Source organism: Candidatus Amarobacter glycogenicus, assembly GCF_016704105.1.
Taxonomy (GTDB): domain Bacteria; phylum Chloroflexota; class Dehalococcoidia; order Tepidiformales; family Tepidiformaceae; genus Amarobacter; species Amarobacter glycogenicus.
The window spans coordinates 170385-281996 of sequence record NZ_JADJAT010000019.1; the positions used below are offsets into that span (position 1 = coordinate 170385).

Here is a 111612-nt window from a genome sequence, read left to right on the forward strand (position 1 = left end):
GAAGCGTACCCGGTCGAGCTCACGACTGGCTCAGAACTGCAGCGGAAGACATGGCTCGCCCTCCGCGACATCCCCCGGGGAGAGACGCGCAGCTACGGCTGGCTCGCACGCCACGTCGGTGAGCCGGATGCTCCTCGCGCGATTGGGGCGGCCGTCGGGGCGAACCCGATACCGCTCTGGTTGCCGTGCCACCGGGTGGTTGCCAGCGATGGTTCTCTCCACGGCTTCGGCGGGGGTCTAGCGATGAAGTCCGCCCTGTTGGAGCTGGAAGGCGCGCTCCCGCGCCGGCTGGTCGGGTGACCCCATCGTCAAACCGCTCGCCTGTATTCGTTTGGCCTCCTCGCGCGGCGCCCCCGGAACCAGAAAGGCGCCCTTTCGGGCGCCTCCGGTGGTCTTGCGAAGGGACGGGCAGGTCAGGCCTTGCCGCGCCACGTCTTCATGAGGTGCGTGTACGGGAACCACGCCGTCGGGCGGTAGTTCTCGATGTCCTTGTCCCAGAAGTAGGTCCGGGTGTCGGTCGAGAAGTAGATCTCGTACTGCTCCTCGGCGACGAGTTCCTCGATCTGCTTCACGGTCTGGAGGCGTTCCTCCTGCTTAAACTGCCCGCGCTGCTTGTCGAGAAGGTCTTCAAGCTTCGGGTCGTTCACGTAGCTGAGATTGATGCGGCCCCGGGCGGGCTTCATGGTGAAGCGCTCGGTCACGAAGTCGAGCCAGTAGGGGACCGCTCGCGGGCTGTGGCCCATGCCCTCGTACTGACCCTGGTAGGTCGTGGAGATGTACTGGGCGTAGGGGGCCGTCTGGTCCTTGATGTTGATGCCGATTTCCTTGAGCTGAGCCTGGGCGAGCGTCGCGGTATCGACGTAGGCCTGGGTGTAGATCGCGGCATCGGCGTGATCCCATGTCGTATCGATCGTCTTGCCTTCGCCAATTGCCGCGGCCATCAGCTTCTTGGCCTCGGCGATATTGTGCTGCCAGAGCTTGGCCTGGGCAGCGGGAAGGTCCTTCACCTGGCGGGCGAACGGGAAGCCGACGTGATACAGCTGCTCGTCGACGCCTTCCCCCTTGGAGATAGCGGCACGGATGGCCGGCCGGTTGAGGCCCATCGAGATTGCCTGGCGGACGCGCTTGTCGTTGAAGGGCGGGCGGTCGGTGCGCAGGTAGATGTAACCACCGATACCCTGCGTCTCCTCCAACTTCGCATCGGCACGCTCCTTCTTGAGCTGGTCGCGCTCAGTGGGAAGGAAGAGCCAGGTGAGGTTCACCTGCTTGGAGGAGAAGTCGGCGACTCGCTTCGCCTGATCCGTGACGACGAAGGCCGTGACGTCATCGAAGTAGGGATAGGGCTTGTCGAAGTAGTCCGGGTTCTTCTTGTACTTGAGGCTTACACCGGTCTTGAATTCATCGAGGATGAAGGGGCCCGACCCGACCATCTTGGTGGCAGCGTCCGGGCTCTCCGCCATTTCCCTCGGGGAGATCCAGGCGCCGATGTTGCCGCCGAGGTAGTTCACGAAGTCGGCGTACGGGAGCTTTGTCGTGATCTTGACGGTGCCGGCATCGACCTTCTCCAGCTTGTCGACGAAGGAGAGGCTGGTCTTGTGCACGGACTTTTCGAAGTTCTTGTAGCGGTCGAGCGCGTAGACAATGTCGTCAGAAGTGACCGCGCGGCCGTTCACCGGGGCGACGTTCTGGAACTTCGCGCCGGGCTTGATCTTGATGATGAAGGTGAGCGGATCTGGTTGTTCCGGCATCGCCGAGGCGAGGTCGGTCTCCATCGTGTTGTCGGCCGGAGCGACGTCGGGCGTGCCAGCCTTGAAGCGGAAGAGCTTCGAGTAGCTGAGCCCGTGGTTGTACGCCGTGACGAAGCTCGTCTGGGTGTACGGGTCGAGGCTCGGCGGATTGGACGAGATCTGGAAGGAGAAGGAGCCGCCGGCGACGGGTGTCTTCGCCGCCGTGGGCGAAGCCTGGGCCGTCGGCAGGACGCCGCCACCGTTGCCGCCATCGTCGTCGTCATCGTCGTCGCCGCAGCCTACGAGCGCGTAGGTTGCGGCGCCCATGCCGGCCAACGCCGAACCGCGGAGGGCGGAACGCCGGCTGACCTTTCGTCGGAGCCAATAGTTGTCAGTATCTGCCATGTGGTTTTGGTTTCCCCCTGGAGTGAGCGGCGCGATGGCCGCGTTGTCCCAATGTGATTACGACGACTGCCTCAAGCGCGGATCCAAGACATCGCGGAGGGCATCGCCGAAGAGATTGAAGGAGAGAACGGCGAAGGCAATGGCGGCGCCGGGGATAACGGACATCCACCATGCCTCGAGCCAAACTGGCCGGCCCTCCTGGAGCATCGTGCCCCAGCTTGGGTGGTAGGCATCGCTGATACCGAGGCCGAGGAAGCTGAGCGCCGCCTCGGCAAGGATGGCGTTTCCGATCTGGATGCTCGCGATAACGATGATCGGGGCCACGACATTCGGCAAGACGTGCCGCCGCATGATCCCGAATGAGGTGTTCCCGATTGACTCGGCCGCCTCGACGTATTGCAGGTTCCGGATGGTGAGTGCCGACCCGCGGACGATGCGGGCAGTGGTCGGGGCGATGATGACGCCGATCGCGAAGCTGAGAAGGAGAAATGACCGGAAGCTGTACCCCTTCGAGGTGTTGAAGATGGCGAGGATGAAGATGGCCAGCACGAGCGGCGGGAACCCAAGGACGACTTCCATCGCGCGGCTGACAACCAGGTCGGTCTTGCCCCGGAAGTAGCCACTGACGATTCCCAGCGAAGCGCCAATCACCGTCCCGATGAACACCGCCGTGAAGCCCACCCCGAGCGAGATACGGCTGCCGATGACGATGCGCGTGAAGACATCGCGGAAGAGGTTGTCGGTGCCGAAAGGGTGACTGAGCGAGGGGGAGAGCAGCCGCGGATTCTTGAGCGGATCGATCTGGTTCGCGCCCTGTGGGGCAAGGAGGTCGGCGCTGATCGCGATGAGGATGAGGAGGAGACAGATCACGGCCGCGATTGCGCCGACGGGCTTCTTCCTGGCGATGCGCCGAAGGGAAGCCGACCTGCCAGGACGGCGGCGCAAATCGGCCACAGGGACCGGGTTCGTCACTGCCTGCGTTGCCATCTACGAGTACCTGATCCGTGGATCGAACCAGGCGTAGCTAAGGTCGACCAGCAGGTTGATGGTGACGAGCACGGCGGCGAAGAACAGGACGACCCCCTGGACCTGGGGGTAGTCCTTGATGGTCACCGCCTGGAAGGTGAGCAGGCCGAGCCCGGGGAGGCTGTAGATACCCTCGAGGACGACGGTGCCACCAAAGAGGACGCCAACCTGGAGACCAAAGAGGGTAATGACGGGAATCATCGAATTCTTCAGTGCGTGGTGGACGATGATGGAGTACTCGCGGAGGCCCTTCGCGCGGGCGGTGCGGATGTAGTCCTGGCGGAAGACTTCGAGCATGGCCGAACGCATAACGCGGGCAAGGCTCGCGGAGAGCGCAAGGCCGAGGCTGAACGCCGGCAAGTACAGCTGTTCCAGGTTCTTGAGCGGGTCTTCCCAGAAATCGACGTAGCCCACAGGCGGCGTGTAACCCCACCACTTGCCGGGGAAGACAATGAGCATGGTGCCCAACCAGAAGCCCGGGATGCTCAGCCAGCCGATGGAAACGAAGCGGAGGACGTAATCGATCGGAGTGTCTTGCTTGACTGCGGAGATCACGCCGATGGGGATGGCGATGAGGATCGCGAAACCGGTCGCAAGGACGGTCAATTCGAGCGTGAGCGGGATACGAGACCGGATCTCGGTCCAGACGTCGCGTTTGGAAATGAGCTGCTTGCCCCAGTCTCCAGTGAGGACGCCGCCCATGTATTTGACGTACTGGGTGGCGACGTTGTCATCGAGGCCGAGTTCTTCCCGGATCGCGGCACACTGTGCCTCATCGACATCCGGGGTCGCCAGGACGATGCGGCAGACATCGCCGGGGATCGCCCTGACGGCTACGAAGACGAGGATGCTAATGACGAAGAGCACCAGGAGCGAGGCGAGGAGCCGCTTGGCCAGGTACTGCGCCATAACCCCTCATCCATTCGGCATGGGCCGAGAAACCGGCTGACCGGCCAAGATTCGGGCATTCTCCGGACTGCCGCCATCAAGCGTCAATCCATCTCTCGCGAATAGTTAGCCTTGACTTAATGACTGAGTGATCGGTGGCGTTGGCCGTTGGCCCGCCGCGCCGCACTCTGTAGGGATGCAACTCGGCATTATTGGACTCGCCCGCTCCGGCAAGACAACGGTGTTCAACGCCGTCACGCGGGGAAGCGCACAGGTCGGCGCCTACAGTTCCTCCGCCCAGCCGAACGTCGGGGTCGTGAACGTGCCCGATGCGCGGGTCGACAGGCTCGCCGAGCTCTACAAGCCGAAGAAGACGACCTACGCCACGATCCAGTACGTCGACTTCCCGGCGGCGGGCGAGAGCTTCGGCAAGGGAGAAGGGCCTGCCGGGAAGTTCATCAACGACCTGGCCCGGATGGATGCCCTGATCCACGTGGTGCGGGCGTTCGAAGACGATGCCGTGCCGCACCCAGAAGTCAGCATCGACCCGGACCGCGACATTGCGACCATGGACCTCGAGCTTGCATTCCTCGACCTGTCGATCATCGAACGCCGGCTGCAGCGGCTCGAAACGGAAATGCGGTCGGTGAAGGCAGGCGAGCGCGACCAGATGCAACGCCTGAAGGAACTGCTCTCGCGGATGAAGGCAGGGCTCGAAAACGAACAGCCACTCCGGGAACAGGGGCTCACCGAAGAGGATGAAAAGCTCCTGGAAGGCTCGCAGTTCCTGACGGCGAAGCCGCTGATGCTCGTGGTGAACATCGGCGAAGGCCAGATGTCGGAACGCGACGCCATCGAGGCGAAGTGCCAGGAGAAGTACCGGAAGACCGGCATGGACGTGGCCGTCTTCTGCGGCAAATTCGAAATGGATTTGAACGAGCTGAGCGACGAGGAAGCGGAGGAATTCCGCGCATCTGCGGGTGTCACCGAGAGCGGGATGGCCGGCGCGATTCGCTTGAGCTACGGGCTGCTGGGCCTCATCAGCTTCCTCACCGCAGGGCCGGACGAGTGCCGGGCGTGGACTGTGGCGAGCGGATCATCGGCCCCGGTAGCGGCGGGCAAGATCCACAGCGACCTGCAGCGGGGCTTCATCCGGGCAGAGGTGATCCGCTTCGAAGACCTGGTCGCCTGTGGTTCCGAAGCAGAGGCGAAGAAGCGGGGCCTCCTCCGGACCGAAGGCAAGCAGTACATCGTCCAGGACGGTGACATCCTCAACATCCTCTTTAACGTCTGAACCCCGGCGCGGCTAGGGCCGGAGGCGTATCTCCGACACCGCGGCGGCGGCCGCCTGCCCGGCGAGCCGATGCATCGGGATTCGTTCGCAGGCAGCCCAGAGCGGTAACTGATCGGCGAAGTGGGGGCTCCGCGAATCACCGGAGACGCCGCCGGGTATGACGTATGAGGCCTCGTCCGGCGCGGCGAAATCGACCACCTGGCGATACACGGAAGTCTGGCTGATGACGAAGTCCCGCTTCCCGCTGATACCGTAGCCCGCGTTCTTGATGGTGTCGGCATCCCCGCCGATGACGATCCGCGGCGGGTCCAGCCCGGCATCCGGGAAGACAGCGCTCAGCGGATTCCGGCTCCCTGTCTGATGGTGGTCGGCCCACCGCCAGGACGCGAAGTCCGACCCGGCGAGCGCTGAGGCCCGGCGCCATGCGGTCTCCAGCGCCGGGCGAAGGACAGCGGCCCACGAGCGGCCATCGGGTGGCTGCGCACCGTCCGGCAGGTGCGCCACGATTTCGGCCACGAGGCCGGCGGCGATGCGGCCCAATCCGGGGTTCAGATCGGTTGTGAGGAATCCCCATGCGTCTTCGCCGATGAGGGGGACGAAGAGCTCGTGCATGACTGCCCGGCGGAAGTAGGCGTACAGCAATGGCTCGGCTCGCTCCGGGAGGAGGTTGCCGTCCCAGTTTGAGAGAAGCGCGCGCGCGCGTTCTGCGTCGCCGGCGAACGGGCCGTGGCCCTCGAGGAATCGTGCCCACGTCCGCGCCGGCTTCGATGTGGTGTCATCCTGGAATCCGGCGATGGCCTGCGGGGTCAGCGTCTTGCCGGTGCCGAGCAGTTCGACGAGCCGATCGGCGCGAGACGGCGAGGCGAAGTAGGCGCTGATGTACGGCTCATCGGCGGCGATGACCCGCTGGTTGGCGGTGGCGAAGAAGCCTTCCGCGGGATTGACACTGCGCGGCAATTCCTCGAAAGGGACGGACCCCAGCCATTCGTGCTCGCCGGTCCAGCCGGGAACCGGCAGGCGCCGGCCCGCCCGGGAGGCGCGCACCGGCAACTCACCGCGAACCATGTAGCCGATGTTTCCGGAAGTATCGGCGGCGACAAGGTTGTTTACCGGATCGACCCAGGTGCGCTGTGCTTCGAACAGTTGGTGGACATCCTTCGCGACGAGGGTTGCGCGCAGACCGTCGAACGGCCGCCTGCCCGGCTGCAATGCCGTGTAGCTGAGCGCGATGGCCATTCCGGACCGCGGGTCCCCGTGCACCACCGGACCATGGCGCGTCTTCCAGGTCTCGACGGACTCTTCGGCCGCGCCGCGCACGCGGACGGTGTGCACGCTTCGTTCCGCCAACAGGCTGCCTGACTCGGTCAGGTAGCGATCACCGTCGGGGCCTTCGAACTTCTCGATGAAGAGGTCCTGGTAGTCGGCCTGGGTATGGGTGATGTTCCAGCCCGTTGAGCCGTTGAAGCCGAAGTGGGGGAACCCGGGGAAGCCGGCAAACGTGGCGCCGGACACGTTGAAGTCCGGCCCGGCGACGTGGACCTGCCAGTAGGCATTCGGGACATCGAGCGCCCGATGGGAGTCGTTGCACAGGACCGGCTTGCCCGTCGCCGTCCGATCTCCACTCACGACCCACGAGTTGGAGCCGGCTTCGATTTCAGAGAGGAAGCCCAGGTGCTCCGCCGCCGCAGCGATCTCCTCCGAGGCATGCAGATAGAGCTCCATGACCTTCGTGCCGGGCGGCAGGACGACGGCGGTGCCGACTGCGGGCAGGAACCGGAGCTTCTCCCAGGTTTCGGGGCCGACCCGGCCAAGCAACCCGGCACAGGCGACCTTCCACTGCCAGAGCCCCATCAGGATGTGCCGGATCTTGAAAAGCGCGATGGAGTGCCAGGGTTCCCACGGTTCGGGTGTGATGCCGGTGAGAGCGAACTCTGGCGGGAGGACGGGGTTCGTGGCGAGGAAGGCGTTTACGCCCTTGGCATAGGCCTCGAACATCGCCCGAACGTCGGGCGCCATCGCATCGAGATCGGCTTTTGCGGCGGACTCGAGGCCGAGGCGCACCGCGAGGCGGTCGGCGGGAAGACCGGTGGGACCGGCAGCTTCGGACCAGCGCCCGACGGCGCGGCGGCGGTCGTATTCCATCTGCCAGAGACGGTCCTGGGCGGCGGCGAACCCCTGCCCGAACCACGCATCGTGGTCGGTCGCCGCTTCGATGTGAGCGACGCCATAGGCATCACGGCGAATAGTGAGGGCTGCATCGAGATCGGGATAGTGAAGGGCAGAAGGCATAGCGGGCGATTCTGGCGCTCCGCCCGATCGCTGGCAACCTCGTCAGCCAGCAGTGCCGCTCAACGCGATGCCGCCGCCATAAAACGCGGGAGGTTCGGCGATGGAGACTCCATTCCCGCCTGGGCGAACGGCCAGAGGAGCGAGATTGCTTTCGCCCATTCAGCTGCGACCTCGCGGCCGAGCGCGCCTGTCAGGTGATCGAAGTGATAGACGCGGTGCAGCCTCCGCCAGCTGGCAGTCCACTCCTCCAATTCCCACGCTCCGCCCAGCGCCGACTGGATCTCTGCCGTGTGGGGCGTGATCCGTGCAGCCCATGCCTCGTTCTGTTCGGCGCGGCCTTCAAAGTGCAGGCCGACCTCGATGAGTGATCGCGAGGGCTGGGGTTGCAGCTCGAAGTGGGCTGCCGGTGTGTCCCAGTAGAACTGCAGGACCGTCCACATCACACGGCGCTGAGGCCGCGGGACCGACTCGCCGAGTGTAGCGAGGGTGAGGTCTTCCGTGTAAAAGAGCCACTCGCGGGCCTTCATCCGGCCGTCTTTGGTGGGCATGGCGCCCAGTGTAGGCAAACCGGTTTGCAAGTGACCAGTTGTTACACTGGGCATCGATGCGCCGCACGAAGATCGTCTGCACGCTTGGCCCAGCTTCGCTCCAACCCGAGACCATCGCCGCCATGATCCGGGCCGGGATGGATGTCGCCCGACTGAACACGAGCCACGGCACGCTGGAAGAGCACGTGGAGTCGGTACACGTGGTGCGAGAGGTTTCCGGCCGGCTCGGCAAGCCCGTCGCGGTGCTCATGGACCTGAGCGGTCCCAAGTTACGGACCGGGGACACCGAATCAGGGCGACTGATCGAACTTTCGCCGGGCCGCGAACTCAGACTGACGAATCGAGCGGTCGCCGGCAACGAACATCTCCTCTCGGTGGAGTATCCGAGGCTCACGGAAGACGTCATGGCGGGCGAACGGATCCTTCTCGACGACGGCAAGCTGGAGCTCGAAGTGTTGCGCTCATCGCCGGAAGGGCTGGACTGCCGGGTCATCACGGGCGGGCTGCTGGGGCCTCACAAGGGCGTCAGCTTCCCGGCGACGAACCTGACGACGCCGGCACTCACCGAGCGTGATCGGGAGTGCATCCAGGCGGGCCTGAGGGCCGGCGTGGACTACTTCGGCCTGAGCTTCGTGCGCGACGCGGCCGACATAGCGAGGACCCGGGAGTATGTCGGGAGCCTGGGAGAAGACGTGCCGATCATCGCGAAGATTGAGCGCCGGCAGGCGGTCGAGAACCTCGATGCAGTGCTCGCCGAAGCCGATGGGGCGATGGTTGCCCGCGGCGACCTGGGGGTGGAGTTGCCTCCGGAGGACGTGCCTGTGCAACAGCGCCGGATCATCGCCGCCGCAGCCCGGAACCAGATCCCGGTAATCACGGCAACCCAGATGCTCGAATCGATGATCGACTCGCCGCGCCCGACCCGGGCGGAGGCCTCAGATGTCGCGAATGCCGTCTGGGAGTTGTGCGACGCCGTGATGTTGAGTGGCGAAACCGCGACCGGGAACTACCCCGTCGAATCGGTGGCGATGATGGACCGCATCATCCGGCGAGCCGAGGCGGCGACGGCCGAGTTCGAGCGCGATGTGCTGGCGCCGCCGGAAACCGATGACCATTCGCTGGTCGTCGCGCTTGCCGCTCGCCGGATCGTAGAGTCCGACCCGAACATGAAGGCCGTTGTCTGCTTCACAAACAGCGGCTACACCGCGCTACTGCTGAGCAAGGTGCATCCCAACGCACCGATCTATGCGATTTCGCCACACGAGACGGTGACGCGGCGGCTGGCTCTCGCCCGCGGGGTCATCCCGCTGTGCAGTGACCTCGTCGGCTCATCCGAGGAATTGTTGCGATCGGTCGACCAGCTCCTGACGGAACGCCAGCACGTGGCCGACGGCGAGGAGGTCGTCGTGGTGGCGAGTCTCCCGGTGAGTGCCCATGGCACGACCAACTTCCTGAAGTTGCACAGGATCGGAGAGTCGACGCGGTACGGGGTGTGAAGCGGGGGTCTGCCTACGCGGCCAGGGAATCCATCCGCGGTTGCTCGCGGCGCCGCAGCGGCTTCATCTCTTCGAGGTCCCGGAGGACATCGGTGGCGTAGAGGGACTCGAGGTCGTACTGGTGGACGCGGGCGGTGACGGCGAGGTCCAGCATCTGGTGCCCGTCGCTGACGGAGATAGTCCCGGGCACTCGCTTCAAGTAGATGTACGACTGTTCGAGCGTGCATTCGACGAGGACGACACAGAAGCGCGCGCCACCGAGGTGGGCGAGGAAGTCGGAGCTGCGCGTTAGCCGCTTCAAGACTTCGACAAGGGCGTTGACGCCACGGTCGGCGAAGTCATCGCCGCGCCGTTCGCGCACGTCTTCGATGGTCTCTAGCGAGAGCTGAATAAGGACGAACGGGGCGCTATGTGCCCGTGCGCGCGGCATTTCGCGTCGCAACTCGGCGAGCACGTAGTTGCGGTTGGGGAGGTTGTGGAACTCGCTCAGGTAGGCGGCGCCATGCAGCTTGTTCGAGACGCGGCGCCAACTGCGGTGACCGAGCCAGCCCATGAGGAAGAGGTTGACGTTCACTATCGCGAACAGGCAGAAGAACGCCGCAGCGACGACGACATTCGAGACGGAAGGATTCCGGAGGGTCCCGGCGACCTGCAACGTCAGGACGACGCCCCAGCCAATGAGCAGCGCAAAACGCAATGCGTGTTTGCGCATGTCCTTGCCGGGCTGTTCCGGGGCTGCGGGCTCCAGTTCATTCCGCTTCATACATTGTCCTCACTAACGGATATCGGCTGGGAGGTAGCGGAACATCAGGCCGCGCCGGCTTCTTGGGCTGGATCGGCTTCAGCACCCAGTTCGCCACGATGCGGCGCATACCACTGGGGAGGGCGGGCAGTAACGTGCAGCAAGAACGCCCGGGCCTTTTCTTCGACGGTGGCCATGCCGCCATGCACCTTGCCGATCGCGAGATCGACCGCCGGCGGCAGCGCCACAACCGCCTTCCGTGCTTCATCCCGCGTGAAGTCGAACCCGCAGGCGAGCCCTTCGCGGTTGCACGCGAGGTCGGCAGCGGCGACCAGGTCACCCATCGATACGATCCCGTGCACTCCCTTCGCTGGGTGGTGATCGCGGATCGCGGAGATCAGGGACTCGGGGAACTTCCACCGCTGGCTGAGCCGGGAACCAACATGTTCGTGGCCAATCTCAAAGACGGCGAGTTCGGCTTCGCGGTACTTCATGTTCTCGTGGTTTACGAGGTCCACCACCTCGCCGAAGAGTTGCGGCTCGGCAAGCATCATGGCGAGCTTCCCGACGTCGTGGAGTACGCCGGCGGTGAACGCATCTTCGGGCCGCGATATGCGCGTTTCGCGGGCGATAAGTTCCGCCACGAGACCGACGCTAACGGAGTGTGCCCAGAACAAGTCCTGGTCGAACCCGCCACGCTCCAGGTCTGGGACGCGGAAGGCATCGATGATTGCCGAGGAGATCGCGACTGAGCGGACCGTCCGCATTCCGAGGAGGATGACGGCCTCGCGCACGTTGGAGATCCTCCGGGCGTAGCCGTAATAGGCGGAGTTCGAGAGCTTGAGGAGCTTCGCCGTGAGGGCCTGGTCGGAACTGATGACGGTGGCGAGATCCATGGCGGCGGAACGCTCGTCCTCGGCGAGCTGGATGGCCTTGGTCGCCACGCTCTTCAACGGTGTCAGGTCCGTGGTCCGGTTGACGATCAGGCGCAGCCGGTTGCGGGCATCCATGCCCAATGAGGTGGGTTCGGTGGTCATGCGGCACTCCTGCGCTCATCGCTGTCGTGGTTGACTACTCGGTTGCGGCCAGCCCGCTTGGCTGCGTAAAGCCGGTCATCGGCAATGCGCAGGGCGTCGTTCAGGCTATCGGCACAGGTAGGGAGCGTGGCAACCCCGGCCGAGACGGTGATCGACACATGGATGTCGTCGCTGATGACCAGGCGTGACCGCTCGATGGCGACACGTACGCGTTCCGCGAAGCCGGAGACCGCAGCGAGGTCGGCTCCGGGGAGGAAGGCAACGAACTCCTCACCCCCAAAACGGCCCACGATGTCGTGCGCGCGGGCAACTCGCCGCATCACCGTGGCAAGCGTCGCGAGCACGCGGTCACCTACGAGGTGTCCGTACGAATCGTTCACCGACTTGAACTGGTCCAGGTCGAAGAGTGCCACGCCAAAGGGTTCGCGTTCCAGACCGGAGGAAAGGAGCGCATCTTCTGCCGCCTCGACGGCGCTACCGCGGCGCAGGAGTCCGGTGAGCTGGTCATGTTTGGCGAGGTGGTCGAGTTCCGACACGAGGTGGTTGAGCTGGGTGTTGTTTCGCCGAAGTGCATCTTCGATCTGGCGGACACCGGAGTGATCGCGGATGTAGAAGATCGTGCCGATTGGGCACCCATAACGGTCCTTCATCACAGCAGCCGAGACAGCGGCGGAGAATGCTGCGCCGCCCTTTCGAACCGCCGGAATCTCGTAGTTCGATACCTGGCCGTGGCTCCCAAGCTCGCGCCGAAGGGACTGGAACGCCTGCTCATCCCCGAGCAGCAGCCGGTAGCTGTGCCCCATCACCTCGACCGGGCGGTAGCCGAACATGGCCTCGCTTGCGCCCGCATAGAGGGCGATGTCGCCTTCCTCGTTGGTCGCGAGGACGCCATCCGGACAGGCGAACAGCATGAGCTGGAGCAAGTCCGGATCGGTCAGGAGTGCGATGAAGTCGGTCTGGGCAGCCAACAAGTCTCCCGCCACGGGCACGATTTCTCCATGGTTATCGGCCCGAGGCGTCACGTTGATGAGGAGGAAACGGATGACCCAGGGCTGACGGGGTCTAATTCGACTGCGGCGCGCTCGGGAGGGAGTGGCAGGCTGGCTTCCTCCACCGTGAACTGGGGCCATCCGGCGCGCACTCCCGGGTTAAGCGCCGGTGACGGAATCCGGGTGAATCCAATCGCGCTCAAATGTTCTCGCGATAGCTTCACGCTGAAGTTCTTTTCGAAGGTGAGCTGCGATGGCTGAGTACCGCAACGAAGATGCCTCGACCGCGGCCGAGCGGAGGCGACGCCTCTGGCAGTCGCGGAAGGTGCGGTCGAAGGCCGGCCTGGTGGGCCTGAGTTCCGCGGCGATCCTCTCGGTCTATGCCGCAGGGTTCGTCCGTACCTCCGCGGGGGATAGCGTGGCAGCCAATGCGGCTATCGCTGAGGCGCTCGCGACGACCGCCCCAACGAGCACGGCGACCGCCACTCGCTCGGGGACCACCCCGGCGACGGCAGCCACCCCGACCCTCCCGCCGGCGACCGCCACGACTTCAACCGGCACGACCGCAGCGGGCTACCGGGACGGCAGTTACACCGGCACCGGTTCGAGCCGCCACGGTAGCATCGGCGTCACGGTCGTCGTTAGCGGCGGAAGGATCGTTTCCGCCGAGATCACGAGCTGCCAGACGAAGTATCCCTGCTCCAAGGTGTCCTCCCTGCCCGCCCAGGTCATCACTCGCCAGTCGGCCAGCGTGAACTCCATCTCGGGGGCGACCGACAGTTCCAGGGCGTATGCGAGCGCGGTCGCGGCGGCACTGGCGAAGGCGCAGGGCTGATGGCCGCGAGGGCCGGCCGTCAGTCAACCGCGCGCAGCCTGACCCGGCGCCGGGTTGCGATGGACACGATCGTGAGCATCGAGGCGGTATCGGCGGAGGGACAAAGCGACATCGACGCCCGCATCGCGGCAGGATTCGCCTGGTTCACCGAGGTCGAAGCACGTTGCAGCCGGTTCGACCGAAAGAGCGAACTCAGCCGCCTCTGCGACTGCCCAGGAGTCGCCGTGCCGGTCTCCCCATTGCTGTTTCGCGCCATCGAGTTCGCGCTCGCTGTCGCCGCAGACTCGGGTGGCGCGTTCGATCCTACGGTGGGCGATGCCATGGCCCGTGCGGGATTCAGCCGAAACTACCAGGACGGAAGAGCGAACGATGCCCGGTCGGCGGCGCCGTGCTCGTTCCGCGACGTGCTCCTCAGCCCGGCGGGGTGCGAAGTGACGCTTCGTAGGCCGCTGACACTGGACCTCGGGGCGGTCGCGAAGGGACTTGCCATCGACCTCGCCGCGCAAGAGCTGTCCGGCATCGACGGATTCCTGATCAACGCCGGTGGGGATATCTATGCCGGGGGAATGAACCCGGACGGCCATCCGTGGGTCATCGGGGTCAGCGATCCCCGTGAGTTCGACTCGCTGGCGGCGCGTTTTTCAGTTTCCGGCGCGGCGGTCTGCACGTCCGGTGATTATGAACGCGCATCGGCGGTGAACCCCGCCGACCACCACATTCTCCAACCGGCCAACGGCCGGGCGGCAGCCGGGGTAGCGAGTGTCACGGTGGTCGCTCCGACCGCCATGGCGGCCGACGCGCTGGCGACGGCGGCCTTCGTCCTCGGGCCGCGCGAGGGGATCGCGTTCCTGGAGGCGAACGGCGCCGATGGCCTGGCCATCACGCCGACCGGTGAGCGATTCGAAACACCGGGCCTGAAGGGGTACCTCGAATGAATGCTATTTCGGTGCAGCCGGTTGTTGACATGCGGAAGGTCCGGCGTGCGGTGAGAAGCCCGAAGGGCAACCTGGTCCTGGTCCTCGGGGCGATCGCGGTGATCGCTCTCACCACGGAGGATGCCAGCCACGCGATCCCCACCGTCATGAACGCAGTGGGCGCCGCGACGCTCGCTGACATCATCATCCAGCGGATCGAGCGCGGAATCTGGGTTTTCCCACGGCGGGAATCCTGTCCGGGCTGATCGTGGCTCTGCTCCTGAGCCCGTTCGACGCGGGAATGATCGCACCAGCGACGGCAGTCCTCGCGATCACGAGCAAGCACCTCTTTCGCGTGCGGCTGGCGAACGTCTTTAACCCGGCGGCGCTGGCGCTCGTCCTTGCGGCCGTCCTGTTCGATGCGGGCCATAGCTGGTGGGGCGCGCTTCCCGAACTCGGATGGGGAGGTGCGCTGATCATCGGTGCGGCGGGTTGGTACACGGCCGACCGGATCAACAAGTTGCCGATGGTGCTGACATTTCTTGGCATGTTCTACGCGCTCGCGACGGCGGCGAGCTTTGTCGATGAGCCATCGGACTTCGCGAGCCTCTTCCGCGCGCCGGACCTGCAGGCAGCGCTGTTCTTCGCCTTCTTCATGCTCGACGACCCGCCAACGTCGCCCGTGAAGTATCGCGACCAGGCCGTGTTCGGCGTACTGGTGGCCGTGGCCGCGTTCGCCGGTTTCGAAGCGTTCGGATGGTTGTACTACCTGCTGGCCGGGCTGCTCATCGGAAACGCCTGGTGGGCGGCTTTACGGACCTATCGGTCACGGACGCGGCGTTCAGGCGCCTCGCCGGCCGGCGAGGGCCGCCCGGTGCACGCCACGCTTCAAGCCACGGCTGACCGCCGATTGTAGACGCAAACGGTCATGGCGGGATTGGCGGCGCTGATGACGAACGTAATGGGCAGCCGCTTCAGGCGGCTCTCCGGAGGATCGGCGGGGCACGAGGCGTCAAGTCCCCGTATCGCCAGGTAACCCTGCAGGATGTATCCCGGTGAAACGTCCTCGGACACGGTGAATGTCGAATAGAACGTCGGACCCCAGGAACGCCCCGGGGCCGTCTCGCGCAGGCCGGTGAATCGCCACGCACCAAACGGATGCGTGGCACTCCCGCTAAAGGCATTTCGGTCGTCTCGCACGTTGGTCACAACCTTCTTCACGGTTATGCATCGAGTCGACGGTGCGGGTTCAGTCATCTTTCGTGCCGCGCCGTCCGGCCTCCACCGAGCTCCCGGAAGCGGCACTCCTGCGCGCTGTTCGATTTTGTAGGTCTGTATCCAGCCGTCCCAGGAACCGGGGATCGACGACAAGCCTGAACGATGGAAGAGCACACCGGCGCCAGCGCCGCCGGAGCTGGTACCCCGCCAATAGACCGTACCCGGCGAAGGCGTGGCCGTGGAAAAGCCTTCGCCGGGCGCCGTCGTTGATGCGGTCATTCCTCCCAGGAGGCTCCACCGCGTTTGATAGAGCTGCTCGTTGATCTTCACGTTGCTCAGCGCGATGAGGACCAATTCCGTGCTGCCACCAAATTCGGCGCGGGTATCCCAGGTGCCATCGCAGTAGTGGCTCGCTACGTAGGACATCTCGTGGGCGGACGCATGGCCCGGGAAAGCCAGCATGAAGCTGAGCGTGGCAATGAGTGCCATCAGCAAGAGGGCGGCGCGAGGCGGGCTCGCGGGCTGTTCCCGCATGGACAGGTGCGACGACATGACGGAATCCTCCAAGCGGCCGTTTGTCGGGCCGGTCCATCGCCATGACGCACAGGATGAGGTCCGTCTTACAGGGCTTCCTCTCGCGCGCGGCGCCCCCGGGAGCGCCGCGCCAGGCTGACGCCGCGTGGCGGGGCGCCAAACGATGGGCACGGGCATGAATCTGCGGGCTCGGCGAAGCAAGCTTGGTCGGACTTTCCCACGCACTGGGCCCAACCCGGCGTTACACTGGCAGCACCCTCGCCACGGGGACATGCCGCGATGAACCCACCCGAAGACCTCCCGGCGGGCCTGTCCGCCCTTCCACCTATCGATGCAGAAATCCTGATCATCGTGAACGACTCGCCGGGCTGCCGGGCGGAACTCGTGAGCGAACGGGTCTTCCTCTCGGTGGCCGCTGCCCGCCAGCGCATCGCGCGCCTCGAAGCACTGGGGTTTGTCGCCCATCAGACCGAGCGGCGCGGAACGCCAGGACGCCCGGAACACCGGTACGTCGTTACTGCATCGGGCCGGGAGCTGTTCTCGCAGGGGCGAGCGTCGACCCTGCTCTCGGTGCTGTCCCTCCTCCACCGGGACCACCCGTCCGCGTATGCCGACGTGCTGGCGTCACTGCCCGAGCACTTCCGCCGAAACGGACCGGACCCGGCACCGATCGAAGCGATGGCTATCGAGGCCCGTACCGAGAGCCTGCTCCCGTGGATCCGGAGATACGGCCACCGGGTGTCGATGGCGTGGGATGGCGCCGCAGGGTGTCTCAGCGTCACGTATTGTGCCGCGCTCGAAGCGGCGACGCAGCATCCCGGCATCTGCGAGGCGGAGCGTGGCTGGCTCGCATCCTACTTCCCGGAAATGGAAGTGACGCTCGACGAGACGCTAGCCACGGGCGGCCGGCGGTGCCAGTTCCGGCTTTCCCCGATCGACCCGGATCATCAGCCGAAATAGCGAGCGAACCGGGTCACAACTTTCCGGTCAGCCGGGCGCGCTCAAGCGTCACTTCGTAGAGGCGCGCGGTCGCCGCATCGATCATGACCCCACCGGCGTTCGCGGCGCCGGTCCCGGCTGCCTCCGCCTCCCGAACCTGGTTGATGACCCGCTGGGCTCGCTGGATCTCGGAATCCGTCGGCGAATACACATCGTTCGCAATCGGCACCTGGGCGGGATGGATAGCCCACTTGCCGACGGCCCCGAGGGCCGAGGCCCAGGTCGCCTCACGGCGATAGCCGGTTTCGTCCCGGAAGTCGGCGAACGGACCATCTATCGCGTCGAGCCCGTTGGCACGGGCCGCGACGATCATGCGATTCCGGTGGTAGCTCCACGGGTCGCCGGGGTACTTCCCCTCGCCCTGTCCATGGAGGCTCAGACGCATCCCCTGGCTCGCCGAGAAGTCACCGAAGCCGAGGATAAGCGCCTCAATCCGCGGGCAGCAGGCAGCAATCTCCTCGACCCGGGCGAGCGCCTCGGTCTCTTCGATCAGGAGTTCGAGGCCGATCCTTCCCTCCTCCAATCCGAGCTGGCCTTCGAGCTGGGTGAGCAGTGTGTCGACGAACCAGACGTCTCGAGCGGATTTGGGTTTGGGGACGATGATGACATCGATGTTTTTGCCGGCGCCGGTCACCACTTCGACCAGGTCCTCGAAGCACCAGTGCGTGTGGGTGCCATTGATCCGGACCGCGCGCGTCTTCGTCCCCCAGTCGAGGGTATTCAGACCCTCGATGATGAACTTCCTGGCGGGCACTTTCTCGTTCGGCGAGACGGCGTCTTCGAGGTCAAGGAAGACCAGGTCGGCATTGCTTGCTGCGGCGCCGGCGATCATCTTGGGGTTCGATCCGGGCGTGGAGAGTTCGGAGCGTCGGAGTCGAGTCGGGCGGGTCATGGGTTCTCCTGTCGGTCGATTTCCGCGAACACCTCGGCGTTGTGTTCGCCAAGCTTTGGAGGCCTCCGGTAGATGCCGGACGGGGTAGCGGTGAAGTGGATAGGACTATTCGGCAGGACGACCGGGCGATCGCTACCGGGGTGGTCAACTGCGACCAGCATCTGGCGGGCATGGAGGTGGGGATCAGTGAAGAGTGCCTCGGCATCGTTCACAGGCCCGACCGGGACGGCACCGCCGAGCAGTTCGATGACTTCGTGCGTGGCCCGGGCCCGAGTCCAGCCGGAGACGACCTCTTTCACAAAGGCGGCGTTGGCCACGCGGTCCTTGTTACTGATGGTTCGCGGGTCGTGGATGAGGTCCGGCCGGTCGATGTGGGCGCAGAGGAGGGCCCAGTGGTTCTGCGTCGGCGCGGCGATGGCACAGTAGCCGTCGGCGGTCTGGTAAACGTCGAACGGGGTCAGTTGCGGGTGGCTGTTGCCCAGCGGCTTCGTGACGGTGCCCGCGTAGGTGTAGCGGTAGACGGCCGCCTCACAGAGGGCGGTCACCGCATCGACCATGCCGACATCGAGGAACTGGCCCTCACCGGTGAGCTTCGCGTGGAGCAGTGCGCTGACGATGCCGAGGGCGGCAACGGTGCCGGGGTAGAGGTCGCCGACGCTGGCGCCAACCTTGAGGACCTGGCCTTCTTCCGTGCCGGTCATGCTGACGATGCCGCCCATCGCCTGGGCGACGACATCGTAGGAAGGCCATTCCGCGTAGGGACTCGCGCCGGTGCGTGGGTCGCCGAAGCCGCGGATCGCTGCGTATACCAGCCGGGGGTTCCGCAGATGGAGCGTCTCGTAGCCAAAGCCGAGCTTCTCCATGATGCCAACCCGGAAGTTCTCGACAACCGCGTCAGCGCCGTCGATGAGGGCGAGGATCTTTTCATGGGTCGCGCTGTCCTTGAGGTCGACCATGACGCCGCGCTTGTTCCGATTGATGCTGGCGAAGTAGCCGCCGAAGGCGCGCTCGGTGTCTCCTTCCGGATACGGTTCCGAATAGCGGCTGAAGTCGCCTTCGGGCGGCTCGATCTTGATGACGTCCGCCCCGAGGTCGGCGAGGAGCATGGTGCAGAAGGGGCCGGCCAGTGCGCGAGTGAAGTCGACGATACGGATCCCTGCGAGGGGCCCGGTTGGGCCCGCCGCCATCGGCGCGGCGTTTTCGTGCGCCTTGCGGTAGTCCGGTCGCTCGCTCACCGTTCCGCCCAATGCGAGCGGCGCTTGATAAGGACGGAGCGTTCGCCTTCGAACACGACTTTCCCGTCCTGGTTCAGACCCCGGTGGGCGAAGCGGACAATTCCGGCATCCGGTCGATCGCTTTCCCGGGTCTCGAGCACTTCGCTGAAGGCGTAGAGCGTGTCGCCGTGGTGGACTGAGACGCGGAAGCGGATCCCGGTCATCCCGAGTTCGGCCAGCGCCTGTTCGCCGGTGTCCTGCATGGCCAACCCGATGACCATGGACGCGGTCACACCGCCGAAGACGATGCGCTGACCCATTGGGCCCTTCGCCATCTGGTCCTCGTTGAAGTGTCCCTGGGCGGTGTTCATCACCATATTGGTGATGAGGACGCCGTCCATCTCCGTCACGGTCTTGCCGCGGGCATGTTCGTACTTCTTCCCAACTTCGAAGTCCTCGAAGTAGTTGTCATTGCCGGTGAGAGAGGAGATGGGACCGGGCATGTTCGCCTCCGGGAGTGGGCGGCATTCTACCAAGGAACGCCCGGATGGAGACGTGTGTTACGCGAAGACTTCGCAACCAGCGGCTTCTGCGGCGCCGCGGAGACGGCGATCAAGCGTCGCGAGCGGAATTCCCTCGCGGAGCGCCACATGAAGATAGGCCGCGTCGTACGCACTCAGGCCATGAGACGACGCTATCCACGCGACGTCACTCAGGACTTCGTCGAGGGACAGCTCAGCGAAGGAGAGCGGAAGCTCTTTCAGGAGGACACGAGCACGGCTCGCCTGCGATTCGTTCAGCCGGCCGTGACGCTGACGAGCAACCAGGGCGTTAGCAACCTCGAACTGCCAGATGAAGGGCGCGACGAGCGCCCCGTCCTCACCGAGCCGATCGAAGAGGTGCTGGGCGAAGTCGCTCCCTTCGTCTGGGAAGCTCCACGCCAGCGCCACCGAAGCATCAAGGGCTACGCGCATCAGTACCGGCGGCCCTCTTCTATGAGCTCCCGTATCGAGGGGCCGCCCGGCTCTTGGGCAGCCCGCAGCTCCCGGAATGCCTCCTTCAGCTGGGAGTTCGAACGAGCTCTTGGCCTGGCCACGCCTTCGAGTCGCGCCACAGGCTTCCCATGCCTGGTAATCGTGATCGTCTCGCCGCGCTCAACTTCATCGAGCAGGCGGGGCAGATGCGTCTTGGCTTCGTAAACTCCGACCGTCTTCATTTCATCATTCTGGCCTGTTCTGGTCTGACCTGTCCAGACCAGAATAGTTCAGTCCTCCAGGAGGCGGTCAGAGATAATGCGGAGCTGGATTTCGGAGGTGCCTTCGAAGATCTTGGTGAGGCGGGCATCGCGCCAGTAGCGTTCGATCGGCAGATCGGTGGTATAGCCGTATCCCCCATGGATCTGGAGCGCTTCGCTGGTCACGCGCTCGGCCATTTCGCTGGCGAACCACTTGGCCATGCCGGCCTCCTTGTCGCAGCGGCGGCGGCTATCGAGTTCCTCGGCGACGAAATAGGTGAGTTGCCGCGCAGCTTCGATCTCAGCTGCCATCGTTGCGATTTTGAAGCGGATCGCCTGGAAATCGCCAATCGGCCGGCCGAACTGGACACGTTGCTTCGCGTAGGCGATGGAGTCTTCCATCGCCCCCCGGGCCAGGCCAACCGCGCGTGCGGCGGTGTGGGCGCGGGCGCCTTCGAGGCCCGAGACAGTTCCCTGGAACCCGCTGCGGGAGCCGCTGCCGCTCAGGTTCAGTGCCTTACATCCGTCGAAGTGAAGCTCCCAGGTCTTCCAGCCGTGGTAGCCGATCTTGTTGACGGGCGTCCCGGTGCAGTTCGGCGGGAGTGTGCCCCGTTCCTTTTCGATGAAGAACGTGGCGGTGCCGCGATGACGGTGCTTGATGTCGGTGACCGGTTCGGTACGGGCGAGCACCGTGATGTAGTCCGAACCATCGGCGAACGTGCACCACATCTTGGTGCCGGTGAGCAAATAGTCGTTTGGGCCGCCATCGGGATCCTTCTCCGCGCGGCAGGAAACGTTCCCCAGGTCTGAGCCTGCATCGGGCTCGGAAAGCGCGGCCGCGCCGAGGAACTCTCCCCTCGCCATCCTCCCCAGGTAGGCGGTCCGCTGTTCTTCGGTGAATGCCTCGGTGCCGAAGAAACCGTTGCCGCGGGCGATGATGCTGGCAACGCTCATCCAACCTCGCGCCAGCTCTTCCGTGACGAGGACGTACTCGAACACCCCGAGCCCGAGGCCACCGTACTGCTCGGGAATGCGGATGCCGAAGTAACCCAGCTGACTCATCTGGTCGCGGAGCGACATCGGGATCTCGCCCTTCACCGGGTCGAGCTTGTTCGCCACCGGGAGGACTTCTTTCATCGAGAACTCGCGGGCGCTCGCCTGGATCATGCGGCGGGCTTCGGTCATGTAGGTCACGTGCGGGGCCTCCCCTTGGCTACGAAGTTCGTGCGGTGGAATTCGATGACCTGTTCGCCGCGCTGGTTGTAGCCGCGGGTGTGCCAGGTGACGATGCCCGATTCGGGGCGGCTGTCGGATTCACGTTTGTCCGTGACGGTGCTGCGGGCGGTGAGCGTATCGCCGGGATAGACGGGCGGGCCGTAGCCCAGGTCTTCGACCCCAAGGAACAACCCACCCGCTTCGCTCAGGTCTTCGACGGACAGCCCGAAAACGGTGAGGAACACGAGGAGCGGATTCACCTGGATTCCGGGATGGCCGTGGGCCTTCGCAAATTCGGCGTTGAAGTATTGTGGGTTGTAGCTCAGCGTCAGCGAGGAAAAGAGGCTGTTGTCGCCTTCATTGATGGTCCTTCCCCAGTGGTGGCTGAACTCCTGGCCGACCGTGAACTCCTCGTAGTGATTGCCTTTCCGCCACTTGACCGCGTCGCTCATGCGACACCGACGACCGGCCGGGCGGCCAGCGAGACCAGTTCGGCAACCGATGGCGCCGATTCGAATGAAGCGACGCACTGGACAAGCGTTTCCGCCTGGCCCACGCCGACCACCGGGATGGCGAGTGACCGGAACTTGGCTTCTAGCCGTTTCCACTGCTGATCGAGGTCGGCAGCGGGGATGTTCAGGTTGACCTGTTCCGAGAACTCACGGCCGTCGGTTGTGCGCAGGGAGACAAGCGTACCGCGTTCCCAGTCGCCTTCCTGCGGGACGACGGCGACGCGATCGCGGACGGCCACGAGGTCGGGCTGGCGGACTGCCTCATCGGTGAATTGCTCCTCGCCTGCCCGGCCCCTGGCCAGGGCGAGCGCGGCGGTGAAGCGCAGGCTGAACTTCCCTTCCAGCGCCGTGGCGGGTTCCTGGATGTTGCACATCGCGAGGTGGCCCTTCGGCACGACGAGCTCGATGTGTTCGACGGTTCCCGGGCCGAGGTGTTGACGCTCCGCGATGCGTTTCACCCCCTCGATCGTCTCGTGCGTGCCGTAGCAGGCGGCGTAGTACTTGAAGAGTGTGTCGCGGACCGCGAACCGCTCGCCAAGACCGGCCAATGCCCGTTCGACGTTCGGAGACGTCGTCTGGGTGGCGGCGAACCCCTGAGCCGTTTCGAGGACTTCGGGATTGCTGGTGAACCCGCGTTCGGCCATAAGTGCCGCGAAGAGTCCATTGGCGGCTGCCTTACCGGCGTGCAGGGGCTTGCACATGGTCCCGAACATCGACTTGATGCCCGCAGCCTGGGCGCCAGCGATGCCAAGGGCCCGTTGCCACTGTTCCTGGTCGAGCCCGAGCAGGTGGGCACAGGCCGCTGCCGCACCGAAGGTGCCGAGGGTCCCGGTGGAGTGGAAGCCGACGGTGTAGTGCGCCGGCATGACGAGCATGCCGATACGGCTCTCCATCTCGAAACCGGCGACGAAAGCCGCCAGCACATCGCGGGCGGAGCCACCTCGCCACTCGGCAAGTGCGAGCAACGCAGGCCAGACCGGCACCGAAGGGTGTCCGCTCATGGCCAGCACCACATCGTCGTAGTCGAGGGCGTGGGAAGCGGCACCGTTCACCAGCGCGGCCTGCTTGGCAGTGACCCGCTCGCCACTGCCGATGAGCGTCGCCTGTGGGCTGCCACCATCGGCGAGGGCATCCTCGCGAAGCATTCGCGAAAGCGGTTCGCCGGCGCCGGCGAGCGTGACGCCGAGCCAGTCGAGCAGACACTGCCGGGCCGAGAAGATGACTTCCCCTGGGAGTGTCTCGAAACGCATGCCGCGGCAGTGTTCGGCAAGCAATGCGGTGACGGGCGCTTGAGGTGCGTCGGACATTCGGTCTCACCTCTGACGGGTTGGGGTTGGGGCGCGGGAAGTGTACCGCAACCGGGGTGGCGAGTGCTGACTGCACCGGCCCGTTGCTGACACCTGCACCCGGAAACCTGCTACCTTCCGCGGCATGTGCAGGTCGATCAAGAAACTGAGGAATGCCGAACCCGCCACAACCCCGGCCGATGTCGAAGCCGCCGCGCTCCAGTTCGTGCGCAAGGTGAGCGGATACCGGACACCGGCGAAGAAGAACGAGGGCGTCTTCAATGACGCCGTCGCCGCCATCACTCGCGCCACGAACGAGCTGCTCGCCGGGATCGAGACTCCTCGCTAAGCGACCGCGCCTACGATCGACGCGGGAGTGCGACCACTTCGCCGCCGCCATGCCGATAGAGAGACCCTCGGCGCTTCGGCGACTTGGCGCTAAAATCGAGCGCATGCTCGGCTCAATCGTCCAGGTCAACGTTTCGAGGGGCGGCGTGCCCAAGCTCCCGGTCCTGGAAGCGCTCGTTGGAGAGACCGGCATCGACGGCGACGAGGTGGCTCACCCGGAGGTCCACGGTGGGCCTGAGCGCGCTCTTTGTCTCTTCGCGCTTGAACGGATCGAAGCGCTCGCGGCCGAGGGTCACCCGATCGCAGCTGGTACCGCCGGCGAGAACGTGACCATTCGCGGCATCGACTGGGACAGCGTGCTACCCGGTTCGCGCCTTCGTCTCGGCCCGGACGTCCTGGTCGAGGTCACGCGATTCACCACACCATGTACGACAATTCGCGGGTCCTTCCGTGACCGTGATTCGAACCGCATCCACCACAATCTGCACCCTGGCTGGAGCCGCGCGTACGCGATGGTGATCCGCGGCGGCACCCTGCGGCCGGGCGACACGGTCGAACTGTTGGAGGGGTGAGCGGCATGGCCAGAGACGCCTACGAACGCAAGATCTCCTCGGAAGAAGCGGCCGAAGGCTACGTCCTTGTCGAGAAGGCCGCCCTGAAGTTTTTCCCAGCTATCGGCCGCCGGTTCGGCCTCATCGAGAGCGGCGAAACCGCGAGCGTGAAAGTCGAAGCGCGCGACTGCGAGTGCCGGGGGCCGGAGAAGCCGCACCAGCACTATTTCATCCGAAGAGGCGGGCTGGCGAAGGGTTCACGGCTGCGGTTCACGCGAGCCGGTGCCGCGTACCTGGTGGAGTGCCAATCCCCAGTCGGGCCGTGAGGGACGGGAACGTCCGCCGGCGCAGGCACCGAAGAGGCCCGGGCCAGCGGCCAACGGAACGGACGCAAATTCGCCGGCGCCGCATCCCCACCTCCCGCCATGTGGATTCACAAGCCGGTCCCGAATGACGTAGGCTGAATGCACCACCGCGAGAGGTCTCCATTGGTCGACTGACACCGGCGAAGCGCGAACACCTGCAAGGCCTCCAATGAGCGCCTGCCGTGTCCCGGTGTGTCCCAAACCTCCCGCTCCCTCACCGACCGCGTCCTTCGTCCCAAAGCCGATCCATCCCGAGCGGGAGCATGTCCCGTGGAGAACCGGCATGTTGTCCGTTACCGCTCTCGGCCGAGAACTTGGCGGCCGCACCGTCCTGAGAGACGTTACCTTCAACCTCGAGCGCGGCGAACTCCTGGGCGTCGTCGGGCCGAACGGCGCCGGCAAGACGACGCTCTTGCGAATCCTCGCCGGGCTCGATGAGCCCGACCGGGGCACCGTGAAGCTCGTCGCGGGCGCGGCTTTCGGCTACTTGAGTCAGGGCTTCGCCGGGCGCGAAGGCGAGTCTGTGACCATGGCCTTCCCGAGGGCGTTCGCCTCGGAGGATGCGGCCCGCGAACTTGAGCGCCTCGCCATCGCCATCGGCGCGACGAGCGACCCGGCTGAGACAGACCGCCTCTCGGCGGACTATGACGCACTCCTGTCGCGGATCTCGGCCAGCGCCGAGTTCGACCTCGGCGCGGCGCGCGCTGCCCTCGGCATCGAGCACATCGGCCCCGAGGCGAAGCTTGGGCAGCTTTCGGGCGGCGAAATAACGCGGCTCGGCCTGCTCGACCTCGTGGCGGCTTCGCCGGACCTGATGCTGCTCGATGAGCCGACGAACAACCTCGACGTTGCCGGGCTCGCCTGGCTCGAAGGCGCGATCCGCGGATTCCGCGGGGCCATCGTGGCGGTCTCGCACGACCGCGCGTTCCTCGATGCGTGCGCGAAACAGGTGCTGGAACTCCAGCCCGGTGGGCAGAGAGCGGAGGTATTCGCCGGAAACTACAGCGCCCTCATCGCGGAGAAGGAGCGGCGGCGCGCCGATCAGGAGGCTGCTTACGAACGCCAGGAGCGTGAGACGGCCCAACTCAAAGAGGCGATCCACAAGATCGAGACGCGGGCGAAGGGCATCGAGAACCGAACGATCGACTTCGCGAAACGGAAGAAAGCACTCAAAATCGCGCGCCGGGCGGTCACCCTGAAGGCTCGTCTCGAACGAGAACTCGAGTCCACTGAGCATGTCTCCCGGCCTGACGCCAAACCGATGGCGTTTCATGGTCGGCTGGAACTGGCGAACCCCGCAGGGGGCTCAAGCCGCCTCATCGCGGTGACCGGTCTCGCGCTCGAAGCGGGCGGCCGGCGGCTGTTCGAGGGCCTCGAACTCAGCGTGAACAGGGGAGAGTGCGTCGTCGTCAACGGTCCCAACGGCCGCGGAAAGACCACGCTCTTGCGGACAATCCTCGGCGAGCACCCGGCCTCCGAGGGCGCCGTCTCACTGAGCCCATCGGCGAAAGTGGGATACCTGGCGCAGCAGGATGATCCGTCAACGGTCGCGCAGGGGAGGGGCCTGACCCCGGTGGACCTGCTCCGCCAAACGGCCCCGATGACCGAGGCGGAGGCCACCAACTTCCTCCATCGCTTCCTCCTCGGCCACGACCAGGTGCGCACCCGGATTTCGCTACTGAGCTATGGAGAACGGCGGCGCCTCAGCCTCGCACTCATCGTCCGCGGCGGTGCGAACCTGCTCATCCTCGACGAGCCCACCAACCACCTGGACCTGGAAAGTCGCGAATCCTTCGAGGCGGCGCTGGACGGCTACGTCGGCGCCATCCTCGCCGTCAGCCACGACCGCCGGTTTGTCGAGCGCTTCGCCGACGTGGTGGTGGAGTTGTGAGCCACCAGGCCTCGGAACCTACGAATCGAGCCAGCTCACATCACCGCAAAGGTCGGTGGCATGCTCTTTGGCGGCGAAGACCGCGTATTCCTGCTTGCTCGCACCGATCGTGCTTATGGCGCCGTGGCCCGGCCAGATCGTGGTGTCGTCTGGGAGGACGAAGAGCTCACGGGTGATCGATGCGATTTCCTGTTGAAGGGCAGCGTTGTCCTTCGAACGCCCTGGCCCCCCTGGGAAGAGCGTGTCGCCGACGAAGGCATGCTTGCCGCAGACATAGGCCGTGCTGCCCGGCGTATGTCCAGGAACGCTGACGACGCGGAAGACCAGATTACCGACCTTCACTTCGTCACCGTGCTTGACCGCGGCATCGAGCTGCCCGTCTTTCAGCCCCGGCTCGGCGCCATCGGCGTACAGCCGGGAGCCGAACTTCTTCTTCAGGGCTTCGATTGCTGGTGTGTGGTCGAAATGGCCGTGAGTGAGCAGGATCTTCGCGGGGTTTACCCCTGCGGCCACGGCCGCGGCCACGTTCACATCGGGCTCACCGGGGGCATCGATGAACGCTGCTTCGCCGCTCGATCGGTCGATCACGACGAAAACATTGTTCCCATAGCCGGTCGGGCCGGCCATTACGATTTCGAGGTCACCATCTCGGACGGTTTCCATTGGTCAGTCTCCTGTTGCCTGGTGCCCAGCAATCGTATCCGAAGCGGGCGCGGCATTTCGATGCAGGTAGCGGACCTGCCGGCGCGAGCGGAGGACGTAGACACGAGCGCGGTGGTGCGTGGTGCGCAACGAGTCGCCGACGACCTGGTGGTGGCTGCGCCAGGCGGCGATGCCCCAAACGAGCATGGACTCGCGAGAGAAGAACGTCTGGCGCAGCGACTCACGGTTGCCGTTCCACAGTTCGGAGCCCTGAAACGACCGGGAGACGGTGCGCCAGGCAAGCGCGCGGTAGACCGTATGGAAAGGCAGCCGGAGCCAGATGACGGTATCGGCCTCGGCGAGGACGAGGTCGCGGACATGGCTGTAGTTACCGTCGAGAACCCAGCCGTCGCGGTGTTCTGCCAGGTAGGCGCTCACCTTTTCGCGGAAGGCTTCGCGGTCCAGATCGACCCAGTTGGGGTAGGCGTGGAAAACCGAGTCGAGCTCAAGGACGGGGAGCCCGAGCGTCTCGCCGAGCTGGCGGCTGAGGGTCGACTTACCTGAGCCGGAAGGGCCGTATACCGCGATCCGCCGGCCAACAGGGACTGCCCTCGTATTAGCCAGGGACACTGGCTGCATGCCCGGCAATGACTTCGACGAATTTCGCGCGCAGGCTCGCCGGCAGGTCGTGCCCCATGCCAGGGAAAGTAACCAGCCGTGCCCCCGGGATCGCTGCGGCCGTGGCCTGGCCACCACTGAGGGTCACGAGGGGGTCGTCTTCGCCGTGGATGACGAGCGTCGGCGCGGTCACGGTGTTCAGCGCTTCGCTCCGGTCGCCCGTGGCCATTACTGCCAGCATCTGGCGGGCGACCCCAATGGGATAGAAGCACCGATCGAAATCGCGCGCGATCCGCGCCGCCACCACCTCGTCACCCGCCGGGTAGCCGGGAGACCCGACGATCCGTGCCGACTGCTTGCCGCGCTCGATGGCTTCGTCCCGCGAGGTGGCGGGCGGCGCCATCAGAGCCGTCATGGCCGCGGGCGTGGCCTGGCCAACGTTCGGGTTCCCGGTTGTCGACATGATCGACGTCATCGAGATGACACGGTGAGGGTGGCGAATGGCGATGGCCTGGACGATCATCCCGCCCATCGAAGCGCCGACGATGTGCGCCCGCTCCAACTGCAGGTGATCGAGCAGCCCTACGGCGTCATCCGCCATATCCCAGAGCGTGTAGGACGCCGAAGACATGTCGCCGGTCATGGCCTTCCCGATGTCCGGCGGCGGAGCCGATTCCATCTTGGTCGAGAGCCCGGTATCGCGATTGTCGAACCGGATGACGTGGAAGCCCGCATTTGCGAGTGCCTCGCAGAAGTCGGGTTCCCAGGCGGTCATCTGGCCGCCGAGCCCCATTACGAGGAGTAGCGCGGGGTTCGCGGGTTGGCCGAAAGTGTCGTAGCAGATTTCGATTCCGTTGGCAGGTGCGGTAGGCATAGCAGTTCATGATACAGGCTCAGCCGCAGATTCCACTGGCCGGGAGAAGAGCGCGACGACAACGGCGAGCAAAACGAACAGGGCGCCAGCGACGGCGAACCCCACTGTGAGCGAAGTGGAGGCGAAGTAGGCAGCGCTCATCGGGCCAACCATGAACGCTATCGCCTGGGCCGAGCTCGCCAGCCCGAAGGCGGTCCCCCGCCTGGCGGTGTCGACCGTCGAGGCGATCATGGCATTGGTAGCGGGCATCGAAGCGCCATTGGCGATAGCGAAGGCAAGGAGCCCGGCGATGAAGACCCATTCGTTGCCACCGAAGGCCATGACCGGCGCGGCCAGTGCCGAGAACAGGGTGAGGGCAATCAGCGTGCCCCGGAGACCCGTCCAGTGGCCAATGGCGCGTGCCACAACCAGTACCCCGACCACGCTCCCGGCCCCTGCGGCGGTGAAGGCCGCGCCAGAAAGGGCGCTCGCGCGGTCATCGCCCGCGATGTCCTTCAATGCAATGGGCGTGGCCACCCGAATCAGCTGGTTCAACGCGAACAGGCCGAAGTAGAGGCATACGGCGACCCAAAAGGTCCGGCTGAACCCGCGAGCCCAGTCGACCGATAGTCGGCGCCCGCTGCCGGCGGCGGTCGTCGCCACACGGGCAACGCGAGCCGTCACAACATCGCGCGGCACCGCGAAGATGATCCAGGTGGCGGAAAGGGCCGGGAGGATGGCACTCGCCGCAATCGCACCCCGAAACCCGAAGAGGAGGGCCATCCCCGCACCCGCGGCCGGGCCGAGCGTCCCTCCCAGGTACTGCCCGGCGGTCACCACGCCGAGCGCACGGTCGAGCTTGTGGTCGGGGACGGAAACGCTGGTCAGGGCGATGGCAGCAGGGATGAAGCCCGAGAAGAGCCCCTGCATCGTGAGCGAGACGACGATGACCCACGGCGCATGGGCGACGGCCGCAATCGCCGTCGTCAGGGTGGCGGCGTAGAGGGCCCGGATGTACATCAATTTTCGCCCATACCTATCCGACAGGACGCCCCAGAAGGGGCCAGTAACGAGCCGGGCGACACCCTGGACCGAAGTGGCGATGCCCACCCAGAAGAGCGCATTCGCATCGCTGGTGGCACCGATATCGCGCACGTAGAGCGGCAGGAAGGGCCACCAGAAGTTCATGGCGAAGCTAGCGAGAAAAGCCCCCGAGCCGATGGCGATGGAGATCGACATGTAACCGCGCTCACGGGCCGGAGGAGCGGGGAACGCCGGGGTGGTGGGGACGTCCGTCACTGGAGGCATGCTACAGGCGGGCTGTGACGGACGTGAAAGACGGGCGGTCGGCCGCGGGTCGAGGAGTAGTCATCCCCAAAGTGGACTAAGTCCAGTGGACTAAGTACGATGCAATGATGAGACAGGTGAACATTCACGAGGCGAAGACCCACTTCTCAGAGTTGATCGCTGCGGTAGAGCGCGGCGAAGACATTGTGATCGCGCGCCGGGGGAAGCCGGTGGCGAAGCTGGGGCCGGGGATTCCGGCGGAAACCTCGCCGAAGCGACAGCGAGTGTTTGGCCAATGGGCCGGGAAGATCCGGGTCGATCCGTCGTTCTACGAGCCGATGTCCGAGGAAGAACTCGCAGAATGGTATCGCCCGCTTGAAGCCTACGGGGACGTGACGCGGATCCAGCGGGAGCAGCGCGCCGGTTGAAACTGCTCATAGACACCAACGTCTTCCTCTGGACCGCCTTCGAGCCGCGCCGCCTCTCTGCGCGGGCGAGGGAAGCGCTGGCCGACACGGATAACGAGCTTGTAGTGAGCGTGGTGATTCCGCTCGAGTTGGGAATGGCCGTCAACAAAGGGCGCGTTTCGCTCGGACGGCCGGTCGCAGGTTTCTATGTAGAGCAACTGGAAGCGCTCGGCCCTGCGACTGAGCTGCCCATCGCCCGGGAACATGCCCTGGCCGCCGCCGAACTTCCGTACTCGAATCGGGATCCGATGGATCGGATTCTTGCCGCGCAGTCCATCGTTGAGGGCATCGCGCTCGTAACGAGCGACCGCCGCATCGCCGAATTGGGTGTCGAGGTGGTCTGGTAAGTTAGGGGCTTCGCCTCAAGCCTGGCCATCGACATCGACGAGGAAAGGCTCCGGTGGGAGGTCGCCTGCGAGGATCCCGGGCATCAGGCGCGGGAGTTCGCGCGGGACGAAGACGTCAGTCCGGGCAGCATCCGCCTCCAGGAGCTGTTCCACCGACCACCAGCGGTATTCCTTGATGGCATGGAGTTCGAGTTCGGTCCAGCGATCGACCGTGATGACGGGTTCTCCGCAGCGTGCCAAGAAGTACACCTCGTCGACGTCGTACCACTTCGGGCCGAGCTTGCCGAGCCAGCGGCGACTCCATAGCCGCGGGCCGAGCGGGACGGTGAGGCCCGTTTCTTCCATCAGTTCACGGATTGCTGCCTGTTCGTGCGTCTCGCCGGCTTCGAGACCACCGCCCGGGGGGAACCAGAACGGCAGGCCGGTGTCGATGTCGGGTTCATCCACCGTGAAGAGCAGGGTGCGGTCGCGTTCATCGAGCAGCAGGACTCGTGCGGTCGGCCGGACGACGGGATTCTCGCGAGAGGAACCAGGAGTCACGATCTATCCGTAGACCAGCGACCGGTCGATCATCGCGCGGCTGATGACCACGCGCTGCACCTGGCTCGTGCCTTCCACGATGGTGAGCTGGCGGGCGTCGCGGTAGTGCCGCTCGAGCGGATGATCCTTCATATAGCCCTGCGCACCGAGGACCTGCAAGGCGTCGAAGGCGACTTTGTTCGCCATCTCTGTCGCGAACGCCTTCGCGATCGAGAGGTTGTGGGCGTACTCCTTCATGAACTTCCCCTGATCGACGAGCCATGCGGCCTTGTAGACGAGGTTCCGGGCGGCCTCAATCTGAATGGCCATGTCGGCGAACATGAACTGGATCGCTTCGAAATCGATGACTGCGTTGCCGAAGGCCCTGCGCTCGCGCGCCCATTCCATCGCGTAACCGGCAGCCCCTTCGGCCAGGCCCACACCGCGCGCGCCAACGGTCGGGCGCATCGAGTTGAGCGTGAGCATCGCGTGATTGAATCCCTGCCCTTCGACACCGCCGAGCAGGTTCTCGGCAGGCACGCGCACGTCGGAGAAGCTGAAGTGCGCCGTCGGAACACTCCGGACACCCATCTTGTCGTCCGTCCTGTCGATGCGGACGCCAGCGGCATGGGCATCGACAACGAAAGCGCTGATGCCTTTCGCACCGGGGCCGCCCGTCCGCGCGAAGACCGTGAGCTGGTCGGCAACGGTGCCCCCGGAGATGTAGACCTTGTTCCCGTTGAGCACATAGTCGTCGCCGTCGCGTGTCGCGCGGGTTTCGAGCGCGGCGGCATCGGAGCCGTGATCCGGCTCGGTGAGGCAGAAAGCGGCCTTGCGGTCGCCAGCGGAGAGCGCGGGCAGCCATTTCTGCTGTTGTTCGGGAGTGCCACCGAACATGATCGGCCGAGTCGGCAGGCCGCTGAGGACGAGCATGAGCCCTGCGCCGCATTCGTACTTCGCCACTTCTTCGATGGCGAGACAGAGCGGGAGGATGCCGTTGCCGGTGCCGCCCATCGTCTCGGGGATGGCCATGCCGAGCATGCCTGCCTGCTTGAACGCTTCGAAGTAGTCGTGCGGGTATTCGCCAGTCTCATCGAGTTCCTTCGCGCGCGGGGCGACCACCTCGCGGGCGATGCGGCGGGCTGTGTCCTTGATGAGTTTGTTCTCTTCCGAAAGCTCAAAGTCCATGACAGGCTCCATGTTGGGTGGGAAAGGTGAGCCGGTATTGAAACACGGCCAGCCGCGAGGACAAAGGACTGGCTGGTCCGGAGCGACCAGGAGGCCCGGGCGGCGCCGACTGCATCAAGGGTCCTCGATTCCGGTCGAAAGCATACCAATGCGAGATGTAAAACTGCTCATTCCTCGCTGTGGTACGGTGGGTGTACTTCTTCGTTCAGTCCCGCGAACCGCGCCTGATCGATCGACGGAGTCAACAGACCCGGAGGTCGCCTTTCCTATGTCCGTAGAAACCCAGCCTATCGTTTGCAGCCTGTGCGCCGCAGCCTTCTCCTTCACCGATGACGAGAAACAGTTCCAGATGATCCGCAGCATCGTCGGAAAGCCGGTACTCTGCCCTCGTTGCCGCGGGGCGAACCTCAATGAAAAGGTCCCGGGATACTCGTTCCCGTTCCTCTGCATGGGCTGCCATGTCTCCAGCCGAGTCCGTTTTCAACCGCGAGGCACAGTCGCCATGTACTGCGAGAAGTGCCTGCTGATCCAGTTGCGGGCAGTGACCTTCGGCACGCTCCCCGACTCGAAGTGGACCAAGCCGGGCACTCGGACATCCGCGCTACGCCAGCAGCCGGTGGAAAGCTACCCGTAGCGCTGGAAAGCCCTTTGGCATGAGCGACGCCGGGGACCTCTTTCAGAAGTGGCAAGAAGGACTCCCATCGCCTCACACCGGCTTCCTACGAAGCTGCAGACGCCTTTACCTGCCGGAGTCACCCCGTGGGTGGTCCCGGCCATTCTCCCTGCAAGCACCCCGGCAAGAACCCGGGGTCGAAGGAGCAGGGCAATGAAGGCTCGATTGGTAGCTTTAGTCGGGGTGGTGACGGGAAGCGCGGTGTTCGCCGCTTGCCTCTGGGGCGGCGCGGCGGATGCGAAGCCTTCCGCACCGCAGCCCCCGGCCGTGTCCGCAGTGACGGCGACGACCGGAACCGGTGCGCCGAGCGCGACCAGCGCCGCAGCGCTACCGGCCCCTTCGGGCGATGCCCCGGCTACGCGCGGCCCACGGCCAGGGGCGGCCGTCCCGGATGAGACCGTGACCTTCTGCGAACCCGTCGATGGAGTGGAGCTCCAAATGGACGTGTATTACCCGGACGGCCACACCAGCACCGGCGAGGCGCCGGCGGTGGTCTATGTCCACGGGGGCGGCTGGACCTCCGGGAGCCGGAGCCAGGGAGAAGGTACGCGCTACATCTCTTCGCTGCTGCAGGCAGGTTTCGTGGTCTTCGCCGTGGACTACCGGCTCTCGCCTGAGTACCTGTTTCCGGCGCACATCCAGGACGTCCAGTGCGGGATCCGCCACATCCGTGCCAACGCTGACGAGTACGGCATCGACCCGGACCGGATCGGGGCCATCGGCGGCAGCGCGGGCGGCCAACTCGTGAACCTGCTCGGTACCGCCGAAGACGGCGACTTCGACCTGGTGGGCGGCTACGAGGGGTACTCGAGCGAGGTGAGCGTCGTGGTCTCGATGTTTGGCGCCAGCGACTTCAGCGACCCGAACATGGCGGGCCACAACGCCGCCCACACGCGCGTCTTCGGTTCGGCCGACCCGTATTCGGAGGAGCTGCAGGCAGCCAGTGCCGTGAACTACGTCTCCAGCGGCGATGCCGACTTCCTCCTGTTGCACGGCGAAGAAGACCCTGTCGTCCCGATCTCGCAGTCCGAGATCTTCGAGGCGGCCCTCGCCACGGCCGGAGTCGACGTCACGTTCATACGAGTTGAACACGCCGGCCACAGCTTCGCACCAACGGGCGGCACGCCGAACCCGAGTGCGAACCAACTCGTCCTGATCGTCGCCCAGTTCTTCAGCGACCACCTGTAAGGCGTGGCCGATGTGGCGAGGCCGGTCAGGCCAGGAAGCGGCGTCCCCGATCACGGGAACGCCGCTTTGGTGGATGGGCGGAGCAGGTTGAGCGAACCGTCATGAGCGGACTGCGGGCCCGCCCAGCCCGGAGATTGGAGCGGATCCCTCGACAGGAACGTCCCCGCTGCAGGGTCGTAGTACTTGGCGCGCAGGTACTGCAGGCCCGTCCCATCGGTCTGCTGGCCGGCGAAGTCGAACTCATTGCTGAGCCCGCCGGCGTAGCTCGAGATCATGCCGGTGCCCGAGGGAAGCGTCGCCGTCGTCATCCTGCCGCACCATCATACGCATACGTGGTGGAGTTCGAGTTCCAGCCGGTGACAGACTCGGCCGACTTGAGGTTGTCGTAGCCGTAGGTCACCTGGTTCGAGCCTCCGTTCGTGGTCTTCTGAGGCGAGCCGTACCCCGAACCGGCCATTGAGGGAACCCTCGTTCGGACTGTTCGCCCAAGGTTCTTGCCAAAGGTCGAAATACAGCATCTGGGCGACGCTCACCTTGTCCGCCCGCCTCGGCGCAAGAATCTGACCAGCATGATCAACCCCAACGACTACAATTACGCACGACCACACCAGCCTCGGGAACCAGCCTCCCGCTTCACGCCTGTAAATAACAGCCATGAGAACTACAACTAGTAGCCCGTCTCAGGGCAAGCTGCACTTGCGGAAGAAAGACTTGAGCAGTAAGCCAACCGCGAGGAGCACACCGGAACACAACGCGATCGCTGCGACAACAGGCAGGTCAGGAAAGACTGCGGTTAAGACCCCAACACTGACCGCCAGGGACACAGCCGCCAGCGTGCCAACGAGAATATTGAGCCGCACGCGAACCTCCTAATCAAGCACCTTCAAGACGCCTTCTCTCACCAGTCCGGCGACGAAATCGCCTCCTAGTCCCGATACGCTACATCCGACGACCGCGCCTCCTAGGCCGCCGATGGCCCTACAACCGCTCCGCCTGCGCAATACGCGAGCATCTTTTCGATCAAGTTTTCGGCCCAGGACTCTTCTGTTTCCCGCGCAATGTATTCGTCCAACAGCACTGCTCCGAAGGCATTCTCACACTTAACGCGGAGGTGATTGACGTTCATGACGGGCGTTACTGTGCATTTCTCGAACGTCAAATCCTCGGGATTGACTTTCGCGCAGCCGAACCGGTGGCAAAAGTGGACTCTGTCGTCTTTCACTTCGAAGTGAGTACCATCCGCGTGTTGGATGTTCCGGTTCATCCAGGCCTCATATCAGCCCGGGCCTGTAGGAATTCTCGTTCCTTCGTCATCGCAACTCTCAACTTCTCACGGTCGCGTGCCGCGGGTCGATGACGTCAGACGAATTCTCAGCGGCGAAAGAGGTTTCGTTGTGACGCCAATCAGGCCGATCCGCCAGTGGCTCCCGGCTCAGGAACGTCCCCGTCTCGGGGTCGTAGTACCGCGCCCGCAGGTACTGCAGTCCGGTCCCATCGGTCTGTTGGCCGGCGAAGTCGAACTCGTTGCTTAGCCCGCCGCCGTAGCTCGAGATAATGTCTGTGCCGGAAGGAAGCGTCGTGGTCGTCATCCTGCCCGCATCATCGTACGAATACGTGGTGGAGTTCGAGTTCCAGTCGGTGACAGTTGTGAGGCGGTTCGCGTTGTCGTAGCCGTGGGTCACCTGGTTCGAGCCACCTGGGTAGGTGATCGAGGTCCTGCGGCCGATGTCGCGGTGCGGCAAGTCACTTCGGGGGAGACGCTCTCAGCCGAAAGGATGAGGAGGGTTGGCGAGATTCGCGGTGATATAGTTCGGGAATTGCAACGCATTCGCCGAAAGGTTGCCCCGGAGGATTCATGCCCATCCGAATCGTGATCGCCGATGACCACGCCGTCGTCCGCCAGGGCCTGAAGATGTTCCTCGAAGACGACACCGAGTTCGACATCATCGGCGAAGCTCAGAACGGGAGCGAGGCGCTCGCCCTCGCGAAACAACTCAAACCGGACGTCGTGCTGATGGACCTGCTGATGCCGGTGATGGATGGGATCACGGCGATCGGGCACATCCGCAGGGAGGTCCCGGAGACGGAGGTGATCGCCCTGACTTCGGTGCTCGAAGACGCTTCTGTCGTGGGGGCCGTACGGGCGGGGGCGATCGGCTACCTCCTGAAGGATACCCAGGCCGACGAACTGACTCGCGCGATCAAGGCGGCGGCGAACGGCCAGGTGCAGCTCTCGCCCCAGGCAGCGGCGCGGCTCGTCCGGGAGGTGCGCGCGCCCGACAGCCCCGAGACGCTGACCGAACGGGAGACCGATGTCCTGCGGCTCCTCGCCCAGGGAAAGGCGAACAAGGAGATCGCGGGGGCGCTCTTCATCGGCGAAAACACGGTGAAGACGCACGTTTCGAGCATCCTCGTCAAACTCGGCGTCCAGAGCCGGACACAGGCGGCGCTCTATGCCCGCCAAATCGGCCTCGGCCCGCTCGACTGACGCAGAGCAAGGAACGAGCGCATGTCATCGCTTTCGTTGCGCCTCGGTCCGAAGCTGAACCTTTCGCTCTTGCTGTTCATCCTCTTGCTCGGCGCGGCGACGACAGTGCTGGTCCTGGTTGGGTTCAACAGCTCGCAGGACGACGCAGCCCTGGAAAGCCGAAACGGGCTGGAACGCGAAGGCCGGCGCCACCTCCAGGAGAACATCACCTCGCAAGCGACGATCGGGGCGTTGCAGTTGCTTCCCGGGGCCGACTGGGGCCGGCAATCCGCCCGTTTCCTGGCCGAATACGGGGCCGGCGCTCCCCCGCTGGCGCCTGACAGTCTTCAACAGGCAAGCACCGGTGCGCGTTTCGACCCCACGCCTGGCCGGATCAGCGACCTGCTAATCCCGGCGTGGACGGCAGTTGAAGGCAGGGTCGAGACCGACGCTCGCGAGTCCGCCGTCCTCGATGGCTTCTTCCGCGCGCTTTTTGCCAGCAACGAGGCGGGGCTGATCGACGAAGCATTCCGACCGATTGCGATCTACTTCGTCTCACTCGACGGCGTGACGCGCTATTACCCGTCGTCCGGCTCGTTCCGCAACGCCGAGATCACCGGTGCGCAGCTTGGCGCGCTTCACGGGGACATGGGGCCGGCGGGCAATCCTTCGGGAGCCACGCTCTGGACTCCGCCGTACCAGGATGAATACCAAGAGGGCCTGGTGATGACGGCCTACACGCCGGTGTACGGCCAGACCGGCTATCGGGGCGTCATCGGCGTTGACGTTTCGCTCGACTTGCTCACGGAGACGGTGGATAGCCTCGCGCCCAGCCCCGGGGGGTATGCGTTCTACGTCGACCAGTCCGGAGAGTTCCTGAAAACAAGGAAGCACGAACTCGTGCGGGGCCTGGCGGCGGAAGGCGCGAACCCTTCGTTCGCGGCGGCACTGAAAGACATGCAGGCCGGGAACGCGAACGTCGCCAGGTTCGCCTTCGAAGGCCGGGACTACTTCGTGGCGTATGCCCCGTTCCAGCCTGTCGGCGGCAGCCTGGCACTGGTCGCCCCGGTCGATGAGCTGACGTCCGAAGCCGCCGGCGTCACCCAGGCGATCCAGTCCGAAGGGAACCGCACGCTGGCCTTCATTATCCTCTCGATGGCGTTGTTGTTCCTCGTCGCCCTCGGCAGTACAGCGTGGCTCAACCGGCGGATCCTCCTCACCCCCATCGAGGCGTTGGTTTCCGGTACACGAGCGGTCGCCGCCGGTAACTTCAACGCGACGATCGCCGTGCAATCGAAAGATGAACTCGGAGACCTGGCGGCTTCGTTCAACCGGATGATCCAGGAAGTGCGGAGCCGGAACGATGCCCTCATTCGGGAAATCACCGAGCGCGAACAAACCTCGCGGATGCTGGCGGAACGCGAGGAAAGCACGCGCCAGATCTTCCAATCCGTGAGCGATGCCATCGTCATCACGGACCTGGAGGACCGGGTGGTGGATGCGAACCAGGCGGCGCAGGAGATGTACGGCTATTCGCTGGATGAGCTGCACGCGCTCGATCCCTTCACCGTCGTGCATCCGCCGGCCCTTGCGAAGGGCGAAGCGCTGGTCGCCGCGATTGCCGAAGGACGCCCCTTCCGGACTAGGGCCGAGAGCGTCCGCAAGGACGGCAGCACGTTCATGTCGAGCGTGTTCGCGACTCGCGCCACGTACTTCGGGCGGCCGCACATCCTCTCGGTCATCCGGGACGTGACCGAGGAGGTCGAGCAGCAAGAACTGCTGGAACGGCGCGTGGAAGAGCGAACACGTGAGCTCTCGTTGTTGCTTGATGTGTCAAACACCGTCGCCTCGACCCTGGACACCGAGGAACTCTTCGCGCTGGTGCTCGACCAGCTGGCAGCGATCGTGCCGTCGACGGGGGGATCAGTCCTCGTCCTTGAAGGCGACGAACTGGTGACGCGCTATGCAAGGGACATCGGCGGTCGCGGGGAGGCCGGGTCTTCGGCCGAATCCCGCCGTTTCACCGCGGAAGGGCTGCGACACTCGTTCTCCGCACTGCTCAACGGCAAGCCGATCGTGGTGGCGAACGTCCGAGGCGAAACGGCGTTCGCGCGCGACTTCCGGTGGGTGACCGGGGCTCACCTGGACACCACGTTCGCCAACGTCGTCGCGTGGATGGCGTTGCCGATGGTCCACAAGGGACGGTTCATCGGGTTCATCGGTGTGTCCTCCAACGAAGAGGGCGCGTTCAGCGAAGCCTCGGCAAGCCTGGGGATGGCCATCGCCAACCAGGCCGCGATAGCAATTGAAAACGCGCGCCTCTTCGCGGAAGCGGAGCGGCGCGCGGCCGAGATGACCGCCCTCTCGCGGGTGGCGACGTCCCTGGACCTCGAGAAGTCGGTCGAGGCGACGCTCAAGTCCGTCGCCCAGCGCGTCGTCGAATCGACACATGCGGTCGCAGCCTCGCTGAGCACGGTCGATTCCGCAGGGATGCTGGCGCTGGGAGGCGAAGTGGGGTTGCCGGAAGGCTTCTTTGCCGCCATCGATGATGCGATCCGGAAGGGAGCACCTCGACCCAACCAGCAGGCGCTGGCGTCGCACAAACCGGTGATCATCGAAGGGGTGCGCGCCGGGATCGCACGCGAACCGTTGTATGCGCGCCTGGGCGAAAAAGTAGCGGGCGTTGAGTGGGATGCCATCGTTATCGTGCCGATGCGTTACGGGGACCGGGACCTGGGCACGCTGGAGACCTACTACCGGCCGGGAGAACTGCCCGACGAGCGAGAGGTCGGGCTGATCACGGCGATGGCACGGCAGGCGGCCACCGCGATCGAGAACGCGATGCTATTCGCCCAGACCGAGAAGCGCGTCCGGCAACTGGAGGCCCTCACTCACATCGCTTCCAGCTTCTCCCTCGAACTCTCCTTACAGGAGCTGATGGACCGCATGGCGGCCCACATCGTCCGCGCCACCACGGCGGTCACCTGCGCCGTGGCGCTGGACGACGGCCCCGGCGGCGGGATGCGAATGCTCGGTGCCGACGGGGTCCCGGATGGGTTCGGCGAAGCCATGCGAGCCACCTTCGATAAGGGCGGGGGTACAGCCGCGCTCCGGGCGATGGCCGAGAGGCGGACCATCTATCTCGCAGAGGCACTGAGCGACCGGATCGACGACCCACGCTACGCGGGCGTGAGCGAGCACTTCGGCGACGCCGGCTGGGACTCGGTCCTCCTCGCTCCAATCAGCTATGCCAACGAAGCCCTCGGCGTGCTGGTGCTCGGCTATCCGGGGAAGACCGGGCCCGATGAGGAGGAGCGCACCTTCGTTGAAGCGGTCGCCGATCAGACCGGCCTCGTTGTGGAGAACGCCCGCCTCTACGAACGTGCTTCGGCGGCGGCGGCGCTGGAAGAGCGGCAGCGACTGGCGCGCGAGTTGCACGATTCGGTCTCACAGGCTCTTTATGGCATCGCCCTGGGCGCGCGGACGGCGCGCCGCCGGCTGGGCGATGGCGCGCCCGCCAGCGTGTCTGAACCACTCGACTACGTGCTCTCGCTGGCAGAGGCCGGGCTCACCGAGATGCGGGCCCTCATTTTCGAATTGCGGCCCGAGTCCATTGCCCAGGAGGGGCTCGTGGCAGCGATCGGGCGGCAGGTGGCGGCCACCCAGGCGCGTTACGGAGTGAGCGTCACCGCGCACCTTTGCGACGAGCCGGAGGTCTCGCTGGACCTGAAGGAAGCTGCCTACCGCATCGCCCAGGAGTCGATGCACAACACGGTGAAACACGCCCGCGCGACCCGTATCGACTTGACGCTCTCGGTCGAGAACAGCGAGCTCCGCCTCGAAATCACCGACGACGGCCAGGGCTTCGACGTCGACGGCGAGTTTCCCGGCCACCTTGGGTTGCAGTCTATGCGGGAGCGTGCCCGAGATGCCGGCGGGACACTGGAAGTGGAGAGCGCGGCCGGGGCCGGCACCCGGATCACCCTCCAGGCGCCGGTCCGCTAGTCAATTCCGGGCACGAAGAACGGTGCCGAGTGTGAGGCTTCCGATCCGGGAGATCCCTGATTCCCTGGATCCCGCGTTCGCAATACGTTAACGGGAGCCAACAGGCGGGCGGGAAACCAACCCACCGGGTGCGAACCCTTGAGCCAGCCGGTTGCCACCAGCACCAACGTGGGCGGTGTCGAACAGCGACTTTTGCGCCGCTTCGAATTGCTCTTTGCCCGGACCACCGAGGCCATGTTCATCACCGATGGCTACGGCGCGATGCTCGATGTCAACGGACCCATGCTTGAGCTGATGCGGATGGGCAGGGCTGAGTTCCTCGCGAGCGACATCGCCACCTTGCTTTCAGACGGGGAGAGCCAACAGCTTCAGATCCGGGCCGAGCGCATCGCTCAGGGGACGGCAACAGGAGAGGCCGACGTCGTCATCCCGGGCCGCGGCCTGACCAGGGTCCGCTTCTGGACGATTGAGGTAGAGACCGGCGACGGTGGGCTGCGCGCTTTCGCGGGTGTGACGCCGATCTCCGTGAGTCCCTCGGCAAAGCAGACCCACACCATCCTCCGCGCGATCTTCGATGACTCCCCCGACGGCGAACTCGTCGTCGATGGCAGGGGGAACACGCTCTACGTGAACTGCCGGTACCTCGATCACTGGGGGCTCTCCGAAGCCGACCTCCGGCGTCCGTTCAAGGATCGCTGGGCGATCACCCAGACGCGGCTGACCGATCCCAGCGCCCTCCTCGACTTCTTCACGCTTGTGCGGCATCAGCCCGGTTCGCCGCACATGGTGGTCCTGGAGATGTCGAACCACACGGTCCTCGAAGTGCGGTCTTCAACGCTCTCACTCGACGGAGTGACCCCGTTCGGATTCAGCTACACCACGCGCGATGTCACCGAGCAGGCGAACGCCGACAAGAAGGCACGTGCGGCCGCGAGCCTTCTCGCCTCGGTGTCGACCCATTCGCCCGAAGGCATTGTGGTGGTCGACCCCGAGGGCAACGTGATCCACTGCAACGCGCGCTTCCTCGACATGTGGGATGTCGGTGAGCCGTGGACCAGGCTGTCTGCGGACGAGCGCCTTCGAGAGCTGGCGCCGCGAGTCCTGGGTGGAGAAGACCTGCTTGCCGTTTCGCAGTCGCTTCTGCCAGACCATGCCGCACTGTTCGAGGGCGAACTGGCGATGGCCGATGGCCGGACGCTTGGTCTCCACGCCAAGCAGCTTCGCGACTCAAGAGGCCAGGTCCTGGGCAGGGCATCGTTCTACCGGGACCTTAGCGAGGAGCGCGCGGCGGCAAAAGCCATCATTGCATCGCGGACGGCGGAAGCGTTCCAGTCCCTCGCTGCCGGTGTTGCACACAAGATCAACAACTCCCTGGCGTCGATCGTGGGGAACGCCTACCTCGCCGGGCTTCCGGAAGGCTTCCCGGAAGAAAGCGCCGAGAGCCTCAGGGAAATCGTGAACTCGGCCTCCGACGCCACCAGCCTCGTGCGGGACCTGCTTGCCCTGAGTGGACACGGGCACCATGCGCTCATGCAGGTCAATGTCTCGTCAGAGGTGGAAACCGTGCTGGACCAGCTCCCTCCCGGGGAGCGGCGGCGGGTGACCAGCGACCTCGCGCCGGGCCTGCCGCAACTGCTCGCCGACACCGGGACCCTGGCACAGGCGGTCGCGAACGTGCTGACGAATGCCCTCGAAGCCGGCAGTACGGTACGCGCGTCGACTGCCATGAAGACGGATTTCATCGCCGAGGCCGGAGCGACCTACGCACCCGGACGGCCGCCACAAGGCAGGTATGTGGTGATCGAGATTGCCGATGATGGACCTGGCATCGCTGCGGAAGTCGCGGGCCGGTTGTTCGAGCCGTTCGCGAGCACCCGGGCGGCGGGACGCGGGCTCGGATTGCCGGCGACCGCCGGGATCATGGGAGCCCATCACGGATTCGTCGAAATCCGGGCGTCCCCCGCCGGTTGTACCGTCCGGCTGCTCTTGCCAGCGCCCTGACCCGGGGTTGCGCTTGACGATAACGATCGTCGATTATCAACGACCTATGCTACCGGACACCCCGCATCCGGTGGCGACGGGAGGAGCGTTCCGGCGCGGCCTTATGGCCATGCTGGTGCTTGCTGCCGCGCTGCCGGTCTCACTCGTCTACGCCCAGACGCACACCGTCCAGACTGGCGACACGCTTTCAACGATCGCCGAGCAGTACGGCGTCAGCGCGGAGACCCTGGCCAGGGCTAACGGCATCGACGACCCGGACCGGATCTTCGCCGGCCAGGTCCTGACCATTGGCGACGGCGGACCGGCCGTGGCGCCGCCGACCGAGCGTGTGCACGTGGTGGTTGCTGGCGAGACCCTTTCCTCCATAGCCGATGACTACGGCTTCACCCTGGCCGCCTTGCTCGAACGAAATGGACTCGAGGACGCCGACTACATCTACGAGGGACAGGAACTCTCGTTGCCGATGTCGCACTACGCCCCCGCGCCGCTGAGCCGGGGCGAAACCGAATGGATCCTCCGGGCGGCGGCGAACGAATTCGGTGTCGACCAGTCGCTGATCCTCGGACTCGCCTGGCTCGAAAGCGGATGGAACCAGTCGATGACCAGCCATGTCGGTGCGGTGGGCGTGATGCAGCTGATGGCGCCCACGGCCGAATGGGGGCTGGAATACCTGGCGCCCGACGCGACGAACTGGCGGACAAGCACTGAAGACAACGTCCGCCTGGGTACGGCGGTCTTCGCGCATATGCTGGCCCAGGCCGATTGGGACGTGGAACTGGCTCTCGCCTTCTACTACCAGGGCTGGCGCAGCATCGAGATCAACGGGATGTTCGAGGACACGTACCAGTACATCGAGAACGTCCTCTCGCTCGCGAGCGAATTCCGCTAGGACTTAGCGGAGCAGCGCGCCGTAGGCTTCGGGCAAGCGATTCCGCACGACGTCCGTCCCCGGGGCCATCTCCTTCATCCTCGAGAGCGCTTTGTTCACGGTCGCCGTCATGGCTACGGCGCTGCCGCGCGGCGAAACCGCCAGCAGCGCGCCGGTCGGGCCAGCGACGACCGCTGCGTCTTCCCACGCTGCCGCGACAAAGATCCGGTTCTCGTCCGCGCGCGTCCGAACGATGGCGTCAAGCATCGGGTGGGGGCGGAAAGCCGCCCAGGCGACGAGGTCGGCCCCTGCGAGCATGAGGCCCCGGGCGACCTCGGGGACGAACCCTTCGTCCCCACACATCAGCGCGACATTTCCGACGGGCGTCGGGACGACTGGCGAAGGCGCGGCTCCGAGCTGAATACCCCGCCCGTGCGTGGCGTTATGTTCGATCGTTGCTTCCGGCGTGATCAGGACAGTCGACTGGTGCGCGGAACAGCCGGTCGTGGCGACTCCGAGCACGAGCGCTCCTCCAGCCTCGCGGACGGCGGCTTCGAGGGCAGGCAGTTCGACCTGCCATCCTTCCGGGCCATCTTCGCCGCCGAAAACCACGAGGTCTGCGTCCTGGGCACGGAGTTCGCGGTACCTCGCGGCAATGGTGCTGGCGTTGAACGTACCGTTCGAGGGGACTACAGCGACCCGACGGTTCGCCAGCGCCGGGACAAGCGGCTCCGAAAGCACCTTCATAGTCGGTTGCCCGACCGCCGGCTCGCCGAGCGTCCGGTAGAGGGCAGGGCGCCTCGGCACGATGCCGACGACCATCGGCTCCAGGTCGTAGACGACCACCGACTCTTCGTCACTTGGGGCGCAGACCCGCGTGACGCCGGAAGGGTCGATAACGAGCGAGCGCCCGGCATACACGATGGAGCCGGCCTCGGTTCCCCACTTGTCGGCGGCGGCGACCCAGACGCCGTTCTCGAACGCCCTGACCGGCATGAAGTACTCGCACTGCGTGTTTGAAAGCTGCGCTGACTCGCGGCCGGACGAAACCCAGGCCGTAAGGTCGAGGATGACTTCGGCGCCATGAAGCGCGAGCGAGCGCGCAATCTCGGGCTGGCGGCCGTCAGCGCAAATGAGCGCACCGAAGCGCGCGAACCCTGCATCCCAAACCGGGAACTCGCGACCGCGTTCGAACCAGTTGCTATCGAAGTGCCAGAGGAAGCTCTTGTCGTACCGCCCTCGGCCCTCGCCGTCCGGACCGAAGACAACGGCGCTGTTGGTGAGCTTCCCGTGGGAGTGGGGCACAGCCATCCCGGCGGCAAGCCAATAGCCGTGGCGCCGAGCGGCGTCGGCGAACAGGGCTGAGACTTCCTCGAAGTCACGGACGTCGGCGCGTTCGTACGGGCTCGCATTCTTGAGGTAGTAGGCCGGATAGGAGCACTCCGGCAAGACGACGAGCTGGGCTCCGGCTTCGCCGGCCGCATCGAGGGCGCGCAGGATGTTCTGGAGGTTGCGCTCGGGTTCTTCGATATCGCCGGCGCGGACCTGGCAGAGCGCGATGCGGAACGGTTGCATCGGACAATGGTAACGAGTTGGACAGCCCGTGGTGGCGCGCGACGCGATCCTGCACAATGGATCTTCCCCGCCTGAACCGGGGCCACCCACGGAGCTAGAACGACCGGAATGCGCATCGCCCAGGTTTCGGCCCACACCAGTCCGCTCGCGCCGCTCGGCGGCCGCGAGACCGGCGGCATGAACGTCTATGTCCTCGAACTCTCCCGGGAGCTCGCGCGCCTGGGATACGAGGTCGATATTTTCACGCGGCTGGACGGCGAGTTACCGCGCGTCGAGCAAGTCGCGCCGAACCTGCGCCTTGTCCGGATAGAAGCCGGCCCGCCGACGCCGATCGAGAAGGAAGAGATCGTCGGCCATCTCCCGGAGTTCCACCGGAACATGAAGCGCTTCGCAGAGGAGCAGCCGGGCGGTTACGACGTGATCCACTCGCACTACTGGCAGAGCGGCTGGGCCGGCACCCTCCTCGCGCGCGAACTCGACCTGCCCCATGTGGTGATGTTCCACACCCTTGGAGAAGTGAAGAACCGGGCGCGTTTCGGCGAGCAGGAGCCGAGGCTCCGCATCCGGCACGAACGCACCATCGCGCGCCGCGCCACCGCCATCGTCACCGCGAGCAGCCACGAGCGGCTCCTCCTGGAGCGGTACTACGGCGCCGACCCGGCAGCCATGCACACCGTGCCTTGCGGCGTCGACCTGGATCTCTTTCAACCACGCGACCGCTCCATCGCCCGCGAGCGGCTCGATCTGCCGGCGGAAGCCCCGGTCCTGCTCTGGGTAGGCCGGCTGGAGAAACTGAAGGGCGTCGAAATCCTCGTCGATGCCGTCGCGGAACTCGAACGGCGCGACTTCACGCTCCTCATCGTTGGCGGCGATGAACGGGCCGCGAGCATGCGCGCAGAGCTGGAGGCCCAGGCCGCCGCCACCGGGATCAGCGCGAACGTCCGCTTCGAAGGCGCCGTCTCCCACGATGTGCTCCCGTGGTACTACTCGGCTGCGGACGTCTGCGTGGTGCCGAGCTACTACGAGAGCTTCGGGCTGGTAGCGGTCGAAGCCATGGCGTGCGGGACCCCGGTGGTTGCATCACGTGTGGGTGGGCTTGTTTCGACGGTGATCGATGGCGTCACCGGCTACTTGATCCCGTGGCGCTGCCCCGGCCCGTTCGCCGAAAAGCTCGAAGTCCTCCTGGGCAACCCAGAACTCCGGGCGAACTTTCAGCCGGGCCGCCCAACGCTCAGTCGAGCGCTTCCGCTGGAGCACCGTCGGGCTTCACATCGCCGATGTATACGACGCCGCGCGGGAGCGGCACATGCGCGGCCGCGTGATACAGGAAGACGCGGGAGGCTTCGGGAAGGAAGCCTGGGAAGCCGCCATCCTCGCGCGCTGACCGTAACTCCCCCGGGAGTCGGGGCCGGACATGAATTGGACGGGAGCCCGGAACTCGATGCCCCCCCGGGCGAAGTGGAGACAACGACAGCGGCGGATCTAGCAGGCTTGCAGGCGGTCCGGAACGACATGAAGCAGCGCGGCGGAACGGCACTGCGGAGGCCCGGGACTGTCAGCGCGGCGCCCGGTAGCGCCGTTCCATTTCGATCAGCTGGGGGACGAGATCTGAATGGGCTTGGACATGAAAGACGTAGCGCGGGATGTCGAATCCCGGCTGCCGGGACATAAAAGGCTCTCCCCAGAAGCTCAGGTGCGCCTCGGTTGAACCTGCATCGGTGTCCGCGAGGATGAAAGAGACGGCCTCCTGTTTGAGCGGTACCCAGCGCGGCTCGCGCAGCTTGGTTCCGAAGCCAGTCGCCTGAGCCTTAGGAAGCACCTGTGTCTCCCATGCCTCGCGCTCCGACTCGTCGAGGACGAATTGGACAGCGACGACTTTGGGGTTCACCAGCGCCGGCGCCAGGAGCGCATCGAACAACGCCTGGGGACGGAACATGAGGAGGCAAACGTTGAACCAGACCATTTCGCCCCGCGCGTCCCGGGCGAACGCCTCGCTGGCAGAGCGCAACGAACGAGGGCCGACCAGCATTACGTCGGGCTTGCCGAGCCTGGCGAGAATGCCATCCAGCGTGGCTTCATTATGCTTGACCGATTCCACGAGCAATTCGTCCTGAGCTTCGCGACGAAGATCGCGGAACAACAACAGGGCGATGGCAACGAGCGCGATGGTCAGCAGGACATCGGTTTCGATGACGTGCAAGAGGTGGAGCACCAGCGCCGCACAGGCGGCGAAGATGCCGGCGATGGCATCCCAGTCATAGAGACGGTACCGGGAGCGCGGTCCTTTGCGGGCTTCGGCAGACATCGCCTAAACTCTACGCCGGTTGGCACCTAAAAGGGAGCGCGGCCCACACCCATCGGTACTGGCACTCAGTGACTGCAGGGCGGGGTCATGGAGACAACCGGGAACTGGATCGAGATCCGCCTGAGCAGAGTCTTTGCGTGCCCATGGACGGTGGCGGCGGCGACCTGTCAGGGCTTTGGGACTCCGAGTTCGTTGCAGATGATCCCGACCAATACTCCCGTGAACTCTCGATGCCGCGGGACAGCAGGCGACCGGCGCAGAGCACGGTTCACGTAGATCGAGTGGTTACGTCTGCTCGACAGCCTCGCTGGCGACGGCAACCGTGCGAAGCCGCTGCCACGCACGCAACCGCTGTTCGATGGGGTGTTCGACGACGTAGTACAGCCCGGCCGAAACAGCGATGGAGACGGAAGAAACACCCAGGAGCCAGAGCACGTTCCAGTCGCTGTTGCCGCGCACGCCAATCCAGTCGATCAATGCATAGATGATCGTGGCGTGGACGAGATACAGCGCGTAGGACCACTGTCCAAGCAGGACAAGCGGCTTCGCACGAAGCCACGAGCGCGCTCCGTCCACATCGAGTTGGGCGGCCGCTGCGATGAGCGCGGCGTACAGCACCGGCAATACAACGTAGGTAGCCTGCGACGTGAGTTTCTGCAGTTCCGCCGGAAAGTCGGCGCTCAACTGGTAGTGGACGTGGAACCACGCCGCCACCAGGAGCGCGGCGGGGATCACCCCAAGCCTGACCCGGAAGCCGCGCTTCAGTGCAGCCGCCAGCCCGATCCCGAGAACGAATTCGCCCACGCGGAACAGCGGCGAAACGTACAGCAGCCAGCCCACGATCCGCAGAGAGAACCAGTCGGGCGACCAGCGCGCCACGCTGAACACCAGTGCTAGCAGTACCGCCGTCGCGACAGCCAATGCCGGCGGCCGCAGAGCAAGCGACGGCCGGACGATGAACGGATGCAGTGCGTAGAAGAACATCTCGCAGGAGAGCGTCCACGAGGCGGGGTTCCCCGCGAAATAGGTTGTCACGGTGGGCACCCAGGCGTGCAGCAGGAGGAAGGAGAGCCCGATGGCGGTCCAGTCATACGGAACGTCGCGCATGGAGTAGAACACCGGCAGCGCCAGCACGGTCGTGACAGCGTGCAACGGCCAGATGCGGGCGAAGCGCCGCCAGTAGAACCGGGGTGGCGTGTCACCAGGGACGAACGACCAGGTGAGGACGAAGCCCGAAAGCACGAAAAAGAACGTGACGCCCGTGGCGCCGAAACCCTGGTAGCGCCAAAGCCCCGGCAACCCCGCGAAGTTCGCAAAGTGGTGGACAACGACCATCCATGCCGCGAAGAACCGCAGTCCGGTCAAGGAATCCAGCCGCGAGAGCGAAGCGCGCTGCATCTCGCGAGTGTACCGCCGGCATTGGGCACGAGCCTGCCAGCTGCCCCGCGGCGCCGAAGCCTGCTACCTTCGTCGTGTGCATGCGATGGTGCTGCTCTCCGGGGGGCTTGATTCGACGACGGTCGCCCACACGCCGTGCGGCAGGGCCACGAAGTCCGCGCGCTGAGCATTGGCTACGGCCAGCGGCACGTGCGCGAGTTGCAGTCGGCCCGCGCCGTCGCCGAGCGGCTCGGCATCGAACTGGCCGTAGTTGACGCCTCTTTCTATGGGGGGCTCGCTTCGTTTTCTTCGCTCACCAGCCACTCGGTGCCGCTGCCGGAGAACCGCGATCCCGGCGCCATGGCCGCGGACATCCCAAACACGTACGTTCCGCTGCGGAACACGTTCTTTGTGACACTGGCGGCCGCGGCGCTGGAAAGCTGGCTGCTCGATGCGATCGAGCGCCGGGGGAACGCACCCGCGACTCTCGAAGGGGCGATCTTCGTCGGTGCGAACGCCATCGACTACTCCGGCTATCCCGACTGCCGGCCCGAGTTCTACGAAGCCATCACCGAGGTCATCCGACTCGGGAGCAAGGTCGGTGCCGCGTACGGCGTGCCCATCCGGATCGAAGCTCCGATCATCACGATGTCCAAGGCCGACATCGTGCGCTACGGCGCCGACATCGGTGCACCGCTCGAACTGACGTGGAGTTGCTACGCCGGCCTCGACCGCCCGTGCGGCGCCTGCGACTCCTGCGAGCTCCGCGCAGCGGGTTTCGCGGCCGCGGGGATCTCGGACCCGGCCCTCGCGGTGCGCTGATGGATGAGACGGCACCAGGCGAAGGCCGGAATCTCTTGCTGGCGCGCATGGCCGACGGAAAGCCGGAAGTCTTCTCTTCGGTGCAGGGCGAGGGTGTCTCGGCGGGCATGGCGAGCACGTTCATCCGCCTCAGCACCTGCAACCTGCGCTGCACCTGGTGCGACACGGCCTACACGTGGGACTGGTCGCGCTTCGACAAATCGGAGCAGATTACGGAGTTGCCGGCGGACGCCATCGCCGTGGATGTGCTCACGCGTGCGCCCCGCAACGTAGTCATCACCGGCGGTGAACCGCTTATCCAGCGGCGGCAACTCGTCCCCCTGGTGTCGCTGCTGAAGACGGCGGGGCTCCGCATCGAAGTCGAGACGAACGGGACGATCGCGCCCGGAGAACTCGGCGGCACGATCGACCAGTGGAACGTCTCGCCGAAGCTGGCGCACTCGGGCAACGAAGGCCTGGAGCGGCTGCCGGAGGGACCGCTGCGAGACTTCGCGGGCCGCGAAAGCGCGTTCTTCAAGTTCGTCGTCCAGGACATGAACGACCTGGACGAAGTCGAGGCACTGCGCGAACGGTTCGGGGTCCCAGCAGGGCGGGTAGTCTTGATGCCCGAAGGCACAACCGCCGCCCAGTTGAACGCACGCAGCCCATGGCTGGCGGAAGTCTGCGCCCAGCGCGGCTACCGGTTCAGCTCCCGCCTGCACATCCTCATCTGGGGCGACAAGCGGGGGGTCTGATTACAGAAGGGCGGCGGAATCGCATACCGGCCGCTGTACAATCGCCCGCGTGTCACGCTTCCCCACCACCCCCGACCTCGACCGCCTTTTTCGCCCCCGCTCCGTAGCTATCGCCGGCGCCTCCACGAACGTCGACAGCCCCGGGCACGACTACGTGCAGGCGATCAAGAACATGGGCTTCGCGGGGCCGATCTACCCCCTAAACCGGAGCGCCGATGAAGTTGCCGGCCTGAAGGCGTATGCGGCTCTAACCGACGCGCCCGGGGAGGTCGACCTTGTGATCTCGTGCCTCCCGGCTGGGGCGGTGCTTGACCTCGTCGACCAGTGCGGCAAGAAGGGCGTCAGGTTCCTCCACCTGTTTACGGGGCGTTTCAGCGAGACCGGAGATGACGAGGCAGCGGACCTCGAGCGCCAGATCGCTGCCAGCGCCGCCGCGCAGGGTGTCCGCATCCTCGGGCCGAACGGCATGGGCCTTTACCACCCCGGTGGCGGGCTCTCCTTCCGGCCGGACCTCCCTGTGGCCACGGGCACCGTCGCGTTCCTCAGCCAGAGCGGCAACAATGCCGTCGAGGTCATTACCCGCGGAAACGCTCGCGGCATGAAGTTCGGGAAGGTTGCGAACTACGGCAACGGACTGGACGTGACGCCGGGAGAGATGCTGCGCTACCTGGCCGACGACACGGAGACGACGGTCATCGGCGCCTATGTCGAGGGCGTCCCGGACGGGCGGGGGTTCTACGAAGGGCTCGCAGCCGCGGCGGCGAAGAAGCCGGTGATCATCCACAAGGCAGGGCGCACCCAGGCCGGAGCGCGTTCGGCGGCTTCGCACACGGCCGCCCTCGCCGGTACGGCAGAACTCTGGAGCACCGTCCTGAAGCAGGCAGGCGCGCACGAGGCCCGCAACCAGGAACAGTTGCTCGACCTGATGCTCGGGGCCGACATGCTCCCGAGCAGCGGGGGCCGCAACATCGCCATCGTCGGCGGGGGCGGAGGTCGCAGCGTCCAATCGGCCGACGCGGCGGAAGAGAACGGATTCACGGTGGTCCCCCTGCCGGATGATGTCCGGCGGAGAGTGCGTGAGAAAGCGCCCGGGCTTGCGGACTGGGTTGGGAACCCGGTCGACCAGTCGATTCTCGCCGGCTCGGGACTTTCCTCGAACGGACTACTGGAACTGATGCTGGAGAGCGCCGCCTACGACCTGGCGATCGCGAACGTCGGGGAGGACTGGTTCTTCGGCCGCCCGGACGCAAGTGACCGGCTGAAGCACGCCTGCAACCGTCTCGCCCAGATTTGCGAGACGTCGGCGAAGCAGGTGGCGGTAGTCCTCGGCGCGACCGAGACGAACAACCGCGAGCACCGTGCGATCGTCGACGAAGTCCGCGACGACTTCGCTGCGCGGGGCATCCCCGTTTATCCGAGCGTGGAGCGGGCGGCGTTCGCGCTGGGACGGCTGGCGGGACGGTAGGGGGCTCAGGAAGCCCCAACTCAAGCGGCTCCGGGGCGACGGTTCAGCATGCCCGGGTGGCGAATCGCCGAAACTAGCTGTGGGAACTACACCTAGGCCAACTCGTCCCGGTGCACCACCATCGTGCAGCGGTCCTGGGTCGTCACGAGGCCGGCCTTGCGCGCGCGCTTGAGCCCGGCGTCGTTCGTGATCCCCGCCTGGAGCCACACACCTTTCGCCCGAATGGCGATCGCGTCGTCGATGATGGGGCCGGTCTGCTCAGAGCGGACGAACACATCGACCAGGTCAACCGGCTGCGGCACGTCGCGCAGAGACGCGTATGCCTTCTCGCCGAGCACTTCCTCCGCCGGGTGTTGCCCCCGGTGGACGGGGATGACGGTGTAGCCGTGCTCCTTCAAGTATTTCGCTATGCGGTAAGCGACCCGGTCCGTTCGCGAATCCAGACCAACCACGGCGACTGTTCTTGCGTGCCTCAGCAGTTCTTTAGCGTCGTCGGGCACTGGCCTTCCCTTTCGCCGGCGGGGCGGAATTCGCCACCTGCTCGCCGGTATCCGTGTCAATTTCGACCATCTCCCAGCCTTCGGGAATGGTCACCGTAGAACCTACCAGCTTTGCGACCGCCTGACCGACGGCGAGCGTGCGGTCCATGCCATCGGCCTGGCCGTAGGCCGGGACCGGGACCTGGGCGAGGATGAGCCGTTTGCCGCTCTGCTTCACGAGCACCAGGGCGAACTGGCGGAGGTCATCGACGTTGTCATGCCAGCGGTCGGGCTGGTCGCCTTCCACGGTCACTTCGAGGTGATCGATCTTCTCGAAGGGGACGAACTCCCTCGTGCCAATTCCCATCCCGAGGTAGCCCTGCTGCCAGGTGGCCGAACCCTTGCGCGCATCCACCACAACGTCGGCACCGACGACCGAACTGATCAGGCTCATCGCGGAAAACGGTACGAGGATCATGCACGTGAGCAGAAGCAACACGAGCAACCAGAAAGGGACGCTGAAACCGCGAGTTGCCATGAACCAACCGATGGCACCGGCCGCGGCCAGACCGATGAGCGGAAGGATCACCGTCCCGCGGGCGCTCTTGATCTCGATCTTATTTGGGCCAATCACAGCCATGGCGCGGTGAAGCAGCACCTCTGTACGGCCATCCCTCCGGTGGATGGCGATGTGCTCTGGGACCTGGTACTCCACATGGGACAGGGTATCGAGGGATAGGGGCACAAGACAGCACCGAAGCGCCGGCCGGGCCGCTCAACGCCCCTCTGGGCCGAACTATATGATCGTGATCATTGACAAACGCCAATTTGTTTCACCGAAACACTTCGCATGTGCCTATACATCGGATATATTTGGCCTATCCAGGCCCGAATGCCCCGGGCCAGCGGAGTATGCAATGGCTTCCTCTCCCACTTTTGTCGAGGCCCCGGGCCTCAATTTCGACTGGCTGAACCTCGATACCGAACAAGGAATGCGCATCCAGGCGGGCCGCCGCGGCCTCACCCTGGAAGACGTGAACCAGATGACCTACGGTGTCGAAGGCAAGCCCGAGGCCGGCATCGCCGTCTTCGGTCCACGCGGCGCAAAGGCCGACATTCGCTCGCCACGCCACGCCCGCCAGTACAAGTCCAAGGCCGACGTCTGGTCCGAGAGCGCGATGCTCCTCTACGAAGAGGCCCAGCAGCGCCAGTGGGCCAGCGCCCGGGATATCCCGTGGGAGACGCTAAAGCCGCTGCCCGATGACATTGAGTGGGCAATGTGCACGCTCTGCACGTTCCTCACCCAGGTCGAGTTCATCGCAGGTGACCTCCCCGGCCGGTTCATGGAACAGGTCCACCCGGACTTCTTCGAATCCCAGCTCTTCCTCGGCACACAGATCATGGATGAAGGCCGCCACCTGGATGTTTTCCGAAAGCGCGCGCTTTCGAACGGCGGCGGCATGGTCGATGCGGGTTTCGGCGCCATCAACCTCCTCAGCGTCGATGACTTTACCGAGATGACGGCGCTGCTCCACCTCGTCGGCGAAGGCTTCGTCCAGACCCTCTTCCGGATGGGCGAGCTCATCTCCCAGAACGACGCGGAGAAGAAGATCTTCCGACTCTCGGCGCAGGACGAAAGCCGCCACCTTGCCTTCGGTGTAACCCACCTGAAGTACGTGATGGACACGGAGCCCTGGCGCAAGGAAGAGCTGCACCACTACCTGGACATCCAGGAAGGCGCACTCGGCGAGAGCCAGCAGGCGAGCCTGACGACGAACCCGACGACGGGTGAAGCGCTGGCAATCCTCGCGGGCGGCGGCGTTGAGCATATGGACGAAGGCTTCATGAAGCTGATGATCATGCGCAAGCGCCAGATCAACGAGTACATGCACCGCCTCGAGGTCATTGGCCTTGGCGACCGCCGTGAACGGATGGCGCCAGGGATGCGTGAGTTCCTCGATCCCGTGAAGTAGCCGCTGCCGCGACTCGCCCCAGGCTGGCGCCCCGCACCGGGGCGGCAGTTGCATTCGCCAGAGGAGATTTGACGATGGAATTGAAGGAAAGCACGAAGAAGCGTGGCCACCTGCTCGGCTGGTCCAACGAGTTACTGACGAAGCTCGAAGCATCGGCGCTGCGCGACGCGACCGTTTCCAACCTCGCCTACATGCGCCTGCCCTCCGACCGCGTGAACGCGTTCGTGGAGAAGGTCGACGCAAACCCCGAGCAGATGAGCCGGATCACGTTCAGCTTCATCCGGACCCGCTCCGAGCGGGGCGTGAAGGCGGAAGTCGGGCCCGAAGGATTGACTCTCGACCGGATCAACATCGGGACGTACGGCCAGGTGCCGGATACCTGGCCCTACGAGAACGACGCCCCTCGCGGTTCCCATCCCGCGCCAGAGAACTACGCACCCGGCAGCTACACCATCTTCGACAAGTCCGAAGTCTGGGCCGAAGGCGTCGACGTCCTCTACGAAGACGCGATCCGCGATCGCTGGATCCCGGCGACGGACCTCGATTGGGCGAACGGCCTGAAAGAGCTGCCGGAAGAAATCGAGCGGGCGATGTGCCAGCTCTGTACGACGTACAGCTCCCACGGGCTCGTCGAACAGAAGATCATCTCCAAGTGGTTCGAACCGATTAGCTACGGTTTCCACGATGTGAAACTCTTCCTCGGCACCCAGGTCTACGACGCGGGCCACAAGGTCGAGGCCCTTCGCAAGCGCGCGCTCGCCAACGGCGGCGGGCTCGGGCAGGCGCCCCTCGGGACGCTCTACCGGGGCTTCTACGGCTCGCTGAAGCTGACGGAGATGCTCACTTGCCTCGACATCGTCTACAAGTCGTATGAGCTGACGTTGTTCGAAGCGAACCGCGACTACGCCAAGACCGACCTCGATGCGAAGCTCTTCGACCTGATGGCGAGGGACTCCCGGCGCCACCTGGAGTACGGGAAGCGCCATCTCACGTGGTACATGCAGCACCACCCTCGCGGGCGCGAAAACGTCCAGTTCTGGCTGGGCCGTGGCGAAGCCTCGCTCTCGAACGAGATCCGCCACAGTCACGCCGAGCGCGAGGCGCTCGTCGTCCTCTTCGCCGATGGGCTCGAGAAGGTGTCGAAGGGCGTCGAGAAGCTTGGCCAGCTCCGTCAGAAGCAGAACGTCGAGTACATCACGCTGATGGATGACCTGGGTATCGACAGGCTTCCGCAGTTCAATCCCGGCCTGGCCAAGATGGTCGACGACCCACTGGCCGTCTAAGTTCCGAACCGGTCCCATTGCCGCACGAAGGCCCGCAGAAATGCGGGCCTTCGTTTTGTGCTGGAGAGCCGCGATGCCCGAAACGGGCAGTGTCAGGCGCCCGGCTTGGCGATCATCAGGTAGAGGAACACGAGGAATGAGATGTCGAGGAGGACCCCGGCGGCGGTCGTCAGAGGGTTGGTGAGGTGCTGGACCAGGTCGACGCTGACGGGTGCATCGCCGAGCGCCGCGGCCATCGCGCGGGCCTTGTTGTTGCGCGGCATGAGGAAGCCGTGGTCGATTCCAAGGACGACGACGAAGAGGGCATAGGCGGCCGACACCCACGGGTCACCGAAAGAGTAGCCGGCTTCGCTGATCAGCAGCGAGCCGAAGACGATAGAGAGAATGGCGCCCGCGGAAGTCCCGAAGAGCTCGGAGTAGCGGATCATGTTGCAGAGGGTAAGGACGGTTTTCGCGTGAGTAACCCGGCCGACGGCGATGCCCGCCCCAGTGCTCAGACCTGCGGCGCCGAGGAGGAGGAAGACCCCCAGCAGGTGGCCGTACAGGTAAAACTCTTCGGTGCTCATGCAGTCCCCCTCAGTGGCGGGCGCAACCGCCCGTCCGGGCCGGAGTATACGCTCCGGGTTACCGCTCCGTCGGGCGACTCTGGCCGTCGCTTTGGCGTCGCCGGGGCGAAGCGGAACGCGCCTGCGGAGTGTTCAAACGTTCACACAATTCCGGCCATTAGGGCCTAGCATTTTCGGGCCATATATCTATGCTATCGATCGATTCGCGGTGGGACGGGAGGACGAGGGATGCACATCGAGGTCATCGAATTCGAGCTTACGTGTACGGAACATGGCGCCCACCGCCTCATCGTGCCGGTCGAGTTACCTCGCCCGAAGGCCTGCGCTCACTGCTTCCTTCCCGCGGATCGCGTGGAGCTGCGGCGGTTCGTGATCGGTGGTCCGCTGCCCTCGGCGCTGGGCAACGAAGCGTGGGTCGGCTGAGGGCTGCCAACCGGCGGCGCTAACGCGGCGCCAGTGTGCCTTCCTTCGCCCATTTGAAGTGTGTCCGGCCGTGGTCGGCGTTCGCCGCCATGATGCCGCCGACGGTACCATCGGCCCAGGGTGTCCCGGGGATTTTCGAATCGAGCTGTTCCTGTGTCAGTTCCGACAGGAGCTTGAGCGTTTCGGCGCGGGTCTCCAACCCAACACGCACCAGCTCATCAAGCGGCTTGCCGCGGTGCTTCGCGGCCCAGTCCTCGGTCCAGCGGTGTATCCCGGCCATGACCTCTTCCCGGCTCTGCTGCGAGCCGTCCTTACTCCGCCCGAGGGTCATCCCCTGGCCGCCCGAGAGGTGCCGCCGGAACATGTCGTTCCAATTTCGCTCGATCAGCGTGGTGTGGACGAAGTGGTCGGCATACGACCACGTCTGCGACGGGTCGTGTTCGCTCGGGGTTCGCGGGGCGTAGAGGTCGGCTGGGCTCATCGCCGCGAGCGTCTCGAGCAGCCACGCGCGATCCGTATTGAGCCGGGTTTCGATCTCGATCCGATTCATCGATTCCTCCGAACGCAAAGGCGCGGAGGTTTCGAGACCCCCGCGCCGCTTTGTTTCAAGTCTGCTCAGTCGAACTTGAGGACGGTGCGAGCAACCTCACCCGCCTTCATGGCACGGAACGCCTCGTTCACGTCTTCGAGACGCCCGGTACGAGTGATCATCTCGTCCAATTTCAGGCGCCCCTGAAGGTAGAAATCGATGTAGCGGGGCATGTCCTTGCGGAAGCGGTTGGAGCCCATGCTCGACCCCTGGATGCGCTTCTCGCCCAGGAAGGCCGGGCCGTCGAGCTCAATCTTCGTGCCGACCGGGATCATGCCGATGATCGTGGCCGTCCCACCGCGGTCGATGCATTCGAAGGACTGCTCGGCAGCGCGCTTGCTGCCGATTGCTTCGAACGAATACTCGACCCCGCCGCCGCCCGTGATTTCGCGGATCGCCTGCACGGGGTCGTGAGAAGAAGCATCGACCACATGTGTGGCGCCGAGCTCTTTCGCGGTGGCGAGCTTGGACTCCACGGTATCGACCGCGATGATCATGCGGGCGCCGCCGATGCGGGCCCCCTGGATGGCGCTGAGGCCAACGCCGCCGCAGCCGAAGACGGCGACGGAAGACCCTGCTTCAATGCGGGCGGTATTGAGGACCGCGCCGACGCCGGTGGTGACGCCGCAGCCGATAAGGGCAAGGGCACCGAACGGCACATCCTGGCGGACCTTCACGACGGCGTGCTCGTGGAGCAGCATTTGCTCGGCGTAGCTGCCGAGGTTCGCGAACTGGCCGACCGGCGTGCCGTTCCAGGAGAGGCGTGGCGTTTCGCCCGGCCCACGACGTAGTTCGGGAGCGCGGCACAGATTGGGACGGCCGCTGATGCACATTTCACACTGTCCGCAGAAGACGGAAAGACAGCAGATGACGTGGTCGCCGGGCTTCACGTAAGTCACCTGGTCGCCGACGGCTTCGACAATCCCGGCCGGTTCATGGCCGAGGACCGCGGGCGCCGGGAGCGGGTACAGCCCATCGACGAAGTGCAGGTCGCTATGGCACACGCCGGTGGCCATGGTGCGGACGAGGACTTCATGTCCCTTTGGCTTGTCGATGTCGATATTTTCGATGGTCAGGGGCTGGTGTGGCCCATGGAAGATGGCAGCTTTCACGGAATCTGTCCCTCCTGCGCGCATGTGCCGCCGCGGGATAGTACACGGGCCGCAGCACGTTAGCCATCGAGTTGCCTGTGCAACGGCGGCACGGCAGCAAAGCGGCACTCCATGGACGGCAGCCCTGGTTGCGTTAGATTGCGGCCGTGCCACCAATCGACGAGCCCGGCCCGGACCCACGATCGGGCGATGCCGGCCTGCCCCGGGCAGCGAGTGCGGACCGAACTCCGGTCCAGCAATGCACGGGGATGGCCTGGCTCGCCATGAAGGCGCTGGCGGTGTTCGCCGTTTTCGGCGTCCTCGGCATCGCCGTCACCGCGGTCCTGCGCCACAGGGTCAAGGGTGGGCGACTGCAACATGTCGGGAAAGGCGCGGTTGCGGTGGGCTCCGCAGCGCTCTTCGTCGGGGCAATTGTCCGCGGAGCCACCGCGATGACGGGCGTGGACCGCTGCGAGCCGCCGCCCGAGATCAAGAACTACGCGGCAGAACAGGCTGCTGAGGCGGCCATATCGATCGGTCGGCTGGACCAGGTAATGACATGGTCAGTCTCCGGCATCGCGATCTTTTATGGCAGGCTTGCCGGCGCCGACATCTGCTACTTCGAAGCGCACAAGTACTACCTGTCCACGTTCGACCGATGGCCACTCTCCCGCGGGAGCGTGTTTGTGGGCAATGTGCTTCTCTCGAAGCGATTGGACGACAGGAGCGTTGACCGGATCCTTGAGCTCTCCAGCCACGAGGTGGCGCACCGCGAGCAGTGGTCATGGGCGACGGTGATCGGGGGCCCGCTCGCATTCCCGGTCGGCTACACCGTGGACAACTTCTTCTTTCCCGATGCAGCGAACCACTTCGAACGCGCGGCGGGACTGGACGAAGGCGGTTACGACACGGACCGGACGTCGCCACGGCTGGGCTGGGGCGAGGTCGCCGCGCTCGCTGTGTCGCTGGCCGGCATCGAGATCGCTTCCCTTGCTGTCCGACGGGAGCGGCACAAGATCCTCTCCTGGCTGAAGGGATGGCGGCGGTCCTGAACAGCGGCCCTGCCGCGCGGTGACTCGGGGGCGGGCTGGTTTGCCCCACCTCAATCGAGCCGACTATGCTTCGGAATCTGGCGATGGAGTCCTGCCATCAACCGCCCTCACCCAACAGACGCGGTGAGCGCTGATGACTCCTACGATTTCGTAGGAGAGTTCGCCCTTGAATAGCCCAATCACCGACGCTGCAGCCCGCTTCGCGAAGGGGCTCGAACATGTGCGAATCCGCCCGTCCGAGCAGGTGGAAGTCGTCCGCTACCTGGCGAAATGGATCGCCCTGCTTACGCCGGTCGCGGTGGTCGTAGGGAGCACCTCCTCGGCGTTTCTGTGGGCGTTGGAACGGGCGACCGATGAACGGTTCGAGCGGCCCTGGTTGCTCTACCTGTTGCCGCTGGCAGGACTGACAGTGGCGTTGCTGTACCACCGATTCGGGCGCTCCGTCGAAGGCGGCAACAACCTCCTCGTGGATGAAGTACACGAGCCGGGGGGCGGAGTACCCCCGCGGATTGTCCCCCTCATCTTCGTCGGCACGGTGGTGAGCCACCTCGCCGGGGCCTCGGTCGGCCGCGAGGGTACTGCCGTGCAGATGGGCGGCGGGCTCGCGAGCGCGTTCAACCGGGTCTTCCGGCTTGGCGCGGAAGACCAGAAGACTCTCCTCATGGCTGGCATCGCCGCCGGTTTCGGCGCGGTCTTCGGGACGCCAATCGCCGGCGCTGTGTTCGCCATGGAAGTGCTTGCCATCGGTCGGATGCAATATGGCGCGCTCATCCCGGTGCTCTATGCGGCGCTGGCGGCCGACTACGTTGTTGGGGCGTGGGGAACCGAACACACGGCCTACCACATCACCCTCACCGCACCCGATGGCGACCTTCCCTTCGATGCGGTGCTCATGGCGAAGGTGGCATTCGCCGGGGGCCTGTTCGGTCTGACGGCGATGGTGTTCGCCGAGCTGGTCCACGGCCTCGGCCGGGCGTTCCGCCAGGCGGTGACGAGCCCGCTCGTCCGCCCCGTGGCCGGAGGGATGCTGATCATCGCGGCCGTCCTGATGCTTGGCACTCGGGAGTATCTCGGTCTCGGCGTGAGTTCACCGAACGCGGGAGATGTCACCATCCTTTCGAGCTTCGAGGAGGGCGGCGCCGACCCGTTCTCGTGGTGGTGGAAGCTGGCGTTCACCGTCCTGGCGCTTGTCAGTGGATTCAAAGGGGGCGAAGTCACGCCGTTGTTCTTCATCGGCGCCAGTCTCGGCAACCGGCTCGGCGTGCTGTTGCGGGCGCCGGTCGACCTGTTCGCCGGGCTTGGCTTCGTCGCCGTCTTCGCGGGCGCCGCAAATACGCCGCTTGCCTGCACGATCATGGGCATCGAACTCTTCGGGGCGGGCAGCGCTCCTTACATCGCGGTGGCCTGTTTCGTGGCCTACCTCGTGAGCGGGCACTCGGGGATCTACCTGTCCCAGCGCATCGCGACGCCGAAGGTCGTGCCGGCGGTGGGAACCAAACCGGGGGAGATGCCGACGCTGCGAGAAAGCCGCGAGCGTCCGTCCCGGTAACCCGCTGGCAGTCGCCCTGCGGGGCAATCAGTCCGTGTCCGGGGTTAACCGATCGGACGATCCTGCGTTACCAAGGATACCAGCGGTGCGTGTTCTTCCCTGAGGGAGGGTAAGAGCCGCTGCCGTCCTTCCGACCCGCCTGCCTTCCAGGAGGGCCTTGTTTGTCCGAGGAACACTTAGACCTGCGCGCGGGCCGAGACCTGGTCCTGCGCCAGCTCAGGGACAAGTGGGCGTCGCTCGCCGTCGCCTTTGGCGCGGGCCTCAGCTGGGGCCTGCTGCGGCTCGCCGCGCCCATCATCACGGGACTGACGATCGACCGCGCGATAGTCAGGGAGGACCACGGCCTGCTCGTGCGACTGGTCCTCGCGCTCGTCGTCGTGGTGGCGTTCCAGGCGGCCTTTGCGGGGCTTCGCCGCTACTGGGCCATGCGTACGAGCTACCGAGTCGAAGCTGACCTTCGCATGGAACTCTACGACCGAGTGAACCGCCTCTCCTTCGACTACCACGACCGGACGGCGACAGGGCAGCTCATGTCTCGCGGGAGCGCCGACCTCCACGAGATCCAGGGCTTCCTGGTCAACATCCCGATCAACTCCGCATACCTGCTGATGGCTGCCGGGTCGTTTTTCTTGCTCGTGCGGACGAGCGTGCCGCTCGCTCTCCTGGCGATGGCCGTCTACCCGTTTGTTTTCTGGCTCAGCGTCCGCTTCTTCAACCGGCTCGAACCGGGTACGGAGCGGATCCAGGCCGGCCTCGCCAGCCTCGCCAGCGTGGTCGAAGAGAACATCGCCGGCGCCCGGCTCGTACGGGCGTTCGGGCGTGAACAGCACGAGATCGAGCGGCTCCACCGAGTTGCCGACGACGTCCACCGGGACTCAATGGAAGTGGTGCGGTTGCGCACGATCTACGGGCCGTTGTTCTACTTCCTCCCCGGTATCGGGCAGCTCGTTGTCCTCGGCTTCGGCGGCTGGCTCGCGCTGAACGGAGAGATGACGACCGGCCAGCTCGTCGCCTCGCTCCAGTTCCTGAGCATGCTGGTCTGGCCGGTCCAGAGCCTCGGCGAAATGATCGCGAGCGGCCAGCGGGCTCTCGTCTCCGGCGCGCGCGTCTGGAACGTCCTCAAGGAAGAGCCCAGCATCACCGAAGCGGCCCACCCGAAGCACCTTCCGCATGGTGGTGGAGAGATCGCCTTCGAGGGCGTCACCTTCGCTTACCAGGATGACCGGCCAGTCCTCCTGGACTTCGCGCTGGGCGTGCCGGCAGGCGCTTCGGTCGCGCTCGTCGGTGCAACGGGCAGCGGTAAATCGACTGTGGCGCGCCTTCTTCCCCGGTTTTATGAACCGGACACGGGCCGCATCTTCATCGATGGCGCCGACATCCGCGAACTGCGGCTGAAGGAACTGCGCCGCAGCATCGGGATCGTCTTCGAGGACACCTTCCTCTTCTCCGACTCCGTCCGGAACAACATCGCCTATGGCCGGATCGACGCGACGGACGAGCAGATCGTGCGGGCCGCAAAGCTCGCGCATGCCCACGAGTTCATCATGGGTCTCGCCGACGGGTACGACACCGTCGTCGGCGAACAGGGGTTCTCCCTTTCCGGCGGCCAGCGCCAGCGAATCGCCATTGCCCGGGCAATCCTGATGGAGCCGCGCATCCTCATCCTTGATGACGCGACCTCCAGCGTTGACGCTCGCATGGAGGAAGAGATCCGGTCCGCGCTCCGAGAAGTGATGCAGGGCCGCACCACTGTCATCATTTCGCACCGGCTCTCGACTATCTCGCTCGCGGACCAGGTGGTCCTCGTCGATGAGGGGCGCGCGGGCGCGACGGGCACCCACGCTGAACTGATGCGCACCTCGCAGCGCTACCGCGAGGTCCTGGGCCAAACGGAATCGGCGGTGGCTTCATGAGCGACGACGTCACGGAGCTCCCCGAGCGCGCAGCGAAGGTGAACGGCCTCGCCGGGGCGGTGCGCATGCTGGCCCCGCGCTGGCCGGCGATCCTCGTCGCAGTCGCCTCGATCGTGTTCTTCACGGGGGCGAGCCTCGCGAAGCCGCTGGTCATCCAGTATGCGCTCGACACCGGCGTCGGGACGGGCGCGGGCGATGGCGACAAGCGCGCCCTGGTCGTTGCAGGAATCATCTTCCTTGCCCTGCTCGTGCTCGTGTACATCTTCCAGGGGCTGAGCACCTACCTGGTGAACCGTATCGGCCAGGACTTCCTGCGGGAACTGCGGCTGCGGCTCTTCGCGCACTACCAGCGCATGTCGCTCGCGTTCTTCGGCCGGGAGAATGCAGGGCGTCTCGTCGCGCGCATGACGAACGACGTTGCGACCGTGAACGATGTCCTGAACAACGGCTTCCTCATGGTCGTCCAGTCGACGCTCACGCTTGCCGGCGCGACGGTCATCCTGCTCTTGTTGAGCTGGGAACTCTCGCTGACGACCGCGATGATCCTGCCGCCGCTGATCGTTGCCACGGTCTTCTTTCGCCGCTACTCGGAGAAGGCCTATGGCGCCGTCCGGGAGCACATCGCGAACGTGATGATCCACATGCAGGAGAGCTTCTCCGGCCTCCGCGTGGTTCAGGCCTTCGCCCGAGAACAACACAACATGGAGCGCTTCGGCGACATCAACGAGCGCAACTTCTGGGCGAACGTAAACACCGTCCGCATCTCCGCGCTCTACTTCCCGTTTATCGAATGGCTGAGCGCCGTCGGCATCGGCATCATCCTCTACTTCGGCGGGCGCAAGGTGGCGGGCGACGAAGTCACGATCGGCACCGTCACGGCGTTCGTGTTCTACCTGGAGTTCATCTTTCAGCCGATCCAGAACCTCTCCCAGGTGTTCGACATGGTGCAGAGCGCGGGGGCTGCGCTGAACAAGATCTTCGGCATCCTTGGGATCGCTCCGGATGTGCCCGAAGCGAAAGAGCCGGCAACGTTAGAAGGCGCTCTCGCCGGCCGGATCGTCCTCGAGGGCGTTAACTTCGGGTACGACCCGGTGCGCCCGGTGCTCACCGAGGTCAACATCGCTATCGAACCCGGCGAGCATATCGTCCTCGTCGGACCGACCGGCGCAGGGAAGTCCACCCTGGCGAAGCTCATCACGCGCTTCTACGACCCCACCGCGGGCACGGTCCGCATCGACGGCTACGACCTCCGCCAGCTTGCCAACGCCGACCTCCGCCGCAGCGTGACCATGGTCCCCCAGGAAGGCTTCCTGTTCACCGGGACTATCCGCGAGAACATCCTCTTCGGCCGCCCGGACGCGACAAGCGAGGAAGTCGAGGCTGCCTGCCGCACGCTCGGCATCGATGAGTTCATCCGGATGCTCCCCGACGGTTACGAAACGATGGTGAGTTTCCGCGGCTCCCGACTCTCGGCGGGGGAGAAGCAACTCATATCGATCGCCCGCGCTTTCCTCGCCGATCCGCCGGTGCTCATCCTCGATGAGGCGACGTCTTCGCTCGACCCCGCCACCGAAGAGCAAGTGGAGGAAGCGCTGAGGCAGTTACTCAAGGGCCGCACGAGCGTCGTGATCGCTCACCGCCTCAGCACAGCCGAACACGCGGACCGTATCCTCGTCGTCGACCATGGGCGGGTCGTGGAAGACGGCAACCACGCCGAGCTCGTGGCCAAGGGCGGCTACTACAGTTCGCTCTACCGCCAGTGGACGGCGGGGCGGGAAGTCCGGAGCGCGTAACGCGAAGACGGGTGGACTAATCAGGCCCGTGCGCCCGGCCGGAAACCGACGTCATCTCTATCCGCCAGGCGTAGAGCCCCAACTGGGCGAACCGGTCCTGCAGCATGAGCGCCGCCCAGTCCGGGGCATCCCCGAGTTTCAACTGGAGTTTCCCGGCGAAACGGGCGAATTCTGATCGCTCGACGACCCTCGCGAACGTGCCCTGGCCGGAGACGCTCGCCCACTCCCAGGGGCCGGTAACGAACGTGCTGTCCACCTGGAACGAAACCGCCGGGTTCGTCTCGGCCAGCCGCGTCTTGCGCCCCGGCGTCGTGAGCCCGCAGAGCGCACCGTCGAAGAAGACGTAGAAGACTGGCACGAGAAACTGCTCGTCGCCGGCGGAAAAGCCGATGCGGATGACGCGCTCCTTGTCGAGCACGAGTTCGATTTCTTGCGGCGTTAGGTCCTGGAATCCCATGCACGGAAGACTACCGATCCTTCGCCTGCGGGGAAGTCGGCGCAGGTAAGGCTGCGGCGTATGCTTCGGGACGGGGAGCAGGTATGGCCGAGCAGTTCGATGCCGTTGTGGTCGGCGCCGGGGCGGTCGGGTCGGCGGCCGCCTATGAGCTGGCGAAGCGGGGCCGCCGCACGCTCCTGCTCGAGCAGTTTGAACTCGGGCACAACCGCGCCAGCAGCCACGGCGAAAGCCGCATCATTCGCCACTCGTACAGCTCCGCTGTCTACGCCGCACTCGCCCCGGCGGCGTTCGAACTGTGGCGTGCGCTCGAACGAGAATCCGGCGCCCGGCTCCTGACGATGACGGGCGGCATCGATATCGGCCCCGCGACAGACCCGGCGATGCAGGCCTGCCGCGGCGCTCTTGCCCAGGCAGGAGTCGGCGCCGCTTGGCTCGAAGGCGAAGCCGCACGCTCCTACGCGCGGCAATTCGCGATGCCGGACGACTGGGCGGTGCTCTGGCAGAGCGGCGCCGGCATCCTCGATGCCGGCCGCTGCGTCCGCACACTCGCTGCCCAGGCTATTGCCCACGGGGCGAGGCTGACCGAGAAGGCGCGTGTCACGGCAATCGAGCCGGGAGCGCGCACAACTCGCGTCCGCTTCGCGCACGGCGGATCCGAAGCTGAGGTCGACGCCCGCTCTGTTGTCGTCGCCGCGGGACCGTGGGCCGGACGGCTCTTCGCGGCCCTCGGCCTCGAACCATCTCTGCGCGTCACACACCAGCAGGTGGTCTACTACCCGGCCGCCGACACAGCGCTCTGGGCTGCCGGCCGGTGTCCGATCTACATCGCGCACGGCCCCGGCGGATTCTACGGGTTCCCGGCCCACGAGCGCCCCGGGTTCATCAAAGTCGCGATCGAACTTGAAACTGCCATCGATGACCCGGACGAGCCCCTTCGCGAACCCGACCGACAGGCGCTCGCCCGGCTCAGCGAGACCGTGGCCCGGGTGTTCCGCGGCGTCCGCCCCGAACCGGCCGAAGTGGTCACCTGCCGGTACACCGAGACACCGGACCGCGACTTCATCATCGACCGGCACCCCAACCATCCAGCCATCGTCCTGGCGTCGCCGTGTTCGGGACATGGGTTCAAGTTCTCCGTGCTCTCCGGAAAGCTGGCCGGCGAACTCGCGCTCTCTCCGCCGGGAGACCACGACCCGCCCTTGTGGAACAAGAGGTTCGGGTTCACTCGCCCGGCCGAACCGGACGACCCGCTCGCGCTGGAGTGGCGCGGCTGATGGGACAGCCCCGGAGTGCTCGTCTGGCGCGTGCACGGCATGATGATCGGAGTGGATGACGACGAAGAGCAGCAGTCCGCGCCATGCGCCGTCCTGCAGATCGATGGCGTGTGGCAGGAGCTGAGCCGGCCGGCCGGACGATTTGTCGCCCGCCATCCCGAGGACGTGCCCGGATTGCTCGCGGCAGTGGAAGCAGCGGCGGATTCCGGGTCGCACGTGGCCGGCTACGTCGCGTACGAGGCTGGCGCGGCCTTCGGGCTGGCCTGCCATCCGGCCGCAGACGGCCTGCCGTTGGCGGAGTTCGTCGCCTTCGAACGGATGGCGGCGCTCGACGTACAGACACTCGCGCTGGCGGCGAGCCGCGCTCCGACACTCGATTGGCGGACCGAGACGACTGAGGACGGCCATGCCAGTGCGGTCGCCCGCATCCGCAAGCACCTCGCCGCCGGCGAGACCTACCAGGTAAACCTCACCTATCCGTTGCGCGCTGACTGGGAGGGGGAGCCGTTCGCTTTCTTCGCCCGACTCGCACGCGCGCAGCGGTCATCATGCGCGGCCTACCTTGATTTCGGCCGGCTGGTGGTCTGTTCGGCATCTCCCGAAGTGTTCTTCTCTCGCGACGGGGACCGGGTAGTCATGCGTCCGATGAAGGGGACGTCAGCCCGGGGCCGAACGCTCGCAGAGGACCGTGGCCGGACTGCGGCTCTCCGGCGCTCCCCGAAGGAGCGCGCCGAGAACCTGATGATCGTCGATATGGTGCGAAACGACCTGGGAAGGCTCGCGCGGCCGGGCAGTGTGCGCGTGGATGACCTTTTCCGCGTCGAACGGTATCCGACGGTCCTCCAGATGACATCGACCGTTTCGGCGGAGCTTTCAGTACCGCTCGCCGAGCTCTTTGGGGCGACATTCCCCTGCGCGTCCGTCGTCGGAGCACCGAAAGTACGGACTGCGGAATTGATCCGCGACCTGGAACCGGGGCCGCGCGGCATCTATACCGGTGCCGTCGGTTATGTCGGGCCGGCCCGGAAGGCCCGGTTCAACGTCGCGATCCGGACCGCAACCATCGACCGGGAGAGAAAACGGGCGACCTACGGGACGGGAAGCGGCATTGTGTGGGACTCGCGGCCGGGGCGTGAGTTCCGCGAGTGCGCCGAGAAAACCCGCGTCCTCACCGCCGGCGTCCAGCCCTTCCAGCTCCTCGAAACGTTGCGGTGGGACCCGGACGGTGGGTACGCGCTCCTGGGACGCCATCTGCGACGCCAGGCCGGGTCCGCGAAGTACTTCGGCATCCCCTACAACCGTGTGCGCATTCGCGAAGTCCTCGCCGCTGAGGCACGCGGCGATGTCCCGCTCCGGGTGCGCCTGCTCGTTTCGGAAGAGGGCGAAACCTGCGTCGAAAGTGAGCCCCTCCTTCCCAACGCCACGGAGCCGGTCCGGGTTGGCCTCTCACGGTTGCCATCCGGCGAAACCGATGTGTTTCGCTACCACAAGACGACTCATCGCCAGGCCTACGACGATGCGATGGCCTCGCGACCCGACTGTGACCAGGCCCTGTTGTGGAGGTCGGACGGCATAGTCACCGAGACAAACATTGCCAATGTCGCTGTGCAGAGGGCCGGTCTTTGGGTCACGCCGCCCGCTACAGATGGTCTCCTCGCAGGCACCTACCGCGCCGAACTCCTCGCCCAGGGGGCGCTCACCGAGGCTCACGTCACCGTTGAGGAGGTCCAGGGCGGAGTGCCGCTCGCGGTCTTCAACTCACTGCGGGGCTGGCAGCCGGCGGTGTTCGTCCCCGCCTGCGAGGTGTGACCCCCTCGGGCCGGTCGGGGGCTATTCCCAGGCGGGAGTGGCGCCGACGGTCACGGGCCGCGCCTCACCGGTCCGAATGTCGAGCAGCCAGGTCAGGAAGAAACCGCCCTGCGATTCAGGGTTCTCGTAGGTCGTGAAACTCACGAGATCCGGCGCCACCTTTCGGATGTCGCTGACGGTGAAGAACGGAATGAGCTTCCGGCTGCCGCCGTTCACGTTCGCGATCGTGATCCCGTTTCCGCCCTTCTCCGCGAACGACTCGTGCCAGATCACGGTCGCCGCACCCAGCCAGCCTGTGAGCGAGCCGTAACCGCCGCCGCCACACCTTCCGAGGACCGGGATCTGCGTGGCCCGTTCGATGCTGGAAACCGCGCCGGTCTGCAGGTCGATGATCGTTATAGCTCCCTGGAACGGGCTCGAGAGGAGGCGCTTGCCATCCTCTGACACCGCGAGTTGTCCCCAGCGAATCTCTGACCCCTCGGGTCGCTTCGCCACGATCACCCGGCTTTCACCCGCGAGGGAGACCTGGGTGAGTGCGCCTTCGTCGACGACGTAGAGCGAACCGCCATCCGGAGCCCAGGTGATGGCCCACCAGTTGTTCTTCTTGTCGGCGAAGCGGTGGATGATGCCTTCCTGGGGGTCTATCCAGCCGGTAGTCCATGAACAATCCGCGGGGCAATTCGCGTTGATGCGGACGAGCAGCCGGTTCTTCGCCGGGCTCCACGAAGTCAAGAACACCTGTGGGTACTTCGTTTCGGCGCCGGTCGCCATCTCGCGAATCGTGAGCGTGGGGACGTAGCCCACCTGGCTCCCATAGGCAGTCCACCTGCCATCGGGCGAGAGCGCGGGCGGGACATCGCCGAGCGCATCCGCGATGTCCGGGATCGAGGGGAGTTCTGCGACCGCCCCACCGCTGGTAACACGCGCCACCTTCGTGACCTGCCCGGCGGCGTTGCTTACGGTGACGGCCCTGAATGGACCGAATCCCGTTGCCGCTCCGGGGGCGGGCATAACGTACTGGGTGGCAACCCAGCCCTCGCCGAGGGCGTAGCGCCACGAATGCCCGTCGACCTCCCTGGCGGGGCCGAGAAGCCAGAGGAGGAACCCTTCTGGCACGCACGTCCGCGGGTCGCTTTTGAACGTGGTCCCCGGGGAGGGCCGGACATTGAGGCAATCGCCATCGCCGGTCTTGACCCGGTACGGCTCGGCGGCGAGCGGCCCGAACGGCATCGCCATCGGTTCTTCGATCGGGGGCTTCGGCTTCACCGGCGCGGGCGTCGGGGAGGCTGGAGGAGTCGGCGTGGGCAGCGACGGTGTCGCTGTTGCCGAGGTGCGCGGCGGGGTCTGCGCCTGGCCGCCGGTTGCTGCCAGGCCGGCAACTCCGAGGATGGCTGCGACCACCAGCGCCGACGCGCCTCCGATGACCAGCCGCTTGCGCCTCTGCCGTGCCATTGTCCTGCCTCCGTCACCTTCTGCGGATATGACCGCAAATGGCCAACTTCCTTACAGGACGCAATAGAGGCGGCGAAAGTTCCGGTAGGTCAGTCCGTCAGGGCCGAATACACGATCGACCGCAGTTCCCGCCGGATGTTGTACTGCGTCGAAGGCATCAACTGCGTCATGAAGACCACAACGAGGCCCTCGATGGGGTCCACCCAGAACGCCGTGCTGGCGGCGCCGCCCCAGGCGAATTCACCGGGAGTCCCGGATATCTGAGCCTGCGCCGGGTCCAGCGTGACAGAGAACCCGAGGCCGAATCCGATGCCGCTGAAGGTCGTTTCGGCCCAGCGGCCGAGCGCGTGGTGCATGAGGTCGGCGCCACCCGGCAGGTGGTTGCTGGTCATTAGCTCGAGCGTCTTTCGCCCGATGATCCGGGTGCCTTCGAACTCGCCTTCGTTGCAGAGCGCCTGGGCAAACCGGAAGTAGTCTGTTGCCGTCGAGACAAGCCCACCGCCGCCACTGAGGTAGGTGGGAGGCTGGAGGTAGGTGCTCGTCGCCGGGTCGTCGACGAGATTCAGGGGCGCGATCCCGCCGGTGCTTTCCAGCCGCAGCGTGCCGGCAGCGCTCACGCTGTAGTTCGCAGCGAGCCGCGACTGCTTCGCGGCCGGCACATGGAATCCGGTGTCCACCATCCCCAGCGGACCGAAAATGTTCGCCTGCAGGTAGTCATCGAACCGCTGGCCAGAAATCACCTCGACCAGGTAGCCGCAGACGTCCGTAGCGACCGAGTAGTTCCAGCTTTCGCCCGGAGAGAACTCGAGCGGCAGGCTCGCGAGAGCATCGATCATGCCCTTCAGGGTCCGGGGCTTGCCGCCAGCGTCCACCTCCAGCTCGCGGTAAGCCGCATCGACGTTCGTGCGAGCGAGGAAGCCATAGGTCAGGCCGCTCTGGTGCGAGAGCAGGTCCCGGACAGTCATCGCCCGGTTGGTTGGCCGCGTCATGAACGCCGGGTGAGTCCCCATGGTGTAAACGCGCAGGCCGGCGAACTCCGGGATGTACTTTTCGACCGGATCGTCGATCTGCATCAGCCCGCGCTCGTAGAGCTGCATCAGGGCGATCGAGGTGATGGGCTTCGACATCGAGTAGATGCGGAAGATCGTGTCGCGCTTCATCGGCGTCTTCCGGGCGATGTCGGCCAGGCCGGCCGCGGCGAAGTGGCCGATTTCGCCCTGGCGGGCGACCAGCACCAGCGTCCCAGCAAGCCGTCCTTCATCGACGTAGCGCTGGAGGTGTGCATCGAGGTAACTCAGGCGTTTCGCATCGAGGCCGAGTTCGGCGGGCGAGAGAGTCGGTTCAGCAGTGACCATTGGGTGGCTCCAGCAACATGGTTTCGCGCCCGGATGCTACCGCATGACGGCGAAGCGCTCACACCAGATTGACGATGGCGGGAAGGACTTCACCAATCGGACCGCGGATGACGGCCGCCGCGGCCCGGTCATAGGGGGTCGGCTGGGCGTTCAGGATCACGAACTTCGCTCCGGCCTGCAGCGCGTACCGCGGCAAGAGGGCGACCGGGGTGACCGTCAGCGAGGTGCCAATCGCAAGGAACACCTCGCAGCTCGAAGCTGCCGACTGGGCTCGTTCCAGGTCTTCCGCCACCAGGTTCTGTCCGAACGAGATGGTCGCCGACTTCAGGATGCCCCCGCAGGTGCGGCAGGGCGGGTCTTCCTCGCCGGCTTCCACCCGTGCGATGACGCATTCGATCGGGCCCCGTTCGCCACACCCCATGCAGACGAAATCGCGCACCGTCCCGTGGATCTCGACGAGGCGGGCGAGTGAGTTTCCTGCCTTGATGTGGAGGCTATCGATGTTCTGCGTGATGAGCGTCTGGAGTTTGCCCTTCCGTTCCAGTTCGGCGAGGGCGAAGTGCCCGGCGTTCGGCAGGGCCGCATCCACGGTGCTGCTCCGGCGGTTCTTCCAAGCGGTGACGCGGGCGTCGCGGCTGGCCATGAAGTGCTGGATGTTGGCCCGCTTCTCGGCCTCCGGGTCACGCGTCCAGAGGCCCTGAGGGCCACGGAAATCAGGGATGCCGGATTCTGTGCTGATGCCCGCGCCGGTTAGGACAACGGTGTTGCGAGAGGCCTTCAACCACCTGGCGACTCGCTCGATCGTCTCGCGTTCGTCCACACCGTCAGCCTACGGAAGATCCATACGAATGCAAAGATTTCGACATGGTAGGTTGACGTGTGCCCTATCAGGTTTCTAAGGTGCTGCTGGCGCGGAGGACTATTCCGCTCGTAGCCCTCCGCCGGTTTATTTGCCAGTACGCTCCACGCACTGGCCGAAGGCCCGATGTCCGCTCCATCGGGCCTTCTCCTTGTCCTGAGACCAAGCCAATCAGGCTTCGAACGGCAGGCGGTTGGCGGCGCTCATCACCGCCTTCAGTGAAGCAACCAGGATGTTCGGGTCCATGCCCACGCCCCAACAGAGGCCATCCGGGCTGCGGGCTTCGACATATGCGACAGCCTGTGAGTCCGCGCCCGCCGAGACGGCGTGCTCCGAGTAGTCGAGCACCTCGATCGCAAGGCCAAGGTCGCGTTGAAGCGCCTGGACGAAGGCGGCGATGGGGCCGTTGCCTTCCCCGCTCGCCGGGCGGACCTCGCCATCGATGCGGACTTCACACGTGATTCTCGTCTTCCCACCCGAGGTGGACATCTCGTGAGAGACGAGCTCCATGCGGGGAAGCTCCGGCAGGTACGCGGCGCGGAACGATTCCCAGATCGCGGCAGGCGTCACTTCGGTGCCCGAGTCCTCCGTGATCGATTGGATCGTCTTCGAGAACTCGATCTGCAGCCTCCGCGGCAGGTCGAACCCGTGTTCCGCCTTCATGATGTAGGCAACACCGCCCTTGCCGGACTGGCTGTTCACGCGGATGACGGCCTCGTAGGAGCGCCCCACGTGCTTGGGATCGATCGGCAGGTAGGGCACCTCCCAGATGCGGTACTCCTCGCCCAGGGCCTCGAAGCCCTTCTTTATCGCGTCCTGGTGCGACCCCGAGAACGACGTGTAGACCAGGTCGCCCGCATAGGGGTGCCGCGCCGGGACGGGCATGCGGTTGCAGTATTCGGCTACGCGGCGGAGACCGTCGATATCGCTGATGTCCAGCTGAGGGTCAACGCCCTGGCTAAAGAGATTCAGAGCGAGCGTCACCAGATCGACGTTACCGGTGCGTTCGCCCTGGCCGAAAAGCGTGCCCTCGACGCGGTCCGCCCCGGCCATCACCCCGAACTCAGCCGCAGCGACGGCCGTCCCGCGGTCGTTGTGAGGATGGAGGGAGAGGTAGATGGATTCGCGGTTCGGGAGGTTCCGCAGGAACCACTCGATGGTGTCTCCGTAGATGTTGGGGGTGTACATCTCGACGGTGGCCGGGAGGTTCATGATCAGGCGCTTTTCAGGCGTCGGCTGGATGATCTCTGAGACGGCTCCGCAAATTTCGAGTGCGTACTCGACTTCGGTGCCGGTATAGCTTTCGGGCGAGTACTCGTAGCGGATGTGGGTATCTGCCGGCATCGACTTTTCGAGCTTGCGGCACAGCTCGGCGGCATCGGTCGCGATCTTCGTTATTCCCGACTTCTCCTGCTGGAACACCACGCGCCGCTGCAGAACCGATGTGGAGTTATAGAAGTGGACGATCGCCTTCTTCACGCCCACGAGACATTCGTAGGTGCGTTCGATCAGTTCTGGCCGGCACTGCACGAGCACCTGGATAGTGACGTCCTCCGGGATGGCGTCCTCCTCGATCAGCTGCCGGACGAAGTCGTAGTCGGGCTGCGAAGCAGCGGGGAAGCTGACCTCGATCTCCTTGAACCCCATGAGCACGAGGGCATCGAACATGCGCCGCTTGCGGCCGGGATCCATCGGGTCGATCAGGGCCTGGTTGCCATCGCGAAGGTCCACGGAGCACCAGAGCGGCGCCGTTTCGATCTGGCGGTTCGGCCACTCGCGGTCGGGAAGACGTAGCGGAAGCGGGCGGAACGGCACGTACTTGTGAAACGGCATGGTCTTTGGCTTGATGGGTGCAGGTGGCATCGCGGTTCACTCCCGAGAAGTTGTCTGTGCTGTTCTGTCCTTTGCCGTTCGCCAAAAAAATACCCCCTGGGCGGATTCGCGCAGGAGGCATCGGCGAGCAGCAGCGGGCGCTCGCCGTCAGGTAAGAAGAAGGAGACCGAAGGCGTTCTTCAGCATTACTCCTGAATATCGGCAGCCAGAGGCGGATTGTCAAGGCTGGCAGTGTTCGGACAGGCTTCGCCCAGACGCCTACGTGCCGGCCGGCCCTACGAAGGTGATCGGCTGGCCGAGCGAAGAGAGCCCGAGCGAATGCATCAGCTCGTCGGTCTTCCAGGCCATGACGTTTCCGCCGACCATGTCGCGATAGATCCGCTCCAGGGAGCGGCCCTTCACGTAGGCGTGTGCCCCGCAGGTGCGCATGGCCCCGGCCGAGACCTCTTCGCTCATGCGGCGGAGGTGGTAGACCGTGCGCACGAGGTGCCGGGTGAACGCCTGTGGATCGTCGAACGGCGTCTCGAGCCGGTTCACGCAGTCGTAGAGGACGATCCTGCCGGTTTCGAGCCAGTGCTCCATGTTGCCGATGGCGAACTGTGCCCAGGGCTGCTCGGAGCGGTAGCCCACGCCGCCGCCTGCGTTGGTACTCGGCCCTGCGAGGTAGCCGTGGCGCTCCTTCACGTAGCCCAGGGTGAAATCAAACGCCGCCTGGGCGAGGCCGAGCCAGATAGCGAGGATGCCCAGTGCCCCGCGCGCCCGCATCTGCGTCTGGACGTTGATCACCTGGCTCTGCGCTTGCAGGACCATCCGCATCATGGCTGCGGGGATGACCAGCCCTTCGATCTTCGGGATGCGAGCGTTCTCGATGACGATGTCGTGACTGGCCGTGCCCCGAAGGCCCATCGCATCCCAGTTGTGAAGGTTGGTGATGCCCGGCGTCGAGAGCTCCGGCACGGTGAGCGCGACATCGGCCTCGTTGCCTTCGCCCCGGTCGACCGAGCCGCCGATGAGGGCGTACTTGGCGCCCTCGCTCATCGAAGCGAACCCGGCGCGGCCGTTGATGACGAGTGAATCGCCATCCTCATGGATCTTGAAGCCAGCCTGGCGGCTATCGAGCCCGCCCGTCGGGACCGAGCCGGGGCCGCAAATCAGCGCGCCGTTCCGGCCCATGTCGGCGAGGACGGCGTCCCTGCGCGCAAACGGCGGCATGCTCTCGAGGAAGCCGGCGACGATGGCGTGCATGTTGAGCGCCACGGCGGTCGAACCGTCGCCGTAGGCGACCTCCTCCATGATCCGCATCTGGCCGGCGACGCTGATCCCGAGTCCGCCAATCTCCCGGGAAAGCGCCATGGCCGGCACCTTCAGCGTGAGCAACTCATCGACGTTCTCTCGCGGGAATCGGCCTTCCCGGTCGATCTCCGCCGAGCGTTGAGCGAACTTGGTTCGCGATAGCTCGCGCACGGTCGCGATGAGTTCGATTTCCCACTGTTCCATGAAGGCACTCACTTCCGAAGGCCAGGCTGGGGCGAAAGGGTACGGGATTCGAAGTCGAACGGCATGTCAGGTTCGCGACGCGGCGCGAGCCGCTCGTTGCCTAGCGGGGCAGCGGGATCCCGAGGGCCGCTTCCAACTCGTCAATGGCACTCAGGGTCTCGTCGACCTTGATGGTGTGCATGCCGAGGGCGCGAGCGCCTTTCAGGTTCGCCCCCATGTCATCGAGGAAGACCGCCTGGTGGGGTTCGATCGAGAGCTGCTCGCAGGCGATTCGGAAGATCTGCGGCTCGGGCTTGCGATAGCCAACGATCGCCGATTCGACGATGACTTCGAAGAGGTGCGGGAGGTCGATGCCGGAAGTGCGCGTCGTAGAGGGTTCATCGCGCGCGACGTTGTTGGTGATGGCTCCGAGCTTCACTCTTCCGCGCAGATGCCGGACGACGCCGACCATTTCGGGGCGCTCGCCGAACCCCTGGAAGAACCACTCCATGAAGCCCTTCCCGGTCGCCGCGGTCTCACACCCCGCGATGTGGCGGTCGAATTCGCCTGCGAAGTCGTCGCGTGTCAATTCGCTGCGTTCGAATCGGGACCAGGGGCCGTCTTCCGGCCCGAAGATGGCGATGCGGGCCGCGTCGGAAATGCCCTGGTCGGCGCAGAATTGCTTGATGCGGGTGACCGGGGAGTGGGTAAGCACTCCACCGATGTCGAAGATGGCTGCTTTGTACTGGCTCACAACATCCATGGTAGAGCGTTGGACGGCCAGCTTCACCAGCCGCTACGCGTTGACGCCGAGTTCCTTGCGAATGAGCTCACAGATCTCGAACGTTGGACCTTCAGCCTGGAGCGTCCCCTGCATCTTGTTGATGGTCACGGCGATGCTGAGGTTCACATCGGGGTCGGCGAAGGCAATCGACCCGCCCGCGCCGGGGTGGCCGAACGCCGTCTCGCGAGGCCCGGTGGCGCCATGCATACCCATCGTCTTCCCACCGTTGAAGAACCCGATACTCTTGCGAATAGGCATGAATATGACCCGGTCCGGGGTGTCGACCTGGACCCGGCTCATCTGGGCGATGCGCTCCGGCGAGACGAGCCGCACGCCTCCGACCTCGCCGCCGTTGGCAAGCGCCGCATACATCCGGGCGAGTGCCCGGGCGGTGAAGTGGCCGTTCGCCGAGGGGATGCAGGCCTTTCGAACTTCCATCGAGTTCCAATCGAGGGCGCCGGTCCGGGGCATGGCCTTGAAGAAGTCGTGGTCGTCGGGCAGGTTCGCCATGGGGTTCATCGCTGCCTGCTCCGGCGTCGGCTCGGGCGGGCTCTGGAGCCATGCCAGCCGGTCTTCGACACCATCTGGGATGCCAACGTACATCTCGCCCTGGATCCCGAGCGGCCCGGCGATCTCCTCCTGGATGACGTCCTTGATGTGGCGGCCGCTTGCGCCCTGGACGATGCCGCCGACCACCCAGGCATAGGTAATCGCGTGGTAACCGGTCGACGTGCCCGGCTCGTACGCCGGCGTCCCGCTCGCGATAAAGTCGATTGCCCGGTCCCAGTCGAGCGCGACCTCATTCGGCGGCGCAGCGTGAAGGCCCGACTGGTGGCTCATCGCCTGCGCGACGGTGATCCGCTCTTTCCCGTTGGCGGCGAACTCGGGCCAGTATTCCGAAACCGGGGCGGCGTAATCAATGACCCCGCGGTCTGCGAGGATGTGGAGCGCAGTCGCTGCCACTCCCTTCGTGGTGCTGAAGCTGGGAAAGAGCGTGTCCGCCTGCACCGGCCGGGAGTCCTCCGGCCCGATCTCACCCGCCCATGCGTCGACGATCATCTCGCCGTTGCGGTATGCGCAGACCTGCGTACCCAGCTGCGTGCCTCTCTGGATCTGGTCGAGGAGGAGGGCGCGAACTTTTTCGCTGAGTGCAGACACGGTGGTCGTCAAGGCGGAGCTCCGATGAGTTGAGTTGTGGATAACTCTACCGGAACTTCGGATTGCGACGGTTAGCACGGCCGGGAGACCCCGCCTCAACCTAAGCGACGTGAAAGGCGACCAGGCCGAGGGGGCCAAAATCGGCGACGACCTCATCCCCGGGAACGATGTCGAACGGATCGATGTACGAGCCGCAGATGATACGGTCGCCCGCCTGCAGCGCTTCGCCGTTTTCCGCGAGGACGTTGGCGACATGGGCGACGACCTCGGCGAGGTCCTCAGGGTAGCGGCCCGGCAGACCGCTTCGGACAGGCGCTCCATTGAGCTTCACCGCCGGGAACCCTTGCGCGACCAGCCCAGAAGCGGCCGCGAGCGGGAGTTCGCTGCCGAAGAGCACACCGTCATGGAGGATGTCACTGGCGAGCAGCGCATCGAGCGGCGAAAGCGGTTTCGCCGCGTCTACGAACTCGATGGCCGGCGCCACGGCCGCGATGGCTGCCCGCGCATCATCCAGATCCGCCCCGGCCGGGACATCGGAAGCGAGCCGCACGGCGACTTCGGCTTCGATGCGAGGCTTCGAGCCCGCCGGCGGCCGGTATGGCTGTCCTTGCGGGAGGACGCGCCGGCCATCAAGCCAGCCGACAAGCGTCGCACCGAGGCCCAGGCGCTGCTGGGCAGCCGGATCGTTTATCCCGATCTTCCAACCGACCCGTGGCATTCCGGAGTCAAGGGCGCTGCGGAATGCGGCGAGTTGGCGAGCCATGCCGGATGCGATGAGTGGGCGGGCAGATTCAGGTTGACTCATGGCCAGGGATTTTACGTTGCTCTGTCCCGTGGCGGCTCTCCCGGCGGTGATTGGAAGCGAAACACGTGCCGAAGATCCTGGGGACGACCTGGGGGTAACTCGTGAAACTACGGTATCTGGTCTCGCTCACGTTCGCAGGGGGCCTTCTGCTTGGGGCCTGCGGGGGAGACGACGACGACGACGACGACGGGGACAGTGGCTCGCGCGCGGAGGCGACGGCGACGACAAGCGGAGACGCGACGAAGGCGTCGGCGGACGGTTCCCCGACTGTCGCGGCGGGGAAGACCGCCGAGCCGACAAAGCCTTCGGCCACGACGGAGACGGCCGACTCGATCTTCGACCGCATCGCCGCTGAGTCGATCACCAAGACCTACCAGGCGACGTACGACGTCGAGCTCGACATGCAGGGCCAGAAGCAGAAAGGCACGGCAGTGGTGGCCAGCAAGCCACCGAAGCTGGCCTCCCAGATAAAGCTGACCCTCCCCGGATCGGGTGACTTCATCCTCACGGTCATCCAGGACGGCACGACGACGTACTTCTGCAGCAACTTTGGTCTCGGCGGCTCGTGCTCGAAGGACAACAGCCTCGGCAGCGGCGGCGTCGACGTGAAGAAGGCTATCGACGAGGCACGGAAAGGGACCGACGTGAAGGAGCTGCCGAAGCAGACCATCGCCGGACGAACGGCACGGTGTTTCGAGACGACGCCCAGCACCGGCGCCTCAAAGAGCACCTTCTGCCTCGATGAGAAGGACAGCATCATGCTTTCCTTCGCGACGGGCGGAGTGAAGATGACCGCGACCCAGGTCAGTAACTCGGTCGACGACAAGCTGTTCGAGCTGCCGTATCCGGTCAGCTGATTCTCATACCGCCGCGGCGCTCAGAACGAAGCCTGGCGCGCGCGTCCGCTTCCGCCATCGAGAGTCACGGCCCGACGTGCCGGGCACGCTTCGAGGTGGTCGTTGACCATGCCGACGCTTTGCATGAATGCGTAGCAGATGGTGGAGCCCACAAAGGTAAACCCGGCACGCTGGAGAGCGCGGGAAAGGGCATCGGATTCGGGCGTCTTCGCGGGTACGTCGCGCCAGGACGAAGGAGCCGCCCGGAGCAGCGGCGCGCCGCCAACGAACGACCAGCCGAATCGGTCGAACGTGCCGTGGTCTTCCTGGACCCGGAGGAACGCACGCGCATTCTGCACTGCGCCCGAGATCTTGAGGCGATTGCGGACGATGCCGGAGTCTTGGAGCAGCTCAGCGACCTTCTGGTCCCCATAGCCTGCCACGACGACGGGGTCCCACCCATCGAAGGCGCGCCGGAAGTTCTCACGCTTGTTCAGGATCGTCGACCACGAAAGGCCGGCCTGGAAGCCCTCGAGCATGAGACGCTCGAAGAGCTCAGCGTCATCGTGGCAGGGGACCGCCCACTCGGTGTCGTGGTAGGCGGCCATGAGCGCGTCTCCGGGGCCCCAGCAGGTCTCGAACTTCTCAGGCAGCGGCATGGACACAGCGTAGCAGCCCGGAAGCGTCACGAAATCGAGGCGCCACCGGACGGCGGTGCTCTCCGCCGCCAGCAGCACATCGCCAGCGCTGTGTCCGCACTTCCGATAGCTATAACGCTCGAGGCGCGCGAAAGGTTCCTCTTGCGTGAACTACTTCACGCAGGAACTTAGCCGAGAACCTCGAAGAGCTTGTGCGACTTGAGGAAGGGATTCTCTTTGTAGCTCGCATAGCTCTCGCCGCGGTGTCCGGCGGTGAAGTTATCGGACGTGATCCATGCCTCGAAAGAGGCCTCATCCGTGAACCGGCTAAGGACGACGTATTCGCCCCGGTCCGGGAGGGCAAGCAGCTCGGTGGAGATGAAACCGGGGAAGGTATCGACGGCGCCGACGCGGGTCATCCACGTCTTCTCGAAGCCCTCACGGGCTTCTGGCGGCAGGGAAATCGGGAAATATGAAATGACAGCCATGGGTGTGCGGCCCCCCAATCTGATGAGTAAGGAATTCAGGATAGCGCAGCGCGCCGAACGGTGAGTTCGGCCCCCATAGTCGCCGCCTCAGTTCACCCGGCGTTCGACGCCCTTCCAGTACTGCTCGCGGATGATGAACTTCTGCAGCTTCCCGGTGACGGTGCGGGGCAGGCTCTCGACGAAGTCGACCGATGTCGGGCAGCGGAAGTGGGCCAGGTGTTCGCGGCTGAAGGCGATCACTTCTTCCTCGGTCGCGGTCATGCCCTCGCGAAGGACGACGAGCGCCTTGGGCGTCTCGCCCCATTTTTCGCTGGGCACCCCAATGACGGCACACTCGAGCACTGCGGGATGCTTGTAGAGCGCCGCCTCGACTTCGGGCGAGGAGATGTTTTCGCCGCCGGAGATGATGACGTCCTTCTTGCGGTCGACGATGTTCACGTTGCCGAATTCGTCCCAGACGCCGAGGTCACCGCTGTGGAAGAAGCCGCCGTAGATGGCCCGCGCGGTCTCTTCGGGCTGTTCCCAGTAGCCCTTGAGGACGACGTTCGAGCGGGCGCAAACCTCGCCGACGGTCTCGTTGTCCATCGGGACAGGGTTGCCTTCGTCATCCAGCACCTGGATGTCGACGCCGATGGCTTCGACGCCGGCACGCGACCGGCGCTGGTAGTCCTGGCCCTCCGGGTTCTGGTGATCCGGCCCCGAGACGGTGAGGATCGGCGCTGTCTCGGTGAGGCCATAGATCTGGATGAACTCCCAGCCGAGCTCCTTCTCGAGGCGTTCGATAAAGGCCGCCGGTGGCGGCGCGCCCGCGACGACAAACCGCGGACGGGTGGTTGCCCGGTAGCTGGTCTTGTCCGGGAAGTTCAGGACGGTGCTGAGGACGGCCGGGGCCATGCAGGCGAACGTGATCTGCTCGTCCTGGATCATCTGGTAGATGTCGGCGCCGACCACTGCCCGGAGGACGACGTGAGTTGCGCCCATGGCGGTGATGGCGAATGGGCCACCCCAGCCGTTGGCGTGGAACATCGGCAATGTCCACATCTCGCGGTCTTCATGGCGAATGCGAAGGTGGGCGATGAAGTTGTAGGCGTTGATGTACACGTTGCGGTGGGTGAGCATCACGCCCTTGGGCCGGGCCGTCGTGCCGCTTGTGTAGTTGATCGAGGTTACGTCGTTCTCGTCCTGTTCGACGTGGGGGGTGGCCGTCTTCGGCTGGTTCGAAACGAGCACGTCCCAGTCGATCCAGCCGGCGGGTGTCTCGTGGCCGGCGCGCGGATCCGCAGCGATCCAGTGTTCGACCGACTTCAGGCTGGGCCGGATCTCATCGATGACCCCCGTGAACTCGTAGTCGACGAGGACGGCCTTCACGCCGGCGTGGTTGATGATGTACTCGTGGTCGCTTGCCACCAGGCGGTAGTTGAGCGGCACGAGGATGGCGCCGATCTGCGTGACGCCGTAGTAGCTCTCAAGGAAGTAGTGGGAGTTGGGGCTGAGGATACAGACCCGGTCGCCCGGCTTGATGCCGAGAGCAAGGAGCGCGTGGCCGAGCTGGTTGCACCGCTCCTGGTACTCCCGGTAGGTGAAGCGTTTGCCGCCATCGACGATGGCTTCCTTGTTCGGGTAGAGCTTCGCGGCGCGACGCAGGAAATCGTTCAGGAGCAGGGGGACTTCCACGGGTGGCCTCCGGGACTTTGGTGAGTGCGGAAGCGATTCTACCAAGCACAGAAGGGAGACGGGAGGAGCAGGACCGCGCTATGCCCGCCCTCCCGAGGCGAACTTCGCAACCTCCTGGCAGAGGGCCTCGACGCCGCGGCGCGCGACGGTGATCTGCGGCAGGTCTCGCGGGCGGTTCTCGGTATAGGACTGCGACACGCGGTGCGGAAGCTGCGTGGACGCCCAGACGACGAGGAGCTGGGCCCATTCGAGGTCCGGGAGCGCCGTCTTTGTGCTTGGGCTGGCGTTCAGGCCGTCGATAATCCGGACCTCGACCGGCGATCCGGCCAGCGCCGCGCGCAGCTCGACGTGCGCGGCCTTGCTCCCGCCGAGCAGGAGGATTCGCTGCAGGCCGCGAGCGGCGCAGGCCTCAAGCATCGCCTTCACTGCCCGGCGCGTGTTGGAACCACCGCAAACGCAGCATCGATCCCGCGTCGTCGTGACTATCGGCATCGGGGGCGTTCCGACCGCCGCAATGCAGGCGGCATCGGAACACACCGGTATCACCTTTGCCCAGAGCACTTCCCGGGCGCGAGGCAGCTTGGAGTCAGCCATCCGTTGTTTGCCGGCGCGGGTGAGGCCGGCCTCGGCGAGTACCACCATCGCCTCTACCCGGCTGCGCCGATCGACGATGCCTTCGCTCTCCAGCCACTCGTCGATGCCGGTGTCGGCTGCCATGTGTGGACTACGTTAGCAGGAGGCAGAACTCTGTCGCCTACCGGCCGGTAGGGATGTATCCTCTCCCACGCTGGGGCGAGCTTGCGCCCACACCCATCCGGAGAACGCCGCAAATGAAAGTCAAAGTCAACACCGACATGTGTGAAGGCCATGCGAAGTGCCAGGGCGCCGCACCGGAGGTCTTTCGCGTAGGTGACGACGACGTGAGCGTCGTCCTCGTCGAGGAAGTCTCGAAGGACCTCGAAGAAAAGGTCAACCGGGCGATCCGCCTTTGCCCCCGGCAGGCGATCGCCTGGGTGAAGTAAGCACGCTCCACTGCCCTGCCGGATCCCACCGGGACCCAAGAACTCGTCAGCCACGCATGAGAACCGGACATCCGGGTTCTCGCACAACTCAGAGGTAAGCCACACATGACCGCTCCCACTGCACCGATCAACCTCAACGACCCGGAAATGTTCATGGAGGGCCGCCACCACGAGGCGCTCCGCCTGATCCGGAACTCGGACCCCGTTTACTGGAACGAGGGTGGCGACAACTGGAACGGCTTCTGGGCGATTACGAAGTACGAAGACGTCCGCTTCATCTCGCGCAATCCCGAGTTGTTCATCTCCAGCAAGGGCATCGCCGGCCCCGGAATCCGGCCTGAAGCGCTGGCGGAGATGATGCAGAACGACCCGGCCAACGCCGCCCAGGCTACCGGCGGTAACGCCAGCGTGATCACCATGGACCCTCCTCGCCACGTGAAGATGCGTCTCCTTGTGAACAAGGGTTTCACGCCGCGCGCCGTCAACGCGCTCGAACCGGAGATTCGCAGGATTACGAACGTGGTCCTCGACAAGATCGCGGGCACCGGTGAATGCGACTTCGTCCTCGAAGTCGCCAGCCAGCTCCCCCTCGCCGTCATCTGCGGGATGATGGGCCTGGAGCAGAAGGACTGGCCGCTCATGTTCGAGCTGACGAACAAAGTCCTCGGCTCCGGCGACCCCGAATACCAGACCGACATCCCCGAGGCCGAACGCGGCACGGGCGCGGCGGCACGCCTGACCGCTATGACCGGCTTCGCCACGATGTTCGCCTACTTCCGTGAACGGCTCGAAGAGCGCCGCGCCAACCCCCGCGAGAACGACCTCATCACGCTTCTCCTCGAATCGGAGATCGACGGTGAGAAGCTGAGCGAAGGAGACCTGCTCGCGTTCTGTTTCCTGCTCATCGTCGCCGGTAACGAGACCACCCGGAACGCCATCTCCGGCGGCCTCCAGGTGCTGTGCGAACATCCGGAGGAGAAAGCGAAACTCCTGAAGGACATGTCGCTGCTGGACAGCGCGATCGAGGAGATCCTGCGCTGGGTTTCGCCGGTGCACCACATGGCGCGGACCGTCACGGCGGATGTCGAGATCCGGGGGAAGACTTTGAAGGCCGGTGACCGGCTGATCATGTGGTATCCCTCGGTGAACCGGGACGAGGAGATGTTCGTGGACCCCTACCGGTTCGATATCACGCGCACACCGAACGACCACCTCGCTTTCGGTATCGGAGAGCACTTCTGCCTCGGCTCGGGCTTCGCGAAGAAAGAACTGAAAGTCATGTTCCAGGAGCTCTTCCGCCGCTTCCCGGATATCGACCTGGCCGGCCCCCCGGAGCGACTGCGGTCCAACTTCATCAACGGGGTGAAGCACCTTCCGGTGAAGTTCACGCCCGAACGGTAAGAGGTCCCGTGTAAGAGATCCCGCGGCGAGATGTCTAACTGCCAAACCACCGGGAGTTAGACACCAATGAACCGCTTCAAAGCCCTCGTCCTTGCTGCCGCCGCGGCCATCCCCGCGGCCAGCATCCTGGTTGCCGCCGCAGCCGGCCCGAACCTCATTACCAACGGGAACTTCTCGAACGGCGTGGCCGGCTGGGACAACTTCTCGGGCAACCCGCAGCCGCAGAACGGCGCCATGGCAGTGACCAACAACTACCAGGGCACGGGCAATTCGTACTACAGCGGCTGGTATTGCGTCGGCGGCATCCAGGCCGGGACGCAGTACACCGTGAGCACCAAGGCGTTCGTGGAAGCAGCCTCGCCGGCTAACACCGGGGCAGGCATCGGACTGCACTACTACGCATCGAACGATTGCAGCGGAAGCAACCTCCTGACCGGCGGTGGGCTCCAGTACGGCGGGTTCACGGCTGGCCAGCGAGGCCTCTGGATCACGCTCGGCTTCAACGAAGTCGCGCCGGCCGGCGCCCATTCAGTCCGCGTGCGGGCGACCGCCGTGAAGCACCCGAACCCGTCCAACAGCAGCATCCCCGGCATCCATGTCGTTCTCTTCGATGACGTGTACTTCGGGGAAACCACGATCGCCACTCCGGCCCCGGTCAACACCCCGACGCCGCCGGTCACGGTCACGCCAGTCGCGGAGCCGGGACAGGATGCTCCGAAGGACGAACCGAAGGGAGACGTGCCGCCGGCGCCGAGCGACGTAGCTACGCCGATCGAAGAGCAGACCGCCACGCCGGCCCCGAAGCCCGCAGACAACCCGGGTAACGGTGGCGGGACGAACCCCGGCAAGCAGACGACCGAGCCGGACTCGCCGAAGCAGGAGCCGGAGCCGGTGCAACCGCAGACCTCGACCGAAGACGGTGCGCCGCTGCCGCCGGCCACAGGCACGGGCGCCGCGCACAGCGGAATGCAGGCCCAGATGCTGCTCCTCGTCGGGGCCGGCACAGTCTTCCTCGGGCTGGTCGGCGGGGCATTCGCCACACGCCGCCGCCGGTAACTCGACCTTCGACAGATCAGACGCCCTCTCCGTTCAGAACGGAGAGGGCGTTCGGCGTTTCCAGCATCGGCGGCGTCGCGCAGACGCTCCGGCCTGCCGGTCCCCGCGAGTGCCTCTACGGGAAGCGGTTGAACCAGAGCAGGCTCAGCCCACCCGCGGCGAGGACGAGCATGGCTGCCGCGGCGGCGAAGCCAACTGTGATCTCCGTTGTCTCGATGTCGTAGCCGATCCTGGAACCGAGGTCCTCGTAGATGGACTCGAGATCGTCGGCGGACGGGGCGGAGAAGAACTTACCGCCGGTCGTGGCTGCGATCTCCTGCAAGGTGTCCTCGTCGGGGGGGACGTTGATGGAACGCTGTCGACCCTGGCTATCAGTGACGACGGCCACGCCATCTTGCGTGCCGAGAGCGATGGCGAAGATAGGGATGCCGAGTTCCTTCGCCTGCTGCGCGGCGTCGATGGGGTCCGTCTGGCCCAGGGTGTTCGCGCCGTCGGAGAGCAGGATCATGATCACCGGCGAATCCTCCGACTGTCCGCCGTCAAGGCCACCCTTTGAGGACGGAGTCGCAGCGATGGCTTCCGGATCGAGTTGGGAGGCGGCGATACCTTCGACGATACCGTCGCCCATGGCGGTGCCACCGAGGGGCTTGAGGGCATCGATGGCCGCTTCGACGACGGCCTTTTCCGTTGTCGGTGCGACGACCGTCCGGACGCCGGCGGAGAAAGTGACGAGGGCTATGCGAAAGCCCTCGGGGAGTTCGTCCACCATGGTATGGGCCGCTTCCTGGGCTGCGGCCATCCTGGTGGGCTCGATATCGGTCGCGGTCATCGACCCGGAGATATCGGTGACGAGGACGACCGTGGCTTCTTCTTTCGGCACCTTGTGTTCGAGTTCGGGCCTGGCGAGCGAGGTGAGCAAGGTCGCCAGGGCGAGCAGCCCGAGCACAGCGGGGATGTGGCGCCGCCAGCCCGGTGTCTTTTCGACGACGTTGGCGAGCAGATCCAGGTTCGTGAAGCGGGCGGCGTACTTCGGCCGCCGGTATTGCGCCAGGACATAGAGCGCAACTGCGAGGGGCACGAGCCAGAGGGAGAGCAGGGCGAGAGGCCAGGCGAAGCTCATCGGGCAGTTCCTTTCGCGTTGAGAAAGCCGGCAAGCGTGCGCAACCAGTCGCCGCGCGTGGAGAGGACAACGTGTTGTGCGCCGGCCCGGGCGAGCATCCCGGCCACCTCCGCACGGTCCTGGACGGCGGCGTTCGCGAACCGCTCTCGCAACTTCTTCGAACGCGTATCCACCCGCAGCTGGCGACCGGTTTCCGGATCGACCAACCAGAGTTCGCCGACGTCGGGGATTTCCTGTTCGCGAGGGTCCTGGATCTCGACGGCGATGACCGAGTGACGGCCCGCGAGCTCGACGAGGGCACTCGACCAGTCTCGCGGGCCGCGGAAGTCCGAGATGATGACAACCAGTCGCGAACGCCGAGCCATCCGGTTGAGCGACTGGATGGCCGAGCCGAGGGAGGTGGCTCCGCCTCCTTCAGCCGTGGGCTCCTCGCGGAGCAGGGTGAGCAGTCCGAGCATGCCCTTGCGGCCCTGTCCGGGCGGGATCATTCGGGCGTGTTCATCGCCGAAACTCAACAGGCCAAGGGCGTTGCCGTGGCGCGTCGCAACCTGGCCGACGGCGACGGCGACGCCCTCGGCGACATCGTACTTCCGGCGGTCGGCGGTACCGAACCCCATCGATGGCGACGTGTCGAGCATCAGCCAGGTGGTGAGCACCCGGTCGGCGACCTGGACGCGAACATGCGGGACGGTAGTCCGGGCTGTGACGTTCCAGTCGATCTGGCGGACGTCGTCGCCGGGCTGGTATTCGCGTACCTGCGCGAGTTCGGTACCCAGGCCGAGTGCCTTCGAGCGATAGTCGCCGGAGAGCATGCCATTCATGCGGCGCCCGATGGTGATATCGAGCGCCCGGAGGATGGCATCCGGCATGGGGCCGGGTCCGGGCTTATCCGCGGTCCGCACGAGACGGAGCGTTGGAGTGCTCACGCGCTCAACTCCTGGGCCAGTTCGATCCGCGGCTGGGGGACCGCTTTGAGGGCTGCCTCGAGGATGAGGTCCGACGTCACACCGTCGGCAAGCGCCTGGTAGGTCAGCACGAGCCGATGCCGAAGCACGTCTTTCGCCAGGTCGTAGACATCGGATGGGAGGACGTAGCGGCGGCCGCGGAGGAGGGCCAGTGCCCGTCCGGCATGGACGAGGTTGATGCTGCCGCGGGGGCTCGATCCGAACGCGATGTGCGGGGCGTGCTGGGCGATGCCGTACTTCGCCGGGTGGCGAGTCGAATTCGCGAGCGCGATTGCATACTCGGCGACGGCACGGTCGACGTAGAGATCGGCGGCGAGCCGCTGGAACCGCTCGAGTTCTTCGATTGGCAGCACCTGGTTCACTTCGGCGGGGCGCTGCAGCGACCGCTGCACCACGACCATCTCTTCTGCCGGGATGGGGTAGTCGACCAGAACCTTCATCATGAACCGGTCGACCTGGGCTTCGGGGAGCGGATAGGTGCCCTCGGACTCAATGGGGTTTTGCGTCGCCATGACGAGGAAGGGACGTGGCACGGGGAAAGTCTGGAGCCCGATGGTGACCTGGCGTTCCTGCATGACTTCGAGAAGGGCAGATTGGACCTTCGCGGGGGCCCTGTTGATCTCGTCCGCGAGGAGGAGATTGCAGAACACGGGGCCGCGTTCGGTCTCGAAGGTGCCGTGATCCGGGCGGTAGATGCGGGTGCCTACGAGGTCGGCCGGGACGAGGTCCGGGGTGAACTGAACGCGCTGGAAGCTGCCGCCGAGGACATCGGCGATCGTCTTGACGGTGAGCGTCTTGGCGAGCCCGGGTACGCCCTCGATGAGGAGGTGACCGCTGGAGAGGAGGGCGACGAAGACACGCTCGAGCATCGCCTCTTGACCGACGATCACTCGCTTGATTTCGAACATCGCGGCCTCGAGGGTGGCGCGGGCATCGGTAACGTCAGTTCCGGCGGGAGTCTGGTTCTGCTCCAAAGTGGGGCCTCTTTCGGGAAGGGAGGGATGACAGCACAAACGTGCCCGAAGCGTGCCCAAGCGAAGGTAAATTATTGGAAGCGCTTTACGTGGGCCCAGCCTGTGAAGAAAGGTGTGCCTTTGTTGAACACCGGGGTGGCGCTGATGCCGTACCTTACCGTACTCTATCGACCGTGCGGTAAATGCCCCAATCCAATGTCGCTCTAGGAGGCCGGCCATGACCACCGACGCTTCTGCTCCGCTTTCGCTCGAGACGATTAATCTCGGCGACGAACTGCTTTTCGAGTCGGGCCGCTCGCACGAGGCGTTCAAGATCCTGCGCCGCGAGAACCCGATCAGCTGGAACTCCGGTAACGAGATCGCCAAAGGCTGGTGGAACATCGTCCGCTACGCGGACGTTCTCCAGGTTTCACGCAACCCCCAGATTTTTTCCTCGGAGCGCGGCATCGTCGCTTTCGAGGCAGTGAACGAAGAGGATGCGACGGCAGCCGCCACCGGCAACGGCAAAATGCTCATCACGATGGACCCGCCGCGGCACGTGAAAATGCGGCGGCTCGTCAATAAGGCGTTCACCCCCCGCGCGGTCGCACTCTGGGAGCCGAAGATCCGCGAAACGACGAATACGCTCCTCGACCAGATCGCAAAGAAGGGCGAGAGCGACTTCGTCATCGATGTCGCCTGCAACATCCCGCTCGCTGTCATCTGCAAGATGCTTGGCGTGCCGGAAGAGGACTGGCCGACCATGTTCAGGTTGACCAACAAAGTGCTTGGCCCCGGAGACCCCGAGTACCAGACCGACGTGCCGGAAGAGCTTCGCGGCACCCAGGATGCCGCGCGGATCACCGGGAATATGGGCACGATGGAGATGTTCGGGTACTACGCCCAGGCGCTGCAGAGCCGGCGCATCAAGCCCACGGACGACATGATCAGCATCCTCGCCGACTCCGAAATCGAGGGGGAACGGCTGAGTGACGAGGACATCCTCTGGTTCTGCTTCCTGCTCATTCTCGCGGGCAACGAGACGACCCGGAACGGCATGTCCGGCGGGCTCCTCTCGCTCTGCGAGCACCCTTCGGAAAAGCAGCGGCTGCTGAACGACATGTCCCTCTTGCCCGGGGCGATCGAGGAGATCCTGCGCTGGGTGTCGCCGGTCATGCACATGGCCCGTTATGCGCTGGAAGACACGCAGATCGCGCACCAGGCCGTCAAGAAGGGCGAACGCGTCGTGATGTGGTATCCCTCCGTGAACCGGGACGAGACGGTCTTCCCCGACGGCGATGTGTTCAACATCACCCGTTCGCCGAACGACCACCTGGCGTTCGGCATCGGGGAGCACTTCTGCCTGGGAGCGGGCTTCGCCAAGCTCGAACTCCGGGTCCTGTACGAAGAGCTGTTCCGGCGCTTTCCGGATATCGAGCTGGCCGGACCCGTACAGCGCCTTCGCTCGAACTTCATCGGCGGGATCAAGCATTTGCCCGTGCGGTTTACGCCGGAGAACTAGACCCTTCCTGCACGTCTCCAGACTGTCTGGACAGGATTCCATAGCGAGGCGCCTCAGAAGTCCCCGTAGATGAGGCTGCCGTCTTTCAGCGTCGCTTCGACGCGGATGGATTGGATGTCTTCAAGCGAGACTTCTGTGGGGTCGTCGCTGAGGATGACCAGGTCCGCGAGCTTGCCGGGCGCAAGCGAGCCTTTCTCCCGGTCTTCGAAGTGCGCAAAGGCAGCGTCGAGGGTGACCGCGCGCAATGCCTCCTCGACCGTCACCGCCTGGTCTGGTCCGAGCAACTCGCCTGAGCGGGTCCGCCGGGCGGCGGCACTCCAGACCAGGCGCAGGATATCGGGCGGGACAACCGGCGAGTCGTTGTGGATGTTGAAGCGCAGACCGCGACGCCGGGCAGAACGCATCGGGCTGATGCGCGCGGCCCGCTCCGGACCCATGACCACATCGCGGTGATAGTCGCCCCAGTAGTAGACGTGCGAGGCGAAGAACGACGGAAGGATGCCAAGCGTGGCCATGCGGTCGAGCTGGTCCTCGCGGACCGTCTGGGCATGGACCATCACGGGTCGGCGGTCCGTCGACGGGTGGATGGCGGCGGCTCGCTCCACCGCTGCGATGAATTGGTCGGCGGCGGCATCGCCGTTGCAGTGCGAAAGCACCTGCCAGCCGTTCGCGAACGCTTCTTCCACGACGGCATTGGCACGCTCATCCGGCATCGCCGGGTAGCCGCGATAGTCCGGCAGCTGTCCCTCCGGCGTGGTGTGATACGGCTTCGTGAACCAGGCAGTCTTGCCCTGGGGAGAGCCATCGAGCATGAGCTTCAGACCGGCATTCCTGAAGCGGCCCTGGTAGGCGCCGGCCGGTGCCCCGGAGAGCATCACGCCCGCCTGTGCCCAGAACGCGTACCCCGCGACATCGATGCGCAGCCGCCCTGCGGCGGCGGCCTCCTGGAGGAGCGCCTGTTCCGCGGGGAACATCGCACCTTCCTGGGCGGTGGTGATGCCCTGGGAGGCGTAGATGCGCTGAGCTTCTTCGAGCGCTGCCAGCTGGTCTTCGCTGGAAGGCACTGGGATGACGCCGGTGGAGAACGCGGCCATGGCGTTCTCTTCGAGCACACCGTTGGGCTCGTTCGTGCCGTCCGCCCGGCGAATGATGCCGCCCGGTGGGTCGGCTGAGTCCGCGCCGATGCCGGCCAGTGCGAGGGCGAGGCTGTTCGCGGATACCAGGTGCCCGGAGACGTGGGTGAGGTGGATGGGGTGCTCTCGCGAGACCCGGTCCAGGTCGTCCCGCGTGGGGTGCCGGCCCTCGGCGAGGAACGCAGGGTCGTAACCTCGCCCGCGCACCCAGCCGCCGGGTGGGATCCTCCGCCCTCGAATGAACGCCCGAAGCGTATCCAGGAGAGATGGGATGTCGACGACCTCCCCGACCGGCGGGCCGGCGAGGTTCGCCGAGTGCAGGCTGTCGGCGACCTTGGCGAGGTGGCCGTGACCATCGACGAACCCGGGAAGCAGCGCTCGCCCGGCGAGGTCGGTGACCTCGGTTGCCGGGCCGCGCAGGGCGAAGACCTCGGCGGAAGTGCCGGCGGCGGCGATCCTCCCTCCGGAGACAGCGACGGCCTCGGCACGAGGCATGCCCTCTTCCATGGTCAGGATCGGGCCGTTATGGAAGATGCGGTCGGCAGGTGACGCCACGGGAGCTCCTTCGGCGGGACGGCGCCGGGCACGAAGAATCCCGGCCAGCCGGCCACTTCGTCAACCCCCGATTGGCCCTGCGGCGAGAAGCCGCGCGTTTGCTATCCTCGATGGGTGACAACGATGCCGTCGAAGAAGATCGAGCACTGGCGCAACGAAATCGACCGCGTGGATGAGGATCTGCTGCGCCTCTTCAACGAACGCGCCCACTACGCGATCGAAATCGGCCTCGAGAAGCGGCGCCTGGGCTTGCCGATTGAAGTTCCTGAACGGGAGGCCGCCATCATCCGGCAGGCGATCGCCCACAATCATGGTCCGCTCGATGGCGACGCCATCAGGCGGCTCTTCGAGGCAGTGATTGCCGAGAGCACGACGGCCGAAAGCGCGATGCTGGAGGGGTAACGGCTTACTGTCGGCCGGCGGGCGCACCATCCGGGGGTCTCGCGGCTCAAGCGCCGGCCTCCCGGGCTGGACGAGCGAACAGCACCGCCACGGCGGCGAGGTAGGTGACAACGGCCGTTACGGTGAACGGGATGGTGTAACCGCCGGTCTGGTCTTCCAGGAAGCCGACGCCGATGGGGCCGATGCCGCTACCGGCCTGGCCGGCGAACGAGATGAGCCCGAACACGGCGCCGAACGAGACCATCCCGAACAGTTCGCCGACAAGCAGGGACTGCATCATGTAGATGTTGCCGATGGTCAGGCCGAAGACGAGCGTCAGCGCCCAGGTGGCGGCGACGTTTTCGATGTGGACGATCAGTAAGACGGCCGTCGCCTGGACAACGAAGAGGACCACTGTGAGCATGCGGCGGTCGACGCCATCCGCGAAAATGCCGACCACGAGGCGAGCGATGATGCTGCCGAAGGCGGTGACACTAATGGTGAAGGCCGCCTCGCTGCGCGACCCAAGCCGCTCTTCGAGGAAGTTCACCTGATGGATGATGTAGCCCGTCTGTGCGACGAGGACGAGCAGAAAGGCGATCAGGATCGCCCAGAAGCCGACCGTCTTCATCGCCTCTGGGCGCGTCCAGAGGCGGTACTGGGCGGCCATGGCGGGCGTCGCGGCAGCCGTCTGGATGGCGTCCGCTGAGTCACCGTCGGGATGAAGGCCCATCTGCGCCGGCTCCCAGGCAACCAGCGCCAGGATGACCGGCAGTGCGACGATGAGCACGAGGGCGCCGAGGATCGGCGTGGCGAGTGCCAGCCCACCTGACTCGACGAGCGCACTTGCGACCGGCGCGAGGATGACGCCGCCGAGCGACACGCCGGTGGACGAGATGCTCATCGCCAGCGCACGTTTTCGCACGAACCAGCGCGTCATGATCGCGTTCACTGCGATGCTGCTCGACGTGCCGAAAGCGAGCGCGAAGACGAAATACACGAAGTACAGCTGCCAGAGCTGGTCGACGAGGCCGATGAATGCCGCGCTGATCCCGTTGACGACAGTGCCGATGAGCATGAACCGCGTCGGTCCGTACCGGTCGATGTAGGGGCCGACAACGGCAGAAGCGAGGCCGGAGACAAAGAAGTAGATGGCCGGCGCCCAGCTGACCTGGGTGGTGCTCCACCCGTGTTCTTCCTTCAGTGGCTTAAGAAAGATAGGCAGGCCGTAGTAGCCCACGCCCACACCCACGAACATCAGGCAGGCACAGGCAATGGCGATGTACCAGCCATAGAACCATTTCCGGGGAAGGAAGCGGGCCGCGAGGGGCTCGCGGATGACCGGGGCGGAAGTCATTCGCGCCAGTCTAACTGAATCGAGCGAAGGACATCTCGGTCTCGGCGGTTATCGCCCTTCGAAGACTGGCGTCGCTTTCTCGACGAAGGCGCGCGCGGCATTCAGGTGGTCCTGCGTCTTGCCGCTGGCAATCATGTTCTCAGCCTCCCGCTGGAGCGTGTCGGCGAAGGTGTTGGTCGCGCCGAAGCTGAAGTTGTCCTTGATACGGCCGAAGGCAAGGGTCGGGCCCGCGGCCAGGCGGTCTGCAAGCGCCATCGTTTCGTCCATCAGGGAGTCGTGAGGCACGACCTTCGAGACGAGCCCGAGTTCCAACGCCTGCTGCGCCGAGATGACGTCGGAAAGGAAGTACAACTCCTTCGCCTTGAGCGGGCCTACGAGCCGCTGCAGGAGCCAGGTGCCACCGAAGTCGCCGCTGAAGCCAACTTTCGCGAAGGCCGTCGTGTAGCGGGACTGGTCGCTCGCGACGCGCAGGTCGGCAGCAAGGGCGACGCTAAGGCCGGCGCCCGCGGCGACGCCGTTCACGGCGCAGATCGTCGGCTTCGGCATCTCGGCAAGCAGGCGAGACACCTCTTCTTGCTGCCGGAGCACGTCGACACGGCTTACCACGGGGCCGCTGCGGCTTCCATCGGCATTCCCGGAAGCCATCGCTTTGACATCACCCCCGGCAGAAAAGGCACGACCGTTGCCGGTGATAACCAGGCAGCGGATGGCCGGATCATCGGCCGCCTGGCGAGCGACCCGGAACATCGTGTCGAGCATCTCCGGGTTCATCGCGTTCATCGACTCGGGCCGGTTGAGCGTCATGATGGCGACAGCGCCGCGATTTGCGAGGAGGACGGTTTCAGACATTGTTGGGGCTCCGTTGTTGGGGTCGTGAATCAGACTGAATCCGGCGGGGGGAGGTCCTTCGCCAGCCTGTCGTAGCGGCGAGCGAGCTTGCCGACATCGGGAGTGGGACCAAGAGCGCTGTTCACTTCCTTGCCCCACTTCGCTTCGGCTTCAACAATCTGGTCCGAGAGGGTTTTCTGCCGGATGACCTTGCTGATGATGCGGCGCATCTCATGGCCTTTTTCGCGGCCGGCTGTCTTGCACTTCGGGGGTACGACGGGCGTGGCCATACTGCGGGCAAAGACCTCGTCACGCGAGCCGCACTTCACGCAGGAGAATTCGTAGAAGGGCATAGACCGCATCGTACGCCGCTCGACCGGGCGCGGCCACTGTGCCGCTACAGGATCGGCAGGTACTCGGCCAGCTCGAAATCCGTGATGTGGCGGCGATAGCGGTCCCACTCGATCCGCTTGTTGGCGATGAGTGACTCGAAGACATGGTCGCCAAGGGCAGAACGCAGGAACGGGGACTGCTCGGCCACCTCAATGGCCTCGATGAGGCTCCCGGGGAGAGTGGCGATGCCGCGCGATGCGCGTTCTTCGGCGCGGAGTTCGAAGACATTGCCTTCGACCGGCGGCGGCAACTGGCGCTCGTTTTCGATGCCGTCCAGCCCGGCCGCGAGCATCACGGCGAAGGCGAGGTAGGGGTTACAGGCGGGGTCGGGCGAGCGATACTCGATGCGGGTGTGGGTTTCCTTGCCGGGCTTGTACTCCGGGATGCGGATGAGGTCGCTGCGGTTGCGGCGCGCCCAGCTGAGGTACACCGGCGCTTCGAACCCGGGAAGCAAGCGCTTGTAGCTATTGACCCACTGGTTCGTGACCAGGGTGAGCGCGCGCGCATTGTGCAGCAGACCGGCGATGTATCCCCGCGCGATGGCGCTCAGGTGGTATTCGTCCGAGACATCGAAGAAGGCGTTGCGCTCGCCTTTGAAAAGCGACTGATGAACGTGCATGCCGCTGCCGTTCTGGTCGGCCATCGGCTTGGGCATGAACGTGGCGTAGACCCCGTTGGTAGTGGCGATCTCCTTGACCACCAGCCGGTAGGTCATCGCGGCATCGGCCATCGTCAGAGCATCGGTGTAGCGGAGCGCGATCTCGTGCTGGCTCTGGGCCACTTCGTGGTGGCTGTACTCGACTTCGATACCCATGGCTTCGAGGGTCAGGACGGTCTCGCGGCGGAGGTCGCTCCCGGCATCGGAGATCTGATCGAAGTAGCCGCCCCGGTCGAGCGGGACACGGCCGCCCGAATCCTTGAAGTAGAAGTACTCCATCTCGGGGCTGACGTAGAACGTGTAGCCGAGATCGGCGGCGCGCTTCAATTGGCGCTTGAGCACCTGGCGCGGGTCGCCTTCGAAAGCCGTGCCATCCGGGTGGTGGATGTCACAGAACATTCGGGCGACACCAGATTCGCGTGGCCGCCACGGGACGAGCTGGAAGGTCGCAGGGTCGGGCCGGGCGACCATGTCGGACTCGTCGATGCGGGCGAACCCTTCGATACTCGAACCATCGAAGCCCATCCCCTCTTCGAGCGCTTTTTCGAGTTCTTCGACCGTGATCGCGAAACTCTTCAGCGCGCCGACGATGTCGGTGAACCAGAGGCGAATGAACTTCACGTCGTTCTCGCGGCACGCCGAAATCACGTAGTCAGCAGATTCAGTCATCCCAAACCTCTTCCGGGGCACGCACTTCCAGCCACGCTACGAAGATAGCCGGTTTGTGTTTCGATTGTGCTACGAGCGCGAGACTGGGGCGGGGCCTTAACGCTCCACCATCTCGACGGCCGCCGGTGGCGTCATACGGCCGTCTCGGACCGCCTCGAGGGACGGGAGGTAGTGATCCATTGTCGCGACGTTCGGTTCGAACAAGCCATCGAAGAGGCCGACGCTGAGGTGGTCTCCGCTCACATTGAGACTGGTCTTGAACCGCACCTCGCCGTCGGAGAAGTCCATCTCGAAGTTGCCGAGCGGCAGCCCGAAGTTGATCCGCGTGATTAGTTCAGCCATCTCGTTTCGCTGGCTTTCCGGAGTCCCCCACGAGACCTGGGAGTACACAGTGCAACGGCTCTCTGCCCGGCGGGCGACGATGAAGCAGGCCCACTCCCCGTTTTCGCCGGTGATCTCAGCGCGGATGACTTCTTCGTCGCTCGTCTCTTCCCATTCGAAGCCCCGTTCCTCGAGTGCGCCGGCGGCGATTGCCAGCATCGGCAAGACCATGTAGTCGCCGCTTCCCGCGTGGACCGTGCTGTAGCCCTCGCGGAGGCCGCCCCCTTCGGCGTCGCGCATCACTTCGACCGTGACGTGGAGGGCGAACCAGCTTTCGGTTTCGAGGAGTGGCGAGCCGACTTCGAGTTTGGAGAACCTCGGCCCGACGTCGACAATATCGGTTCCCAGCGCCGAAATAGCCGGGAGCAACGCGGGGTGGAGGCGGGCCTCGATCTGCACATCCGAGCCAGGCTCGAAGTGGCTGCTGCCCGGGCCACGGGCTCCGGCATCCAGGTGGAAGCGCGCCTCACGGTCGATCCGGGCGTAGACGTCGGGCGTAACCGTGAAGGTGAGCCGCGCCGCATGGAGGACTCCGTCTTCGGTCTCCAGGGCGAGGTCGTCGCCGTGGGCGTCGAGTCTTTCACCGTCTGCCGCGGCGAACGTCAGCTCACCGTCGATCGCCCAGTGGCTCGTCGTGTCGCTCACGGAACACCACCGCTTCCCACGCTAGTCAACGGCCCAGGAACCACCGCTGTAAATCACGCGGATGAGGCGCTGGCCCTTCTTCACCTTCATCTCGAAGACTCCGGCGTTGACCTCCATGCCCTTGATGTACTCAACCTTCAGCTCAAACGTGAACGCCTTCTCATTGAAGTCGTAAATGCCCTGGAGCGAAAGCTTGAGGTCGACCGGGGCAGCGAATCCGGGGGGGGGCTGGCCGACTTCGTACTTGGGGACGAACGCTTCCTTCGGCACGCCTGCGAGCTGGGTCAAGGCAGTCGCACCGTTCTCGCAGCCACCGGTGATTTCGCCGACGTTCTGGCTGGTCGAGCGCTTGTCCCTGGCAGCACCCGTGGCGGCAGCGCGAATGCCCTTCGCGGCGCTCGCCGCAAGCGGCATGATGTAGCCGCCAAGGCCGCCGCCAACCAGTTCGGTCATCGGGATCGTGGCACTGGCTTCGAGGCCGACCTTCACCGATTGAGTTTCGCGAGGCCTTCGTTTCGCTCCTGCGTCGACCAGTCGATGCCGACCTTGAGAGCGCCTCCGAAAGGGCCGCCTTTGGCTGAGAACCCGAACTCCAGGTGGTGGACGCTCTCGCCCAGGTGGTGGGTCTGGCCTCGCACCGTCGGGAGCTTGTCGGCTTCGCCGAGCTTTCCCCCGTGCTTCTGTTTGAGGGCCTTTACCGAATTGTAGTCGTAGTGCTGGCCGGTGCTGTACTGCCCTGTCCCTTCGAGCTCCGCTACACCGCCAACACCACCCTTCGCCTTCGCCCCGATCAGCCCGCCGGTCTCGACGTAGGCACCGCCCTCATCGGAATCCGCTGCCGCGAAGGTGCTCTTGTCCTTGAAGTTCTCTTTTTCGACCTTCGCTGCCCACTTCTCGGCCCGTTTCCATCCTACCGAGGTGCCCGAGCCGCCCCAGATGAAGTTCGCGACCTCGTTCGGGATGACCTTCGATTCCCGGAACCGGCGGTAGACGCCATAGGAGATGAGCTCGAGCGCTTTTTCGGGTGTGCCTCCTTGCGATTCGAGGTACATGCCGAGTTCGCCACCGATTTCGGCCACGTTGCCGATCTTCGCACCCCCGACCACGGCAAGCTCGAAACGCATCTTCATGGCCTGCTTCTTCATGCGTTCGACGGAGGCCTTTACGCGGAAGCCCAGGTAACCTGCTCCGCTCGGGTCGACCGGCACCTTGATGGCGACTTCGATCTCCCCGGTGTCGCCCGAGGCAGGAGCCGCAGCGCTGAAGATCGGCCCCAGTTTCGCAAGGATGGAGGAGAAGTTCCCTTCCATCTCGGTCTTCAGCTTGTTCTCGGTGCGTTCGACGGGCTTCTGGTCCTGCCCCATGTACTCGCGCGACTTGTCGCGGATCTCGGTGAGCTCTTTCAGTTCGGCCTTTGCGTCGATCTCGAGCCTGGAGAGGCCTGGGATTCGCTTCTTGCTGCGGGATGTGTCCCCTTCGTGCGTGTCCTTCCAGACCGCGATGTTCTCGACAATCTCGTGGAGGATATTCAACGCCCGGTCCTGGGTGCCGCCGGGTTGAAGGTGCATCCCGTTCTTGCGGATGCCGTGGTACTCCTCGAGCAAATCGTCGAGCGCCTTCATGGTCTTGCCGCGGCCAGAAAGGAATCCGGCGTCGGTCTGCTTCTTGAACTCGTCCCGCGTCCAGAGCCGCTGCAGTGCCATGGGCTTGCGCGACTGCACGGGGGGAGAGGGCGAACGAACCGCGGCGAACACCGCGCGATTGCCCGCCAGCCGCTGCAGATCGATGAGACTTTGCTCAGCGGCGACGGCGCCTGATTGCGGGGAGTGATTCAGTGCTGGCCCGGTCAGGCGGGCCGGCCCGGAGGGCTGCCTCCCTGGCGCTTTCAGACCACGGACGACGGCACGGGAAGTTCCCATAGCGCGGTAGCTTACGCTGGCCGCCGCGCCTGCCGATAGGCGGCTAGCGAACTACTGTCGCGAAGAGATCATAATCCGCGGCCTCATCGATGCGGACGCGGACGCGCTTACCCATGGTCGCCATGCCCCGGGCGATCACGAGGCCGTCAACCTCCGGGGCTTCGCGGTAGGTTCGGCCCGCGATGACCGGTGCGCCATCTTCGTCTTCACCGGTGCCTTCCACGAGGAAATCGAGTTCACGGCCGACGAAACGGCGCGCCTGCTTCGCCGCGATCTTTCGCTGCTGGCGCATGAAGCGGTCCCGTCGCTCGAACTTCACTTCGTCCGGAACCTGGGCGTCCATTTCGAACGCGCCGGTCCATTGCTGGCGCGAGTAGGTGAAGCAACCGGCATGGTCGAAGCGGATGGCCCTGGCGAAGTCCAGGAGTTCCTTGAACTCGGCCTCGGTCTCGCCGGGAAATCCTGCGATGAACGACGTGCGGAGGACGATCTCGGGCATCGCTGAGCGAAGATCCTCGATGGACCTCAGGACATTATCGAGATTGCTCGGACGCTTCATCCGGCGGAGGACGGCCTCGCTGCCGTGCTGGAGCGGGACGTCCAGGTAGGGAATGACATTGGCGAGGCGGGCCATCGTCTCGATGAGCTGCGGGGAGACGCGGCTGGGGTAGGCGTACATCAAGCGGAGCCAGGCGCCGGGAACCGCCTCGCTCACCATTTCGAGCAGGCCCGGCAACCCCGAGCCCACGGGCATCCGCAGGTCCTCGCCCCACGCGGTTGTGTCCTGGCCAACGAGCACGAGTTCCTTCGCCCCGGCGGCTGCGAGCCGCTGCGCTTCCTTCACCAGCATGCCGGCCGGCGCCGAACGCAGCCCGCCCTTGATCTTCGGGATGACGCAGAACGTGCACGGGGCGTCGCATCCATCGGAGATCTTGAGGTACGCGGATGGGCCGCTGACCTTCACGTTGCTCTCGGGAATGTCGTGGATGGCATCGACATCCACGCTCAGGAGACGCGCGACGTCCTGCCATTGACCGACTCCGAAGACGTGGTCGATGGCCGGGTTCTCTTCCTTCACCTGGCGGCCGTAGAGCTGGGTCATGCAACCGGCGACGATGAGCGTCTGGCCTTCGCGCTTGTTCCGCGAAAGCTCTCGGACGGCTTCCATGGATTGTTCCTGGCTCTGCTCGATGAAACCGCAGGTGTTCACGATGATGGCATCGGCCCCCTCGGGCTGGAGGACGGGCAGGAGTTCACCGCCCGTGAGCAACCGTTCCAGGTGCTCGCTGTCGACATCGTTCTTCGGGCAACCGAGCGTGACGACGTGGTAAGTCCGAGGGACGGCCACTACTGGCCCTCGCTGATGGCGATTTGCACGGTCTGCCCCTGCGCCAGTTCTATGCCCGGGACGGGCGTCTGGTCGAAGACGGTGCCTTTTTCGGCAGCGTTCTTCGCACGGATCTCGCGCACTACGTATCCGGCGGCCGCAAGCATCTGCTTCGCCTCCGTTTCCGTGCGGCCGATGAGGGTCGGGACGATGCCGGGAGCGGTGTTGTTGGCGGCCCCAGAGGCGGAGGTGCTCGTGGCGAGGTTGCCATCGGCCGACTGCGCCGAGTCGATCCCGGTGCCAGGGGGCGCATCGTCGCCACCGCCGAGGTTCGAAATCAAGATGGCAAGAAGGACGGCGCCAAGAATGACGCCGAGGGCGGCGATCGCGACGACCACGGAACGTGTTTGCGCCGCGGGGTCCGTCTTGATGCGGTTCGCGGGGTTGGGCACGCCGATATCGACACCGATGACCGGCTCCCATGCGGCTTCCGGCTCGGAAACCGGTGCTGCTGCTTTCTTCGCCGGGCGGCCGAGTGGCGTCGGCCGGGTCATGGGGCGTGGGGCCGCCTCTTCGCGACGGATGTGGGGAAGAGGCTGTTGCTGGACCGGTTCGGGCGGGGCCGAGGCCCGCCATGTCGGCCGCGCCGCTGAGACCGGGCTCACCGGGTTATCGCGGCTCGCGCGTTGCTGCGGTGCGTTCGCATCGGCCGCCCGCTGGTAATCCGGGTCGTCTTCGCGGGGGAACATCGCGAGTGCTTCCGAAGGGTCGATGCCGAGGTATTGGGAGTAGGACCGGAGGAAGCCGCGCGCATAGACAGGCGCCGGTATGACCTCGAACTGCTCGGCTTCGAGCGCCTGGAGGTACCGGCGTGAGATACGTGTATCGCGTTCCGCGTCTTCGAGCGTCAGCCCGCGCGCTTCACGCGCGCGAGTCAGCAGGCTCCCCAGTTCACCCATGTCTCTGTCCTAAAGGGTACCTGCGAACGTACCAGAGCGACGGTCTAGGCGGTAGAAGGCCGCGATGGCAGTGCATGTTCAGGCGTCATCCCGGCGCAGCAGCCGCGTGACTGGCTCAACCGAGAGGTCAGCTTCCGGGACATGGACGCGTCCGCTATCGCGCAGTTCCTCGAGTGCACGGCGGAAGTCACTGAAGTGGCGCAGCATCAGCCCGAGGTGGATGTAGACGGCAAATCCCAGGCGGTTCGCTTCTTCCGGCGTAACGAGCCACGAATTGAGCAGCTGCGGGACCCCGGCGAGGTCGACCGCCGCACGCTCGACATCCTCGCGGGTCTTGAGCCCGTCCATGAACACCATGTCAGCCCCGGCGGCCCGGTAGTCGCGAAGGCGAGCGATGGCATCGTCCCAGCCGTTTGGCTGGTAGGCGTCGCTGCGGGCGATGATGACGAGGTCCGGGCTGGTGCGGGCAGCTACGGCTGCGCGAACTTTCAACACCATTTCCCCGGCCGGGATGACCCGTTTGCCTTCGAGGAACCCGCACCGCTTCGGCCAGTCCTGGTCTTCAATGTGCAGCGCCGCAACCCCGGCGCGCTCGTAGAGGGCCACCGTCCGGGCGATGTTGGTTTCGTTGCCGTAGCCCGTGTCGGCATCCGCGATGACAGGGACGCCGACGGCCGCGGCAATCCGCGCGGCGTTCGCCGACATCTCGCCGAGCCCGATCAGGCCCATGTCCGGCAGCCCGTAGGACGCTGCCGTCCCGAAGCCGGTCATGTAGACGGCTTCGAAGCCTGCGGCCTCAGCGAGGCGGGCCTGGACACCATCGAAGACGAACGGCGCCACCACCGTCCCGCGGTCCATGAGTTCGCGCAGGCGCGCGCCGCTGTTCACCGTCAGGACCTCAGTGCCGCGGTCTGGGCCGAGTCAAGGTACTCGTCCAGGCGGGTGATATGCCCGTCCCGCACCTCGCAGACGATGCAGGCGGGGATTTCGAGAGGAGCGCCGTTGGGCGCGACGCCGCGGAGCACGTGCTGTTCGACGAATCCCGTGGGCGTTTCATGGCGGCGAACCTCCTCGTAGCGCATGTCCTTGATATTCCGGGTCACCCAGCCGAGGACCTTCAGGTTCCTATCCGGGGTTTGTTCCGCCTTCTCGTCGTTGTGCCAGATGACCGCATCCGGCGCGTAGATAGCACGGACGGCATCGATATCACCGCGCGAGATCGCGGCGAAGAACAGGTCGCAGAGTTCAAGATTGGTCGGCATGGCCGCTGATTCTCCGTCCGGTGCCGGGGATTGTCGAACCGCGGATCGCCTTCATGCCTTGCGCAGGTGGATGCAACACCAGTCGCGCTCTTCGGTCACTGCCAGTTGCTCGAACCCCTGGGCCGCCATTGCGGCGACAACGCCCGGAGCGTCCACAGCGAGGATTCCCGAAAGGACGATATCGCCGCCCGGCTTCACCACGACACCGAAGACCTCGGCGAGGGCCGTATTGGCCGGGGTGCTGATGTTCGAAACCGCGAGATCGTAGCGCCCGGCGTGATCGGATCGGAGTGTGCCAGCCGAGATTTCGACCTCGGCTCCGATGCCGTTCGCATCGCAATTGCGGCGGGCGATCTCAGCGGCGATGGGGTCGATATCAATGGCCACTACACGCGGCGCTCCGAGCTTCGCCGCGGCGATCGATAGAACGCCGGAGCCCGTGCCCACGTCCAGCATCGTGACCCCGGGGCGGGCCAACCCGTCGAGGGCCGCCAGGCAGAGGCGGGTCGTCTCGTGGTGCCCCGTGCCGAATGCCTGTCCCGGGTCGAGCCAGATGGCGATCTGCCCGGGACGGACTTCGTGTTCCACCCAGGTGGGGATGATGACGACACGGCCGCCCGTTTCGACCACGCCGAAGAACTCCCGCCAGGAGACTGCCCAGTCCTGCTCGTAGATGGGCTTCGCCGTGAGTTGGACCGCGGGGTATGCCTCCATCCCGGTGCGAAGGTCGTTCACGAGGATCGCGCCCAGTTCGGACGCCGGCAGATAGGCACGCACGAGCACGGGTTCGCCGCCGCGAACGCTAAAGCCCATTTCCGGGCCGAGGATATCGATCGGGTGTTCGACCGTGATCCCGCCGGGAGCAACGGAGAGCATCAGCGCCGACACCTCTTCGACGAGGGCCGGCGGAGTGAGCGCGGTAATCTCATACCAGAGCGCCCCATCTGCTGTTCGGGGCTGGGCAGTGGGACGCGGTGTCAACCCGTAATCCAAATTCGCCAATCCAGGTCCTGGCTCAACCGGCCATCGCATCGCGGATGCGCTCGAAGAAGCCGCGGTTTCGCTTCGGGAGAGTCGGCGTGCCCATCGTCTGGGCGAGCTGTTCGAGGAGGCCTCGCTGCTCGTCGGTGAGCGATTCGGGCACGACGACGGTGACGCGGATGACCATGTCGCCTCGACCTGTGCCCCGGAGGTGGGGCACGCCCTTGCCCCGCAGGACGAAGTCTTCTCCACTCTGCGTCCCGGCCGGGATTTCCATTTCCACTTCGCCATCGAGCGTCGGGACGTTCAGCTCGGCGCCGAGGGCAGCCTGGGCGACGTTGATCGGCAGTTCGAGGACGATGTGGTCTTCGACTCGCTGGAAGCGCTCGTGCTCAGCGATGTTTAGGACGACGTAGAGGTTGCCCTGCTCACCACCGCGAGCACCGGCTTCGCCCTCATTCGAAATCCGGATCTGGGCGCCATCATCGACGCCCGCCGGCACTTTGACCGCGATCTTGCGAGTCTGGCGGGTGCGGCCAGTGCCCCGGCACTCTTCGCACGGGTTGGGGACGATGCGGCCCTCGCCCGAGCAGCGCGCACAGGCGGTCACGTTTACGAACTGCCCGAAGATACTCTGTTGCGAACGGCGGATTTCGCCCGCGCCGTTGCATTCGGGGCAGGTGGCAAGTTCGGTGCCCGGCTCGGCGCCCTTGCCGGCGCAGGTGGCGCACCGCTCCTGGCGCTGGAACTCGATTTCCTTTTCAGCGCCGAAGACGGCTTCTTCGAAGGTGAGACGCATGTTGTAACGAAGGTCCGCACCGCGGGCTGGCCCACGCCGCCGGCGCCCGCCGCGGGAACCGCCGCCGAAAAAGGTCTCGAAGATGTCGCCGAAGCCGTCGAAGTGCGAGAACCCATCGAATCCGCCGGGCCCGCCTGTTCCGTCTACGCCGGCGTGGCCGAAGCGGTCGTAGGCGCCGCGCTTTTGGTCATCGGAGAGGACCTCGTAGGCCTGGTTTATCTCCTTGAACTTCTCAGCTGCGTCCTCGGAGCCGTTGCGGTCCGGGTGGTACTCCATGGCGAGCTTGCGATAGGCGCGCTTGAGCTCCTGGGCATCCGCCGACCGCTCGACACCGAGCACTTCGTAGTAGTCGCGCTGTCCTGTCGCCATCGACTTAGCAGTGTACCAAACAGAGTGCTAAGCGTGGGGCCGCTTTGGCCACGGCAGGAACAGGGAACCGCCATCCTGTACAGTTCAGGCCCGATGGCGAAACTTCCCGAACACCTCGTCGAGCCACTGGAACGATTCGTCGCGGGCGCGTCTCTTATCCGCGAGGCGATCCGAGGGGCAGACCCGGGCGCTATCTCGCGCCCAAACACGGAGGGCTGGTCGGTCCGCGACATCCTTGTCCACCTCAGTGACGCGGAAATGGTGAGGGCAACGCGTATCCGGCTTGTCCTCGCCGGCGATGAGCCGCCTCTTTTCACGTTTGATGAAGGCACATGGAAGCGGAAGCTGCACTATCTCTGGCGCAGCCCGGAGGCAGCGATCGCGCTCTTCGACCAGCTCCGGTTCACGACCATCGAGATCCTGCGCCAGCTCGACATGAAGTCGTGGGACAAAGCGGGAGTCTTGCCCGATGGAGAGCGCCTGAGCATCGGCGAGTTGATCATCCGCGGCGCGGACCACTCGACCGCCCACGCCGAGCAGATCCACCAGATGCGAGGCTGAGGCCGGACTTCCGGAGCCTATGCGTGGACGCCGTACCGGTGGGAAGATGGCTCCACCCCTGAATCGGACTCGTGCGTGACCGAACCTGCGACCTGTGCGCCGAACCGAGGCGAGCACGCCTGATGGCTTCGGCTACGCGCAGTCCCGCACCTGGAAGTCGTTGGAAACAGAACCTCGCATTCGTCTGGATCGGGGTGTTTGTCGGATTGATGGGGGCGAACTTCGTCTTCCCCTTCATCCCGTTTTACATCAAGGAACTCGGCGTCACCAAGGAGTCGGAGGTCGCGTTTTACACGAGCCTGACTGCGAGCGCGACCGGCCTTTCCCTGACCCTGACGGCGCCGATCTGGGGCTCCCTGGCCGACCGCTACGGGCGGAAACCGATGTTCCTGCGCGCGCTGATCGGGGCGGGAGTGCTGATCGCCGTGATGGGAGTCGCCCAGGCCGTGTGGCAACTCGTGCTCCTTCGCTTCCTCATGGGTGCATTCGCCGGGACGATGGGGGCCGCCGCGGCACTGGTCGCGGCCACAACGCCGCGGGCGAAGGTCGGCTACGCGTTGGGGCTACTCCAGACCGGACAGTTCTTCGCCAACATGCTTGGGCCGGTGATCGGCGGCGTCGTCGCAGCCAGTCTCGGCATTCGCGAGTCTTTCGTCTTCTGCGCGGCGCTGTACATCGCCGCCGCGGCGCTCGTGTACTTCTTCGTCCGCGAGGAGCCGATCGATGAACCCGAAGGCGACGACGGCCGCGGGAAGCCCAGGGGCGGCAGCTTCCGGGAGAACATTGCCGCTGTTGTTTCTGAACGGCAGGTGATCTTCATGCTCTTGCTGCTGTTCAGCCTCTGGCTCAGCACGACGTTCGTCCGCCCGGTCATGCCGATCAGCATCGACAAGTTCGCCGATGGCGAACGCGTGCACCTGGAAGTGCCGGGCTGGACTGCGGACCTGAAGGAAGAAGCCGCCACAGGTCTCGTGTTCGGGGTGATTGGCCTGACGAGCACGATCGGTGCGCTCGCGGTCGCCCCTCTCGGCCAGCGCATCGGCTACCGGAACACTGTTGCGACAGCGGCACTTGTCACCGGTGCCCTTTACCCGACAGTCGCGCTGGCGAATGGGGCCGTGCCCTTCGCGCTGTTGCTCGGGGCTGTTGGGCTGTTCCAGGGGGCGATGGTCCCCGGGACGAGCGCGCTGATTGCGGCGAGCGCCCCGGAAGGTAAGCAGGGCAGCACGTTTGGCCTCGCCGCGAGCATGCAATCGCTCGCACTCATGCTCGGGCCGATCGGCGGCGGCTTCACTACAGGTGTGGCCGGGATCGAGTCCGTCTACGTGGTTATCGGACTGATCCTGCTGGCCGCCGGCGCTGCGGCATTCCTTTTCGTGCGAGAACCGAGCGGCTTCGGGAAGAATCAGCCCAGCGAAGCGAGGTAGTGCTCCGCAGAGATCGCGGCCGTAGCACCGTCACCAGCGGCACTGATGAGCTGGCGCGCTGCCTTCGTCCTGACGTCGCCCGCCACGAACAGGCCCGGCACGGTTGTGGCCATCTGGAGATCGACAATCGCGTGGCCGCCGGCATCGAGGTCCGCCAGCCCCTTGAGCAGGTGGCTGTTTGGGACCTGGCCGATGAAGACGAAGACCGCCGAAACCGGCATCACCGAGACTGTCCCAGTCTTGAGGTTCCTGAGCACCGCGCGTTCGACTGCGTCCGCACCTTCGATGCGCTCGACGACGGTGTCCCAAACGAACCGGATCTTCTCGTTCGCCCGGGCACGCTCCTGGAGGATGCCGCTGGCACGAAGCGTGTCGCGGCGATGGACGATCGTGACGGTCTTCGCGTAGCGGGTGGTGAAGAGCGCCTCTTCGACCGCCGCATCGCCGCCACCGACCACGACAACGTCCTGGCCCGTAAAGAACGCCGCATCGCAGGTCGCGCAGTAACTCACGCCGCGGCCGACGAACTCGTCTTCACCGGGCACGCCGAGCTTGTTGTAGTCGGCGCCGGCCGCCACGATGACCGCCCTCGCGCGATAGACCGCAGCTTCCGTCGCCACGGCGAATGTCCCGTCTCCTGCACGATCGAGTCTTTCGACACGCGAGTACTCGACGGTGGCGCCGAACTTTTCGGCCTGCCTGAGCATGTTCTGCGCCAGGTCAAACCCGTTGATGCCTTCTGGGAAGCCCGGGAAGTTCTCGACAACGTCGGTGGTGGCGATCTGGCCGCCGGTGACGTTGCCTTCGAATACCACCGTGGAGCGCATGGCGCGTGCGGCGTACACGGCCGCCGTCAGGCCGGCGCCGCCCCCGCCGATGATGGCGATGTCGTACCTGTCCATAGCTGTGGGCCCCTCCTTCAGGAGACGGGAAAGGCCGGGGATTCCCGGCCTTTCCTATTCAGCTCACGTACGCGAACCCTTAGACGAGCGCCTCTTCGATACGCTTCTTGAGGTCGCTCTTCGGGCGGAAGCCGACGACGGTCCCCTTGAGTTCGCCACCCTTGAAGATCAGCAGCGAAGGGATACTGCGGATGCCGAACTTGCTCGGCACCGTGGGGTTCTCGTCGGTGTTCATCTTGAAGAAGTTGAGCTTGCCGGCGTACTCCTCGCTGAGCTCCTGGACGATCGGGGCGACCATGCGGCAGGGGCCGCACCAGGGCGCCCAGAAGTCGACGAGGACGGGGAGGTCGGCCTTGAGGACATCGGCATCCCAGGTCGTATCGGTGGTTTCGCGGACATCGGACATTGTGTGTGTTCCTTTCGAGGCCCTGTACACCGGGTCCCGTTGAGATGTAGCCACAAGATACCCCCATGGGGTATGATTGTCAACACTTGGAGGGCCCCATGCAGACACCAGAAGAGACGAAGAAGCTCCTTGACAGGCTGGCGCGGATCGAGGGCCAGGTCCGCGGCCTGCGCAATATGCTCGAAGACGGCCGTTGCTGCGAGGACGTGTTGACGCAGTTGCTCGCGGTCCGCTCCGGCCTCGAAAGTGCGAGTCTCCTCGTCCTCGAAAAGCACCTGAACGACTGCGTTTTCAACGACGCCACAATGGACAACGCCACGGTCGACAAGGTACGCGAGACGCTGAAGCTCTGGAGCCGCCACACGGTAGGGGCAGGGTAGAGGGCGGACCCTACTCCACCACCCGCCGGGATCGACGCGCTGCGGCCGCATCGACGATGCGTTCGCCATGGCGCGCAACCCACAGGCCCTCGATGCGGGCCTGCTCGAAACGTTCCAGAGCCTGCTGGTGCTGGGTGCGGATTTCGTCATACGGGGTGAAGGCGGCGTTCGCGGCGGGCACATTCCGCAGTTCGCGGAGGATGATCCCGGCGAACCCGTACTGCGAGAGGTACTGCGCCTCCAGCCCGTCGGCGACGATCAGGGGGAGGCCGCCATTGGCACGAGCCGTCGCGACGACCTGGCCGCGCGCGTGCGCGAGACGGTCACCCTTCTGTTCGTCCCGCGCCCCCACGTCGTGGGCGTAGTGACGCGAGTGGAAGACGATGCCTCCGACGCGCGGCGCCGCTGAGGCGATTTCGCCGCAGCGCAGCAGCCCCCGAGCGGTATCAACCATCGGGAAGAGCAGGGTGTCGCCGGGCTCGATTCCCCGCTGCAGTTCAAACTCGCGCAGGAGGACGGCGGTATCGCGGACGTCCTGCGGCTCGACTGCGTGGTGCAGCACCACCGCTTTCACATCGGTGCTGAGCACCGCTTCCAGGTCTCCGCGCAACAGCTGCGTGCGGGGGTGGTTGACGGCGAGGAGTACAGCTTTGCCCGCGCGTGCCGCTTCGGCGACCGCGGCGGTAGCCGCACTGCGGAGGTCGTCGACGGGCAAATTGTCATCGGCGAGCGTCAAGAGGACGGCGTCAGCCTGGGATTCAAGCGCGCCCGAGAGCCCCGCGCCGGAGGCCGGGATAGAGACGATGCTGCGGAGCCGCATGGGCGATTCTAGGTCCTTCCACCAATGTAGCCGCCGACAACGATCGGCGGCGGTTGAAGTGTGGCAAGGTTCACGTCCTGCTTCAACGCCATCATGCCCTGGAGGTGGTCCAGCGCATGGCGATATATCAGCTCGGCAATCCACTGGCAGGTGAGCGGGCCCCAGCGCGTGTCATTCCGGTACCGCATCCAGGTGACGTCGTTCATGTCCCGGAAGATCGCGAGCTCTTCGTCGCGGATGCGCTGGATGTCACCGACGATGCTCGCGAGCGGCTCCATGGGCTTGTAGCGGAAGTTGTGCCAGTCACGCCGGCTGTAGTCGAGCGGGTCGAGCATTTCGGGCACGGTCGCCCAGCGCAAGAGCGGGAGGTACACCTCTTGCTCCATATCGCGCAGGTGCGAAAGGTGCTCGTGCATCGACCATTCGTAGTCGGCGGGCTTGTAATGGGCCTGGTCCTCGATGGTGCCCCGCACCGCCCAGGCAATGTCGTCAGTTACCTGGCGCAAACGCGCGGACAGCTCCGCGCGGTAGGTCGCCGTTTGCATTCGGAGTCCTCCGTATGCCACCGAGCCGGAGTATACGGCGTATCGATCACCGAAGCTAGCAATTTATCGAGCGAACGTGGAAGGGGTTGACTTTGCAGTAACTGTAAGGTTTATGGTGCAGCCATGAACGTTTCCCAGCTCGCCCGCAGCGCCGGGCTGTCGCCATCGGGCGTGCGCTGGTACGAAACGGTTGGCGTCCTGCCCGCGGCTTCACGGAACCAGAACGGTTACCGGGAGTATTCGGACCAGGACCTCCGGCTGCTCCAGCTGGTCACCACTCTTCGCCGGGTCGGGCTGACGCCGACTGATGCAGGCAGGCTCGCCCGGCTGTGCCTGGAACACGGGGCGGCAGACCCGGCAGTCAGCAGCGTGCTGGCGGAACACCGCCAGGCGGTTTCGCGTCGCCGCGAAGAACTCGGACGCCTCGAGGCCGAGCTCGGCGACCTGGAGGCCACCATCGCCGAGACGCGTCCGGATCCGAAGACCCCGCGCAGTGGGGCACAGGGGCCGATATCGACCCTCTTTCTCTGCAACGGTAACTCCGGGCGTAGCCAGATTGCCGAGGCGCTGCTTCGGCGCTACGGCGGAACGGACTTCGACGCGCGCTCGGCCGGTATCACCCCTCGCGGGATCAGCCCCATGGCGGTCCGCGCGCTCGCCGAGGGCGGCATCGATTGGAGCGGGGCCCGCTCCAAGTGCGTGGACGAACTCGCCCACCTCACGTTCGATTACGTCATCACGCTCTCGGACGCGGCACGCGAACAGTGCCCGGAGCTTCCCGGCCCCCACAATTCGCTCCACTGGCGCCTCGAAGACCCCGCCGAGGTGACGGGGACCGAGGCGGTGCGCCTGCAGGCGTACCGACGGACCGTCGACGAACTGATGCTGCGCCTCCGCCCATTCGCGGAGCTCGCGGCGCATGCCGCAGGTCGAACCTCGACCTTTCGAACTCGACTCAACTAAGGAGAATGTCCATGGATAGCACTGTTCGCGTCCGCCTGATCGTCAAGGATGTCCCGGCATCCGTCGCGTTCTACACCGGCCACTTTGGCTTTTCGCCCGAAGGGCCCCAATCGCCGGCGTTCTCTGCTGTGCGGAATGGCAACCTCTTGCTGTTGTTGAGCGGTGCCGAAAGCTCGGCGGCCCGGCCGATGCCGGACGGCCGCGTGCCCGAGCCGGGCGGCTGGACACGGTTCCAGGTCATCGTCGAGGACATCGAGGCGGAGGCCGCGAAGCTCCGCGCCGCCGGCATCACCTTTCGCAACGAGATCATCCGCGGCCCCGGAGGCGCCCAGACGGTGCTGGATGACCCGTCCGGAAACCCGGTCGAACTCTTCCAGCCGGCGGGCTAACCGGTAAGGGGGAGGCCGAAACCGGCGACGATGAGCCTCGCCGCCTCTCCCGCACTCACTCTTGTCGTGTCGATGCGCAGGTACGGCCCGAACTCGTCCAGCTCGCCGGAGTCGCTCGAAAGCCGGTACTTCGCTTCCATCTCGCGCATCACGTCATCGGTCAGGGTCGCCTGCTGGTTCGGCTTCGCCCGCACCCGGTCGGGAAAGTGGTTCCGAACTAACCGGGTTACAAACGGCGCTTCGAGTTCAGCGATGAAGGTCTTTCCGCCATGGATTCGCACTGCTTCGAACCGCGATCGGGAGATTGCCCAGTCGAGCTCTTCGTCGAAAGCCCAGGCGGCGGTGCCCACCAGGCTCACTCCGGCCGCGGCGGCCTCTTCCAGGATGCGCTGCTGAAATTCGACATGGAGCCGGGAGAACGGCCGCTCCGACCGCCGAAACACATCCAGCAGCATCTCCGCCGTGAGCGTGTTTGGCACCAAGCGGAAGCCCGTGAGGCGCGCTACCTCGCGCGCGACGGTAGCCTTGCCGACGGCCGGCGGCCCGACGATGAGGACATAGCTCATGGTCACCCGGGCGGCACGGCGGCTCCAGAAGGCCGCAGGTCCGGCCATTGGAGGTACTTCGCGATGCCGAGGGCGATCCCCAGGCCAGCGAACGACACGATTCCCCCCGCAACGGCATCCAGGATGAAGTGGTTCCCGGTCATCACTACCGAGAAGAACATCGCCGCGGGCCAGGCGAAGGCAAACGCGTAGCTCAGCGGGTGGCGGGACACCCACGCGATGACCACGCCAAGCAAGAGCGACCAGCCGAAGTGGAGGCTTGGTACGGCCGCGAACGGGTTCACGAAAGCTTCGGCTTCCTGGGCGTTGTATCCCACGCGGTCAAACGCGGCCATCGTATCGATGAACCCCGCGAACGGGATTAGCCGGGGCGGAGCGACGGGGAAGAGCCAGTACATCACGACGCCGATCGCCCCGGAAGCGAGAAATGCGTTCCGGGTGACGAAGTACGCCTTCCGGTGCCAGATGTAGAGCCAGGCGGCAACGCCGATGACGAGCGGCATGTGGCCCCAGAAGTACACCCAGTTCATCATCTTGAT

115 protein-coding genes and 1 riboswitch (2 of these 116 running past the window's edge) are annotated in these 111612 nt (G+C 65.3%); of the genes, 44 read left to right on the forward strand and 71 right to left on the reverse strand.

The genetic code is table 11. The annotated features are described in order from the left end of the window. A protein-coding gene (locus IPG14_RS12060) for a methylated-DNA--[protein]-cysteine S-methyltransferase (RefSeq protein WP_343391994.1) crosses the window boundary here: on the forward strand, positions 1 to 300 show its 3' portion. 219 nt of this gene lie to the left of the window's left edge; 300 of the gene's 519 nt are visible here — the last part of the coding sequence; its start codon lies beyond the left edge, outside the window; the stop codon is at positions 298 to 300. Positions 301 to 413: 113 nt separating this feature from the next. Here the strand turns inward: IPG14_RS12060 and IPG14_RS12065 are convergent, their stop codons facing one another. From IPG14_RS12065 to IPG14_RS12075, 3 genes are read right to left on the reverse strand one after another with little or no spacing between them, the layout of a single operon-like run. Beyond that, complete coding sequence (locus IPG14_RS12065) at positions 414 to 2132, reverse strand: ABC transporter substrate-binding protein (RefSeq protein ID WP_343391995.1); 1719 nt, start codon at positions 2130 to 2132, stop codon at positions 414 to 416. Positions 2133 to 2189: 57 nt separating this feature from the next. Beyond that, on the reverse strand, positions 2190 to 3119 hold the full coding sequence (locus IPG14_RS12070; protein ID WP_343391996.1) for an ABC transporter permease: 930 nt from the start codon (positions 3117 to 3119) through the stop codon (positions 2190 to 2192). Next, entirely contained in the window at positions 3120 to 4067 is a 948-nt protein-coding gene (locus IPG14_RS12075) for an ABC transporter permease (protein ID WP_343386679.1), read from the reverse strand. A 175-nt stretch (positions 4068 to 4242) separates the two neighbouring features. Between IPG14_RS12075 and ychF the strand changes: the two genes are divergently transcribed. Beyond that, the gene (gene ychF / locus IPG14_RS12080; protein ID WP_343386680.1) at positions 4243 to 5340 is read left to right on the forward strand and encodes a redox-regulated ATPase YchF; all 1098 of its coding nucleotides are present in this window, start codon (positions 4243 to 4245) and stop codon (positions 5338 to 5340) included. 12 nt (positions 5341 to 5352) lie between these two features. Here the strand turns inward: ychF and IPG14_RS12085 are convergent, their stop codons facing one another. After that, positions 5353 to 7629, reverse strand: coding sequence for a penicillin acylase family protein (locus tag IPG14_RS12085; RefSeq protein ID WP_343391997.1), 2277 nt, complete (start codon positions 7627 to 7629; stop codon positions 5353 to 5355). Between the two features lie 59 nt (positions 7630 to 7688). Continuing rightward, entirely contained in the window at positions 7689 to 8177 is a 489-nt protein-coding gene (locus IPG14_RS12090; RefSeq protein ID WP_343391998.1) for a hypothetical protein, read from the reverse strand. 56 nt (positions 8178 to 8233) lie between these two features. Between IPG14_RS12090 and pyk the strand changes: the two genes are divergently transcribed. Continuing rightward, a complete protein-coding gene (gene pyk, locus IPG14_RS12095; protein WP_343391999.1) occupies positions 8234 to 9673 on the forward strand; it encodes a pyruvate kinase in 1440 nt (479 codons plus the stop codon). Positions 9674 to 9686: 13 nt separating this feature from the next. On the opposite strand, the gene IPG14_RS12100 is transcribed toward pyk, so the two are convergent. Genes IPG14_RS12100 through IPG14_RS12110 form a run of 3 tightly spaced genes read right to left on the reverse strand, consistent with a single transcriptional unit; the run spans position 9687 to position 12441 of the window. Continuing rightward, complete coding sequence (locus IPG14_RS12100) at positions 9687 to 10436, reverse strand: diguanylate cyclase (protein WP_343386684.1); 750 nt, start codon at positions 10434 to 10436, stop codon at positions 9687 to 9689. 44 nt (positions 10437 to 10480) lie between these two features. Further along, entirely contained in the window at positions 10481 to 11452 is a 972-nt protein-coding gene (locus tag IPG14_RS12105) for an HDOD domain-containing protein (protein WP_343386685.1), read from the reverse strand. After that, positions 11449 to 12441, reverse strand: a complete 993-nt coding sequence (locus tag IPG14_RS12110; RefSeq protein WP_343392000.1) for a GGDEF domain-containing protein — start codon at positions 12439 to 12441, stop codon at positions 11449 to 11451. The genes IPG14_RS12105 and IPG14_RS12110 overlap by 4 nt, the downstream gene beginning before the upstream one ends. Positions 12442 to 12694: 253 nt before the next feature. On the opposite strand from IPG14_RS12110, the gene IPG14_RS12115 reads away from it, so the two are divergent. From IPG14_RS12115 to IPG14_RS12130, 4 genes are read left to right on the forward strand one after another with little or no spacing between them, the layout of a single operon-like run. Then, positions 12695 to 13276 (forward strand): FMN-binding protein, encoded by a 582-nt coding sequence (locus IPG14_RS12115; RefSeq protein WP_343392001.1) that lies wholly within the window; start codon positions 12695 to 12697, stop codon positions 13274 to 13276. Next, positions 13276 to 14211: an FAD:protein FMN transferase gene (locus IPG14_RS12120; protein WP_343392002.1), complete on the forward strand. Its 936-nt coding sequence runs from the start codon at positions 13276 to 13278 to the stop codon at positions 14209 to 14211. The genes IPG14_RS12115 and IPG14_RS12120 overlap by 1 nt, the downstream gene beginning before the upstream one ends. Further along, positions 14208 to 14456: a hypothetical protein gene (locus IPG14_RS12125; RefSeq protein ID WP_343392003.1), complete on the forward strand. Its 249-nt coding sequence runs from the start codon at positions 14208 to 14210 to the stop codon at positions 14454 to 14456. The genes IPG14_RS12120 and IPG14_RS12125 overlap by 4 nt, the downstream gene beginning before the upstream one ends. A gap of 2 nt (positions 14457 to 14458) precedes the next feature. Then, entirely contained in the window at positions 14459 to 15106 is a 648-nt protein-coding gene (locus tag IPG14_RS12130) for a hypothetical protein (RefSeq protein ID WP_343392004.1), read from the forward strand. On the opposite strand, the gene IPG14_RS12135 is transcribed toward IPG14_RS12130, so the two are convergent. Beyond that, positions 15079 to 15960, reverse strand: coding sequence for a hypothetical protein (locus IPG14_RS12135; RefSeq protein ID WP_343392005.1), 882 nt, complete (start codon positions 15958 to 15960; stop codon positions 15079 to 15081). The two genes, IPG14_RS12130 and IPG14_RS12135, sit on opposite strands and share 28 nt — an antisense overlap. Before the next feature lie 261 nt (positions 15961 to 16221). On the opposite strand from IPG14_RS12135, the gene IPG14_RS12140 reads away from it, so the two are divergent. Continuing rightward, positions 16222 to 16902: a hypothetical protein gene (locus tag IPG14_RS12140; RefSeq protein WP_343387639.1), complete on the forward strand. Its 681-nt coding sequence runs from the start codon at positions 16222 to 16224 to the stop codon at positions 16900 to 16902. Between the two features lie 13 nt (positions 16903 to 16915). Here IPG14_RS12140 and IPG14_RS12145 read toward each other — a convergent pair whose 3' ends face one another. The 8 genes from IPG14_RS12145 to IPG14_RS12180 are packed head-to-tail and all read right to left on the reverse strand — an operon-like array spanning position 16916 to position 23315. Next, a complete protein-coding gene (locus IPG14_RS12145; RefSeq protein ID WP_343392006.1) occupies positions 16916 to 17833 on the reverse strand; it encodes a CoA ester lyase in 918 nt (305 codons plus the stop codon). Further along, positions 17830 to 19068: a CoA transferase gene (locus IPG14_RS12150; protein WP_343386693.1), complete on the reverse strand. Its 1239-nt coding sequence runs from the start codon at positions 19066 to 19068 to the stop codon at positions 17830 to 17832. Before IPG14_RS12150 ends, IPG14_RS12145 begins: the two co-directional genes overlap by 4 nt. Beyond that, a complete protein-coding gene (locus IPG14_RS12155; RefSeq protein ID WP_343392007.1) occupies positions 19065 to 19550 on the reverse strand; it encodes a MaoC family dehydratase in 486 nt (161 codons plus the stop codon). Before IPG14_RS12155 ends, IPG14_RS12150 begins: the two co-directional genes overlap by 4 nt. Positions 19551 to 19607: 57 nt before the next feature. Then, a complete protein-coding gene (locus IPG14_RS12160; RefSeq protein ID WP_343386695.1) occupies positions 19608 to 20021 on the reverse strand; it encodes a type II toxin-antitoxin system VapC family toxin in 414 nt (137 codons plus the stop codon). After that, the gene (locus IPG14_RS12165; protein WP_343386696.1) at positions 20021 to 20263 is read right to left on the reverse strand and encodes a type II toxin-antitoxin system prevent-host-death family antitoxin; all 243 of its coding nucleotides are present in this window, start codon (positions 20261 to 20263) and stop codon (positions 20021 to 20023) included. Before IPG14_RS12165 ends, IPG14_RS12160 begins: the two co-directional genes overlap by 1 nt. 48 nt (positions 20264 to 20311) lie before the next feature. Further along, positions 20312 to 21466, reverse strand: coding sequence for an acyl-CoA dehydrogenase family protein (locus IPG14_RS12170; RefSeq protein WP_343386717.1), 1155 nt, complete (start codon positions 21464 to 21466; stop codon positions 20312 to 20314). A 5-nt stretch (positions 21467 to 21471) separates the two neighbouring features. After that, a complete protein-coding gene (locus IPG14_RS12175; protein WP_343386697.1) occupies positions 21472 to 21948 on the reverse strand; it encodes a MaoC family dehydratase in 477 nt (158 codons plus the stop codon). Next, complete coding sequence (locus IPG14_RS12180) at positions 21945 to 23315, reverse strand: MmgE/PrpD family protein (protein WP_343392008.1); 1371 nt, start codon at positions 23313 to 23315, stop codon at positions 21945 to 21947. Before IPG14_RS12180 ends, IPG14_RS12175 begins: the two co-directional genes overlap by 4 nt. Positions 23316 to 23439: 124 nt before the next feature. Here IPG14_RS12180 and IPG14_RS12185 point away from each other — a divergent pair, with 124 nt between their 5' ends. The 4 genes from IPG14_RS12185 to abc-f all read left to right on the forward strand — a co-directional run bounded on the left by IPG14_RS12185 (position 23440) and on the right by abc-f (position 26449). Continuing rightward, positions 23440 to 23643 (forward strand): DUF2277 domain-containing protein, encoded by a 204-nt coding sequence (locus tag IPG14_RS12185; protein ID WP_343387634.1) that lies wholly within the window; start codon positions 23440 to 23442, stop codon positions 23641 to 23643. 103 nt (positions 23644 to 23746) lie between these two features. Beyond that, positions 23747 to 24214: an MOSC domain-containing protein gene (locus IPG14_RS12190; protein WP_343392009.1), complete on the forward strand. Its 468-nt coding sequence runs from the start codon at positions 23747 to 23749 to the stop codon at positions 24212 to 24214. A gap of 5 nt (positions 24215 to 24219) precedes the next feature. Beyond that, positions 24220 to 24519 (forward strand): hypothetical protein, encoded by a 300-nt coding sequence (locus IPG14_RS12195; protein ID WP_343386701.1) that lies wholly within the window; start codon positions 24220 to 24222, stop codon positions 24517 to 24519. Between the two features lie 322 nt (positions 24520 to 24841). Continuing rightward, positions 24842 to 26449 carry a ribosomal protection-like ABC-F family protein gene (gene abc-f / locus IPG14_RS12200; RefSeq protein ID WP_343386702.1) on the forward strand — a complete coding sequence of 536 codons (1608 nt, stop codon included), beginning with the start codon at positions 24842 to 24844 and terminating at the stop codon, positions 26447 to 26449. Between the two features lie 18 nt (positions 26450 to 26467). On the opposite strand, the gene IPG14_RS12205 is transcribed toward abc-f, so the two are convergent. From IPG14_RS12205 to IPG14_RS12220, 4 genes are read right to left on the reverse strand one after another with little or no spacing between them, the layout of a single operon-like run. Next, complete coding sequence (locus IPG14_RS12205) at positions 26468 to 27112, reverse strand: MBL fold metallo-hydrolase (protein WP_343386703.1); 645 nt, start codon at positions 27110 to 27112, stop codon at positions 26468 to 26470. A gap of 3 nt (positions 27113 to 27115) precedes the next feature. After that, positions 27116 to 27721: an adenylate kinase gene (locus tag IPG14_RS12210; protein ID WP_343392010.1), complete on the reverse strand. Its 606-nt coding sequence runs from the start codon at positions 27719 to 27721 to the stop codon at positions 27116 to 27118. Next, positions 27708 to 28583, reverse strand: a complete 876-nt coding sequence (locus tag IPG14_RS12215; RefSeq protein WP_343386705.1) for an alpha/beta hydrolase — start codon at positions 28581 to 28583, stop codon at positions 27708 to 27710. Before IPG14_RS12215 ends, IPG14_RS12210 begins: the two co-directional genes overlap by 14 nt. Positions 28584 to 28589: 6 nt before the next feature. After that, the gene (locus IPG14_RS12220; protein WP_343387627.1) at positions 28590 to 29861 is read right to left on the reverse strand and encodes an MFS transporter; all 1272 of its coding nucleotides are present in this window, start codon (positions 29859 to 29861) and stop codon (positions 28590 to 28592) included. 116 nt (positions 29862 to 29977) lie between these two features. Between IPG14_RS12220 and IPG14_RS12225 the strand changes: the two genes are divergently transcribed. Together IPG14_RS12225 and IPG14_RS12230 are read left to right on the forward strand one after the other, a co-directional pair. After that, entirely contained in the window at positions 29978 to 30277 is a 300-nt protein-coding gene (locus tag IPG14_RS12225; protein ID WP_343386707.1) for a type II toxin-antitoxin system prevent-host-death family antitoxin, read from the forward strand. After that, complete coding sequence (locus tag IPG14_RS12230) at positions 30274 to 30663, forward strand: type II toxin-antitoxin system VapC family toxin (RefSeq protein ID WP_343386708.1); 390 nt, start codon at positions 30274 to 30276, stop codon at positions 30661 to 30663. The genes IPG14_RS12225 and IPG14_RS12230 overlap by 4 nt, the downstream gene beginning before the upstream one ends. Before the next feature lie 15 nt (positions 30664 to 30678). Here the strand turns inward: IPG14_RS12230 and IPG14_RS12235 are convergent, their stop codons facing one another. Both IPG14_RS12235 and IPG14_RS12240 read right to left on the reverse strand, forming a co-directional pair. Further along, entirely contained in the window at positions 30679 to 31203 is a 525-nt protein-coding gene (locus IPG14_RS12235) for an NUDIX domain-containing protein (protein WP_343392011.1), read from the reverse strand. A 3-nt stretch (positions 31204 to 31206) separates the two neighbouring features. Then, on the reverse strand, positions 31207 to 32370 hold the full coding sequence (locus IPG14_RS12240; RefSeq protein ID WP_343386710.1) for an acyl-CoA dehydrogenase family protein: 1164 nt from the start codon (positions 32368 to 32370) through the stop codon (positions 31207 to 31209). Between the two features lie 268 nt (positions 32371 to 32638). Between IPG14_RS12240 and IPG14_RS12245 the strand changes: the two genes are divergently transcribed. Both IPG14_RS12245 and IPG14_RS12250 read left to right on the forward strand, forming a co-directional pair. Then, positions 32639 to 33004 (forward strand): zinc-ribbon domain containing protein, encoded by a 366-nt coding sequence (locus IPG14_RS12245; protein ID WP_343386711.1) that lies wholly within the window; start codon positions 32639 to 32641, stop codon positions 33002 to 33004. 192 nt (positions 33005 to 33196) lie between these two features. Next, positions 33197 to 34231, forward strand: a complete 1035-nt coding sequence (locus IPG14_RS12250) for an alpha/beta hydrolase (protein WP_343392012.1) — start codon at positions 33197 to 33199, stop codon at positions 34229 to 34231. Between the two features lie 50 nt (positions 34232 to 34281). Here the strand turns inward: IPG14_RS12250 and IPG14_RS12255 are convergent, their stop codons facing one another. The 4 genes from IPG14_RS12255 to IPG14_RS12270 all read right to left on the reverse strand — a co-directional run bounded on the left by IPG14_RS12255 (position 34282) and on the right by IPG14_RS12270 (position 35973). After that, complete coding sequence (locus tag IPG14_RS12255; protein WP_343392013.1) at positions 34282 to 34539, reverse strand: RHS repeat-associated core domain-containing protein; 258 nt, start codon at positions 34537 to 34539, stop codon at positions 34282 to 34284. Continuing rightward, the gene (locus tag IPG14_RS12260) at positions 34536 to 34688 is read right to left on the reverse strand and encodes a hypothetical protein (protein ID WP_343392014.1); all 153 of its coding nucleotides are present in this window, start codon (positions 34686 to 34688) and stop codon (positions 34536 to 34538) included. Before IPG14_RS12260 ends, IPG14_RS12255 begins: the two co-directional genes overlap by 4 nt. Positions 34689 to 35192: 504 nt before the next feature. Then, positions 35193 to 35495, reverse strand: a complete 303-nt coding sequence (locus tag IPG14_RS12265) for a hypothetical protein (protein WP_343392015.1) — start codon at positions 35493 to 35495, stop codon at positions 35193 to 35195. A 58-nt stretch (positions 35496 to 35553) separates the two neighbouring features. Next, positions 35554 to 35973 carry an RHS repeat-associated core domain-containing protein gene (locus IPG14_RS12270; protein ID WP_343392016.1) on the reverse strand — a complete coding sequence of 140 codons (420 nt, stop codon included), beginning with the start codon at positions 35971 to 35973 and terminating at the stop codon, positions 35554 to 35556. A 113-nt stretch (positions 35974 to 36086) separates the two neighbouring features. Between IPG14_RS12270 and IPG14_RS12275 the strand changes: the two genes are divergently transcribed. The 4 genes from IPG14_RS12275 to IPG14_RS12290 all read left to right on the forward strand — a co-directional run bounded on the left by IPG14_RS12275 (position 36087) and on the right by IPG14_RS12290 (position 43593). Beyond that, positions 36087 to 36719 carry a response regulator transcription factor gene (locus IPG14_RS12275; protein ID WP_343387621.1) on the forward strand — a complete coding sequence of 211 codons (633 nt, stop codon included), beginning with the start codon at positions 36087 to 36089 and terminating at the stop codon, positions 36717 to 36719. A gap of 21 nt (positions 36720 to 36740) precedes the next feature. Then, positions 36741 to 40703: a GAF domain-containing protein gene (locus tag IPG14_RS12280; protein ID WP_343392017.1), complete on the forward strand. Its 3963-nt coding sequence runs from the start codon at positions 36741 to 36743 to the stop codon at positions 40701 to 40703. A 138-nt stretch (positions 40704 to 40841) separates the two neighbouring features. Next, positions 40842 to 42704, forward strand: a complete 1863-nt coding sequence (locus IPG14_RS12285) for a PAS domain-containing protein (protein ID WP_343392018.1) — start codon at positions 40842 to 40844, stop codon at positions 42702 to 42704. 46 nt (positions 42705 to 42750) lie between these two features. Next, positions 42751 to 43593, forward strand: coding sequence for a LysM peptidoglycan-binding domain-containing protein (locus IPG14_RS12290; RefSeq protein WP_343392019.1), 843 nt, complete (start codon positions 42751 to 42753; stop codon positions 43591 to 43593). 3 nt (positions 43594 to 43596) lie between these two features. Here IPG14_RS12290 and IPG14_RS12295 read toward each other — a convergent pair whose 3' ends face one another. Next, entirely contained in the window at positions 43597 to 45147 is a 1551-nt protein-coding gene (locus tag IPG14_RS12295) for a nitrilase-related carbon-nitrogen hydrolase (RefSeq protein ID WP_343392020.1), read from the reverse strand. Positions 45148 to 45255: 108 nt separating this feature from the next. Here IPG14_RS12295 and IPG14_RS12300 point away from each other — a divergent pair, with 108 nt between their 5' ends. Beyond that, on the forward strand, positions 45256 to 46818 hold the full coding sequence (locus IPG14_RS12300) for a glycosyltransferase (protein ID WP_343392021.1): 1563 nt from the start codon (positions 45256 to 45258) through the stop codon (positions 46816 to 46818). Here IPG14_RS12300 and IPG14_RS12305 read toward each other — a convergent pair. Then, the gene (locus IPG14_RS12305; RefSeq protein ID WP_343392022.1) at positions 46703 to 47452 is read right to left on the reverse strand and encodes a hypothetical protein; all 750 of its coding nucleotides are present in this window, start codon (positions 47450 to 47452) and stop codon (positions 46703 to 46705) included. The two genes, IPG14_RS12300 and IPG14_RS12305, sit on opposite strands and share 116 nt — an antisense overlap. Before the next feature lie 285 nt (positions 47453 to 47737). Next, the gene (locus IPG14_RS12310; RefSeq protein WP_343392023.1) at positions 47738 to 48850 is read right to left on the reverse strand and encodes an acyltransferase; all 1113 of its coding nucleotides are present in this window, start codon (positions 48848 to 48850) and stop codon (positions 47738 to 47740) included. Positions 48851 to 48985: 135 nt separating this feature from the next. Between IPG14_RS12310 and IPG14_RS12315 the strand changes: the two genes are divergently transcribed. The 3 genes from IPG14_RS12315 to IPG14_RS12325 are packed head-to-tail and all read left to right on the forward strand — an operon-like array spanning position 48986 to position 51850. Next, complete coding sequence (locus IPG14_RS12315) at positions 48986 to 49651, forward strand: 7-cyano-7-deazaguanine synthase (protein WP_343392024.1); 666 nt, start codon at positions 48986 to 48988, stop codon at positions 49649 to 49651. Beyond that, positions 49651 to 50385 carry a 7-carboxy-7-deazaguanine synthase QueE gene (locus IPG14_RS12320; protein WP_343392025.1) on the forward strand — a complete coding sequence of 245 codons (735 nt, stop codon included), beginning with the start codon at positions 49651 to 49653 and terminating at the stop codon, positions 50383 to 50385. The genes IPG14_RS12315 and IPG14_RS12320 overlap by 1 nt, the downstream gene beginning before the upstream one ends. A gap of 49 nt (positions 50386 to 50434) precedes the next feature. Then, positions 50435 to 51850, forward strand: coding sequence for a CoA-binding protein (locus tag IPG14_RS12325; protein WP_343392026.1), 1416 nt, complete (start codon positions 50435 to 50437; stop codon positions 51848 to 51850). Between the two features lie 92 nt (positions 51851 to 51942). Here the strand turns inward: IPG14_RS12325 and IPG14_RS12330 are convergent, their stop codons facing one another. Continuing rightward, positions 51943 to 52350 carry a CoA-binding protein gene (locus IPG14_RS12330; RefSeq protein ID WP_343392027.1) on the reverse strand — a complete coding sequence of 136 codons (408 nt, stop codon included), beginning with the start codon at positions 52348 to 52350 and terminating at the stop codon, positions 51943 to 51945. Then, on the reverse strand, positions 52334 to 53044 hold the full coding sequence (locus IPG14_RS12335; protein ID WP_343385849.1) for a hypothetical protein: 711 nt from the start codon (positions 53042 to 53044) through the stop codon (positions 52334 to 52336). Before IPG14_RS12335 ends, IPG14_RS12330 begins: the two co-directional genes overlap by 17 nt. A 202-nt stretch (positions 53045 to 53246) precedes the next feature. Between IPG14_RS12335 and IPG14_RS12340 the strand changes: the two genes are divergently transcribed. Further along, positions 53247 to 54302 (forward strand): ferritin-like domain-containing protein, encoded by a 1056-nt coding sequence (locus IPG14_RS12340; protein ID WP_343385850.1) that lies wholly within the window; start codon positions 53247 to 53249, stop codon positions 54300 to 54302. 74 nt (positions 54303 to 54376) lie between these two features. After that, positions 54377 to 55585, forward strand: coding sequence for a hypothetical protein (locus IPG14_RS12345; protein WP_343385851.1), 1209 nt, complete (start codon positions 54377 to 54379; stop codon positions 55583 to 55585). Between the two features lie 92 nt (positions 55586 to 55677). On the opposite strand, the gene IPG14_RS12350 is transcribed toward IPG14_RS12345, so the two are convergent. Then, on the reverse strand, positions 55678 to 56151 hold the full coding sequence (locus IPG14_RS12350) for a DUF2269 family protein (RefSeq protein ID WP_343385852.1): 474 nt from the start codon (positions 56149 to 56151) through the stop codon (positions 55678 to 55680). Between the two features lie 228 nt (positions 56152 to 56379). On the opposite strand from IPG14_RS12350, the gene IPG14_RS12355 reads away from it, so the two are divergent. Further along, entirely contained in the window at positions 56380 to 56574 is a 195-nt protein-coding gene (locus IPG14_RS12355; RefSeq protein WP_343385853.1) for a hypothetical protein, read from the forward strand. Positions 56575 to 56593: 19 nt separating this feature from the next. Here the strand turns inward: IPG14_RS12355 and IPG14_RS12360 are convergent, their stop codons facing one another. Beyond that, complete coding sequence (locus IPG14_RS12360) at positions 56594 to 57124, reverse strand: DinB family protein (RefSeq protein ID WP_343385854.1); 531 nt, start codon at positions 57122 to 57124, stop codon at positions 56594 to 56596. 65 nt (positions 57125 to 57189) lie between these two features. Beyond that, positions 57190 to 58275: a Zn-dependent alcohol dehydrogenase gene (locus IPG14_RS12365; RefSeq protein WP_343385855.1), complete on the reverse strand. Its 1086-nt coding sequence runs from the start codon at positions 58273 to 58275 to the stop codon at positions 57190 to 57192. 146 nt (positions 58276 to 58421) lie between these two features. Between IPG14_RS12365 and IPG14_RS12370 the strand changes: the two genes are divergently transcribed. The 4 genes from IPG14_RS12370 to IPG14_RS12385 all read left to right on the forward strand — a co-directional run bounded on the left by IPG14_RS12370 (position 58422) and on the right by IPG14_RS12385 (position 64561). Next, a complete protein-coding gene (locus IPG14_RS12370; RefSeq protein WP_343392028.1) occupies positions 58422 to 59306 on the forward strand; it encodes a hypothetical protein in 885 nt (294 codons plus the stop codon). 70 nt (positions 59307 to 59376) lie between these two features. Continuing rightward, positions 59377 to 59456: riboswitch (Fluoride riboswitch) on the forward strand. Positions 59457 to 59526: 70 nt separating this feature from the next. After that, the gene (locus tag IPG14_RS12375; protein ID WP_343392275.1) at positions 59527 to 60855 is read left to right on the forward strand and encodes a voltage-gated chloride channel family protein; all 1329 of its coding nucleotides are present in this window, start codon (positions 59527 to 59529) and stop codon (positions 60853 to 60855) included. 161 nt (positions 60856 to 61016) lie between these two features. Continuing rightward, on the forward strand, positions 61017 to 62768 hold the full coding sequence (locus IPG14_RS12380) for an ABC transporter ATP-binding protein (protein WP_343392029.1): 1752 nt from the start codon (positions 61017 to 61019) through the stop codon (positions 62766 to 62768). Continuing rightward, positions 62765 to 64561: an ABC transporter ATP-binding protein gene (locus IPG14_RS12385; protein WP_343392030.1), complete on the forward strand. Its 1797-nt coding sequence runs from the start codon at positions 62765 to 62767 to the stop codon at positions 64559 to 64561. The genes IPG14_RS12380 and IPG14_RS12385 overlap by 4 nt, the downstream gene beginning before the upstream one ends. A 16-nt stretch (positions 64562 to 64577) precedes the next feature. On the opposite strand, the gene IPG14_RS12390 is transcribed toward IPG14_RS12385, so the two are convergent. Continuing rightward, complete coding sequence (locus IPG14_RS12390) at positions 64578 to 65018, reverse strand: pyridoxamine 5'-phosphate oxidase family protein (RefSeq protein ID WP_343392031.1); 441 nt, start codon at positions 65016 to 65018, stop codon at positions 64578 to 64580. Between the two features lie 83 nt (positions 65019 to 65101). On the opposite strand from IPG14_RS12390, the gene solA reads away from it, so the two are divergent. Continuing rightward, positions 65102 to 66292, forward strand: coding sequence for an N-methyl-L-tryptophan oxidase (gene solA / locus IPG14_RS12395; protein ID WP_343392032.1), 1191 nt, complete (start codon positions 65102 to 65104; stop codon positions 66290 to 66292). A 51-nt stretch (positions 66293 to 66343) separates the two neighbouring features. Continuing rightward, complete coding sequence (gene pabB, locus IPG14_RS12400; RefSeq protein ID WP_343392033.1) at positions 66344 to 68101, forward strand: aminodeoxychorismate synthase component I; 1758 nt, start codon at positions 66344 to 66346, stop codon at positions 68099 to 68101. Positions 68102 to 68122: 21 nt separating this feature from the next. Here pabB and IPG14_RS12405 read toward each other — a convergent pair whose 3' ends face one another. The 8 genes from IPG14_RS12405 to IPG14_RS12440 form a co-directional block, all read right to left on the reverse strand. Beyond that, on the reverse strand, positions 68123 to 69553 hold the full coding sequence (locus tag IPG14_RS12405) for a hypothetical protein (RefSeq protein WP_343392034.1): 1431 nt from the start codon (positions 69551 to 69553) through the stop codon (positions 68123 to 68125). Positions 69554 to 69642: 89 nt separating this feature from the next. Further along, a complete protein-coding gene (locus tag IPG14_RS12410) occupies positions 69643 to 70908 on the reverse strand; it encodes a serine hydrolase domain-containing protein (RefSeq protein ID WP_343387597.1) in 1266 nt (421 codons plus the stop codon). A gap of 58 nt (positions 70909 to 70966) precedes the next feature. After that, positions 70967 to 71728, reverse strand: coding sequence for an NAD-dependent deacylase (locus IPG14_RS12415; protein WP_343392035.1), 762 nt, complete (start codon positions 71726 to 71728; stop codon positions 70967 to 70969). Positions 71729 to 71938: 210 nt separating this feature from the next. Further along, the gene (leuA, locus tag IPG14_RS12420; protein WP_343387595.1) at positions 71939 to 73630 is read right to left on the reverse strand and encodes a 2-isopropylmalate synthase; all 1692 of its coding nucleotides are present in this window, start codon (positions 73628 to 73630) and stop codon (positions 71939 to 71941) included. Between the two features lie 228 nt (positions 73631 to 73858). After that, a complete protein-coding gene (locus IPG14_RS12425) occupies positions 73859 to 75097 on the reverse strand; it encodes an acyl-CoA dehydrogenase family protein (protein WP_343392036.1) in 1239 nt (412 codons plus the stop codon). A 100-nt stretch (positions 75098 to 75197) separates the two neighbouring features. Then, entirely contained in the window at positions 75198 to 75830 is a 633-nt protein-coding gene (locus tag IPG14_RS12430; RefSeq protein ID WP_343385867.1) for an HAD-IA family hydrolase, read from the reverse strand. 42 nt (positions 75831 to 75872) lie between these two features. Beyond that, positions 75873 to 77030 (reverse strand): serine hydrolase domain-containing protein, encoded by a 1158-nt coding sequence (locus tag IPG14_RS12435; protein ID WP_343385868.1) that lies wholly within the window; start codon positions 77028 to 77030, stop codon positions 75873 to 75875. A gap of 88 nt (positions 77031 to 77118) precedes the next feature. Further along, the gene (locus IPG14_RS12440) at positions 77119 to 77823 is read right to left on the reverse strand and encodes a hypothetical protein (RefSeq protein ID WP_343392037.1); all 705 of its coding nucleotides are present in this window, start codon (positions 77821 to 77823) and stop codon (positions 77119 to 77121) included. A gap of 101 nt (positions 77824 to 77924) precedes the next feature. Between IPG14_RS12440 and IPG14_RS12445 the strand changes: the two genes are divergently transcribed. Beyond that, the gene (locus IPG14_RS12445) at positions 77925 to 78680 is read left to right on the forward strand and encodes a hypothetical protein (RefSeq protein ID WP_343392038.1); all 756 of its coding nucleotides are present in this window, start codon (positions 77925 to 77927) and stop codon (positions 78678 to 78680) included. Positions 78681 to 78700: 20 nt separating this feature from the next. Here the strand turns inward: IPG14_RS12445 and IPG14_RS12450 are convergent, their stop codons facing one another. From IPG14_RS12450 to IPG14_RS12465, 4 genes are all read right to left on the reverse strand, one after another. Beyond that, a complete protein-coding gene (locus IPG14_RS12450; RefSeq protein ID WP_343392039.1) occupies positions 78701 to 79318 on the reverse strand; it encodes a DNA-3-methyladenine glycosylase I in 618 nt (205 codons plus the stop codon). 167 nt (positions 79319 to 79485) lie between these two features. Further along, positions 79486 to 79785 (reverse strand): antibiotic biosynthesis monooxygenase family protein, encoded by a 300-nt coding sequence (locus tag IPG14_RS12455; RefSeq protein ID WP_343385872.1) that lies wholly within the window; start codon positions 79783 to 79785, stop codon positions 79486 to 79488. Positions 79786 to 79872: 87 nt separating this feature from the next. Beyond that, complete coding sequence (locus tag IPG14_RS12460) at positions 79873 to 81459, reverse strand: long-chain-fatty-acid--CoA ligase (RefSeq protein ID WP_343392040.1); 1587 nt, start codon at positions 81457 to 81459, stop codon at positions 79873 to 79875. A 78-nt stretch (positions 81460 to 81537) separates the two neighbouring features. Beyond that, a complete protein-coding gene (locus tag IPG14_RS12465) occupies positions 81538 to 82176 on the reverse strand; it encodes a hypothetical protein (protein ID WP_343392041.1) in 639 nt (212 codons plus the stop codon). A gap of 113 nt (positions 82177 to 82289) precedes the next feature. On the opposite strand from IPG14_RS12465, the gene IPG14_RS12470 reads away from it, so the two are divergent. The 3 genes from IPG14_RS12470 to IPG14_RS12480 all read left to right on the forward strand — a co-directional run bounded on the left by IPG14_RS12470 (position 82290) and on the right by IPG14_RS12480 (position 84938). Then, positions 82290 to 82481, forward strand: coding sequence for a ferredoxin (locus tag IPG14_RS12470; RefSeq protein WP_343385875.1), 192 nt, complete (start codon positions 82290 to 82292; stop codon positions 82479 to 82481). 105 nt (positions 82482 to 82586) lie between these two features. After that, positions 82587 to 83882, forward strand: coding sequence for a cytochrome P450 (locus IPG14_RS12475; RefSeq protein WP_343385876.1), 1296 nt, complete (start codon positions 82587 to 82589; stop codon positions 83880 to 83882). A gap of 66 nt (positions 83883 to 83948) precedes the next feature. Further along, complete coding sequence (locus tag IPG14_RS12480) at positions 83949 to 84938, forward strand: hypothetical protein (RefSeq protein WP_343392042.1); 990 nt, start codon at positions 83949 to 83951, stop codon at positions 84936 to 84938. 115 nt (positions 84939 to 85053) lie between these two features. Here the strand turns inward: IPG14_RS12480 and IPG14_RS12485 are convergent, their stop codons facing one another. Genes IPG14_RS12485 through IPG14_RS12495 form a run of 3 tightly spaced genes read right to left on the reverse strand, consistent with a single transcriptional unit; the run spans position 85054 to position 87931 of the window. Next, entirely contained in the window at positions 85054 to 86058 is a 1005-nt protein-coding gene (locus tag IPG14_RS12485) for a VWA domain-containing protein (RefSeq protein WP_343392043.1), read from the reverse strand. Continuing rightward, positions 86055 to 86984, reverse strand: a complete 930-nt coding sequence (locus tag IPG14_RS12490; protein WP_343392044.1) for a DUF58 domain-containing protein — start codon at positions 86982 to 86984, stop codon at positions 86055 to 86057. The genes IPG14_RS12485 and IPG14_RS12490 overlap by 4 nt, the downstream gene beginning before the upstream one ends. Continuing rightward, the gene (locus IPG14_RS12495) at positions 86981 to 87931 is read right to left on the reverse strand and encodes a MoxR family ATPase (RefSeq protein WP_343386449.1); all 951 of its coding nucleotides are present in this window, start codon (positions 87929 to 87931) and stop codon (positions 86981 to 86983) included. The genes IPG14_RS12490 and IPG14_RS12495 overlap by 4 nt, the downstream gene beginning before the upstream one ends. 283 nt (positions 87932 to 88214) lie before the next feature. Here IPG14_RS12495 and IPG14_RS12500 point away from each other — a divergent pair, with 283 nt between their 5' ends. Further along, positions 88215 to 89498, forward strand: a complete 1284-nt coding sequence (locus tag IPG14_RS12500) for a cytochrome P450 (RefSeq protein WP_343387585.1) — start codon at positions 88215 to 88217, stop codon at positions 89496 to 89498. Positions 89499 to 89551: 53 nt separating this feature from the next. Here the strand turns inward: IPG14_RS12500 and IPG14_RS12505 are convergent, their stop codons facing one another. Then, complete coding sequence (locus IPG14_RS12505) at positions 89552 to 91186, reverse strand: amidohydrolase (protein WP_343392045.1); 1635 nt, start codon at positions 91184 to 91186, stop codon at positions 89552 to 89554. A 123-nt stretch (positions 91187 to 91309) separates the two neighbouring features. Between IPG14_RS12505 and IPG14_RS12510 the strand changes: the two genes are divergently transcribed. Continuing rightward, positions 91310 to 91588 (forward strand): chorismate mutase, encoded by a 279-nt coding sequence (locus IPG14_RS12510; protein WP_343386451.1) that lies wholly within the window; start codon positions 91310 to 91312, stop codon positions 91586 to 91588. 46 nt (positions 91589 to 91634) lie between these two features. Here the strand turns inward: IPG14_RS12510 and IPG14_RS12515 are convergent, their stop codons facing one another. From IPG14_RS12515 to dnaJ, 13 genes are all read right to left on the reverse strand, one after another. Beyond that, positions 91635 to 92924: an MFS transporter gene (locus tag IPG14_RS12515; RefSeq protein WP_343387583.1), complete on the reverse strand. Its 1290-nt coding sequence runs from the start codon at positions 92922 to 92924 to the stop codon at positions 91635 to 91637. A gap of 48 nt (positions 92925 to 92972) precedes the next feature. Further along, entirely contained in the window at positions 92973 to 93773 is an 801-nt protein-coding gene (locus IPG14_RS12520; RefSeq protein WP_343392046.1) for an enoyl-CoA hydratase, read from the reverse strand. Positions 93774 to 93802: 29 nt separating this feature from the next. After that, positions 93803 to 94105: a hypothetical protein gene (locus IPG14_RS12525; protein ID WP_343385884.1), complete on the reverse strand. Its 303-nt coding sequence runs from the start codon at positions 94103 to 94105 to the stop codon at positions 93803 to 93805. Between the two features lie 44 nt (positions 94106 to 94149). Beyond that, the gene (locus IPG14_RS12530) at positions 94150 to 95472 is read right to left on the reverse strand and encodes a glutamine synthetase family protein (protein ID WP_343387581.1); all 1323 of its coding nucleotides are present in this window, start codon (positions 95470 to 95472) and stop codon (positions 94150 to 94152) included. 96 nt (positions 95473 to 95568) lie between these two features. Then, positions 95569 to 96498 carry a YbjN domain-containing protein gene (locus IPG14_RS12535; RefSeq protein WP_343392047.1) on the reverse strand — a complete coding sequence of 310 codons (930 nt, stop codon included), beginning with the start codon at positions 96496 to 96498 and terminating at the stop codon, positions 95569 to 95571. A gap of 21 nt (positions 96499 to 96519) precedes the next feature. After that, on the reverse strand, positions 96520 to 96987 hold the full coding sequence (locus IPG14_RS12540; RefSeq protein ID WP_343392048.1) for a hypothetical protein: 468 nt from the start codon (positions 96985 to 96987) through the stop codon (positions 96520 to 96522). After that, positions 96984 to 98417 carry a hypothetical protein gene (locus IPG14_RS12545; protein WP_343392049.1) on the reverse strand — a complete coding sequence of 478 codons (1434 nt, stop codon included), beginning with the start codon at positions 98415 to 98417 and terminating at the stop codon, positions 96984 to 96986. The genes IPG14_RS12540 and IPG14_RS12545 overlap by 4 nt, the downstream gene beginning before the upstream one ends. Positions 98418 to 98460: 43 nt before the next feature. After that, positions 98461 to 99765, reverse strand: coding sequence for a 30S ribosomal protein S12 methylthiotransferase RimO (gene rimO / locus IPG14_RS12550; RefSeq protein ID WP_343392050.1), 1305 nt, complete (start codon positions 99763 to 99765; stop codon positions 98461 to 98463). Next, complete coding sequence (locus tag IPG14_RS12555; protein ID WP_343385889.1) at positions 99765 to 100703, reverse strand: helix-turn-helix domain-containing protein; 939 nt, start codon at positions 100701 to 100703, stop codon at positions 99765 to 99767. The genes rimO and IPG14_RS12555 overlap by 1 nt, the downstream gene beginning before the upstream one ends. 78 nt (positions 100704 to 100781) lie before the next feature. Continuing rightward, positions 100782 to 101591, reverse strand: a complete 810-nt coding sequence (locus tag IPG14_RS12560) for an isocitrate lyase/PEP mutase family protein (RefSeq protein WP_343392051.1) — start codon at positions 101589 to 101591, stop codon at positions 100782 to 100784. A gap of 2 nt (positions 101592 to 101593) precedes the next feature. Further along, a complete protein-coding gene (locus IPG14_RS12565; RefSeq protein ID WP_343385891.1) occupies positions 101594 to 101965 on the reverse strand; it encodes a nuclear transport factor 2 family protein in 372 nt (123 codons plus the stop codon). 51 nt (positions 101966 to 102016) lie between these two features. Further along, positions 102017 to 102946, reverse strand: coding sequence for a 50S ribosomal protein L11 methyltransferase (locus tag IPG14_RS12570; RefSeq protein ID WP_343392052.1), 930 nt, complete (start codon positions 102944 to 102946; stop codon positions 102017 to 102019). Between the two features lie 34 nt (positions 102947 to 102980). Next, entirely contained in the window at positions 102981 to 104114 is a 1134-nt protein-coding gene (gene dnaJ / locus IPG14_RS12575) for a molecular chaperone DnaJ (RefSeq protein ID WP_343392053.1), read from the reverse strand. 93 nt (positions 104115 to 104207) lie between these two features. Here dnaJ and IPG14_RS12580 point away from each other — a divergent pair, with 93 nt between their 5' ends. Further along, positions 104208 to 104675 (forward strand): DinB family protein, encoded by a 468-nt coding sequence (locus IPG14_RS12580; protein ID WP_343392054.1) that lies wholly within the window; start codon positions 104208 to 104210, stop codon positions 104673 to 104675. A 122-nt stretch (positions 104676 to 104797) separates the two neighbouring features. Then, positions 104798 to 106102 carry an MFS transporter gene (locus tag IPG14_RS12585; RefSeq protein ID WP_343392055.1) on the forward strand — a complete coding sequence of 435 codons (1305 nt, stop codon included), beginning with the start codon at positions 104798 to 104800 and terminating at the stop codon, positions 106100 to 106102. Here IPG14_RS12585 and trxB read toward each other — a convergent pair. Next, entirely contained in the window at positions 106081 to 107004 is a 924-nt protein-coding gene (trxB, locus tag IPG14_RS12590; RefSeq protein ID WP_343392056.1) for a thioredoxin-disulfide reductase, read from the reverse strand. The two genes, IPG14_RS12585 and trxB, sit on opposite strands and share 22 nt — an antisense overlap. A 79-nt stretch (positions 107005 to 107083) precedes the next feature. After that, positions 107084 to 107410 carry a thioredoxin gene (gene trxA / locus IPG14_RS12595; protein WP_343385897.1) on the reverse strand — a complete coding sequence of 109 codons (327 nt, stop codon included), beginning with the start codon at positions 107408 to 107410 and terminating at the stop codon, positions 107084 to 107086. 98 nt (positions 107411 to 107508) lie between these two features. Between trxA and IPG14_RS12600 the strand changes: the two genes are divergently transcribed. Next, positions 107509 to 107790 (forward strand): metal-sensitive transcriptional regulator, encoded by a 282-nt coding sequence (locus tag IPG14_RS12600; protein WP_343392057.1) that lies wholly within the window; start codon positions 107509 to 107511, stop codon positions 107788 to 107790. Positions 107791 to 107800: 10 nt separating this feature from the next. Here the strand turns inward: IPG14_RS12600 and IPG14_RS12605 are convergent, their stop codons facing one another. Together IPG14_RS12605 and IPG14_RS12610 are read right to left on the reverse strand one after the other, a co-directional pair. Next, a complete protein-coding gene (locus tag IPG14_RS12605; RefSeq protein ID WP_343385899.1) occupies positions 107801 to 108610 on the reverse strand; it encodes an aldolase/citrate lyase family protein in 810 nt (269 codons plus the stop codon). Between the two features lie 8 nt (positions 108611 to 108618). Further along, the gene (locus tag IPG14_RS12610; RefSeq protein WP_343387573.1) at positions 108619 to 109155 is read right to left on the reverse strand and encodes a DinB family protein; all 537 of its coding nucleotides are present in this window, start codon (positions 109153 to 109155) and stop codon (positions 108619 to 108621) included. A 123-nt stretch (positions 109156 to 109278) separates the two neighbouring features. On the opposite strand from IPG14_RS12610, the gene IPG14_RS12615 reads away from it, so the two are divergent. After that, a complete protein-coding gene (locus IPG14_RS12615; RefSeq protein ID WP_343385901.1) occupies positions 109279 to 110118 on the forward strand; it encodes a MerR family transcriptional regulator in 840 nt (279 codons plus the stop codon). A 5-nt stretch (positions 110119 to 110123) separates the two neighbouring features. After that, positions 110124 to 110507, forward strand: coding sequence for a VOC family protein (locus tag IPG14_RS12620; RefSeq protein ID WP_343392058.1), 384 nt, complete (start codon positions 110124 to 110126; stop codon positions 110505 to 110507). On the opposite strand, the gene IPG14_RS12625 is transcribed toward IPG14_RS12620, so the two are convergent. Together IPG14_RS12625 and IPG14_RS12630 are read right to left on the reverse strand one after the other, a co-directional pair. After that, a complete protein-coding gene (locus IPG14_RS12625) occupies positions 110504 to 111121 on the reverse strand; it encodes a hypothetical protein (protein WP_343392059.1) in 618 nt (205 codons plus the stop codon). The genes IPG14_RS12620 and IPG14_RS12625 overlap by 4 nt on opposite strands. Continuing rightward, a protein-coding gene (locus tag IPG14_RS12630) for a phosphatase PAP2 family protein (protein WP_343392060.1) crosses the window boundary here: on the reverse strand, positions 111076 to 111612 show its 3' portion. Its footprint extends 249 nt past the window's final position; the window shows 537 of its 786 coding nt (coding positions 250-786); its start codon lies beyond the right edge, outside the window; it ends in the stop codon at positions 111076 to 111078. Before IPG14_RS12630 ends, IPG14_RS12625 begins: the two co-directional genes overlap by 46 nt.

Excerpts from the sequence above, each read along its gene's own strand:
- IPG14_RS12115 (WP_343392001.1), top strand. The coding sequence starts at position 12,695 with ATGGCTGAGTACCGCAACGAAGATGCCTCGACCGCGGCCGAGCGGAGG.
- IPG14_RS12470 (WP_343385875.1), top strand. The coding sequence starts at position 82,290 with ATGAAAGTCAAAGTCAACACCGACATGTGTGAAGGCCATGCGAAGTGC.
- IPG14_RS12100 (WP_343386684.1), bottom strand. The coding sequence starts at position 10,436 with ATGAAGCGGAATGAACTGGAGCCCGCAGCCCCGGAACAGCCCGGCAAG.
- IPG14_RS12480 (WP_343392042.1), top strand. The coding sequence starts at position 83,949 with ATGAACCGCTTCAAAGCCCTCGTCCTTGCTGCCGCCGCGGCCATCCCC.
- IPG14_RS12345 (WP_343385851.1), top strand. The coding sequence starts at position 54,377 with ATGGAATTGAAGGAAAGCACGAAGAAGCGTGGCCACCTGCTCGGCTGG.
- IPG14_RS12085 (WP_343391997.1), bottom strand. The coding sequence starts at position 7,629 with ATGCCTTCTGCCCTTCACTATCCCGATCTCGATGCAGCCCTCACTATT.
- ychF (WP_343386680.1), top strand. The coding sequence starts at position 4,243 with ATGCAACTCGGCATTATTGGACTCGCCCGCTCCGGCAAGACAACGGTG.
- IPG14_RS12350 (WP_343385852.1), bottom strand. The coding sequence starts at position 56,151 with ATGAGCACCGAAGAGTTTTACCTGTACGGCCACCTGCTGGGGGTCTTC.
- IPG14_RS12255 (WP_343392013.1), bottom strand. The coding sequence starts at position 34,539 with ATGACGACGGCGACGCTTCCCTCGGGCACCGGCATGATCTCGAGCTAC.
- IPG14_RS12425 (WP_343392036.1), bottom strand. The coding sequence starts at position 75,097 with ATGGAACAGTGGGAAATCGAACTCATCGCGACCGTGCGCGAGCTATCG.
- IPG14_RS12520 (WP_343392046.1), bottom strand. The coding sequence starts at position 93,773 with ATGTCTGAAACCGTCCTCCTCGCAAATCGCGGCGCTGTCGCCATCATG.
- IPG14_RS12410 (WP_343387597.1), bottom strand. The coding sequence starts at position 70,908 with ATGGTCACTGCTGAACCGACTCTCTCGCCCGCCGAACTCGGCCTCGAT.
- IPG14_RS12615 (WP_343385901.1), top strand. The coding sequence starts at position 109,279 with ATGAACGTTTCCCAGCTCGCCCGCAGCGCCGGGCTGTCGCCATCGGGC.
- pyk (WP_343391999.1), top strand. The coding sequence starts at position 8,234 with ATGCGCCGCACGAAGATCGTCTGCACGCTTGGCCCAGCTTCGCTCCAA.
- IPG14_RS12580 (WP_343392054.1), top strand. The coding sequence starts at position 104,208 with ATGGCGAAACTTCCCGAACACCTCGTCGAGCCACTGGAACGATTCGTC.
- trxB (WP_343392056.1), bottom strand. The coding sequence starts at position 107,004 with ATGGACAGGTACGACATCGCCATCATCGGCGGGGGCGGCGCCGGCCTG.
- abc-f (WP_343386702.1), top strand. The coding sequence starts at position 24,842 with ATGTTGTCCGTTACCGCTCTCGGCCGAGAACTTGGCGGCCGCACCGTC.
- IPG14_RS12105 (WP_343386685.1), bottom strand. The coding sequence starts at position 11,452 with ATGACCACCGAACCCACCTCATTGGGCATGGATGCCCGCAACCGGCTG.
- IPG14_RS12620 (WP_343392058.1), top strand. The coding sequence starts at position 110,124 with ATGTCCATGGATAGCACTGTTCGCGTCCGCCTGATCGTCAAGGATGTC.
- IPG14_RS12165 (WP_343386696.1), bottom strand. The coding sequence starts at position 20,263 with ATGAAGACGGTCGGAGTTTACGAAGCCAAGACGCATCTGCCCCGCCTG.
- IPG14_RS12195 (WP_343386701.1), top strand. The coding sequence starts at position 24,220 with ATGGCCAGAGACGCCTACGAACGCAAGATCTCCTCGGAAGAAGCGGCC.
- IPG14_RS12290 (WP_343392019.1), top strand. The coding sequence starts at position 42,751 with ATGCTACCGGACACCCCGCATCCGGTGGCGACGGGAGGAGCGTTCCGG.
- IPG14_RS12245 (WP_343386711.1), top strand. The coding sequence starts at position 32,639 with ATGTCCGTAGAAACCCAGCCTATCGTTTGCAGCCTGTGCGCCGCAGCC.
- IPG14_RS12140 (WP_343387639.1), top strand. The coding sequence starts at position 16,222 with ATGAACCCACCCGAAGACCTCCCGGCGGGCCTGTCCGCCCTTCCACCT.
- IPG14_RS12240 (WP_343386710.1), bottom strand. The coding sequence starts at position 32,370 with ATGGACTTTGAGCTTTCGGAAGAGAACAAACTCATCAAGGACACAGCC.
- IPG14_RS12225 (WP_343386707.1), top strand. The coding sequence starts at position 29,978 with ATGAGACAGGTGAACATTCACGAGGCGAAGACCCACTTCTCAGAGTTG.
- IPG14_RS12390 (WP_343392031.1), bottom strand. The coding sequence starts at position 65,018 with ATGGGATTCCAGGACCTAACGCCGCAAGAAATCGAACTCGTGCTCGAC.
- dnaJ (WP_343392053.1), bottom strand. The coding sequence starts at position 104,114 with ATGGCGACAGGACAGCGCGACTACTACGAAGTGCTCGGTGTCGAGCGG.
- IPG14_RS12600 (WP_343392057.1), top strand. The coding sequence starts at position 107,509 with ATGCAGACACCAGAAGAGACGAAGAAGCTCCTTGACAGGCTGGCGCGG.
- IPG14_RS12075 (WP_343386679.1), bottom strand. The coding sequence starts at position 4,067 with ATGGCGCAGTACCTGGCCAAGCGGCTCCTCGCCTCGCTCCTGGTGCTC.
- IPG14_RS12510 (WP_343386451.1), top strand. The coding sequence starts at position 91,310 with ATGCCGTCGAAGAAGATCGAGCACTGGCGCAACGAAATCGACCGCGTG.
- IPG14_RS12495 (WP_343386449.1), bottom strand. The coding sequence starts at position 87,931 with ATGTTCGAAATCAAGCGAGTGATCGTCGGTCAAGAGGCGATGCTCGAG.
- IPG14_RS12545 (WP_343392049.1), bottom strand. The coding sequence starts at position 98,417 with ATGGGAACTTCCCGTGCCGTCGTCCGTGGTCTGAAAGCGCCAGGGAGG.
- IPG14_RS12485 (WP_343392043.1), bottom strand. The coding sequence starts at position 86,058 with ATGAGCTTCGCCTGGCCTCTCGCCCTGCTCTCCCTCTGGCTCGTGCCC.
- IPG14_RS12360 (WP_343385854.1), bottom strand. The coding sequence starts at position 57,124 with ATGAATCGGATCGAGATCGAAACCCGGCTCAATACGGATCGCGCGTGG.
- IPG14_RS12170 (WP_343386717.1), bottom strand. The coding sequence starts at position 21,466 with ATGACCGAAGCCCGCCGCATGATCCAGGCGAGCGCCCGCGAGTTCTCG.
- IPG14_RS12555 (WP_343385889.1), bottom strand. The coding sequence starts at position 100,703 with ATGGGTGAACTGGGGAGCCTGCTGACTCGCGCGCGTGAAGCGCGCGGG.
- IPG14_RS12160 (WP_343386695.1), bottom strand. The coding sequence starts at position 20,021 with ATGCGCGTAGCCCTTGATGCTTCGGTGGCGCTGGCGTGGAGCTTCCCA.
- solA (WP_343392032.1), top strand. The coding sequence starts at position 65,102 with ATGGCCGAGCAGTTCGATGCCGTTGTGGTCGGCGCCGGGGCGGTCGGG.
- IPG14_RS12190 (WP_343392009.1), top strand. The coding sequence starts at position 23,747 with ATGCTCGGCTCAATCGTCCAGGTCAACGTTTCGAGGGGCGGCGTGCCC.
- IPG14_RS12450 (WP_343392039.1), bottom strand. The coding sequence starts at position 79,318 with ATGCCGCTGCCTGAGAAGTTCGAGACCTGCTGGGGCCCCGGAGACGCG.
- IPG14_RS12605 (WP_343385899.1), bottom strand. The coding sequence starts at position 108,610 with ATGCGGCTCCGCAGCATCGTCTCTATCCCGGCCTCCGGCGCGGGGCTC.
- IPG14_RS12355 (WP_343385853.1), top strand. The coding sequence starts at position 56,380 with ATGCACATCGAGGTCATCGAATTCGAGCTTACGTGTACGGAACATGGC.
- IPG14_RS12340 (WP_343385850.1), top strand. The coding sequence starts at position 53,247 with ATGGCTTCCTCTCCCACTTTTGTCGAGGCCCCGGGCCTCAATTTCGAC.
- IPG14_RS12610 (WP_343387573.1), bottom strand. The coding sequence starts at position 109,155 with ATGCAAACGGCGACCTACCGCGCGGAGCTGTCCGCGCGTTTGCGCCAG.
- leuA (WP_343387595.1), bottom strand. The coding sequence starts at position 73,630 with ATGCCACCTGCACCCATCAAGCCAAAGACCATGCCGTTTCACAAGTAC.
- IPG14_RS12070 (WP_343391996.1), bottom strand. The coding sequence starts at position 3,119 with ATGGCAACGCAGGCAGTGACGAACCCGGTCCCTGTGGCCGATTTGCGC.
- IPG14_RS12440 (WP_343392037.1), bottom strand. The coding sequence starts at position 77,823 with ATGAGTCAACCTGAATCTGCCCGCCCACTCATCGCATCCGGCATGGCT.
- IPG14_RS12280 (WP_343392017.1), top strand. The coding sequence starts at position 36,741 with ATGTCATCGCTTTCGTTGCGCCTCGGTCCGAAGCTGAACCTTTCGCTC.
- IPG14_RS12185 (WP_343387634.1), top strand. The coding sequence starts at position 23,440 with ATGTGCAGGTCGATCAAGAAACTGAGGAATGCCGAACCCGCCACAACC.
- IPG14_RS12565 (WP_343385891.1), bottom strand. The coding sequence starts at position 101,965 with ATGCCGACCAATCTTGAACTCTGCGACCTGTTCTTCGCCGCGATCTCG.
- trxA (WP_343385897.1), bottom strand. The coding sequence starts at position 107,410 with ATGTCCGATGTCCGCGAAACCACCGATACGACCTGGGATGCCGATGTC.
- IPG14_RS12155 (WP_343392007.1), bottom strand. The coding sequence starts at position 19,550 with ATGCCCGGTCCCATCTCCTCTCTCACCGGCAATGACAACTACTTCGAG.
- IPG14_RS12475 (WP_343385876.1), top strand. The coding sequence starts at position 82,587 with ATGACCGCTCCCACTGCACCGATCAACCTCAACGACCCGGAAATGTTC.
- IPG14_RS12215 (WP_343386705.1), bottom strand. The coding sequence starts at position 28,583 with ATGCCTACCGCACCTGCCAACGGAATCGAAATCTGCTACGACACTTTC.
- IPG14_RS12260 (WP_343392014.1), bottom strand. The coding sequence starts at position 34,688 with ATGGCCGGTTCGGGGTACGGCTCGCCTCAGAAGACCACGAACGGAGGC.
- IPG14_RS12135 (WP_343392005.1), bottom strand. The coding sequence starts at position 15,960 with ATGTCGTCGCACCTGTCCATGCGGGAACAGCCCGCGAGCCCGCCTCGC.
- IPG14_RS12305 (WP_343392022.1), bottom strand. The coding sequence starts at position 47,452 with ATGTCTGCCGAAGCCCGCAAAGGACCGCGCTCCCGGTACCGTCTCTAT.
- IPG14_RS12585 (WP_343392055.1), top strand. The coding sequence starts at position 104,798 with ATGGCTTCGGCTACGCGCAGTCCCGCACCTGGAAGTCGTTGGAAACAG.
- IPG14_RS12625 (WP_343392059.1), bottom strand. The coding sequence starts at position 111,121 with ATGGCCGGACCTGCGGCCTTCTGGAGCCGCCGTGCCGCCCGGGTGACC.
- IPG14_RS12295 (WP_343392020.1), bottom strand. The coding sequence starts at position 45,147 with ATGCAACCGTTCCGCATCGCGCTCTGCCAGGTCCGCGCCGGCGATATC.
- IPG14_RS12525 (WP_343385884.1), bottom strand. The coding sequence starts at position 94,105 with ATGCCCTTCTACGAATTCTCCTGCGTGAAGTGCGGCTCGCGTGACGAG.
- IPG14_RS12275 (WP_343387621.1), top strand. The coding sequence starts at position 36,087 with ATGCCCATCCGAATCGTGATCGCCGATGACCACGCCGTCGTCCGCCAG.
- IPG14_RS12465 (WP_343392041.1), bottom strand. The coding sequence starts at position 82,176 with ATGGCAGCCGACACCGGCATCGACGAGTGGCTGGAGAGCGAAGGCATC.
- IPG14_RS12300 (WP_343392021.1), top strand. The coding sequence starts at position 45,256 with ATGCGCATCGCCCAGGTTTCGGCCCACACCAGTCCGCTCGCGCCGCTC.
- IPG14_RS12455 (WP_343385872.1), bottom strand. The coding sequence starts at position 79,785 with ATGGCTGTCATTTCATATTTCCCGATTTCCCTGCCGCCAGAAGCCCGT.
- IPG14_RS12515 (WP_343387583.1), bottom strand. The coding sequence starts at position 92,924 with ATGACTTCCGCCCCGGTCATCCGCGAGCCCCTCGCGGCCCGCTTCCTT.
- IPG14_RS12090 (WP_343391998.1), bottom strand. The coding sequence starts at position 8,177 with ATGCCCACCAAAGACGGCCGGATGAAGGCCCGCGAGTGGCTCTTTTAC.
- IPG14_RS12385 (WP_343392030.1), top strand. The coding sequence starts at position 62,765 with ATGAGCGACGACGTCACGGAGCTCCCCGAGCGCGCAGCGAAGGTGAAC.
- IPG14_RS12175 (WP_343386697.1), bottom strand. The coding sequence starts at position 21,948 with ATGAGCGACGCGGTCAAGTGGCGGAAAGGCAATCACTACGAGGAGTTC.
- IPG14_RS12205 (WP_343386703.1), bottom strand. The coding sequence starts at position 27,112 with ATGGAAACCGTCCGAGATGGTGACCTCGAAATCGTAATGGCCGGCCCG.
- IPG14_RS12250 (WP_343392012.1), top strand. The coding sequence starts at position 33,197 with ATGAAGGCTCGATTGGTAGCTTTAGTCGGGGTGGTGACGGGAAGCGCG.
- IPG14_RS12530 (WP_343387581.1), bottom strand. The coding sequence starts at position 95,472 with ATGACTGAATCTGCTGACTACGTGATTTCGGCGTGCCGCGAGAACGAC.
- IPG14_RS12405 (WP_343392034.1), bottom strand. The coding sequence starts at position 69,553 with ATGGCACGGCAGAGGCGCAAGCGGCTGGTCATCGGAGGCGCGTCGGCG.
- IPG14_RS12120 (WP_343392002.1), top strand. The coding sequence starts at position 13,276 with ATGGCCGCGAGGGCCGGCCGTCAGTCAACCGCGCGCAGCCTGACCCGG.
- IPG14_RS12320 (WP_343392025.1), top strand. The coding sequence starts at position 49,651 with ATGGATGAGACGGCACCAGGCGAAGGCCGGAATCTCTTGCTGGCGCGC.
- IPG14_RS12065 (WP_343391995.1), bottom strand. The coding sequence starts at position 2,132 with ATGGCAGATACTGACAACTATTGGCTCCGACGAAAGGTCAGCCGGCGT.
- IPG14_RS12500 (WP_343387585.1), top strand. The coding sequence starts at position 88,215 with ATGACCACCGACGCTTCTGCTCCGCTTTCGCTCGAGACGATTAATCTC.
- IPG14_RS12265 (WP_343392015.1), bottom strand. The coding sequence starts at position 35,495 with ATGAACCGGAACATCCAACACGCGGATGGTACTCACTTCGAAGTGAAA.
- IPG14_RS12125 (WP_343392003.1), top strand. The coding sequence starts at position 14,208 with ATGAATGCTATTTCGGTGCAGCCGGTTGTTGACATGCGGAAGGTCCGG.
- IPG14_RS12180 (WP_343392008.1), bottom strand. The coding sequence starts at position 23,315 with ATGTCCGACGCACCTCAAGCGCCCGTCACCGCATTGCTTGCCGAACAC.
- IPG14_RS12310 (WP_343392023.1), bottom strand. The coding sequence starts at position 48,850 with ATGCAGCGCGCTTCGCTCTCGCGGCTGGATTCCTTGACCGGACTGCGG.
- IPG14_RS12145 (WP_343392006.1), bottom strand. The coding sequence starts at position 17,833 with ATGACCCGCCCGACTCGACTCCGACGCTCCGAACTCTCCACGCCCGGA.